Origin of the sequence: Bacillus sp. FSL W8-0116 (assembly GCF_038003825.1) — a bacterium.
In the GTDB taxonomy this organism is placed as follows: Bacteria; Bacillota; Bacilli; order Bacillales; family DSM-4216; genus Bacillus_O; species Bacillus_O smithii.
Genome location: NZ_JBBOPY010000001.1, coordinates 3,282,819 through 3,365,876, shown reverse-complemented (window position 1 = coordinate 3,365,876; position 83,058 = coordinate 3,282,819). Strand labels below are relative to the sequence as shown.

Annotated in this window: 62 protein-coding genes, 2 pseudogenes and 3 other annotated features (1 of these 67 cut by a window edge); of the genes and pseudogenes, 11 read left to right on the top strand and 53 right to left on the bottom strand. The window is 41.4% G+C overall.

Annotation, left to right across the window (positions count from 1 at the left end; translation table 11 throughout):
- Positions 1-615: 615 nt before the first annotated feature.
- Complete coding sequence (gene odhB / locus N1I86_RS16010) at positions 616-1,884, bottom strand: 2-oxoglutarate dehydrogenase complex dihydrolipoyllysine-residue succinyltransferase (RefSeq protein WP_004439811.1); 1,269 nt, start codon at positions 1,882-1,884, stop codon at positions 616-618.
- Between the two features lie 200 nt (positions 1,885-2,084).
- Complete coding sequence (gene sucA, locus N1I86_RS16005) at positions 2,085-4,928, bottom strand: 2-oxoglutarate dehydrogenase E1 component (protein WP_040342098.1); 2,844 nt, start codon at positions 4,926-4,928, stop codon at positions 2,085-2,087.
- Positions 4,929-5,426: 498 nt separating this feature from the next.
- On the opposite strand from sucA, the gene N1I86_RS16000 reads away from it, so the two are divergent.
- Positions 5,427-5,921: a hypothetical protein gene (locus N1I86_RS16000; RefSeq protein ID WP_004439817.1), complete on the top strand. Its 495-nt coding sequence runs from the start codon at positions 5,427-5,429 to the stop codon at positions 5,919-5,921.
- A gap of 252 nt (positions 5,922-6,173) precedes the next feature.
- Entirely contained in the window at positions 6,174-6,971 is a 798-nt protein-coding gene (locus N1I86_RS15995) for an ABC transporter ATP-binding protein (protein ID WP_004439819.1), read from the top strand.
- A gap of 95 nt (positions 6,972-7,066) precedes the next feature.
- Here N1I86_RS15995 and N1I86_RS15990 read toward each other — a convergent pair whose 3' ends face one another.
- The 16 genes and pseudogenes from N1I86_RS15990 to N1I86_RS15915 all read right to left on the bottom strand — a co-directional run bounded on the left by N1I86_RS15990 (position 7,067) and on the right by N1I86_RS15915 (position 26,535).
- Positions 7,067-7,885 carry a YihY/virulence factor BrkB family protein gene (locus N1I86_RS15990; RefSeq protein WP_341097183.1) on the bottom strand — a complete coding sequence of 273 codons (819 nt, stop codon included), beginning with the start codon at positions 7,883-7,885 and terminating at the stop codon, positions 7,067-7,069.
- A 185-nt stretch (positions 7,886-8,070) separates the two neighbouring features.
- Positions 8,071-8,856, bottom strand: coding sequence for a tryptophan synthase subunit alpha (gene trpA / locus N1I86_RS15985; RefSeq protein WP_341097180.1), 786 nt, complete (start codon positions 8,854-8,856; stop codon positions 8,071-8,073).
- Entirely contained in the window at positions 8,853-10,055 is a 1,203-nt protein-coding gene (trpB, locus tag N1I86_RS15980; protein ID WP_341097178.1) for a tryptophan synthase subunit beta, read from the bottom strand. The genes trpA and trpB overlap by 4 nt, the downstream gene beginning before the upstream one ends.
- A complete protein-coding gene (locus N1I86_RS15975) occupies positions 10,052-10,666 on the bottom strand; it encodes a phosphoribosylanthranilate isomerase (RefSeq protein WP_004439831.1) in 615 nt (204 codons plus the stop codon). The genes trpB and N1I86_RS15975 overlap by 4 nt, the downstream gene beginning before the upstream one ends.
- A gap of 5 nt (positions 10,667-10,671) precedes the next feature.
- Complete coding sequence (gene trpC / locus N1I86_RS15970) at positions 10,672-11,454, bottom strand: indole-3-glycerol phosphate synthase TrpC (RefSeq protein WP_341097176.1); 783 nt, start codon at positions 11,452-11,454, stop codon at positions 10,672-10,674.
- Entirely contained in the window at positions 11,455-13,062 is a 1,608-nt protein-coding gene (locus N1I86_RS15965) for a bifunctional anthranilate synthase component II/anthranilate phosphoribosyltransferase (RefSeq protein WP_341097173.1), read from the bottom strand.
- Entirely contained in the window at positions 13,063-14,457 is a 1,395-nt protein-coding gene (gene trpE, locus N1I86_RS15960) for an anthranilate synthase component I (RefSeq protein ID WP_341097171.1), read from the bottom strand.
- Between the two features lie 68 nt (positions 14,458-14,525).
- Positions 14,526-14,762 (bottom strand) — a binding site (T-box leader).
- Between the two features lie 44 nt (positions 14,763-14,806).
- Positions 14,807-15,048 (bottom strand) — a binding site (T-box leader).
- 524 nt (positions 15,049-15,572) lie between these two features.
- Entirely contained in the window at positions 15,573-16,925 is a 1,353-nt protein-coding gene (locus N1I86_RS15955; RefSeq protein WP_341097401.1) for an Nramp family divalent metal transporter, read from the bottom strand.
- Between the two features lie 290 nt (positions 16,926-17,215).
- Positions 17,216-18,466, bottom strand: a complete 1,251-nt coding sequence (locus tag N1I86_RS15950) for an MFS transporter (RefSeq protein WP_341097169.1) — start codon at positions 18,464-18,466, stop codon at positions 17,216-17,218.
- Between the two features lie 412 nt (positions 18,467-18,878).
- Positions 18,879-19,802, bottom strand: a complete 924-nt coding sequence (thrB, locus tag N1I86_RS15945) for a homoserine kinase (RefSeq protein ID WP_341097167.1) — start codon at positions 19,800-19,802, stop codon at positions 18,879-18,881.
- Entirely contained in the window at positions 19,799-20,860 is a 1,062-nt protein-coding gene (gene thrC, locus N1I86_RS15940) for a threonine synthase (RefSeq protein WP_341097165.1), read from the bottom strand. Before thrC ends, thrB begins: the two co-directional genes overlap by 4 nt.
- Positions 20,857-22,158 (bottom strand): homoserine dehydrogenase, encoded by a 1,302-nt coding sequence (locus N1I86_RS15935; protein WP_004439852.1) that lies wholly within the window; start codon positions 22,156-22,158, stop codon positions 20,857-20,859. The genes thrC and N1I86_RS15935 overlap by 4 nt, the downstream gene beginning before the upstream one ends.
- Positions 22,159-22,465: 307 nt before the next feature.
- Positions 22,466-23,417 (bottom strand): annotated as a pseudogene (locus tag N1I86_RS15930) (acyl-CoA dehydrogenase family protein); the annotation flags it as partial.
- A gap of 477 nt (positions 23,418-23,894) precedes the next feature.
- Positions 23,895-25,931 carry a thioredoxin domain-containing protein gene (locus N1I86_RS15925; RefSeq protein ID WP_341097163.1) on the bottom strand — a complete coding sequence of 679 codons (2,037 nt, stop codon included), beginning with the start codon at positions 25,929-25,931 and terminating at the stop codon, positions 23,895-23,897.
- A 101-nt stretch (positions 25,932-26,032) separates the two neighbouring features.
- Positions 26,033-26,278 carry a hypothetical protein gene (locus tag N1I86_RS15920; RefSeq protein ID WP_040342075.1) on the bottom strand — a complete coding sequence of 82 codons (246 nt, stop codon included), beginning with the start codon at positions 26,276-26,278 and terminating at the stop codon, positions 26,033-26,035.
- Positions 26,279-26,280: 2 nt separating this feature from the next.
- Positions 26,281-26,535 (bottom strand): hypothetical protein, encoded by a 255-nt coding sequence (locus N1I86_RS15915; RefSeq protein ID WP_040342076.1) that lies wholly within the window; start codon positions 26,533-26,535, stop codon positions 26,281-26,283.
- Positions 26,536-27,392: 857 nt separating this feature from the next.
- On the opposite strand from N1I86_RS15915, the gene N1I86_RS15910 reads away from it, so the two are divergent.
- A complete protein-coding gene (locus tag N1I86_RS15910) occupies positions 27,393-28,766 on the top strand; it encodes an IS1380 family transposase (RefSeq protein ID WP_341097399.1) in 1,374 nt (457 codons plus the stop codon).
- A 289-nt stretch (positions 28,767-29,055) separates the two neighbouring features.
- Here the strand turns inward: N1I86_RS15910 and N1I86_RS16810 are convergent, their stop codons facing one another.
- The 18 genes and pseudogenes from N1I86_RS16810 to N1I86_RS15825 form a co-directional block, all read right to left on the bottom strand.
- Complete coding sequence (locus N1I86_RS16810) at positions 29,056-29,577, bottom strand: methyl-accepting chemotaxis protein (RefSeq protein WP_429770346.1); 522 nt, start codon at positions 29,575-29,577, stop codon at positions 29,056-29,058.
- Positions 29,578-29,817: 240 nt separating this feature from the next.
- Positions 29,818-30,375 (bottom strand): annotated as a pseudogene (locus N1I86_RS16805) (protoglobin domain-containing protein); the annotation flags it as partial.
- Between the two features lie 71 nt (positions 30,376-30,446).
- Positions 30,447-31,613, bottom strand: coding sequence for an IS256 family transposase (locus N1I86_RS15900; RefSeq protein ID WP_341095220.1), 1,167 nt, complete (start codon positions 31,611-31,613; stop codon positions 30,447-30,449).
- Between the two features lie 436 nt (positions 31,614-32,049).
- Entirely contained in the window at positions 32,050-33,417 is a 1,368-nt protein-coding gene (locus tag N1I86_RS15895) for an ISLre2 family transposase (protein WP_003355652.1), read from the bottom strand.
- A 183-nt stretch (positions 33,418-33,600) separates the two neighbouring features.
- A complete protein-coding gene (locus tag N1I86_RS15890) occupies positions 33,601-33,822 on the bottom strand; it encodes a YlzJ-like family protein (protein WP_341097158.1) in 222 nt (73 codons plus the stop codon).
- Complete coding sequence (locus tag N1I86_RS15885) at positions 33,819-34,568, bottom strand: ClpP family protease (protein WP_003352424.1); 750 nt, start codon at positions 34,566-34,568, stop codon at positions 33,819-33,821. Before N1I86_RS15885 ends, N1I86_RS15890 begins: the two co-directional genes overlap by 4 nt.
- A gap of 100 nt (positions 34,569-34,668) precedes the next feature.
- On the bottom strand, positions 34,669-36,336 hold the full coding sequence (locus N1I86_RS15880) for a ribonuclease J (protein ID WP_003352426.1): 1,668 nt from the start codon (positions 36,334-36,336) through the stop codon (positions 34,669-34,671).
- A 725-nt stretch (positions 36,337-37,061) separates the two neighbouring features.
- Entirely contained in the window at positions 37,062-37,934 is an 873-nt protein-coding gene (dapA, locus tag N1I86_RS15875) for a 4-hydroxy-tetrahydrodipicolinate synthase (RefSeq protein ID WP_003352428.1), read from the bottom strand.
- Positions 37,935-37,953: 19 nt separating this feature from the next.
- Complete coding sequence (gene dapG, locus N1I86_RS15870; RefSeq protein WP_003352429.1) at positions 37,954-39,201, bottom strand: aspartate kinase; 1,248 nt, start codon at positions 39,199-39,201, stop codon at positions 37,954-37,956.
- A 32-nt stretch (positions 39,202-39,233) separates the two neighbouring features.
- A complete protein-coding gene (gene asd, locus N1I86_RS15865) occupies positions 39,234-40,280 on the bottom strand; it encodes an aspartate-semialdehyde dehydrogenase (protein WP_003352430.1) in 1,047 nt (348 codons plus the stop codon).
- A gap of 165 nt (positions 40,281-40,445) precedes the next feature.
- Entirely contained in the window at positions 40,446-41,045 is a 600-nt protein-coding gene (locus N1I86_RS15860) for a dipicolinate synthase subunit B (RefSeq protein WP_003352431.1), read from the bottom strand.
- Positions 41,042-41,947 (bottom strand): dipicolinic acid synthetase subunit A, encoded by a 906-nt coding sequence (dpaA, locus tag N1I86_RS15855; protein WP_003352433.1) that lies wholly within the window; start codon positions 41,945-41,947, stop codon positions 41,042-41,044. The genes N1I86_RS15860 and dpaA overlap by 4 nt, the downstream gene beginning before the upstream one ends.
- Before the next feature lie 394 nt (positions 41,948-42,341).
- Entirely contained in the window at positions 42,342-43,481 is a 1,140-nt protein-coding gene (locus N1I86_RS15850) for an IS110 family transposase (RefSeq protein ID WP_040340811.1), read from the bottom strand.
- Between the two features lie 263 nt (positions 43,482-43,744).
- Positions 43,745-43,984: a YlmC/YmxH family sporulation protein gene (locus N1I86_RS15845; protein ID WP_040340808.1), complete on the bottom strand. Its 240-nt coding sequence runs from the start codon at positions 43,982-43,984 to the stop codon at positions 43,745-43,747.
- Positions 43,985-44,252: 268 nt separating this feature from the next.
- Positions 44,253-44,420: a FeoB-associated Cys-rich membrane protein gene (locus N1I86_RS15840; RefSeq protein WP_003352435.1), complete on the bottom strand. Its 168-nt coding sequence runs from the start codon at positions 44,418-44,420 to the stop codon at positions 44,253-44,255.
- A 16-nt stretch (positions 44,421-44,436) separates the two neighbouring features.
- Positions 44,437-46,434, bottom strand: a complete 1,998-nt coding sequence (gene feoB / locus N1I86_RS15835) for a ferrous iron transport protein B (RefSeq protein ID WP_341097151.1) — start codon at positions 46,432-46,434, stop codon at positions 44,437-44,439.
- Positions 46,431-46,658 carry a FeoA family protein gene (locus N1I86_RS15830; protein ID WP_341097148.1) on the bottom strand — a complete coding sequence of 76 codons (228 nt, stop codon included), beginning with the start codon at positions 46,656-46,658 and terminating at the stop codon, positions 46,431-46,433. Before N1I86_RS15830 ends, feoB begins: the two co-directional genes overlap by 4 nt.
- 284 nt (positions 46,659-46,942) lie before the next feature.
- Positions 46,943-48,106 carry an IS256 family transposase gene (locus tag N1I86_RS15825; RefSeq protein ID WP_341097146.1) on the bottom strand — a complete coding sequence of 388 codons (1,164 nt, stop codon included), beginning with the start codon at positions 48,104-48,106 and terminating at the stop codon, positions 46,943-46,945.
- Positions 48,107-48,357: 251 nt separating this feature from the next.
- Here N1I86_RS15825 and N1I86_RS15820 point away from each other — a divergent pair, with 251 nt between their 5' ends.
- From N1I86_RS15820 to N1I86_RS15810, 3 genes are all read left to right on the top strand, one after another.
- Positions 48,358-48,675 (top strand): hypothetical protein, encoded by a 318-nt coding sequence (locus N1I86_RS15820; RefSeq protein WP_003352439.1) that lies wholly within the window; start codon positions 48,358-48,360, stop codon positions 48,673-48,675.
- 12 nt (positions 48,676-48,687) lie between these two features.
- Positions 48,688-49,449: a membrane protein insertase YidC gene (yidC, locus tag N1I86_RS15815; protein WP_445662268.1), complete on the top strand. Its 762-nt coding sequence runs from the start codon at positions 48,688-48,690 to the stop codon at positions 49,447-49,449.
- A gap of 227 nt (positions 49,450-49,676) precedes the next feature.
- Entirely contained in the window at positions 49,677-49,955 is a 279-nt protein-coding gene (locus tag N1I86_RS15810) for an acylphosphatase (RefSeq protein ID WP_003352441.1), read from the top strand.
- Positions 49,956-50,868: 913 nt separating this feature from the next.
- Here the strand turns inward: N1I86_RS15810 and brnQ are convergent.
- The 5 genes from brnQ to N1I86_RS15785 all read right to left on the bottom strand — a co-directional run bounded on the left by brnQ (position 50,869) and on the right by N1I86_RS15785 (position 59,313).
- A complete protein-coding gene (gene brnQ, locus N1I86_RS15805) occupies positions 50,869-52,197 on the bottom strand; it encodes a branched-chain amino acid transport system II carrier protein (RefSeq protein WP_341097142.1) in 1,329 nt (442 codons plus the stop codon).
- Positions 52,198-52,378: 181 nt separating this feature from the next.
- Positions 52,379-52,606, bottom strand: a binding site (T-box leader).
- Positions 52,607-53,024: 418 nt separating this feature from the next.
- A complete protein-coding gene (locus tag N1I86_RS15800) occupies positions 53,025-54,392 on the bottom strand; it encodes an ISLre2 family transposase (RefSeq protein ID WP_003355652.1) in 1,368 nt (455 codons plus the stop codon).
- 187 nt (positions 54,393-54,579) lie between these two features.
- A complete protein-coding gene (locus N1I86_RS15795) occupies positions 54,580-56,286 on the bottom strand; it encodes an ABC-ATPase domain-containing protein (protein WP_003352447.1) in 1,707 nt (568 codons plus the stop codon).
- Between the two features lie 235 nt (positions 56,287-56,521).
- Positions 56,522-58,432, bottom strand: a complete 1,911-nt coding sequence (locus N1I86_RS15790) for a vWA domain-containing protein (RefSeq protein WP_341097140.1) — start codon at positions 58,430-58,432, stop codon at positions 56,522-56,524.
- An 8-nt stretch (positions 58,433-58,440) separates the two neighbouring features.
- A complete protein-coding gene (locus N1I86_RS15785) occupies positions 58,441-59,313 on the bottom strand; it encodes a MoxR family ATPase (RefSeq protein ID WP_341094289.1) in 873 nt (290 codons plus the stop codon).
- A gap of 585 nt (positions 59,314-59,898) precedes the next feature.
- Between N1I86_RS15785 and N1I86_RS15780 the strand changes: the two genes are divergently transcribed.
- Positions 59,899-61,038: an IS110 family transposase gene (locus tag N1I86_RS15780; RefSeq protein WP_341097190.1), complete on the top strand. Its 1,140-nt coding sequence runs from the start codon at positions 59,899-59,901 to the stop codon at positions 61,036-61,038.
- A 227-nt stretch (positions 61,039-61,265) separates the two neighbouring features.
- Here the strand turns inward: N1I86_RS15780 and N1I86_RS15775 are convergent, their stop codons facing one another.
- The 3 genes from N1I86_RS15775 to N1I86_RS15765 form a co-directional block, all read right to left on the bottom strand.
- Positions 61,266-61,703, bottom strand: coding sequence for a Rok-like winged helix domain-containing protein (locus N1I86_RS15775; RefSeq protein WP_004439798.1), 438 nt, complete (start codon positions 61,701-61,703; stop codon positions 61,266-61,268).
- A 1,514-nt stretch (positions 61,704-63,217) separates the two neighbouring features.
- The gene (locus N1I86_RS15770; protein WP_004439805.1) at positions 63,218-63,427 is read right to left on the bottom strand and encodes a DUF6501 family protein; all 210 of its coding nucleotides are present in this window, start codon (positions 63,425-63,427) and stop codon (positions 63,218-63,220) included.
- 4 nt (positions 63,428-63,431) lie between these two features.
- Positions 63,432-64,889 (bottom strand): NAD(P)H-hydrate dehydratase, encoded by a 1,458-nt coding sequence (locus N1I86_RS15765; protein ID WP_341097137.1) that lies wholly within the window; start codon positions 64,887-64,889, stop codon positions 63,432-63,434.
- A gap of 263 nt (positions 64,890-65,152) precedes the next feature.
- On the opposite strand from N1I86_RS15765, the gene N1I86_RS15760 reads away from it, so the two are divergent.
- Positions 65,153-66,196 carry an IS30 family transposase gene (locus tag N1I86_RS15760; RefSeq protein ID WP_048622401.1) on the top strand — a complete coding sequence of 348 codons (1,044 nt, stop codon included), beginning with the start codon at positions 65,153-65,155 and terminating at the stop codon, positions 66,194-66,196.
- 215 nt (positions 66,197-66,411) lie between these two features.
- On the opposite strand, the gene N1I86_RS15755 is transcribed toward N1I86_RS15760, so the two are convergent.
- The gene (locus N1I86_RS15755; protein ID WP_341097135.1) at positions 66,412-68,271 is read right to left on the bottom strand and encodes a protoglobin domain-containing protein; all 1,860 of its coding nucleotides are present in this window, start codon (positions 68,269-68,271) and stop codon (positions 66,412-66,414) included.
- 210 nt (positions 68,272-68,481) lie between these two features.
- Complete coding sequence (locus N1I86_RS15750) at positions 68,482-69,360, bottom strand: IS982-like element ISGsp1 family transposase (protein ID WP_004439648.1); 879 nt, start codon at positions 69,358-69,360, stop codon at positions 68,482-68,484.
- 103 nt (positions 69,361-69,463) lie between these two features.
- Between N1I86_RS15750 and N1I86_RS15745 the strand changes: the two genes are divergently transcribed.
- A complete protein-coding gene (locus N1I86_RS15745; RefSeq protein ID WP_341097394.1) occupies positions 69,464-70,843 on the top strand; it encodes a globin-coupled sensor protein in 1,380 nt (459 codons plus the stop codon).
- A 764-nt stretch (positions 70,844-71,607) separates the two neighbouring features.
- Here the strand turns inward: N1I86_RS15745 and N1I86_RS15740 are convergent.
- The 6 genes from N1I86_RS15740 to xylA form a co-directional block, all read right to left on the bottom strand.
- Positions 71,608-72,594, bottom strand: coding sequence for an NAD-dependent epimerase (locus N1I86_RS15740; RefSeq protein ID WP_341097133.1), 987 nt, complete (start codon positions 72,592-72,594; stop codon positions 71,608-71,610).
- Between the two features lie 148 nt (positions 72,595-72,742).
- On the bottom strand, positions 72,743-74,071 hold the full coding sequence (locus N1I86_RS15735) for a UDP-glucose dehydrogenase family protein (RefSeq protein ID WP_341097392.1): 1,329 nt from the start codon (positions 74,069-74,071) through the stop codon (positions 72,743-72,745).
- A gap of 369 nt (positions 74,072-74,440) precedes the next feature.
- On the bottom strand, positions 74,441-75,328 hold the full coding sequence (gene galU, locus N1I86_RS15730) for a UTP--glucose-1-phosphate uridylyltransferase GalU (protein WP_341097131.1): 888 nt from the start codon (positions 75,326-75,328) through the stop codon (positions 74,441-74,443).
- Between the two features lie 210 nt (positions 75,329-75,538).
- Complete coding sequence (locus tag N1I86_RS15725; RefSeq protein WP_341097129.1) at positions 75,539-77,023, bottom strand: glycosyltransferase family 4 protein; 1,485 nt, start codon at positions 77,021-77,023, stop codon at positions 75,539-75,541.
- 1 nt (position 77,024) lies between these two features.
- Positions 77,025-78,119, bottom strand: coding sequence for a CotS family spore coat protein (locus N1I86_RS15720; protein ID WP_341097127.1), 1,095 nt, complete (start codon positions 78,117-78,119; stop codon positions 77,025-77,027).
- Positions 78,120-78,756: 637 nt separating this feature from the next.
- Positions 78,757-79,998, bottom strand: coding sequence for a xylose isomerase (gene xylA, locus N1I86_RS15715; RefSeq protein WP_445662267.1), 1,242 nt, complete (start codon positions 79,996-79,998; stop codon positions 78,757-78,759).
- A gap of 246 nt (positions 79,999-80,244) precedes the next feature.
- Here xylA and N1I86_RS15710 point away from each other — a divergent pair, with 246 nt between their 5' ends.
- Both N1I86_RS15710 and N1I86_RS15705 read left to right on the top strand, forming a co-directional pair.
- Positions 80,245-81,420, top strand: coding sequence for an ROK family protein (locus tag N1I86_RS15710; protein ID WP_004439881.1), 1,176 nt, complete (start codon positions 80,245-80,247; stop codon positions 81,418-81,420).
- 17 nt (positions 81,421-81,437) lie between these two features.
- Positions 81,438-82,439 carry an aldose 1-epimerase gene (locus N1I86_RS15705; protein ID WP_341097125.1) on the top strand — a complete coding sequence of 334 codons (1,002 nt, stop codon included), beginning with the start codon at positions 81,438-81,440 and terminating at the stop codon, positions 82,437-82,439.
- Between the two features lie 353 nt (positions 82,440-82,792).
- Here N1I86_RS15705 and N1I86_RS15700 read toward each other — a convergent pair whose 3' ends face one another.
- Positions 82,793-83,058: the final stretch of an allantoinase gene (locus tag N1I86_RS15700; RefSeq protein ID WP_341097123.1), read on the bottom strand. Its footprint extends 1,099 nt past the window's final position; only the last 266 of its 1,365 coding nucleotides appear in the window; its start codon lies off the right edge, out of view — the gene reads right to left on this strand; the stop codon is at positions 82,793-82,795.

Genomic DNA, 83,058 nt, shown 5'->3' with positions numbered 1-83,058 from the left:
CCTCCAAGAGGTCTCCCACGGGATTCACCGCTTCCTCCCTCAAGTGAGGTACTACGTTTTCTGTGTTCATCATGACTCACTGAATACCAAGGGCTATTCTCTCTTAATTGTTCGGTCCTTCTTAGTTGTTCTAGACCAACTAATACTATGACCTCTGCTGACTTCTGACGGTTCAGCTACTTATCACTAAGTAGGTTATGAAGAGTACTTCACCTATCCGCCAGACCTCCCCGGGTAAGTACATGCACTTTCACACCATCTATCCGCCTCATTTACTCGATATGACCTTCGACAGAAAGAGCTTTGTTTTGTTATGCAAACTCACTCCATCATACCTAGCCTTATATGAGGTTCGTGTTCCTCGGACCGGTGTTTTGCCTCCAGCTTCCTTCAGATTCCGCGTCACCACGGACACCCTTGCTCTTGGCTAACCTCTACTTCTGTCTTCGGGGTTCGGGACTTACACCCTATAGTTCATGTACATGCCGGGCGCACATTCAAAAAGATGCCGCTCTCATGGCGGCATCTTTTGTCTGGTCGCATAAACAAAGTAAACGAATTTCCTTTCATAAACTGCGCATAAAAATTCAGCCTTAATCGATTTTTTAAAAGAGATCAGCCTTCTAAAAGCAGGGATTCTGGATTTTCCAAAAGTTCTTTTACAGTTTTCAAGAATCCGACAGCGTCTCTTCCATCAATAATTCGATGGTCGTATGAAAGGGCGATATACATCATCGGGCGGTTTTCAATCCGATCTTTATCAATGGCAACTGGTCGAAGTTGAATCGTGTGCATTCCTAAAATTCCCACTTGATTACCATTAATGATAGGAGTGGACATGAGTGAACCAAATACTCCGCCGTTTGTAATCGTAAAGGTTCCGCCCTGCAGATCGTTAAGCGATAATTTTTTATTGCGTGCTTTTTCAGCTAAATCTGCAATGTCTCTTTCGATTTCTGCGAAGTTTTTACGATCGCAGTCGCGGACAACTGGAACGATCAAACCGTCATCTGTTGAAACGGCTACGCCGATATCATAATATTTTTTGAGTAAAATTTCGTCGCCTTGAATTTCTGCATTGACATAAGGATATTTTTTCAATGCCGCCACGACGGCTTTTGTAAAGAAAGACATAAATCCTAGACGTACATCATATTCTTGAATGAATTTTTCTTTATACCGTTTGCGGAGGTCCATTACAGCCGTCATGTCGACTTCATTAAAGGTTGTCAGCATGGCAGCGGTATTGGTCACTTCAACAAGGCGTTTCGCAATGGTTTGTCGACGGCGGCTCATACGCTCTCGAACGACCGGTTTTTCATCCTGAACTGCTGCTGTGTTTTGTTGAGGCGCTGCTTGCGAAACCGCAGGCGCAGGTTTCGCTTCGGCTTTTGGTTGGTTGGCAAAATATTCTACGTCTTGTTTGCGAACGCGGCCTAACGGATCGATTGTAGGGACTTGAGACAAGTCGATTCCTTTTTCGCGGGCCAATTTCCTAGCGGCTGGTGAAGCAATCGGCCGTTCTTTTGGACCATCGTCTTTGATCGCTGCAGATTCTTGTTTTACTTCTTGTTTTGGTGCCTCTGCTTTTGGAGCTTCTTTTGGTTCTTCTGCTTTTGGTTCTTGTGGGGCTGGAGCAGGAGCAGCAGCACCTTCTTCCACCACAGCAATCACTTGACCAACCTCTACCGTATCTCCTTCATTCGCTTTTAATTCTGTAATAACTCCTGATTCTTCGCTGATCACTTCTACATTTACTTTATCTGTTTCTAATTCAACAATATATTCTCCCTTTTCAACCGTATCTCCAGGCTTTTTAAGCCATTGTGCGATAGTACCTTCAGTAATCGATTCTGCCAATTCGGGAACTTTAATCTCAGCCACTGTGATGTCCTCCTCCTAATTTCCTTCCAAAGCTTTTTTATTCAAAAGAACCACCATCATCCTAAAAAGGAGAATGGAAACGATATGCCTCCTGGATCTATGACAAAACAAAACCATCCAGTCAAAGTTTTATTCCTAGGAGGCATCCGCAATCTTCCCCCGTAAATATTCCATAGGGGAAAGACCGGCATGAAAGTGTTTTATGGTCTTGTTAACGCTTGTTTAATAATATGATCTTGTTCTTTTCGATGGACGACAGGATCTCCAACAGACGGGCTAGAACGTCTTCTCCGTCCAATATAGCGAACTTCCACTCCTTCTGGAGCTATGTCTCTTAAACGAGGATCCACATAAGACCATCCACCCATGTTTTGTGGTTCTTCTTGAACCCATACAAGTTCTTTGACATTTTGATAACGTGACAACACTTCTTTAATTTCTTCTCTAGGGAATGGGTATAATTCTTCCACTCTCAAAATATGAAGCCAATCAAGATTTTCTTCTTTATCCAATTGCTCAGCCAAATCAATCGCAATTTTTCCGCTGCATAGAACAATACGTTCTACTTTATTTGGTTTTTCACCTAAGCCGCTTTGCTCCAATATTGGACTAAAATGACCATGGGCAAGCTCTTCCACGGTAGACGCAGCCAAAGGATGGCGAAGTAAGCTTTTTGGCGTCATGATCACTAACGGTCTTACCTCTTCTTTTCTCAAAACGGCTGCCTGACGTCGTAAAATATGGAAATATTGAGCTGTACTCGTCAAGTTTGCAACCGTCCAGTTATTTTCGGCAGCCAGCTGCAAGAAACGTTCAACACGTCCACTGGAATGCTCAGGGCCTTGGCCCTCATATCCGTGCGGCAAAAGCATCACAAGTCCTGATTTTTGCCCCCATTTCGCTCTTCCGGAAGAAATAAATTGATCAAACATCACTTGAGCCATATTGGCAAAATCTCCAAATTGAGCTTCCCATAAAACGAGCGTTTCAGGCGCAAACACGTTATATCCGTATTCAAATCCTACGACAGCTGCTTCTGTCAAAGGACTGTTGTGAACGACAAATGAAGCTTTCGCACCTTTAATATGGTGCAACGGGATATATTTTTCACCTGTTTCCATATCATGAAGAACGAGATGCCGCTGCGCAAACGTACCGCGCTCAGAATCTTGGCCTGTAAGACGGATAGGAGTTCCATCTCGTAGAATGGTTGCGAACGCCAATGTTTCCGCATGGGCCCAGTCGATTTTCCCTTTGCCTTCAAAAACTCCCTCACGGCGTTTTAAAATTTTCTCTAATTTGTTGAATACGTGAAAATCTTTCGGCCATTCTAATAATTGTTGGTTTATTTCTCTCAATATATTTTCGTCAATTTCTTCTTGTGGATTAGGCAGAAGGTTTTCCACCTGTATAGGCGGATTCATCACAATATCCGGGTTTTCATCCTTCTTCGGCACTTTTTCATACGCTGCTTTCAGTTTATCCGCAACTTCTTTTTCAAATTTTGAAGCCAGATCTTTTTGAATCAACCCTTCATTAACTAACTGATCGGCATATATGGCTCGGACTGTTGGATGGTTTTGTATGATTTTATATAAGGTTGGGTTTGTCGCCATCGGTTCATCCATTTCATTATGTCCAAAACGCCGGTATCCAACTAAATCGATTACAAAATCTTTATGGAACGTATTTCGATATTCAAAAGCTAAAATGGCCGCCGCTAGACAAGCTTCAGGATCGTCTGCGTTCACGTGTACAATTGGCATTTCAAAGCCTTTCGCAATATCAGAAGCATATCGTGTGGATCGAGAATCGTAGCTTTCTGTTGTAAATCCGATCATATTGTTGGCGATTACATGAATCGAACCACCTGTTTGATATCCAGGCAATCGGCTTAAGTTCAACGTTTCGGCCACGATGCCTTCTCCCGGAAAAGCGGCGTCTCCATGAATCATAATCGTCAAAGATTTTTTTACATCCTGTTTTGGGTAGCCTGGTTGAGTTCGATCTTCTTGCGCAGCTCTTGTATAGCCTGCTACAACCGGATCTACCACTTCTAAGTGGCTTGGATTGTTAGCTAACGTGATCCGTGTTTGTCCTTGGTTGCTTTCTTTTACACGGCGATCGGCGCCAAGATGGTATTTTACGTCACCAGTCCAACCGTATGTAATTCCGATGGATCCTTCAGAAGGAATTAATTTTTTGCTAGGAGAATGCTGAAATTCAGCAAAAATCATTTCGTAAGGTTTACCGAGAATGTGAGCCAGCACATTCAGACGTCCGCGGTGGGCCATGCCAATATTGATGCTTTCGGCCCCTTTTGATACTGCTTTTCGAATTAACTCGTCAATCAGTGGAACCATCACATCCAAGCCTTCAATAGAAAACCGTTTTTGACCAACAAACGTACGGTGCAAAAACTTTTCAAAGCCTTCCACTTCCGTTAAGCGCTTTAATAATTGTATCTTTTCTTCTTTATTTAAAGATGGATAAAAGCTTCCTGATTCCACTTTTTGACGAAGCCAATTTCTTTCTTCCATTTCATGAACTTGAGCAAATTCAAAAGCAAGTTTATCCGTATAAACTTTCTTTAAATGATTGATGGCATCGAGTCCGTTTTGGACATGAGAAGGTGCGTTTGGACAAATAAATTCAACCGGAATGTTTTTCAAATCCTCTTCCGTCAGTTGAAATTCTTCTAATTCAATTCGGCGTGAATCTTTATTTCGATCATTTAAAGGATTTATATCCGCCGCGAGGTGGCCATAAAAGCGAATATTATCAGCCAGCTTCACAGCAGCAACAATTTTGTGATAATCTACTTGTCCTTGCGGAGCCGGACGAAACGTTCCCGTTCTAGGTGCAGATTGTTCCCATCCCTCTTCAACAACCGGCGCTCCCCACTGGTTGAATAATTCTTTAAGATCCGAGTCAATACTTTCTGGATCTTCTAAATATTTTTCATACATCTCCATGATATAACCGAGGTTAGGCCCAGAAAAGCGGTTCCACGGTCCCCTTTGGTTTGATGTTTGTGTGTTCATCATGCAAAACCTCCAACCGTAACGTCCTGTTATTGATTTTCTCGTCATCCCACATTCATAAATTATTTCAAAAATAATTAAAAACGCTTACAAGTCCATTTTACCACGCTAAAGTAAAAATTGAAAGAATATCCTTTCTTTTTCGTCTAATTGTCTTCATTGATTTGACCAATGTTCTTCTCATTTTCATATTGATCAATTTGTGAAATTTGTAACAATATCCTGATTATTCTGAAATAATTTTTTCACCTTCTATTCCCTTTTTTCTGAAATAAGTTTAATTTTTTTCATGTACCATCTTACTACTCTTTCTTTAAAAATCAATCCTTTTTGACAAAATTATTAATTTTTATAGAACAAATAAAATTGGCTATCTTTTTTTCTGTTTTATTCCGTTTTTTCCTTTTTTACCCGCTCCTCAATCAACACCATCTGAACGTTTCCTAGGCTCAAGACATAAGATATGAAGAACGAATATGGAATTCGAGGGGGATTGGCATGTTTCCATGGAACTGGTTTTTTACGAATGAAAACCTCTCTAATGACTGGATGAAACAACTCAACCCAGCCGACGTAGAACAGTTTATACAAGAAATGATGAAGAAAACCATCCCTCCTAATTGGCATCAAACCCATCCATTCTCTTCACAATTCGAAAAGCAAGATCCTCCTTCTCCAGAAAAAGAAACATCTCCTCCCTCTCCTCCAATCCCTATCGAGGTTTTTGAAACGTTTGACTATGTATTCCTTCGGCTACGCCTCAAGGAAGAGTGGCTGCAACATTTAAAAATTCATCATACTTCCCAAAAAGCGATCATTTATAATGTCCCGGAAATGGGGGAACGACAAGAAATTGTTTTACCAGCGCTTGTCAAACGCAAAGGAGCTAAAGCTGAATTTCAAGACGGTATTTTAGAAATCTGCTTCTTGCGGATGGAAGATTGGCAAATTTCCGAAATTCATTTGCCAAATAACAAGGAAGAATCTCCGTAGTATTCTTCAATATCTCTTCATCTTTCGGTCACTGAAAAGTTTTTCTGAACCTTTTGTTATTGTTCTCCCATATATTTACTTTAGAAAGTAAATGACAAATCATGTGAAACAGTTAGTTGGCCCTGTTTCTTAAAGTATTTGAATATGCTTTACCGTTGGAGGACCCCCTTTTATTTAATGGAATTTTCTTTTAATTACAAATCTTTTTTGCTACAATTTTTTTTGAATGAAGGTTGGAAAAGGGGAAAAACGATGAAAAAACTCGTCTCGCTTAAGAATGTAAGTTGGCAAAGAGGAAACCGAACCATTTTGGACTCGATCAACTGGGAGATCTCATCCGGAGAACAATGGGCGGTGCTCGGGTTAAACGGCTCTGGAAAAACGTCTTTATTGAATATTGTTTGCGGCTACCAGTATCCTACGAAAGGAGAAGTTGTCGTTTTGGGGGAACGTTTTGGCGAAACGAATATCCCCGAACTGCGAAAAAAAATCGGAATCGTCAGCCATTCGCTTAGTCGCTTTGATAATGTTTTGAAAAATGAATCAGTAGAAGAAATCGTTTTGAGCGGAAAATTTGCTTCCATCGGATTGTACGAACAAGTCAGCCATGAAGACTTGGATCAAGCTGATGCTTTCATGGAACAATTCCGAATCGGCTATTTAAAAGGGAGCGCTTACCAATCTCTTTCCCAAGGAGAAAAAATGCGTGTCCTTATCGCCAGAGCGTTTATGGCTAATCCTGAAATCCTCATTTTAGACGAACCATGCAGCGGATTGGATATCCGTGCTCGCGAAGAATTGCTGAACGCCGTTCAAGAAACTATCATAGAAAAGAAGCTCCACCTTTTTTACGTAACCCACCATATCGAGGAAATCATCCCAACGATCAGCCACGTCCTTGTTCTGGAAAACGGTCGTGTCATCGCTGCGGGAGCAAAAGAGGATGTACTGACCGACGACGTGTTGTCAGAAGCTTTTTCCATTCCCGTTCGCGTCCATTGGGAAGACGAGCGTCCTTGGCTCACGGTCAAACGAAAACAGTATCAATAAACATTCGTTAGGGTCTCATAAGAAAAACAAAAATGCAGCTTGAATCCCGGCAACAGCTACAATCACTTTTTTCAGAGCGCTCGGACCTTTTATCTTTATTTTTCTGAAACAGGATGCTCCAAAATGGTTGCATTCAATAATCCGCCGATCAAAATGACAGCCGCCGTTAAATAAAACCAAATAAGAAGAACGATAATACTTCCTAATTGACCGTAAATTTTGGTATATCCCCCTAAACTGACGTAGAAAGCGAAACCAATAGAGGCTCCTTGCCAACCAATAGTTGCAAAAATCGCACCTGGCAAAGCCTCTTTCCATAAAACGAGCTTGCTCGGAACAGCATGATAAAAAAAGAGAAAAAAACCGAAAAGAAATACCGTTCCTATGCCCCATCTTAAAATATACCACCATGAATACCAATTAAACGGAAAAGAAATCGTTTGATCGAACATCCTCAGAACGATATTTTCCAAAATGGGCAAGAACAAGGAAGAAGTCAACATCGCCATTAGGCCGAATGTTAAAACAAGGTCGTTGACAAGGCCTCCTAAAAATGATTTACGCCTCCGTATATGGTAGGCATCATTTAATGAACGGACTAACGACTGAACGGCCACGGAGGCAATCCAAAAAGAGGCGATCAAACTATATGAAAAAACATGGGATGGTTGTTGGTTCATGATTTGATCGACCGTTTGGCGAATAAATGCATAAGTATTTTTCGGAGCATAGGGCTCAATGATCTCCAAAAAGTCGTTTTGGTTGATAGGGAAAAAGCGAATGAGCGAAAACATAAACATTAAAAACGGAATAAACGACAACATGAAATAATAGGCGGTTTGGGCGGATTGGTCATAATACCGTTCGTTAAAAAATCGTTTTGCTACTAGCAACGGAATTTTTCGTTCATCCATGATTCCACCGGCTCCTTTTTCGTCTTTCTCCCTATTTTAGAAAAATAAACCTCCATTTTCCACTTTTCCACAAAAAAGAGACCTGGAAACCCAGATCTCTTAAAACCGTTTCTTCGTCTTTTTTCCGTCTGACGGACATTTTTCGACATCGCTGCTAGAATGTATTTAAGACGATGCATCTCCGTTTAAAAAATCGATTCCGTTTTCTTGCCAATCAGTTCGATTATTTCTTCTTCTTTTCCTTGATGAAACAGATCGACAATTTTGCTTCCAACAATGACCCCGTCGCAATAGGAACCGACTTCTTTTACTTGACGGTGATTGGAAATGCCAAAACCGGCTAGCACCGGAACAGGGCTTATCTTTTTCAAGTGTTCTAAATACCCGGACAATTCCTCCGGCAATTTATTTCTTTGTCCTGTGATTCCCGTCACCGTCACTGCATATAGAAATCCATTGGAGGCTTGGGCAATCTTCTTTTTCCGCTCTTCTGGACTCGTCAACGTAACGAGTTGAATCAAATCGATATTCTTTTCTTTTAGTTCTTGAGAAAGGATTCCCTGTTCTTCAAAAGGAACGTCAGGAAGGATCACTCCGTTGACGCCCGCTTTGGCGCAATCGTTGACAAAGCGTTCGATTCCATATGCATACACAGGGTTTATATACGTCATCACAATCAAAGGAATAGTGACACTAGAACGAAAAGCGGCAATTTCAGCAAGCACTTTTGCAAGCGACACTCCCTCTTTCAGCGCCCGTTTTCCCGCTTCTTGGATGACTGGGCCGTCTGCAACGGGATCAGAAAAAGGAATGCCGATTTCTACCATGCTGGCACCGGCTTTTTCCAAAAAGAGCACCTTGTCTTTTAAACTGGACAAACCCCCGTCCCCCGCCATGATATACGCAACAAACGCTTTTTCGTTGTTTTGTTTTAATTGATGAAATGCTTCTGCAATCGATAGAGCCGTCATTTTTCTTCCCCTTTCAACACAGCTTGAACCGTTTCAACGTCTTTATCTCCTCGTCCGGACAAACAAACCACCAACACTTCTTCCGGCTTCATCGTCGGCGCTAATTTCAATGCATGCGCCACCGCATGGGAACTTTCCAACGCCGGAATAATCCCCTCCGTTTTCGTCAACGTTTGAAATCCTTCCAGCGCTTCTTGATCGGTCACCGATGTATAATGGACTCTTTTGATTTCTTTTAACAAGCTATGTTCGGGACCTACTCCGGGATAATCCAATCCCGCTGAAATGGAGTAGGCTTCCTGAATTTGCCCATTTTCATCCTGCAATAAATACATTTTCGACCCGTGTAAAATTCCGACTGATCCTTTCGTGAGTGTAGCAGCATGTTTGCCGGTATCTAGTCCGCTTCCGGCTGCCTCGACACCGAACAAGCGGACGGACTCATCTTCCAAAAATGGGTAAAACATCCCCATCGCATTGCTGCCCCCACCGACACAGGCTACAATAGCATCCGGAAGCTTTCCTTCTTTTTCGATGATTTGTTGTTTTGTTTCCTTTCCGATTACACTTTGAAAATCGCGTACTATTTTTGGAAATGGATGAGGGCCAAGAACCGATCCCATAATATAATGAGTATCTTCCACATTCGCCACCCAGTAGCGAAGCGCTTCATTAACCGCGTCTTTCAATGTGCCGCTTCCTTGACGCACACTGACAACTTTTGCGCCAAGAAGCTCCATTCGAAACACATTCAGCTTCTGGCGGCGAACATCCTCTTCCCCCATAAAGATGATACAATCCATATTTAGCAGGGCACTAACGGTCGCCGTCGCTACACCGTGCTGGCCTGCTCCTGTTTCTGCTACCACCTTTCTTTTTCCCATTCGCAACGCAAGAAGCGCCTGCCCGATCGTATTGTTGATTTTATGGGCTCCCGTATGGTTCAAATCTTCGCGCTTCAAATAGATTTTCGCGCCTCCGAGTTTTTCCGTTAGATTTTTAGCATAGTAGAGCGGCGTTTGTCGCCCTACGTATTCTTTTAAGTAATAGCGCAGCTTTTGCAAAAAGTTTTCGTCGTTTTTCGCTTCTTCATAAGCGATTTCCAATTCCTGGACAGCTCTCATTAACGTTTCCGGAACAAAGCGGCCTCCAAACGGCCCAAAATATCCTTTTTCATCTGGTTGAACATACATGCTCATCTTTTTTGCACTCCTTTTGCTTCATCTATAAACAATTTGATTTTCCGGCGGTCTTTGCGCCCCTCCGTCTCTACGCCGCTTGACACATCGACACCAAATGGCTGTATGGCTTGAATGGCTTGCTGAACATTTTCCGGATTTAACCCACCGGCAATGATCAAATTTTCTTTTTTCAATCGTTTTTCTTCTATTAAACTCCAATCAAATGTTTTTCCGTTTCCTCCATAATAAGCTCCCTTTGGGCTGTCTACCAACAAATAACTAGCCGGAAAGTCTGCCATCTCACGTTCGTTTGTCTCTTTGCTCAACCCAAAGGCTTTAATGACAGGAACACCTAAAGATCTCGAGTATTCCGGAGTCTCCTCCCCATGCAGCTGAACAAAATCCAAATCTGCTTCTTTTGCGATGTTTCGAACAATATCAGGATCTTCATTGACGAAGACGCCGATTTTCCAAACACTTTTCGGCAAGCTTTTGGATATTTCTTTCGCTTTCTTTAAGGAAACTCGCCTTTTGCTGTTCGCAAACACCATGCCAATGGCATCCGCCCCGCATTCAGCGGCAAATAACGCTGTTTCTATATCCGTTATTCCGCAAATTTTCACAAACATCGGTTTCACCTCAAACGGACTTTTAGTTGATTCATCGTTAGTTGAATGTCATCTGCCAGCATCAACGTTTCCCCGACCAAAATCGCTTTAGCTCCTGCTTTTTGCACACGCTCTACGTCTTTCGCCGTCTTGATTCCACTCTCGCTTATAAAAATGCGGTCATGATTCTTTCCAAATCGAGACAACAGTCGTTCCGTGACCCCTAAGTCTACTTCAAACGTTTTTAGATTGCGATTATTGACGCCAATGACAGAGGGATTCAAAACAAGCGCCCGCTCCATTTCTTCCTCGTTATGCACTTCTAGCAGAACTTCTAAATCTTGCTTGTAGGCGTACTCGTACAAAGACTTCAGTTTCTCATCATCCAAAGCGGCCGCAATCAACAAGATCACATTGGCTCCAGCCTGTTTGGCGGCATCTATTTGGATGGGGTCGATGATGAAATCTTTACACAAAATCGGCAAACCCACTACATCGCGAACTGCTTTTAAGTCTGCTAATGTTCCTTTAAAAAAAGGTTCGTCGGTTAAAACGGAAATGGCATTCGCCCCGCTCGCCTCATAATGTTTTGCCTGTTTAGCAGGATTTACATCCAGATTGATATTTCCTTTTGAAGGGGAAGCTCTTTTCACTTCCGCAATAATATTCATTTTGTCTGCATGGATAAAGGAATCATAGAAAGGGATTTTTTGAAATTTGCTTTCATTTCCAGCGTCGAATTGTTCCTTTAGTTTTCTCACTTCATCCTTCTTTTTTTCTAATATTCTGTCTAAAATGGTTCCGCTCATTTAGATCACCACTCTTTTTCTTTTTTCGCTGTAGTCGATCAAATATTGCAATGCCGATAATGCCCTTCCGGAGTCGATGCTTTCTTTCGCCAGTCGAATCCCTTCTTGAATGGTATCCGCTTTTCCGTTCGCAAAAAAGCCTAAACCGGCATTTAACAGGACCGTATCACGATAAGCGCCTTTTTCTCCTTTGAGTACACCGATTAAAATTTCAGCATTTTCTTTGGCCTCACCGCCCACAATAGCTTCATTCGAATAATAAGGCAGGTCTACCTTTTCCGGAGTCACCGTCATTTTTTCTACATGGCCATTTTCCAAAAGAACTAAATGATTTTCTCCAGAAAGAGAAGCTTCATCCATAAAGCCGGCGCCGTTAAGAACGACCGCTCGTTTTCTTCCGAGACGATTCAGCACGTCTGCCATCATCTCAAGCATATCCCTTCGGTAGATTCCCAAAAGCTGGCTATCTAAATCGACCGGGTTGGTCAGCGGCCCAATTAAATTAAAAATCGTAGGAATCTTTAAATCGCGGCGCACTTTCATAATTTTTTTCATGTGCGGATGAACGTGCGGCGCAAACAGAAACGCAATATGATTTTCTTCCAACAGCTCTTCGACTTCCTCTTCATGCAAATCCAGCGAGATTCCTAAATATTCTAAAACATCGGCGCTGCCCGTTTTGCTGGAGACGCTTCGGTTGCCGTGTTTCGCGACCTTCACGCCGCCTCCCGCCAACACAAAAGCACTGGTCGTACTAATATTAAAGCTGTGGGCTCCGTCTCCTCCAGTTCCGCAATTATCCATGACGTTCGGAATTTTTTTCTTGATGCCTAGCGCATGTTCACGGAGAACTTCCACAAGCGCCGCTACTTCATCTGCGTTTTCTCCTTTCGCTTTTAGCCCCATTAAAAATGCCGCCACTTCGCTGTCTGTAATTTCATCTGACAGCAATTCCCGAGAAGCCGATCTCATTTCTTCTTGATTCAAAGATTGCCGCTCTGACAGCTTTTTTAAGTAATGATTCATCTTCCGCTCCTTTTTTGTTTCCAAGAAAAATCGACGAATCAATTCTTTTCCTTTTTTCGTACCAATGGATTCGGGATGAAACTGCAGCCCGTAAAGGGGATATTCTTTATGTTTGATGGCCATGATTTCTTCATCATCCGTAGATTCCGCTAAAATCTCGAATTTAGAAGGGAGCGTCTTTTCATCAACAGCTAAAGAATGGTAGCGCATGACTTCCAAAGGTTCAGAAAAACCGGAAAAAATGCTTTGACCAGTATGATGGATAAGCGACGTCTTTCCGTGCTTAATCATTTTTGCCTGAATAATCTTCGCTCCGAAAGCGGCAGCGACTGCTTGATGTCCGAGGCAAATGCCCAAAATCGGGATTTTGTGGTAATAATTGCGGATTAATTCCAGGCATATGCCGGCATTATCCGGTGTACCGGGCCCTGGCGAAATCACAATCGCTTCCGGCTCCATTTTTTCAATATCTTCGACAGCTATCTCATCATTACGAACAACTTGAACATTTTTCCCTAATTCCGAGATTAATTGATAAAGATTATAAGTAAAAGAATCATAATTATCGATTAATAAAATCATTTACTCCACCTCCAGCAATGCTTTTGCTTTATTAAGCGTTTCCTCGTACTCTTTCTCAGGAACCGAATCATAGACGATGCCTGCACCGGCTTGAACATAAGCTTTTTCGTGTTTCACAATCATCGTGCGGATGGCAATGGCAAAATCCAAGTCTCCGCTTGCGGACAAATATCCGATCGCTCCCGAATATAATCCACGTTTTTCCGGCTCTAAATCATTGATGATTTGCATCGCTCGAATCTTGGGAGCTCCGGAAACGGTTCCGGCCGGCAAACACGCTTTCAATGCTTCTAAACTATGAACCTCATTCTTCAACGTACCGGTCACTTCTGAAACAATGTGCATCACATGTTTGTATCGTTCGACCACTTGATCCTTCGTCACGCGTACCGAACCAATTTCCGCTACTTTTCCAATATCGTTTCGACTGAGATCCACCAGCATACGGTGTTCAGCCAATTCTTTTTCATCCGAAAGCAGCTCTTTTTCCAATCTTCTATCTTCCTCATCCGTTGCGCCGCGCGGACGGGTTCCTGCGATCGGATTCGTCATCAATTTGCGTCCGGACACTTTGATTAAGCTTTCCGGAGAGATGCCCATGACAATATAGTCCGAAAAGTCCAAATAATACATATAGGGAGACGGGTTCGTCTTTCGAAGCTTTCTGTATAAATCGAAAGGATTCCCCTTATATGGAGCCTCTAGGCGCTGGGATAGCACCACTTGAAAAATATCTCCTTTTCGAATGAAGTCTTTCCCCCGTTCCACCATACGGCAATATTCACTTTTGGACACATTAGAGGTAAAGGAAACTTTCACATTGTTTTCAATGGAATCTTCTGAAACAGGACGATCCAACATCTTTTCTAATTGATGGACTTCTTTCTCCAATTCTTCGGGTTTCTTTTTACGGCTTAAACTCATTGCCAAAATATACACTTTTTGGAGAAGATGATCGAATACAACGACGTTTTCATAAAACATTAAATGCATATCCGGCATTTGAATTGTATCTCGAGGTACGTTTCCAATGTTCTCAACATAACGGATGGAATCGTAGCCAATGTATCCGATAGCTCCTCCAATAAAAGGAAAAGGCAGGTTCTCGTCATCTTGTTTTGGAAAATAGCTTTCCAGCTTTTTAAAAGGATCTCCTTCTGATTGTTCCGTTTTTTTGGCAATCAGATCACGAACCGTTATTTTTCCATTTTCCGCAATGAATTCCATATAAGGATTCATGCCTAAAAATGAATAACGGCCTCTCTCTTCATGTTTAAAAGAACTTTCCAATAAAAACTTTTTCTGTCCATCTAACTTTTTAAACACGGCCACTGGGGTCAGCAGATCCCCCTCAATTTCTTTCATAACAAAATTCTTTTCTCGCACTACACTCAACTAGACTCACCTTCCTCATCTTTTCTAAAAGAAAAAAGTCCTCCAATCACACAGGAATGCCTGTATGGTTGGAGGACGAACTACGCCGCGGTGCCACCTCGATTGAAGCAAAAGCTTCCCCTTTTCGAGCACAGGAACTTTTCCGATGCTCTATCCTTTTAACAGCGGAAACCCGAGCATCCCTACTAAAAGTTCAGGACGCCTCTCGCAAGGCCATTCCGAACAGCGTATCGCACCGGCTCTCACCTTGCCCGGTTCTCTGTAACGAATCGGCTGAACGTACTCTTCTTGCTCATCGATTTATCCTCTATTCAATTTATAAAGAGAAATACAAAAAGACCCCTCATCTACAAAGGACGAGGAGCCCGCGGTGCCACCTTTGTTGATTGCTTTTACGCAATCCACTCACCGGATGGACAGTCGTTTACCCATCCTCCACTGTAACAGAGTGGAAACCGCCAAAGCCTACTTTGTCTGCATTTCGGTTTGGAGCTCGGAAGCCCATTCACTTACCATTTCTCACCGGTTTACACCAGCCACCGGTTCTCTGAGCAGAAACGATAAGCTACTCTTCTTCCTCATCGCTGATTTCCGTTCATTTTTCTTAAGGCATATGTTAATAAAACTCTTTTAAAATGTCAAACAGAAATTGAACCTAAATCCAATATGAGCAGAAAATTCTCTCTTAAACGGCTGAATTTCCACTTTTCCGCATAATCAGGACCCATTCAAATCGAATCTCACTTGAAAATGGACAAGATGAGATCCGCTTATAGGGATATTTACAATCAAAAGGTAAATTTAATAGTTTTTATTGAAAAATTTTTCAATATTTATCTGAAAAAACATTGAAATATTGTCATTCATTTGTTACAATTCAATCAACACAACATATAGTAGAGAATATTCCATTCCCACTATATGTTGGGCATGAATATCGTAAGTAGTAGGTTTCCTCATCCTTTTCTCTTTTTGCCGCTTGCCATCAAGCGGATTTTTTTGTGTCGAGATGATTCAAATGTTTAGGAGAATGGCTAGAGTTATCTAGTAAAAAAGATTTTAATATTAAGAGAGTATATCAGTTTGCTTTTAAAAGAAAATTTAGAAGCCGGTCTTTAATGAAAGAATGTTTGAAACAATAAATAGGCGTTTAAGCTGATAATCACAATCGCAACGATCCAGGCGAGAACTTTTAACCATAATGGGTTAGCAAATTCCCCCATTTTCTTTTTGTCGCTCGTGAATTGAACAAGAGGAACGACTGCAAAAGAGAGCTGCAAAGAAAGAATCACCTGGCTTAGAATAAGCAATTGAGCCGTACCGCTTTCGCCGTAAATGGCCGTTACAATGACCGCCGGAATAATGGCAATCAATCGAGTGATCAGCCTTCTTAACCAGCCGGGAAGTCGGATATTAAGAAAACCTTCCATTACAATCTGACCAGCTAAAGTACCTGTCAACGTCGAGTTCTGGCCGGAAGCCAATAAGGCAACCCCAAACAGAATGCTTCCAAGCGTTGTTCCAAGCAGTGGAGAAAGCAAGTGGTAAGCATCTCCAATCTCCGCCACGTTCGTCATCCCTGCTTTATGAAATGTAGCAGCCGAAACAATCAGGATAGAAGCATTGATAAATAAAGCGAAGAAAAGAGCAATGGTTGAATCCCAAGTAGCATATTTAATTGCTTGCCGTTTCCCCGATTTGGTTTGTTCGTATTGTCTTGTTTGCACAATAGAAGAATGCAAATAAAGATTATGAGGCATGACGGTTGCGCCTAAAATACCGATTGCGATATAGAGCATGGATGGATTGCTTATGATCTCTTTGCTTGGAACAAACCCCTTTAATACGCCCCCCACATCTGGTTTTGAAAGAAAAAATTCAGTCGCAAAGCAAGCACCAATGGTTAGAATGAGAATAATCACCAATGTTTCAATATAACGAAAACCTTTATTCTGCAATAACAATACGACGAGTACGTCCAAGGCCGTAATCATGACACCATACAGCAACGGAATTCCAAACAATAAATTCAAAGCGATGGCTGAACCGATCACTTCCGCTAAATCACAAGCCGCGATCGCCAACTCGCATAAAATCCACAAGATCATAGCCACAGGCTTACTATAATGATCTCGACACGCTTGAGCCAAATCCCTACCCGTTACAATTCCCAACTTTCCAGCTAATGATTGAAGCAATATAGCCATTAAATTGGAGAGCAAAATCACAGAAAGCAACGTGTATCCAAACTGGGAACCACCCTCAATATCAGTCGCCCAGTTACCTGGGTCCATATAACCCACTGCCACTAAGTATCCTGGTCCGGCAAACGCAAGAAACTTTTTTATCCAAGAACCGGTTTTTGGAATACGCAAACTTCGATAGACTTCAGGCAACGTCGGTTGTGTCCTTTTCTTTCTCCAGCCTTCATCCGCAGCCAGCGACAGTTTTTTCGCTTCATTACCCATCATCATCATCACCTCGTTTTTGGTTTGTACTAAACATTTTGCACAAAGGAAACTTTTGAGGTAAAAAAATTACTCCACATTTAGAACCCAATATATGCAAACACACAGAAAAAGTTTCTCGTATTTATTGTACTACAGAAAAAATTTTAGTCAAGGGAAACTTTTTCTCAAGTATCTAAATGCTTACCTAACGTCAACAGGCAATTCTTATTACCATCATTTCATTTCACCCTTTTTCTGTCTATATTTTTTCAATCAATCATGTTATTCACCTCCCCTGAACCGTCCGATCATTCAATCTTATTCATATATCTTTCTTCTTTCTGCGTTTGAATCGACCTGGATGCTTTTTTCATCATCATCAGAGTCAAAAAAGCTGATAAAACATATAATCCGGCTGTCGACATGTAAACAAAACGAATCCCCCATCGATCTGCCATCCAGCCCATTAACAGAACCGAAAATCCAAATGTGACAAAGAGGATGGTTCCAAAAGCAGCGAACACTTTTGGTAATAACTCTTCGGATGTATGAAATTGTAAAAGAGTCCTTTGCGCAATGCTTCGCGCTTGATAGGGCGGCCCCATAATCAAAGCCACTCCTAAAGCAAACCACGGATTGGATGAGTAGGCAAAGGCCATTGTCAAAATGCCAATACTGAAAGAGCTGATCAACATAGTGAACATCATGCGATTTTCAATCTTTTTGGACAGTTTCCAAATGAGCAGTCCTCCTAGTATGGTTCCAGCAAAATTACTGGCATTGATAAACCCCCACCAATCCTCTCCTTTATGTAGTACTTCTTTTACAAACACTAAAATAATGGATCCGGCCCATATACTTTCTCCAAGTCCACTGATGATTTCCATGAAAGATAAAGTACGGAGGATCGGATTCTCCCAGATCGTGATCCATCCTTCTTTCATACGATCCCATCGTTTTTGACTTTCTGGCTGGGCAGAAACGTTCGCGGAAGGATCTTTCACAAAAAGGAGAGCCAAAGTAGAGAAAAACATCATGATGGCAGTTATTTCCAACACTCGTATGACTCCCCATTCGGCAACCAAAATCCCGCCTAATGACCAGCCAACCAGCAATACAATTTGATCCGAGGTAGCCAGTAAACTGTTGGCCTTCACTAATAAATGAGAAGGAACCAGGCGAGGGACAAGTGCATTTCTAACCGGAATGGCCCAGCCATGCAGCATCGAAATGGCAAATACTAAAAACAGAACCGCTGGAATCAACCATTGGGAAGGCAAGAAAAAATAGAGAATACACATCGATCCGAAACAAATGGTTTGACCCATTTCAGCCATCCATAAAAGAGTGCCAAGCCGCAAGCGATCCATAAGCAAAGGTGCTGCCAAGCCGCTTATCGCCTGCGCACATACCCGCAATATGGGAAAAAGCCCTGCGAAAGCAGCTGAACCTGTTCGATTATAAATGAAAGTCACAATAGCTAATATATAGAATGAATCCCCTAAGTTAGCGATAGATTGGCTAATCCAAAGCAGTCGAAACGATTGATTTTGATTCACTTTGTTGCCTCTTTCAAACAAATTTTGTTTCACCATAATAAAAAGTATGGACTACATCATTTTACAATAATTTAGATTATAAAGAATAAAAAGAAAATAAAAAAGTGATTTCATCATGACTGTCCAAAAGGCTATTCATTTAAAACAACAAATGCCTCCTCGATGAAAGTTTTCCCTTTAAAAGGCTGGTTTCTTTTTATTCCCGTTCCTTTCGGATCCTATTTATTCTATTGATGGACTTCCTACTAAAAGGACGAAGCTTCGGATCGCTTAACCAGCCGATGACAAATCAACGAACAAAATCAAAGGCCGCTTTTTTCCTTTTGTTCTAGATTCCGCAGTGGCTATATAACCCACTATCATGCAAACCAAAATGGGGCTCACTCTTTTTTGTAACGAGTGAGCCCCATTTTTACGAACTTAAACGATCAGAATGAAAACTTGATTCTGATACTTGAATTCCGTTTTGATCAACGGATAACAATTCGATTTCGCAGTCCCAAAATCGGGCTTGAAGAGACTGCGCCAATTTCTCGCCTTTTCCTTTTTCCGAAAAAGAAAGAACCGCTGGCCCCGCCCCGCTTATGACCGTTCCAAAAGCTCCGTTATTGCGGGCGCATTTCCTCATTTCTTCAAAGCGGTCAATCAAATGGATTCGGTATGGTTCATGAAAAAGATCTTTTTCCATCACATTTCCAGCCAACTCGTAATCTCCGGTTAACAACGCCGCTAAAAAGACATTAGAAAGCGCGCTCGCCTGAACCGCTTTTTTTCTTTCCAATACATTCGGCAAGACCTTTCTAGCTTCTTCTGTCTTCAATTCATAGGAAGGGATCAAAACGACAATATCCACGTCTAATGAGGAGATATGGACTAATTTTGTTTTCTCGCCATCATAGACGCCGATGACTAGGCCACCGTAAATCGAGGCGCCTATATTATCCGGATGCCCTTCCATTCGAGTACCGATTTGCATTTTTTCTTCGGTTGAAAGAGATAAACCACAAAATTGATTGGCCAGTTCAATGCCGGCTGCAACCGCCGCCGCACTGCTGCCTAATCCCCTTGCTAACGGAATATCGCTTTGCATTTTGATCGTTAAAGGGGGAAGAGTAGCTTTAAATATAGCTGCGGTTTTTTGAGCCATTTGGCAAATGAAATGAGATTCATCATTTGGCAGCTCTTTCAACTCCGGGCTTAAATGCTCAAAATGCCAATGATCTCCTCTACTCGCTTGAATGTTCAAATATTTTGAAAGAGCGAGGCCGATGGAATCGAACCCCGGCCCCAAGTTTGCCGTGCTGGCAGGCACAGTGATCGTCATCGAAGAACTCATGCATGTACAACCCCTTCAATGTATTCAAATACGGCCTTTTCCTCATTCGGCAGGACGACCGGTTTCTTTTGAATGCATTGAATAGCGGTTTCAGGATCTTTCAGTCCATTGCCTGTCAAAATGGCAACGATAGTGCTTCCGGCCGGAATTTCACCCGTTTTTCGCTGTTTTATGATGCCGGCAATCGATGCTGCTGAAGCTGGTTCGGCAAAAAGGCCTTCCTCTTTCGCCAACAGTTGAAATGCTTCTAAAATTTCTTGATCCGTTACAAAATCGATTTTCCCGTTGGATTCATCGCGAGCCCTCACTGCTTTTTCCCAGCTCGCAGGATTCCCGATTCGGATAGCGGTCGCGACTGTCTCCGGATGTTCAATCACTCTATTTTGCACAATCGCTGCTGCTCCTTCCGCTTCAAATCCATGCATTTTCGGCAATCCCGTTTTCCGTTTCTCATGAAATTCTTTAAAGCCTTTCCAATAGGCCGAAATGTTTCCGGCATTACCGACCGGAATCGCCAATATATCCGGAGCCTTGCCTAATTGTTCACATATTTCAAACGCTGCGGTTTTTTGTCCTTCAATCCGGTATGGATTCACCGAATTCACTAAGGTAATAGGAGAGTTTTCACTCATAGAACGCACCATTTTCAACGCTTCATCAAAGTTTCCTTCAATGGCCACAATCTCGGCTCCGTACATCATCGCTTGAGCTAGTTTTCCTAGAGCGATTTTTCCATTTGGGATCACAATCACCGCTTTTAATCCCGCCCTTGCCGCATAAGCCGCAGCCGAAGCGGAAGTATTTCCGGTCGAAGCGCAAATAATCGTTTGGCTCCCCTCTTCTTTCGCTTTGGCTACCGCCACCACCATTCCCCGATCTTTAAAAGATCCCGTTGGATTCGCCCCTTCCACTTTCACAAAGAGCTGGCAATCTAATTGGTGGGACAAACGTTTTAAAGGAATAAGCGGTGTATTGCCTTCCATTAAGGTTAATTCAGGGGTTTGATCTGTAACCGGCAAAAATTCTTTATACTTTTTTAACAATCCTTCCCATTTCATTTTAAACCGTCTCCTTCCACTCGATAAAAACTTTGAATTCCTTTCACGACCGATAAATCTCGAATATGCTGCAATACACTTTGGTAATTTTCCATCGTTGCTTTATGCGTGACGATCACAATTTCCGCCAGCCCTTTTTCCTCCAGCGGGAGTTGGAGAATTTTTTCAAAGCTGATCGAATAAGCGGAAAATAATTTTGTCAGTTCAGAAAAAGCTCCCACTTCATCACGGACATGAAGGCGGATAAAATACTTGGCAAGACGTTCATCCGCTTTCTTTAAGTTTTTTTCATACTGCGGCAACAACGTGTTTTTCCCGTTTACTCCAAGGCGCATATTTTTCACAACTGCCACGATATCGCTGACGACCGATGTTGCGGTTGGCAAACTTCCGGCACCCGGTCCGTAAAACATCGTTTCTCCCACCGCCTCCCCGTAAACATAAACCGCATTGTATTCATCGTTCACGGAGGAAAGCGGATGGTTTTTGGACAAGAACGTCGGCTGGACACTGACTTCCGCTTTTCCGTCTACTTGATGGGCATATCCGATTAATTTCATCGTATAGCCGAGCATATCGCCATATTTTAAGTCTTCTTTTGTCACCTTCGAAATGCCGGTCACTTCTACGTCTTCAAGGTCGATATTCATGGAAAACGCCAATCTCGATAAAATGGCCATTTTTCTGGCCGCATCAAGTCCTTCTACGTCAGCGGTCGGATCTGCTTCGGCATATCCAAGTTTCTGTGCATTTTGCAAAGCCGTTTCATAAGATAGACCTTCTTTATCCATTTTGGTCAAAATATAATTGGTCGTTCCATTCACAATCCCCATCAATTTTTCGATTTTGTCAGAAGCTAAACCGTCTGCCAAACCGCGGATAATGGGAATCCCTCCGGCGACACTCGCCTCATAATATAAGTCACAACCATTTGCCGTCGCGGCATCTTGCAATTCGGAACCATAAAGGGCGATTAAGTCTTTATTGGCGGTTACTACATGTTTTTTCGCTTGAAAAGCTTCTAAAATATATTTCTTCGTGTCTTCAATCCCGCCCATCACTTCTACAATGATGTCAATCTCAGGATTGAGCACGACTTCTTTATAATCGGTGGTCAGAATTTCTCTACGAATGTCAACTTCTCTTTCTTTTTCTATATCCCGCACAAGCACTTTATGGATGGTCAAGGAACAACCAAGTTGATGAACGAGCTGTTCTTGATGGTTTTGAACGAGTTTCACTACACCCGATCCAACTGTTCCCAGACCTAGGAGACCGATTGAGATACTCTCTTTCATCTATTTTTCACCCCGTGTATTTTTATGGTGTACATTTGTTTTTGTATAATAGACATTATACATTTTTCACTCTTGTTTTACAATAAAATTTTGCAAAAATTTAATTTTCATTCAATTTTGTATTATCTCCGCTGCGAACCGCGTACCAAAAAAGAATCCAATGAATACCAATGGCTTCTTACGTAAGTTTGGCAAAAACCGATTTTCTTTCTGTACAAGCTTCTGCATCGCCAATATCCTTAAAATAAAAAAAGGAGACATTTGTCTCCCTCGCTTCTTATCTATATCTTCAAAAAACAGCTCACTAATAAAATCGCTCGATCGGATAGTCGGCCATATATCCTAGTCCACCGTGAATCTGTACAGCTTTATCCGCAACACGGTTATAAACTTCAGAGCCATATAATTTCAACATAGCCGCTTCTTTAATGACTTTCATTTTTTTGTCTACCATCCAAGCGACTCTATACGTAAAAGATCTTAACACTTCGATTTCCATCGCCATTTCTGCTAACATATGAGCAATCGCTTTCTATAATCGGCACGCCAAATTGAATTCGTTCAGACGCATGATATATAGACATATCCAGCCGTTTTTGACAGGATCCAAAATTTCTGGCCGCTAAGCCTGCCCGCCATTCACTAAAATCTTTAAGGCGTTCACATATCCTTGACCTTCTTCTCCAAGAACATTTTGTACAGGTACCTCACAATCTTCTAAAATAATTTCCGCAGAATGAGAGCCGCGCAATCCCATTTTGTTTTCAACCGCCCCTACGTGAAACCCTGGGAAGTCTTTTTCGACAATAAAACTTGTGATTCCTTTCGCTCCTTTTGATGGATCGGTGACGGCCATCACTGTAAAAATATCTGCCTCTGTTGCATTCGTAATATAATGTTTTATCCCGTTTAAAATATATTTATCGCCTTTTTTTACCGCCGTTGTTTTTAAGTTCGCTGCATTCACCCCTGCTTCAGGCTCTGTAAGTGCAAAAGCTCCGATTCGTTCACCGCTAGCCATATCAGGTAAATATTTTCTTTTTTGTTCTTCCGTTCCTATTTCTACAATCCCGACTGTTCCAATTCCTGTGTGGGCTCCAATGAGTGTCGTATAACCGTTATGTGTTGCCGCCTATTTTTTCATAAAGAACACGCTTGCCAACCATGTTTATACCAAGTCCTCCATATTCTTGCGGAATGCTCTATCCAAATAACCCTAATTCTTTCGACATTTCGATTATTCTTTTAGGTATTTTATTACATGAACGTGTTCGATTGTATGAATCGACTCTATTATGAGCTCCACCTCATCGTCCTAAAACGAAAGCATTTTCATAATTGTTGAACCTCTTTTCTGCTATATTCTTTTTTATGATTATTCCGAATTTCGTTTTTTAAAATTGGTCTTCGTCTTCCATTGATGGAGACGCCCTATTAACTATAATCATATTTCCATTGTCACTATTTATTCCATTTCTTTTATCTTTGAAATCATGATTTTTCCCGCCATTCTTTGCCCTCAAATATACAAATGTCGAGAACCAATTCATTTTTTAAAAAAAGATATGAGAAATGTACTCTTGTAAAAATTGCCTGCAGAATCCGAAATAGGATCAAAACGATAATCTGCACCCGAGATGGGTACAAAAAAAGAACAACGCAGTTCGTAAGCCGTTGTTCTTCCAAGTACATGATGATTCCATTAGATTTTTCCTGTAAAACCGTTTACTAGAACATTAAGACCTTGATATTGCTTTTAAAGCGGTAGAAAGGTCTTCCATTGGCATTTTGCAAGCCTGGTTTTCACAAATAAAAACAAGTAAATCAGTCTCTTTTTGCTTTGCAGCTCCTTCCAGCCATTCCGGTCGATGCCCGGACCATACATCAAACGGAAGAAATTCTTCCCGGCATCGCCACAATACAGCTCTCTTTTCTGAACCGTTAGAACCGATTACGATCACTTCTCGGCCTTGGGCAAACAACGCCATCGCCGCCTCCAACATATACAGCATGGATACAGGAAAAGCGTTCAGTTCTTTTGAAAACGAGCGCACACACATTTCTACACGCTTCATTAATTCTATATCCCCCGTTAATTTCGCCAATCTCCAAAGCTGATAAGCAGCAACGCTATTCCCGGAAGGATAAGCTCCATCATAACCTGGCTTCTCTCGTACCAACAGTTCTTCACCGTCACGGTCTGTAAAGAAAAAGCCGCCGTTTTCATCCCAAAACCGTTCAAACAGGGCATTTTTCAACTCAATCGCAAATGAAAGCATATGAAGATCATCTTCTGCCAAAAACAATTCCAAAGTACCCCACAACAAAAAAGCATAATCATCCAAATAACCGCGGTATTTCGCTTCACCCTCTCTAAAACGGGCCATTAATCTCTTTTCTTTCCACACATATTTTTCAAGAAAATCCATTGCTTTGCGGGCTTGAGATAACAAGCCGGGATCATCGAAAACAGAACCTGCCTTTGCCAGGGCGGCGATCATCAGCCCGTTCCAAGAGGTTAAAACCTTATCATCGACATGTGGTTTCACTCTCTTTTCCCTTGCCTGAAAAAGAAACTGTTTCGCCTTTGACATAAGATTTTCTAATTCTTCTATACTTAGCTCGTGGTTCGCCGCGATTGTTTCAAGATCGGTTTGAAGTAAATGAAGAATATTTTTCCCTTCAAAGTTGCCTTGATCGGTGACATGATACAGCTCGGAAAAAATCGTTCCCGTTTCCTCGCCTAACACATCCATGATTTCTTCTTTGCTCCACACATAAAATTTTCCTTCTTCGCCTTCGCTATCAGCGTCAATCGCTGAATAAAATCCGCCTTCCGGATGAGTCATCTCTCTGGCGACGAAATCGGCTATTTCTAACACGATCCGGCGATACCGTTCGTTCTTCGTGATTTGATAAGCTTCCGTATAAGCGTACATCAACAGTGCGTTGTCATACAGCATCTTTTCAAAGTGGGGAACCAGCCACATTCCATCCGTAGAATAACGCGAAAAACCACCGCCGATATGGTCGTAAATACCGCCCGCAGCCATCGAATCAAGCGTTTTTTCCGCCATCTTGAGCGCGGATTCCTCGCCGGTCATATGGTAATAGCGGAACAAAAACAGTAATTGATGGGGACTTGGAAATTTCGGTGCCTCTCCAAATCCACCGTAAAGGCTGTCGAATTTTCCAGCAAGCTGCTCAAACCCTTTATGAACAGCTTCTTCCGTAACGTCCCCCTCGCTCTTTCGGCCTGCCTCTTCTTTCAGTGCTTCGACTAATCGGCTGCCTATATCAGCGATCCTATCCGGATCTTGATGATACGCTCGATGCAATTGCGGCAAAATGTCCATCATCCCCGGTCGGCCATACTGACTGTTTTTTGGAAAATAGGTGCCGGCATAAAACGGCTTTTTGTCCGGAGTCAAAAACACCGTCAACGGCCATCCGCCCTGACCGGTCATCATCAGGCACACGGTCATATAAACCGAATCAATATCCGGCCGCTCCTCCCGATCCACCTTAATCGCCACAAAATATTGATTTAACAACTCCGCCACTTCAGGATCCTCAAACGACTCCCTCTCCATTACATGGCACCAATGACATGTTGAATAGCCGATACTAACGAATACTGGCTTATTTTCAGATTTAGCCTTTTCAAATGCTTCATTTCCCCATGGATACCAATCTACAGGATTGTAGGCATGCTGCAATAGGTAAGGAGACTTTTCCTGTATAAGTCTATTGGCTTTTTTCCCCTTAGTCATGGTGGCATCACCTCCCTTTATATCTATATCTGTGTTTTAAGGTCTCAATCTAATCCAACAAGGCTTAATGAAAATTTACAGTCATTTCTCCCTCATCTTTATCAGATTCTCTTGTAAGGTCTACATGACTTATTATTGCCTTTAAGTATATTGTTTCTATCCTCTTCTTTTGTAACCCTGTCAAAGTAATTCAACACATAGTCAAGATACCTAAGCTTATCCATATCCGTAACAGCATCCAGCTTTTTCTGTTCTTTATTTAACAGCTCTATCTCACTTTCAATATTTTTTTGCTGATTCTTATATTTCTCTTTCCTTTCCAAATATTCCTCTTGTATAATCTCCATTATCATAAGCATCCATAGCTCTCGATAATCTGTTTTTTCCTTTTGTAGCTCTTTCTGTAGGTGCAATCTCTTTTAATATTGCCTCTTTCCTTAGCAATATCTCCTCCCTCTCCTTTGTTTATAGCCGTAACTAACTCATCCCTGTACTCCCTAACCATTTCTTGTATCTTCTCAACAACCTTACTTTCTTCTACTCCTTTATTTGTACATTTCTCTCCTACAGGTCTCTTATACCAACAGCTTCTAATAACATTCACTGCCTATTTTTATCTTAAAAGGTTCCATTCTTCGTTTAGTCACTTCGATTATAAAAATACAAAAACAACTTTATAGAGTGCCCGAGTTCATTAGGGGCTTAATGATACTTTGATTTCAATTCCTCATAGTTAAGATAAAAACGCTCCAACATATGCCAAAGTAACATCTAACATTGCGCGTTTCAATTCCTCATAGTTAAGATAAAAACTCGAGGGCTGGCGCGATCGCAAGGTGCAATATCGACGTTTCAATTCCTCATAGTTAAGATAAAAACTCCAAAATGCATTGATACATAAACAATTTTCAAAGCAGGGCCAATTCAGGATACTCCATTTTGAAAATTCCGTCAATAGAGAGAATCGCTGATGGTTGTAAGAAGGAAAGAGTAAAAGAAACTGTCGTCGATCCTCTGGGTTTTGTGCGCTATTAGGGGTCGACGACAAAATATATGTTGCTATTCAATGAATTCAACCATCTATTGTTGATTCGAAATTTTTAAATCACTGAGTATCCATCAGAACAGACATAGGTGAATAATTCCCCTTCTGAATCGCTTCACTCACTGTATAATCAGCCTTTTTTGATCGTTTATTTTCTATACAATATGCATCTACCCAGAACAATAAAGAACCGAGACAACGTACCAACGGCACATCGCTCGATTCTTGCATATAGGCAGCTTTTCACTCCCTATTCCATGTCGATTTACAACAAGTACAATCTCTTTGTAAAGGAAAAAACTTGATTATAAAGAAATACACCTGAATCCGTGACAAAACATCTTTACAATGGTCGCAAACCGTTGATACGATAAGGAAAAACGACGTTGACGATTCTTCATCAAGTAGGTGATGTGATGAAAGATTTCCCGATTCGGTTTGTATTGACAGATGAAGCGATTACCCCAAGTGCTGGGCTTGCTCTCGTTGGCTACTTACTCCATCGAACGAAACTGGATAAACGGGTAAACGCACTTCGGCTTCCAACGGTTCGTCGAGAAGTGCACATTTCCCATAGCGATGTCATTCGCTCGATGATTGGCTTGCTTGCCACAGGAAAAACGGATTTCGATCATATCGAAGCGTATCGTCAGGACGATATCTTTTCGGCATCGATGGGGATTCAGCACGTGCCTTCCTCTCCAACCTTGCGACAACGACTCGATCAGCTCGCTTGTCTTCCGATGACCGAAACGATTCTTTGGGAGGAGTCCATACGTCTGTTGATTCAACGACATGCCACTTTGTCCCCTTGTTGGACCAAAGGAAAGACGACATGGCTTCCCCTTGATATAGATGGTTCCCCATTTGACAACTCCGATACGAAAAAAGAAGGAGTCAGTCGAACGTATAAAGGATTTGACGGTTTTACACCGTTGTTTGCGTATGCAGGGAAGGAAGGGTATCTCGTTCATGCCGAGTTGCGTCCAGGGAAACAACATGTGCAAGACAACATGCCCTCGTTTTTAGTCACCGCTATCCGTCGAGCTCGTCAACTGACTTCATCTCGTCTGCTTGTTCGCATGGATGCAGGAAACGATGCAGAAGCGAATGTGCACGTATGCCTAAAGGAAGACGTGGACTTTGTCATCAAGCGAAACTTACGCCGAGAATCGAAAGCGCTTTGGTTCCAGATCGCTTCGCAAAAGGGCAAACGTGTCGATGATGGACAAAGCGAAGGAGTACAAACCTATGAGCTATGCCTTCCACAGAAGGCAGCGATCGATGGAAACACGTATACGTACGTTCAAGTCACCCAAGTGACGGAACGGACGATGGAACGCAATGGACAGCTGATGCTCGTTCCTGATTATGAAGTGGAAAGCTATTGGGTGCGGCTCAAAGGATACGAGCATGTTCGAATGAGCGATGTGCTCGCGTTGTATCATGACCATGCGACATGCGAACAGTTTCATAGCGAACTGAAGAGCGACTTAGATTTAGAGCGGCTTCCATCTGGGAAGATGAAAACGAATGCGCTCGTGTTGGTCATGGGAGCCTTCGTTTACAATCTTCTTCGTCTGATTGGACAAGATCTATTAAGCGATCCGAGACATCCGTTGCACCACAAAGTGAAACGCCGCCGCATCAAGACGATTATTCAGACGGTGATCACGATGGCAGGGCGACTCGTCCGTCGATCACGACAGATCTGGATGAAACGGACGCGAAGGAGTGGCTATAGCGAGCCCCTACTGAACGTCTATCAGAAATGGAGAGAGGTAAGATAACGAACGAATGTTCGGGCACTGATGTCCAACGTCACTCCCTGTGCTTTTTTGTCTATTTTTTTGGTTCGTATACCTAAAAAAGAGATTTGTTCCATTTTCGGAAATAGAGATGACATAGGTCATAAGCATAAAAAGGGTTTTATGGATCAATCCATCAAAATTATAACAAAATCAAAGTCGATTTCAATTCATCACGGATTCAGGAAATACAGTTATAATTACAATTTCTCCTAAATTCAAAAATCTTCATAGACTATTTCGTAAAATTTTGTTCTCTTTCTTTCAAATATTAACTCATTTCTTGTGTAATCATATTTAATCTATCTGCGGAGAGAGACACTTCTTCAAACGCTTTTCCTAATTCATCTATCACATTTACAAAGGAAACCAATTCCGTCTCTATGTTATTGTTTTGACGCATTGTTTCAATCATCGTATCTAAAATTTGCTCAAAGCGTTTCTCTGTTTCATTCATGTTTTGATTGCCATTATTCACTTCTGTTTTGATTTTTTCAAGCGAATTGTTAAGTTCCTCCACTTGTTTTTGAGTATTTTGAATAAGAGAAGATACTTTTGAAACAGAGTTCTTTGTTTGCTCGGACAAATTTCGAACTTCGCCAGCCACAACAGCAAAACCGCGACCCGATTCTCCTGCTCTTGCGGCCTCTATCGTCGCATTTAGCGACAATAAGTTGGTTTGGTCAGCAATGCCAGTCACAATACCGACTATTTCTTGCATTTGTTTCGATATTTCTAATAATACGTGGACATCGTTAGATATATCATCAACCTCACTATAAATGTTAGACATAATGGATGCCTGTTTTTGCATATGTTCTTTTCCTTTTTCGGCGCGTTCTTGTGCGATCAAAGACAGCTGAGTTCCGTTTTTTGCAAGTGAAACGATTTCATTTGATTGCGAGATTAATTGTTGGAAAGAAGCATTTGTTTGCTCCGAGATGGCGGCTAGATTTTGCGAAGCACTTGCAACGTTATGACGCGCTGACCTTTTTTGTTCCTCAGCCTCTTCCTTTAATCTTTCAGATTCAGCATCGTATGCCTCTAATACTAACTGTTGTTCTAGATTTAAAATTTTTGAGACGGCTCTTATAGCTAGAAAACACTCTTCCTTATCCATAATGTTTTGTTGGATAATATCCATTAGGGCTAACAATAGATCCTGAAATGCACACATATACCATTTCGTTTGAAGACCTATCTTTACATGCATATGCGCAATTTTAATCCTTTTATCGATAAAAGATGCATCTATCCTTCCATTAAACATTTCAATAATATGTTGTCTAAGTGTCTTTTTTAATCTCTCTATTGAACTGTAATCATTAATAATTTTCAATAGCGAAGGTTCATTTTCCAGATTTTTGTAAAATCTGTCAACAATAAAGTCTATTTTTTCGATTACGAATGGCTGTATTGCATGAATAATATATAAATCTTTTTCTGTCAGGTCGATCATGATTAATTGCTTTTCAATTTCACTGCCTTTTGCGATACTGATAGGTACCGTCAAGAATTTTGTGTTATGTAAGATAGATAGGGTATCTCTGAAATGGATTTGGAATGGATAGGGGTTCGATTTCCTCCACACAGGAGACTGAATATTCAGTCTCCTGTGTGGAAAGGGAGAATCCCTTTATTTTGTTCGTTTACAATATTTGGTTAGTTATAACGTTTTTCAAACATTTGTTGAAGGGTTTCATAGGCTTCAGCAAATCCTCGTAATTTTCGTCCTGCCCATTTCTCATTAAAATCTTGGATGGTCAAATACACGACTTTTTCAGCGGCTTCTAAACTACTCAAACTGTTCATCGGCTTTAGACGTTTCCGAATCTCTTTGATCGTTCGTTCAATGGCATTGGTCGTGTAAATCACACTTCGAATACTGCTTGGATAATCCATAAATGTAAGGAGGACATCCAACTCATTGGCCCAAGATTGAACTTCTCTCGGATACTTGTTCGACCATTTCGACTCAAACTGTTGAAACATCTGTAACGCAATCTCCTTATTCGGTGCGCGATAAATCAGTTTGAGATCCTCTGCCACTTCAAATTGATCTTTTTTCCGAACACGATTTAGGGTGTTGCGGACTTTGTGAACGACACAGCGCTGCACATCGGCTTTCGGATACACCGCCTTAAAGGCTTCCTCCAGCCCCGGTAGTCCATCGAATACGCCCAGAAGCACTTCCTTGACGCCTCTTTTGTAGAGCTGTTGGAGAATCTCCCGCCATCCATAGGCGCTTTCTTGTCCTCCCACGAAGAAATCCAGAATTTCTCGATACCCTTCTTCATTCACTCCTAACACCACATAAATGACTTCTTTCTCTACCGTATCGCGGCGAAGTTTCACGTACAAGCCGTCCAAATATAAGACAGAATAACGTTTGGATAGTGGACGATGGTGCCATTTCTCGATGTCTTCCTTCACTACATCGGTCATACGGCTGATCGTTGCAGGAGAATAGGCATTGCCTAAAATTCGTTCAATAAACTTGCCAATTTCACGCGTACTCATGCCACTTTGATACATCCTGATGATGGCTTCCTCGAGCCAGCCCGTATGGCGTTGGTAAGGGGCAAACAGCTGCGTTTGAAATTCCCCGTTTCGGTCTCTTGGAACAGAAAGTCCTTCGATACGACCATACTGCGTGTCTAGGTTTCGATGGTAATAGCCGTTTCTTCTATTCGACGTTCCCTCTTGTTCCATTTCGAGGAAAGTCTGGATTTCTTCCTTCATGATCAGCTCTAATTTTTCCTTTACAAACTCACGAATAACGTTTTCCAGTTGATTCATCCAATCTATATTCGATATACTTTTAGACATAGGTAGGGTACTCCTTTCTCTAAGATTTTTGCCAAATCAGAGAATACCCTACCTTTTTCTTTTGGTCTAACTAAATGCTTGACACAAAATTTTATACATCATCTACTGATATCCCCTTTCCCATTTTCAAAATGAAAATAAGAGTTTTCTTGCTGTGTTCTTTTGAATATCACCTATGTTTCACCCCGTTACAGTATGTAAGCATTTAACAAGAATAAATACCTATAAATTACAACAATTTAACATTTTATGACAAAATCCGCTAATATTCAACTCAAGATTTTATATCGAGTCAGTCAAGACTTTGTGGGAATTTTTTTGGTTCGCTGAAAATAGATGTAAGTCATAGGTTAGCGAACCATTTTTTTGAATTTCATCCGTAAGCGCTTTCGGACTCTCATCCCTTGCCATGACAGACGAATATGTATACCTTTTTTTACCATCCCTTGAATTCAGACAGGGCATGATAGATCGGAGTCCCGGACGATTGCTGTAAATATGGCACGTTATTCCGCGTTACCTCTGGAAGAAGACGGCGGATGCGTTGTTTCGCCTTGTTCACGATCGTCTGTTTGGTAGATGCCGTTTCCTCCGCCGGATGCGACGATTCTTCTCCTAAACGATGTCCGAAAAGACGAATCCCATCCATCCGGGCAATCATTGCCTTGAAAAACGCCCTGAGTCCCTTGTCTGTCCAACTGCGGCGGTATTTCACCCGATACGCCAGCTGGCTCATCACGCTTTCAGCCCTCCCCATCGGATACATGCCCGTTGTGTCCACTCCTTGCTCCTTCAGCCATTCCCGGTAATCACGGATGCATCCCGGCATCGATTCGATCCGGTGGATCAAGGCAGCCAGCTGTTGTTCTTTCGCTTCGTCCCCCAGCGTGCCGAGGGCGCTGTTCAGTTCCACAAGCAGCTTCTCTTCATCCTGCTTCGCCAGCTTTTGCCGAATCGCCTGCCACCGTGGATGGCCCGAGAGGCATTGGCGCAACTCACGCGCCACGTGGAATCGATCCAATTGGAAGCAGACCCGTCCTTTGAAATACTCCCGGCACGCGGTAATCCATGGAGCGCCGTCCCCGTTGATGACAAGAAGATCCCGACACGGATCATAGGCATATTCGTTCATCAAAAATTCCTCGAAGCCTTCCCACACCTCCCCCTTGCCTTCATGGACGTAATGGCGCTGATTCACGAATTCGATCCGTGAGCCGTTGCGCTTCCATCCTTCGTGAACGGTCAGGATTTTGTCTTCCTTGGCCCGTTTTCCCTTCCCTTGGAGAGAGACAAACAGTCCATCGGCCTCCACAAACAGCACCCGTCCATATCGCTGGTCAACCGGGCAGTGCAGCGGAACTTCAGCCTCGAGCACCAACTGGCGGATCGTCTCATGGCTCATCACCGGATACCCGACCATCTGGGCAAGCGTATGAGCCGCTTTGCGATAGGAAGAGCACTCCACAGCCAATCCCATCGCCGTTTCTTCTAGACAAGGGCTGATTGACTGCGATCCATCAAACGCTAAAAAGGAATCAAGCAAAAACGTGTAACGGTTTTGTTCTCGGTCTAAATAGTAGTTTCGCTCAAAGGTAACTTCGCCAAACAAGGTTTGAATCGTGGTGCGTCGTTTGTCTTTCAAGTGGTACCGGCGCTTGTCCCGGGTTTCCGCCAATTGTCGGTCGATGTCCTCCAACAGAGCCGTAAACAGCTCGGTGAAGGCGTTTTGCAAGGCTCGAAACAAATCAAGTTCGATCTCTTTCCATGTCAACGAATTTGTGGTAAGATGTTGTTGAATATTCATGGGACTCTCTCCTCCTGTTTGATGGTGTGAACAATGATCATCTTACCAGGGAGAGAGTCCTTTTTTCATGTTTCCTGCTTGGGATCCTACCGCGCTTTGCTTGGTGGCCCCGATGAGGGGGATTGCGAACCTACGTTCCCAACCCCTCATCGGTGAATTCTAAGAATTTCTCCCACAAACATTTTACTCACACTTTGGGTGATATGGCAAATACTGCCCTGGTACAATTTGCTGATTTAAATAATCGTTTGGATTTGTACTTAAAACACGAAGGATACGCATTTGTTGTTCTTCTTTCTGCACCATCAACGGAATTCCTTGCCACGTTACCGTTTCAACGGCTTGAAATTCTTCTTGTAAAGCTGGAAAAATGAGTTCTTTTGGAATCGGGGTATACAAAATCATTGGATCATCCCTTTGTCAGCCTTTTTCTTCGCTTCAATCAATTCATTCAGTTTTTTCATGGCGGATCCTAATCCGCCTACTTCATCGATTAACCCTGTTTCCACTGCATCGCGGCCAACAACATTCGTTCCAATATCACGAGTAAGATTTCCGGTGGCAAACATCAAATCCCGGAATGTTTTTTCTTGAATATGCGAGTGGCTTGTCACGAACTTGATGACTCGTTCTTGCATCTTATCCAAGTATTCAAACGTTTGCGGAACTCCGATAACAAGACCCGTTAAACGAATAGGATGTATCGTCATCGTGGCCGTCTCCGCGATAAAAGAATAATCGCAGCTTACCGCAATAGGCACCCCGATGGAATGCCCCCCGCCCAGGACAACGGAAACCGTTGGCTTCGATAAAGACGCAAGCATTTCAGCAATGGCCAAACCAGCTTCCACGTCCCCGCCGACTGTATTCAATATGACGAGCAGCCCTTCGATTTTAGGGTTTTGCTCGATCGCAACAAGCTGCGGAATTAAATGTTCGTATTTGGTCGTCTTATTCTGAGGAGGCAATTGGATATGTCCTTCGATCTGGCCGACGATTGTCAGGCAGTGAATATTCGAATCGTTGGAAAGCTCCGGGACATTCGTTTGTCCAAGTTGCTGAATTTTTTCCATTAAAGTGGAAGAGGTATTTTGCTCATTCTCCTCCTCATGCTTGGACGGTTCTGGATTCGTTCCTTCAAGCTCTGCCATGGATTGCAACTCCTTTTAACAGTGATGCTTTTATTATTCACGATCGTTTCGTTTTCATACTCATAAAAAAATCACCGAATTTCATCGGTGATTTTATCGATTATATTTCCATAATGATCGGCAATATCATCGGACGGCGTTTCGTTTTTTCAAACAAAAACGTATTTAATTGATCACGAATGGCTTGTTTAATATTCGACCATTCAATGACGTCGTTTTCCATATTCTTTTCAACGATTTGCGAAATTAACGATGTCGATTCTTCAATCAACTTTTCCGATTCCCTTACATACACAAAACCTCTGGAAATAATTTCTGGACCGGAGGCAATTTTTTTCCGTTTTTTATCCAACGTGACGACTACAATAAATATTCCATCTTGTGATAACAGTTTGCGGTCGCGCAATACAATATTGCCAACATCGCCAACTCCGATGCCATCGATTAAAACATTGCCTGCTTGCACTCGTCCGCCGACTTTGAAAGCTTTATTCTTGATTTCAATGACTTCCCCTTTTTCAGGAATATAAATTTGACGTTGCTTCAATCCAACATTTTCGGCCAATTTAGCATGAGCAATCAGCATCCGATATTCGCCTTGTATAGGGATAAATAATTGCGGTTTCATCAGATTCAGCATAAATTTCAAATCTTCTTGGCTGCCGTGGCCAGAATCGTGAACTTCGCGGTGATTGGTTAAAACATTAGCTCCCGCTCGAAACAAGAGATCCACCGTTTTGGCCATTAACAATTCCAGCCCCGGCGTTGCATTAGCGGTAATAAACACCGTATCTCCTTCTTTTATATTGACCAATTTATGAGTGCCTTTCGCCATTTTTTGCAAGGCCTCAATCGGTTCTCCCTGAATGCCCGTCGTCAATATGACTAGTTCGTTGTCAGGATGCTGATTGATTTCTGTAATATCGACCAGCATATTATCCTTCACATCTAAATAGCCGAGTTTCAAAGCAATTTCATAAACCCGTTGCAGGTTTTTTCCTGAAACCGCGACTTTCCGATGATTCTCATATGCTGCTTGGAATACTTGCTGAATCCTGATCAGATTGGATGCATAGGAAGCTACAATAATACGACCTTTGACAGAATGAAAGGCATCAGACAAGTGTCGAGCCATCACACCTTCCGATACTGTATGTCCCGGTCTTTCTGCTTCTGTGGAATCCGATAAAAGCAGCAATACTCCTTTTTCGCCAATTTCGGCCATCTTTCCAATATCCGGTTTATAAAAACCTTTTGCTTCTTGGTCAAACTTAAATTCGCCCGTATGAACAATAGCGCCTTCGGACGTATGGATGCAAATCCCGACAGAGTCAGGGATGCTGTGCGTCGTTCGGAAAAAAGTCACGTCGACCGTATCGAACCGCAAACGGGAATCGGAATGGATCGTATAAAATTTAACCGATTCAATCCCTTTTTCTTGACGAAGCCGATCTTTGGCCAAAGCTAATGTTAACTTCGTTCCATAAACAGGTGCTTTGATTTTCCGGAGCACATAGCCTAGTGAACCAATGGCATCCTCATGACCGTGTGTAAGAAAGATGCCTTTCACTCTGTCTTTGTTTTCTTCCAAGTATGTAATATCTGGGATGACAACGTCGATTCCGAGCATTTCATTTTCAGGGAACATCAAGCCGGCATCGATGACAAAAATTTCATGATCCACTTCGATCACGATCATGTTTTTCCCGACTTCTCCTACTCCTCCCAATGGGATCACTTTAATACTCTCATTTTTTCTTTTACTCAATGTTTAAATCCTCCTATGTTGACTTCTCTAATCCGCCCCGCTGCCATTAGTAATATTATATCGGATGCCATTTTTAAAATCCAACACTATTCTTTCTACTTTCATTCGACAAACTTTTTGAATGCTCCAAGCTTTAATTTTTAATGCAAAAAAATGAAAAGGTCCGACTTCCAACCCAAACGCTTTATGTGTTGAAGCAGAATTCATAAAAATTACCTTTATATGAGTTATTCTGTCTATTCGGATTAATCCGTGAAAAAAGGATTCATATCCCCTTTATTATTGAGTTTATAGGAAGAGAAATCTTGTTGTCTAGAAAAAATGAAAAGGTTTGATCCTTCACGTTTCCATATAAAAAACAAGAACTGGTTAAGCTCGTGTTCTTTATATCAGAAAATGTGAGGACCAAACCTTTATCGAGAACGATATCTATCTAACGGGATATTCCCATTTCTTCAGGGTAACGAACGAATCTAATTTGATTTTGACCAAATGATGGTCGATTCCCCTTATTTCCATCACCGCAAGTATATTTCACGTCCTAAGCACACATGGTACGAGCAACATTTCTTCACGTTCAAACGATGTTGTTCTTATATTTCATATCCCAATTAAAGAGACAAAAAACGAAAACATTCCGATTGAAAAACACGTCCATTCCCCGAATGAAGGACTCCTGCAGTTCACGTAATCTCTCTATTCCAGAAATAAAAAAGCGGAAGTTTTTATAAACGATTAAGCAATTCTGCCAGTTTGTTTCGTTCCTCTTCCGTTAACGGCACAAGCGGAAGACGTACAGGTCCCGGATCCATTCCTTTCATTTGCAGTGCTGTTTTGACCGGAACAGGACTCGGCGCAGCAAACAGCCCTCGCATAAGAGGAAGAAGTTTTTGATGAAGTTTTGCCGCTTTGGAAAGATCACCGTCGAAAAAGGCCGTAATCATTTCCTGCATTTCATTTCCCACGATATGGGAAGCAACCGAGATAACTCCGTTTCCTCCGATCGCTAAAACAGGAAGCGTCAAAGCATCATCTCCACTGTAAAGGGCAAAATCATCGTCTGTATTGGCGATAATTTCTGCCATTGCATCTAAGTTTCCGCTCGCTTCTTTTACTGCCACTATATTAGGAATACGAGAAAGCCTAATCACCGTTTCAGGCTGCAACGTAACACCTGTTCTCCCCGGCACGTTGTAAAGGATGATCGGCAAAGAGGTTGCTTCTGCAACCGTTTTGTAATGTTGGTACAACCCTTCTTGATTCGGCTTATTATAATATGGGGTCACGAGCAGAATTGCATCTACTCCAACTTCCTCTGCTTTTTTCGTCAACTCAACAGTAGCTTGTGTATTGTAGGAGCCAGTACCGGCAATGATCGGTACGCGCCCGTTTGCTACTTTTTTTACGTGTTGAAACAGAGCGATTTTTTCTTCCGTTGTTAAAGTGGGCGATTCTCCCGTCGTGCCTGAAACAACAAGAGAATCCGTCCCATTTTCAATCAAATATTCGACCAGCTGAGTTGTTTTTCGGAAATCTATATTTCCTTTTGAATCAAAGGGCGTAACCATTGCGGTCGAAATCCGACCTAAAGAAACCATCTTTTTTCCCCCTCTTTTTTTAAATGTTGATGGTTGCTTCGTATTCATTTTGTTCATCTTCTAAATGAAAAGCACTGTGCAAAGCATTTACTGCTTTAACAAGATCTTCTTTTTTGACAAGCACCCAAATGGTGGTATGGCTATCCGCTGATTGCAATATTCGTACTCCTTCTTCAGACAGAGCGGTCACAATCTTCGCTGTAACTCCAGGAACTCCCGTCATTCCAGCTCCTACAACCGAAACTTTCGCGCATCCTTTTTCGACAATAGGCTCATAACCAAGTTCTTTCAAAATCGTTACAGCCCGGTCTGCCATGTCTTCTTGTACAGTGTATACCACACCTGTCGGCGAAATATTGATAAAATCAACGCTGATTTTTTCATTAGCCATCGCTTTAAACACTTCGGACTGCAAATCATATTGATCTTTCTTCGCTTTCACTTTGATTTGTGCTATATCAGAGACATGAGCAATTCCAGTCACTAGCCTTTCTTTTATATCGGTGCCTTTATTCTGTTTGCTCAGCGTTGTGACAAGCGTTCCTACTTCATCGGAGTATGTGGAACGAATGCGGATTGGCACTTTCGCCTGCATGGCAATTTCTACTGCACGCGGATGAATGACTTTTGCTCCTTGATAAGCCATATTGCACACTTCATTATAAGTAACAACCGATAAAGGCCGGGCATTTTCGACAATACGAGGATCAGCCGTCATAATCCCATCCACGTCCGTGAATATGTCGATCCATTCTGCGCCTAATGCAGCTCCAAGCGCAGCCGCAGACGTATCACTACCGCCACGTCCGATCGTTGTGATCTCACCATATTTGTCAGCACCTTGGAATCCGGCGACTACAACCGCATCGTGAGTTTCCAGTTCCTTTTTAACCCGATCACATTTCATTTCCAGAATCTTCGCATTGGTATAATCGCTGTTTGTCAAGAAGCCGGCCTGCGCCCCTGTAAGAGCGACAGCGGAAATATCGTGCTCAAGAAGCATATTCGTAAAGACAAGGCTAGAAATGATTTCTCCGCACGACATTAGCAAATCTTGTTCGCGTTTGCTTAGCTTAGTCCGCGCCCCTTCCACCAGGGAAAGGAGCGTATCAGTCGCATACGGCTCTCCTTTGCGCCCCATGGCGGAAACGACAACGACTACTTTATATCCTTCATTAATTGCTTTTTGAATATGTCTTTTTGCGCTTAATCGTGACTTTTCATCACGTACAGATGTCCCGCCGAATTTTTGTACCACTATTTTCAATTGACTACACCTCGGCATTCCATTCAAGTTGTTTACTTCAATAATCCCATTTCAATTAAAGTTTCAGCGATTTGGACAGAATTCCATGCTGCTCCTTTTAATAGGTTATCAGAAACGACCCACATATGGAAGCCTTTCTCTTCATCTAAATCTTTGCGGATTCGTCCTACAAACACTTCATTCTTTCCGACGGAATCAGCAGGCATCGGATAAATTTGTTCAGCTGGATCGTCCTGTAAAACCGCTCCTGGTGCAGTCTTAATCAACTCTTGTATGTCGCGGGCTGTGACTCCTTCTTTTTCAATTTCGAAATAAACGGATTCAGAGTGCCCGACAGCTACCGGCAATCTCACACAGGTTGCGGCAATTTTCAACTCAGGCAAATGCATGATTTTTTTTGTTTCATTGATCATTTTCATTTCTTCAAACGTAAAGCCATTATCCTGAAATTTATCAATTTGCGGAATGGCATTAAAGGCAATTTGATAATGTTTTGGATCTGAAGCAACGGGCAAAACGGCCGGTGTAAATTCTTCTCCATTGATAATGGCTTTCGTTTGTTCATTCAATTCGTTGATGGCTTTGGCTCCCGCTCCTGATACAGCTTGGTAAGTAGAAACGATTACTTTTTTCAGCCCGTATTTTTGGCGAATCGGTTCAAGCGCGACTACCATTTGGATAGTGGAGCAGTTTGGATTGGCAATAATTCCTTTATGTTTCTTTAAATCTTCTTTATTCACTTCAGGTACCACTAACGGAACTTCCGGATCCATCCGAAAAGCGCTTGTATTGTCTATGACAACTGCTCCTCTTTTAGCAGCTTCCGGGGCGAGCTGTTTTGAGACGCTTCCTCCTGCGCTAAACAATGCAATATCTACGCCTTCAAAACTTTCCGGCTTAGCTTCTTGAACAGTAATCTCCTCATTTTTAAACGTAAGGGTCTTTCCCGCTGATCGGGAAGAAGATAAAAGTGTCAGTCTCCGAATTGGAAATTTTCGCTTTTCCAACGTTTCAATCATTCGTTGTCCTACTGCACCTGTTGCGCCAACTACTGCTACGTGAAAACCATTGTTCGTCAATCTAATCTTCTCCTTCCAGTTTCTCCTTATTACGCGTCGTAAACGTAAGGGAAACGAACAGCTCCTTAAGACATAACATATTCCTTGAATTGTTATTATTTTATCACATTAAAAGATAATGAGAATACTAATTTAAAAAAGTTGTTGAAAATGAGGAGATTTTACTTACACGCTGTCATGGAACCTTTCAATAATCACTGGCTGAAGTTGTTTTCCTTCCAAAGCTTTTTCTACTGTCTCCTGCAACAAAGACATACGTGCTACCATAGAAGTCGGCTTTTGGACAGGATCATCTTGACCAAACGGGATAAAAAAGATATTTTTCGATGCCATTAAACGCATAATATTCACCCCGTTTAATCCAAGAGCATCATTCGTAGATATACCAAGAACAACCGGTTTTTGATTTCGCAGAGTCGCTTTAGCCGCCATCAGCACCGGTGAATCTGTCAATGCATTGGCAAATTTACTGATCGAGTTTCCCGTCATCGGTGCAATAATCATACAATCGAGCGGTTTTTTCGGTCCGAGCGGTTCCGCTTCCACAATGGTGTTAATGACTTTATTGCCTGTTACTTTCTCTATTTTCTTTACCCATTCTTCTCCTTCACCAAATCTCGTGGATGTATTTTGGACTGTATATGTTACAATCGGCACCACTTCTGCTCCTGTGTTCGTCAGTTTTTCCAATTCCGGAAACACCTCATCATACGTACAATGCGATCCTGTCAGTCCGAAACCAATTCGTTTTCCTTTTAACGTCATAAGGAAATATTCTCCTTTCGTTGAAAAACATCTTCTTTTAAAAGCTTTGCCAACACATTGGCCAAAATTTGCCCGGCTGTTTTGGGTGCGACTATTCCCGGAAGACTGAGTGCCGATATGGCTTTTATTCCTCGTTTTTCCGCATAGCGAAAATCGGTTCCACCCGGTTTTGAAGCTAAGTCGATGATAATAGTATGGGATGGCATGTTGGCAATTACGGAAGCCGTTACTACTAAATGCGGAATAGTATTGATGACAATATCTGCATCACGCACTATATTTTTTAAATCTTTAAGATGGAAAGGCGTCATTCCCATTTCAGATATTCTTGCTAAATGCTCACTTTTTCTTGCCCCCACTTTCGTATTTGCCCCCAATTGATCAAAGGCTCTTGCCACACTCATTCCGACTCTGCCAAAGCCGAGAACGACGACATTCGAACCATGAATCGTGAAATCTGTATTTTGAATAGCAATCATAATCGCTCCTTCAGCGGTTGGAATCGAGTTATAAATAGCGACATCATCACGTTCAAATAATTTGACCAATTTTCGGTTTGTTCTTTTGGTTAAATCGTTCAAGTATTGATTGCTAATACCTGAATAAACGGTGCAATGTTGGGGAGTGGCTTGGAGCATATCTTTTGTAAGGACAACCCGCTCATCAGAAAAAATGGTTTCAACCACTCCTTCATGATTGGTTCCCGCTACAGGCAATATGATGGCATCAATTTCGAAAAAAGGAATGTCCTCCATTTTCTCTTTCACAGCACCGAGATAAGCATGATTCAATTGTTCAAATCCGGCCAAAAACAATTTGGCGTCTAATTCTGTTAATTTTGTGATGATTTCCAATTCGCGGGCATCTCCGCCGATTACTGCAATTTGCATGCCTGTTAACATATTGAACCCCCTTTGATGATCATAAGCTCTATATTTACTTTTTTATTGTATGAAGATGGGTATCAATAGGTGTAATGAGGAGGAATTTTGCGGAGAATCAGGACAGCTTTTTCGTTTTCCGGTGTTTTAATAAAAGAAACTCATTTTCACCCACTAGAGAATGCGTGTCAGCATGCAGTCTAAAACGGAGGCATTTCCTTTCATAAACAAAAAAAGATCTGGTTCACCCGAAGGATTTGAACCAGACCTTTTTCTGTGAAAATAATTTCCTAGGTTTCCTCGTATATTACGGGCGGAAGCAGGCAAACCTAAACAAAGACCGAAAAAAGTCAATAAGAAAGCAGAGCTACCTGTGGGAGGTAACTTTGTATAAATCTTTTTGACTTTGGTTATACTAGTTAATTTGCTTTTCTTTAAAAGCCTCCTTGTTGATAAGCATGGAGTAAATGATCCGAAGCATTCGATGCGATGTGGCAACGAGTGCTTTTTTCTTTCCTCTTCGTGCTGCCAATGACCAATATTTTGCTGCTAACCATCTGTTTCGGCATCTTGACACTGCCCAAGCCGCCTCGCACATGGCGGATTTGATAGGTGGATTCCCTTTTACCGTCCTTGTACTATACCGTTTTCCTGCACTTTCTTTGTTCCCTGGACACACTCCCGCCCATGATGCTAAATGTTGTGATGTTGGAAACTGACTCATATCTACACCCATTTCGGCGATAATGACGGCTGCTGTGTCTTTCTTAATGCCGGGTATCGTTAGAAGTAATTGAAGTTCTTCCTGATATTTCTGTAATAAAACATCAATTCTTTGTTCAATTTCGGTGATGAGGGATTCCAAATATTCAATGTGCTGCCAGGACTGACGAATCAGAAAAAGCTGATGCTCGTTTATTGTTCCAAATAAGGAATCCGCAATCCTCTGCTTTTTCGAAGCCATTTTCCCATGAATTCTTTCTTCAACATCCTTTACATCTACATATCCTTTTTCGATGAGGCGATTGAGCAGCTTTCTTCCTGAAACCCCAAACACATCTGAAATGACCGTACTTAATTTAACATTTGAGGCTTCCAATACTTTCTGAATCCTGTTCTTCTCAGAAGTTACGTGGCCAATCCATTTCTTTCTCAGCCTTGTTAAATCACGCAGCTCCCGAATATCTACCGGAGGGACAAAACTCTTTTCAATTAATCCATGGCGCAATAATTTTGCAATCCATTCAGCGTCAGAAACATCCGTCTTCCTTCCAGGTACGTTTTTAATCCTCTGGGCGTTCGCCAGGGTTATATCGAAGAAGTCCTCTAAGATATTGAACACGGGTTTCCAGTAGACTCCCGTACTTTCCATCGCAATGTGGGTCACATCATGGTCTTCGAGCCATTTTAACAACCGGAATAAATCTTTGGTCAAAGTTGGAAAGGTTTCTGTTTCCTTAATTAGTTCATCATCCTTTGAACCAATCAGAACACAAGCCACTATGGTTTCTGAATGAACATCCAATCCTGCACATCTTTCAATAAATACTTCCATCCAATCACTCCATAAAGATAGGATCACAAACAGTGAGTGAATTTGAAAATAAGCATTTTTCTGTACGTAGTCATCCTTCCATTTGGAAAGAGCTAACAAAGGGTTGAACACCAAATTCACTCAAACAGTTTTGTGTTCAGGGTCGAACCACCAAAAAAAGCCACGTATTATGAACTGTTTGTGTCTTTTACCAATATGGACGGGAAGGAACTATTTTCATGCACGGGTTGGGAGAGAGACGATCATGAATGTTTTGTAATCTATTAAGACTGTTCAGGCACTTCTAATATAATCATATCAGAGCCGATCGTTTTGATACGTTGCCATGGCACGCGAATCTCGGCATTCTGTTTTTTAACCAGCCGTTTACCGGTTGGAATAACCAATTCATAGATTTGGCCGGTTTTTTCGTTAAATTCCAAGTCCGTTTGCCCTAAGACACCAAGTCTTTCTGCTTTTTTCAAATCGACGATTTCTTTTCCGCTTAATTCGCTAAGTCGCATATTCATCACCTTTAATCCCTTTTACTACAATGTATCAGCCGAAATAAAAATTTAGAACTTGAAACGAAAGTGGAAGAAACCTTTTTGTCGCGCTCAAAACGTTTGAAAGATTTGATCCTTTTATATTTGATAGAAGAAATGTTTATTAAAAAAGAACCCGCCATTAAGCGGATTCTGTCCATTATCATCTTTATCGCCCATATTCCGATACAATTTCAATGGCATGAAATAAAAAGTCCATACGTGTTTTTTTATTCCTGGTATAACGTCAATGAGAGATAGACTCTTTCTTGACCGTTTCACATTTCGTTGTGCATTTGTCTTTTAGAGAACAGTGAGCACAATACCCGCCTTGTTTCGTTCTTTGAATATATCGATATAAAGTGTATCCAGCATAGCCGAAAACCACTGCCCCAATGAAACTACTGATGATCATCACGCCTTCACTTCCTTTAGATGAATAGTTGTCCGCCTTGATAAATGATGAAAGATAATAGATAGGCAATAGCCAATCCATATCCGATCGAAAAGAATGTCCACTTTTTCGAACCCGTTTCGTGCCGAATGGCAGCGACCGTCGCCACACATGGGACATACAGCAAAATAAATACGATAAAACTATAAGCGGATAACGGAGTAAAGTTCCCCGTAATAACGCCTTTTAAGGACGAGGTGTTTGCCGCATGGTAAATAATATTCATCGTCGACACGACCACTTCTTTTGCCAGAAAACCTGTTAGTAAACTGCTAGCCGCCTGCCAAGTACCAAATCCCAGCGGAACAAGCAAAGGAGCGATTAAACCTCCAATTTTCGCTAAAAAGCTTTCGTCCATAGAAACCCCAACGCCTCCGGGACCCATATAAGAAAGCAGCCAAATAAACACCGAGCCTCCAAAAATAAACGTACCTGCCTTGCGTACAAAGCCTTTGCCTTTGTCCCAAGTACTGAGCCATAGCGTTTTCCATTGTGGTACTCGATACGGCGGAAGTTCAATGACAAAAATGGAAGCTTCGTTTTTTAGAACGGTGCTGGAGAACAATTTTGCCAATAAGAATGCGACCGAGATTCCAAGTACATATAATGAGAACACGATTTCCCCTTGATGGTGATCAAAAAACGCTCCCGTAAACAAGGCATAGACGGGAAGCCTTGCCGAACAGGACATGAGAGGCGTCAGTAAAATCGTAAGCAGCCGTTCTTTCGGCCGTTCGATCGTTCTCGCGGCCATCACGCCGGGGACGTTGCATCCAAATCCGATTACCATCGGAATAAAAGCTTTGCCGTTTAGTCCGACTTTTTCCATCAATCGGTCCATCACTAACGCCGCTCGAGCCATATACCCGGAATCTTCAAGGAAAGAAATAAAGAAAAATAACACAAAAATTTGCGGTATAAACACTAAAACTCCACCGACTCCTCCGACAATCCCATTAAGCACCAACGCCCGCACAAACGGCCCGGCATGGATCGAAACCAACAATTGTTCCATCCACTTTGTAAGCGGACCGTTAAAAAAACGGTCCAACATGTCCGAAAGCGGAGTACCGATCCAATTAAACGTCATCATAAACAATAAATACATAAAAGCGAGAAAGATCGGAACCCCCAAAATTTTATGAGTAAGAACGTCATCTATTCGTTTTGTCCAGTTGACGGCAGATGCTTTCTCCTCCATGACGACGCATTCGTTGACGATTTGACTGATCCAATTTTTTCTTGTATTGAATATCGAGCGGCTCACCGTGGAGTCGCCATGTTTTTTCAGCTCCTGATTGACCGCCTCAATCTGCTGTTTCAGCTCTTCTTCTGAAATCCATTCTTGAGCAAATTCCATCGCATATGGATTTTGTTCAAGTAAATGCAGAGCCAGCCACCGCGCCGAAAAAGGCAGATTCTCCGGCAACAAACGAACGATCGAATCAATGGCCCTTTCTACCATATCACCATAGAAAATAGCAATAGGCTTTGTTTGAATCGTTTGATTTAATAACACGCTGATTTCCTGACATCCCTCTCCTTTTCGAGCAATGACGGGGATAACAGGCACACCCAATCGTTTGGAAAGAAGCCGGTCATCAATTTTCAAACCTCTCCGCTCTGCAACATCGACCATATTCAGGCAAAGAATAAGCGGTTTTCCGTATTCCAGAAGTTGGACTGTCAACTGCAAATTCCGTTCCAATAACGATGCATCTACAATATTTAATAGTGTTTGCGGATGTTCATGAAGCATATATCGAATGACAACCGCTTCGTCTTTTGATAGAGGATGAAGTGAGTATACTCCCGGTAAATCGATTAAAAATCCATCTTCTGTTTTTAACTTGCCAATCTTTTTCTCAATCGTCACACCGCTCCAGTTTCCCACGTGTTCGTAGGAACCGGTCAAGCTGTTGAACAAAGAAGTTTTTCCGGTATTCGGATTTCCGATGAGTGCTGTCTGGCTCATATCTTTTTCACCTTAATTTTCCTGGCATCTTTGCGACGAATTCCAATCATTTGACCGGAGCATTCTAATAGACATGGTCCTCCAATCGGCAAAATGCGGTGTAATGTCACATATGATCCTTCGTCTAACCCTATATGCAATAAACGCTTTTTCACAAGTTGCTGTACTCCTTCTAAAGTAGTGATATAAGCGCTTTCTCCTTCTTTCAATTCAGTTAGCATCATAACCAAACCCTTCCTTTAAAATGAACGAGCACTTTTCATCCATTTGATTCTCATGAAATTACAAAATCGAATTAAGAATGATAATACTTCTCAATAACTCTGAATTCATTTTAACACGAATAAGAAGGTACCGTCAAGAATTTTGTGTAAGAGAGTATTCTCAGATACGTTTTTTTAATCTTGGAGGAGGTGTTTAGTTGTCTTATATGAGACTGAATATTCAGTCTCATATAAGACAACTTAGTCTCCCTAGACTCTGTTCTTCATGAACAAAATTTGGTCTTTCAGTATCTTTCTTCAAACATATCTTGAAGTGCCTTGTATGCCGTAGAAAACCCTTTAAGTTTTCTAGTGGACCATTTTTCATTCAAGTCCTGTACCGTTAAGAACGTGATTTTTTCTGCTGCTTCAATACTGGTTAAGCTGTTCATCGTTTTGAGTCGTTTACGTATATCTTTAATCGTTCGTTCAATAGCATTGGTCGTGTAGATGACACTACGAATACTGGTCGGATATTTCATGAATGTTAGGAGGACATCTAAATCCTGTTCCCAAGATTGGACTTCTCTAGGATACTTTTTAGACCACTTGTCTTTAAACTCATGAAAGGCTTGAATGGCTGCGTCTCTTGTCATCGAACGATAGATCAGCTTTAGGTCTTCAGCCACTTCAAATTGGTCTTTTTTCCTTACCTTGTTTAACGTATTTCTTACTTTGTGGACCACACATCGTTGAACATCGGCTTTCGGATAGACGGCTTTAAAGGCTTCTTCAAGACCTGGGAGTCCATCAAAAACACCAAGTAAGACTTCATGAGCACCGCGTGTATAAAGGTCTTGGAGAATCTCTTGCCAGCCATGCGCGCTTTCTTGACCTCCAACGTAAAAACCAAGAATTTCACGATAACCTTCTTCATTGACACCAAGAACAACGTAAATGACTTCTTTGGCATACGTATCACGACGAACTTTTATATAAAACCCATCAAGATACAACACAGAATACCGTTTGTTTAATGGACGTTGTTGCCATTTTTGAATATCCTCCAACGCGGCATCTGTCATATGACTAATCGTGGTAGGAGAGTAGGTTGAACCAAGAATTCTTTCGATAAACTTCCCAATTTCTCGAGTGCTCATCCCACTTTGATACATTTTAATAATCGCCTGTTCCAGCCAGCCGTCTTGACGTTGATAAGGCTCAAACAGTTGAGTCTGGAAATCCCCGTTGCGATCTCTTGGAACCGTAAGAGCTTCTATTTTCCCGTACTTTGTATCAAGAGTACGGTGATAATAACCATTTCTTGAGTTTTGAACGTGTTCCTGTTCCACTTGGAGGAAATTTTTGATTTCTTCTCTCATGATGAATTCAAGCTTTTCTTGAACAAAATCTTTTATCATATTTTCCAGTTGATTTGCGAAATCTGAGTTGAGTATACTATTACTCATAAGGTAGGGTATCTCCTTTCAGTTTTGTTTGGTCGCAAATCTGAGAATACCCTGCCTTTTTCTTTTTTTCTAGTAGAAAAATTTGCTTACACAAAATAATTTACATCATCAATAAGAAACATAGGGAAAATCATTTTTTTGAAATTTTCTTTAAAAGGAATAGGGATCTTTCAAGCAGCATGTTTCATAATTAATTGAATACAAATGAATTTTCATGTATAATTTTTTTAGTTTGCAAAAGGAGAGTCGCCATGATAACGATTATGAGTGATAATTTGACGGATCTTGCCTTTTACTCTCTCTATATGAGCTTGGTTCTCCATTTTGTCTTCGCGTTGACTCTTCATTGGATTGTCAAGTACTCTTCGAAGAAAACATGCTACACAATAGCTGAACGGACAACTCAAGAAACGGTATTGCTTTCCATCAAGCAAAATACCATTCTCCCTGCTGTTCGTTTTGTGTCTTGGCTGCCGAAATCTGTTTGCCGAAAAGAATCGACGCGAGATAACGAAGATCATTATATTCCTTCTCTTTCTGCCGCATCTGTTTGGAATTTTTCTTATTGAGGAGGATGTATGTTGAAAAAATACTTTTCGTTATTGACCTTTATTCTTTTTTCTTCTGTTCTTTTATCCGGGTGTTCCAGCGCCCAACAAAAGGGACATTTTTTTCATGATTACTTTGTAGAACCATTCGTAAAATTGATTCATGCCATCGGTTCCTTTTTGGGCGGAAATTATGCTTTAGCGATCATCGTGATCACATTGCTTGTGCGAATTATATTGATGCCGCTTATGTTGAACACCATGAAAAAACATCAAGAAATGAAAGAAAAAATGGATAAAATTAAACCGGAAGTGGAAAAAATTCAGAAACGCATAAAATCGGCTAAAACAAAAGAAGAGCAGATGAAGCTGCAGCAAGAAATGATGCAGCTATATCAAAAACACGAAATCAATCCTTTTTCAATGGGCTGCCTTCCGATTGTGATCCAAATGCCGATTTGGATGGCTCTCTATTATGCAATCCGAATTTCTGAGGATATTAAAAAAGCGGACTTTTTATGGTTTAAATTAGGACATCCTGATATTCCCATGGCCATTATCGCCGGAATTATGTACTATTTCCAATTCCGTGTTTCTATGATAGGTGTTCCGGAAGACCAGAAAAAACAAATGCAAATCATGGGGCTAATGTCTCCGTTGATGATTTTGTTCATTTCGTTCTCGACCCCAGCTGCACTGCCGCTTTACTGGGCTGTCAGCGGATTGTTTCTAATTGGACAAACATGGTTGTCGAAGAAATTTTACGAAAAACAAAAAGCGCGTGAAGGACAATAAAAAACGATTCATCTTGAACTTATAAACGGGCTGACTGCAAGTAAAGTCAGTCCGTTTTTCATTGCTTTCCCGATCCCAATCAGCCTTTATCCTGTGATAAAATAAAAATAAATTCTCGGTCAAGGTGCTATTTTCGGAAAACTATGAAATTGAATTTTCTACCTTTCTATTCTTTAGGAGGATGTTTTCACAGAAAAAAACCCCGCAATGACGAGGAGGATCAGATTATGATGAAACGACTTTTTATTAAAGTATACGGAAAAGTTCAAGGTGTAGGATTCCGTTATTACACACAACAAAAAGCCCAACAATTAGGTCTGAAAGGCTGGGTGCGAAACGAAATGGATGGATCTGTCGAAATAGAAGCCGAAGGCGATGAAATGCCTCTGTCCGAGTTGATTTCTTTCATCAAAAAAGGAGCCAGCCCCCACGGAAGAGTAGATCAAATCGAAGTTGTCGAAAAAGAACCGAAAGAAAATGAAAAGAAATTTACCATCCAATACTAATTCAAAAAGAGTCTCTTGAACTCACAAAAAATGACAATCTGTTTTTATACCCATTTGGCACAACAGGATCATACAGATAGGTTCATTTCCTCCTGCATTTAACGATTCTTGGGATCCCCCGAATGGCGATCATTCGTCTTTCCTGTAAACCTGTTCCATGCAGAAACAACGCCTCTCATGAATCGAGTAGGAGGGAGCGATTAACTCCCGTCCTCTCACACCACCGTACGTACGGTTCCGTATACGGCGGTTCAATTAAGATCATTGACGCAAGTCTTTATAACTTCCGTGAATAGCTATTCTCTTTATGCCAGTGGTCATTCCACCCTCCAAGAGGTCTCCCACGGGATTCACCGCTTCCTCCCTCAAGTGAGGTACTACGTTTTCTGTGTTCATCATGACTCACTGAATACCAAGGGCTATTCTCTCTTAATTGTTCGGTCCTTCTTAGTTGTTCTAGACCAACTAATACTATGACCTCTGCTGACTTCTGACGGTTCAGCTACTTATCACTAAGTAGGTTATGAAGAGTACTTCACCTATCCGCCAGACCTCCCCGGGTAAGTACATGCACTTTCACACCATCTATCCGCCTCATTTACTCGATATGACCTTCGACAGAAAGAGCTTTGTTTTGTTATGCAAACTCACTCCATCATACCTAGCCTTATATGAGGTTCGTGTTCCTCGGACCGGTGTTTTGCCTCCAGCTTCCTTCAGATTCCGCGTCACCACGGACACCCTTGCTCTTGGCTAACCTCTACTTCTGTCTTCGGGGTTCGGGACTTACACCTTATAGTTCATGTACATGCCGGGCGCACATGAAGAATGGCTGCCGACTTTGTCGACAGCCATTCTTTCTATATGGTCCGTTTATATAGCAAAAACGAAATGATGCTGTTTTGTGTGAACGTTACTGTTTCATTTTAGCAGGTGTCCATTTTTTCTTAGTACGAGAAGAAGATAAGACCCATCCGATGATTCCTCCGAGAATCGAAGGCAAAAGCCACCCTAATCCTACGGAAAACAACGGAACCCAAGACAAGGAATGGTTCAGCCATTCCCAATTGAATCCGAATGCTTTCAAACCATCATATAAACTGAAAACGGCCGTAAAAAGAATGGCCCCTTGATAAACACGTTCAGAAATGCCTTTGGAATAATGATCTATGAAAGACAAAACGATTAATACGATGGCCAAAGGGTAAATCATGCTTAGAATCGGAACGGAAATGGAAATGATTTGATTAAGGCCTATATTCGAAATCAAAAAACTGATAATCGTAATCAAAATGACAAATTTTTTATATGAAACAGCAGGCAATCGTTCCGCAAAAAACTGGGCACATGCCACCACTAATCCAATACAAGTCGTTAATACAGCCAGCGCCACAATGATGCCGAGAAGAACTTTACCTCCTGCCCCAAAAAGAAGGTTAGCTGCTTTGGACAGGATTTCTCCCCCATTTTCGAAAGAACCGTGTGTGGCCATTTTAAACCCGATATAACCTGTTCCAATATAAACAAGCGCCAATCCCGAACCAGCGATTATTCCGGCTTTGACCGTCATCGCCACCATTTTCTTGCCATTTTCAATTCCTCTTTCCTTAAGTGCGTTGACGACCACGATGCCAAATGCTAAAGCGGCAATGGCATCCATCGTTAAATAACCTTCCATAAAACCTTTTGCTAAAGGGGCATGCGAGTACTCAGCAGACGGCGGCTGAATGGAACCATCCAACTTTAAGAAACCCGTCACACATAAAACAGCGATAGAGGCGAGCAGGAGCGGAGTCAATAATTCGCCCACTCGATCGACCATTTTCGATGGATTTAAACTTAACCAAAGGATCAAGATAAAAAAGATGATGCTGAATAAAAATAAGCTAAAGGAAGCTGCTTCGTTCGATAAAAATGGTTTGACCCCCATTTCAAATGCAACATTCGCACCGCGCGGAATGGCAAAAAACGGTCCAATTACTAAATAAATCACCACGGCAAAAAACAGCGCAAAACGTGGATGGACCTTCTCAGCAATCGAAAGGACCCCGTTTCTGGACAACGCAACCGCCGCCACTGCTATAATGGGCAGCCCTACTCCCGTGATGATAAATCCAGCAATGGCTGACCAAAAAGACCGTCCTGATTGGATTCCTAATAAAGGAGGAAAAATTAAATTTCCCGCTCCAAAAAACAGCGCGAAAAGCATAAGCCCTACAACCCATAACTCTTTTCTTTTCATAACGTTTCCCCTTTCTCTATGTTGTAATCTGAATGATGAATTAGTGGTACTGGATAAAAAAAACATTTACTCCGACAAGTCAGACGCCAAAGCAAAATTTTATTTTTCTCCTTTCGATGAGCTGGCTGCCTGATTCCAGTACTCTATTAGAATATTTTTTCAATAAAAAAACTCGTCAAGTTGAAGGGACGAGTCGAATCGCGGTACCACCCTAATTCCGTATATATACGGCACTTTAGAAGACGCATCATACGTCTAGTCTTGGTAACGGAAGAAACCGGCAATGCTTACTGTTTCCTTTCAGCATGGCGTCTCCAAGAGGATCTTCAGTATAAGTCTGTTCATCGGCTCCCACCTATCCCGACTCTCTGGTGAACAGATATTTATCTGCCCTTTATATTATGGTTATCCGGAATAATAAAGGGCAGATAAATCGAACCGTTTTATGACAAAACCATGGTTCGCATTATACTTACTCTTCTTTTCATCGACTTTCACTAATTGTTTATCATCATAACAATCATTAAAATTATTGTCAATATAATTTTTTGAATTTTTTTCAAAAGCTAAATTTTTCGATTCATATAATTCAAGTGGCTATTGTTCAATTTTTTTACCAATATCCCTTTTCTAATATATTATTTAAAAATATTCTATGATTCAACAATGAATGAGTCAGTGAGTCAGTCAAGACTTTGTGGGAATTTTTTTGGTTCGCTGAAAATAGATGTAAGTCATAGGTTAGCGAACCATTTTTTTGAATTTCATCCGTAAGCGCTTTCGGACTCTCATCCCTTGCCATGACAGACGAATATGTATACCTTTTTTTACCATCCCTTGAATTCAGACAGGGCATGATAGATCGGAGTCCCGGACGATTGCTGTAAATATGGCACGTTATTCCGCGTTACCTCTGGAAGAAGACGGCGGATGCGTTGTTTCGCCTTGTTCACGATCGTCTGTTTGGTAGATGCCGTTTCCTCCGCCGGATGCGACGATTCTTCTCCTAAACGATGTCCGAAAAGACGAATCCCATCCATCCGGGCAATCATTGCCTTGAAAAACGCCCTGAGTCCCTTGTCTGTCCAACTGCGGCGGTATTTCACCCGATACGCCAGCTGGCTCATCACGCTTTCAGCCCTCCCCATCGGATACATGCCCGTTGTGTCCACTCCTTGCTCCTTCAGCCATTCCCGGTAATCACGGATGCATCCCGGCATCGATTCGATCCGGTGGATCAAGGCAGCCAGCTGTTGTTCTTTCGCTTCGTCCCCCAGCGTGCCGAGGGCGCTGTTCAGTTCCACAAGCAGCTTCTCTTCATCCTGCTTCGCCAGCTTTTGCCGAATCGCCTGCCACCGTGGATGGCCCGAGAGGCATTGGCGCAACTCACGCGCCACGTGGAATCGATCCAATTGGAAGCAGACCCGTCCTTTGAAATACTCCCGGCACGCGGTAATCCATGGAGCGCCGTCCCCGTTGATGACAAGAAGATCCCGACACGGATCATAGGCATATTCGTTCATCAAAAATTCCTCGAAGCCTTCCCACACCTCCCCCTTGCCTTCATGGACGTAATGGCGCTGATTCACGAATTCGATCCGTGAGCCGTTGCGCTTCCATCCTTCGTGAACGGTCAGGATTTTGTCTTCCTTGGCCCGTTTTCCCTTCCCTTGGAGAGAGACAAACAGTCCATCGGCCTCCACAAACAGCACCCGTCCATATCGCTGGTCAACCGGGCAGTGCAGCGGAACTTCAGCCTCGAGCACCAACTGGCGGATCGTCTCATGGCTCATCACCGGATACCCGACCATCTGGGCAAGCGTATGAGCCGCTTTGCGATAGGAAGAGCACTCCACAGCCAATCCCATCGCCGTTTCTTCTAGACAAGGGCTGATTGACTGCGATCCATCAAACGCTAAAAAGGAATCAAGCAAAAACGTGTAACGGTTTTGTTCTCGGTCTAAATAGTAGTTTCGCTCAAAGGTAACTTCGCCAAACAAGGTTTGAATCGTGGTGCGTCGTTTGTCTTTCAAGTGGTACCGGCGCTTGTCCCGGGTTTCCGCCAATTGTCGGTCGATGTCCTCCAACAGAGCCGTAAACAGCTCGGTGAAGGCGTTTTGCAAGGCTCGAAACAAATCAAGTTCGATCTCTTTCCATGTCAACGAATTTGTGGTAAGATGTTGTTGAATATTCATGGGACTCTCTCCTCCTGTTTGATGGTGTGAACAATGATCATCTTACCAGGGAGAGAGTCCTTTTTTCATGTTTCCTGCTTGGGATCCTACCGCGCTTTGCTTGGTGGCCCCGATGAGGGGGATTGCGAACCTATGTTCCCAACCCCTCATCGGGGAATTCTAAGAATTTCTCCCACAAACATTTTACTCACACACAATGAATTTTTAATGATCGCATCCGATTGAGAGCAGCAGCAATTTCCAATGCTCTCGGCCGTGCTAGTTCACCGGGGTTTTTCGGGAAGCTTGAAAAAGAAGCAAGCCCTTCCTCATTCATTTTTCTTTCCACGATCAACAGGAGTTCAGAAACAGTCATTCTTTTTTTCAAAAATCCCTTTTTTTCTATCCAATGGAGAATTTCTGCGATCATAGCTGTCTGGCTAGGATGGACAATTTGTTCCACCGCTTGAAGAGAGACGGATTCATGACCGTACAGAATTTCGTATTTTCCTTTTGCCGCTGCCTTCTCTTTTTTTCCTTTCCTGCAGTTTAGCGATTGAGGCAACGGGATGCGGCTTTGAAATTCTCCAAATGTTTCTCCACCTTCTCGAATACGCTGAGTAGAAAAACGTTTGGCGATTTCTTTTGCTTGCTTGGTTACATCAAACGGCAAGTAGTGATCCATTTTTATGACAATATCGGCCACATCCAAGTAGTCTCCTGAACCACCTAATACGAGAATGGTGGACACTCCATGTTGTGTAAATAATGAACGTACCTTATCTACAAATGGCGTGATCGGTTCGTGTTCTTTCGAAATAAGGGCCTGCATTCTGGCATCACGGATCATGAAATTAGTCGCAGAAGTATCCTCGTCCATTAAAAGAACTTTGGCACCGGCTTCTAATGATTCCATAATATTGGCGGCTTGCGACGTACTTCCACTCGCATTTTCGGTGCTAAAATGCAATGTATCTTTTTCAAAAGGAAGATCTTGAATAAAAGGTTCGATATTGACCGACGCCACGCTTCTTCCATCTTCCGACCGAATTTTCACGGCGGTTTCATCCGTTAAGACAAATTCTCTGCCATCCCCTTCAATATGGTTATAAACTCCTTTTTCAATTGCTTGAAGCAGCGTGCTTTTGCCATGGAAACCGCCGCCGACGACCAATGTCACCCCTTTCTTAATTCCCATCCCCACAATGGGTTCCGTACGATGAGGAAGCGAAATGCTCACTTCCAGTTCTTTCGGACTCTTAAAGGGTATGGCCTTTTCTTTCGACACCGGCAAATCGCTTATCCCGCTCTCGCGCGGCAAAATCGATCCGTTGGCAATAAAAGCAATATAATCATGTTCTTTCATCCATTTGCGGATGGCAAATTGCTGGTCACATAATCGAACCACTTGGTCAAAATCAGCTTTTGAAGCGGAATAGACTGCTTCTTTCACGATTTCCGGAAGATCTTGAAAGAAAATGGTTTCCGCTTCTCTTCCTAAAATCGTTCTGCCACGCGCCGGCAGCCCCACTGTTAAGCAAATAGAAAGCGTTTGATGAATCTGAACAGCGGTTCTTTCTAAAATTTCTTGTCCCGGAACGTCAATACGAATTTGTCCGCTTTTTCCAGATCCCATTCCTGTCTGTCGTCTTTTCTTTAATGAATGGGCTATTCTCCGCGCCAATAAATCTTCACAATAGATCTTTCGTCTCTTCTGACCGTAATGATCCTTTTTTAAATTCAACTTTTGAAGTGGAACGATTAACCGGAGTTTCGTCGGAGTCGCAAACGGGTCTTTTTGGACATGGTCGACGATGAGCGTATAATCCGGAAAACGGTACTCTCCGCGTAATCGCTGGTAGGAAGAATAGCCTTTTCCATCTATTTGTCGCAATATTTGTTTCATATGTTCCATCTGATTATCTCCCTCTTCTCTAGCCAAAATCGGACATGAACAAGATATCAGCTGCGCGCCAAATCCGCTTTTTATACCGATTGATTGATGATTCAAGAAGGAATTCTTTTTGCCAATAGCAAGTATTTCGCCTCCATCTTAATAGGCATTTCAATCGATTTAAAGAAGAAACTTTCATGTCAACCGTAATTCTAAAAATAACTAGAAAGATCTGGCGCACATGTGTGCGTTGAAATTAAATGCTTTGAATAAGCAGTTTTCGCAACAACGGAAACAAGACATCCGGCAATTCTTCCACATTAGAGACAAGAACGGTATATTTCCCATAAATGTTTTCAATCGTCTTTTTTTGCCCTTCCTCAATCCCGCCTTTGGAGAGAAACACGTTGATCACCTCGATCCCTTGTTTTCGGGCTTCCACAACGGCTTCATGGGTATCGATGATTCCATTTTGAGCGTAATTCAAGGCAGCCGGCTCTCCATCCGAAAAAACAAGCAGAAATTTTTGTTTTTCAGAACGACGAAGGATTCGTTCTGTCATGATGCGAATGGCAAAACCGTCCCGATTGTCTTCTTCAGCATTCAATTGCAAAATTTCGGGTCCGCTTGCTGGATTTAAAGAGGAGGAATAATCGATCACCGTTTGCAAATAATTGGGCTGACGCTCGGGAATGGCTTCATTCGCATCTTCCCAAAAACCGGCGATCTCATGAGGTACTTTCACGGATTTTAGCGCCTCATGAAACAGTGTAATTCCCACCTTTGTCTCGTTCATTTTATCTTCCATGGAAGCAGAACAATCGACCAGAAGGGCAAAAGCAGCATCAATCTCCCATGAGGGCTGGTGCTTTTTATAAAAGAGTCTTGGCTGTTCCTCCAAAAAATAGCGAAGAAGATTTTTGTCCAATCGTCCAAAATGCAAATGGTTCCGAGGATGACTATTTTTACGCTCCAATATTTCTGTAATCAATTTTTTTAGCTTTTTCTTAAGAGGAGCGATGGAAGATTTCAGTTGTTGATAATGGAGAATCTCTTCCTGACGCGGAATGGCTGCTCTTTTAAACACTGGATAGGCAAAACGATTTTCCTTTCCATATTCGGCTTTACCTGTTTGTTTTTTCGTATCCCGCATTTGTTCGGCCTCAAGCGAGGAAAAATCATGGCGAGAGGATTTTTGCGATGATCCTTGGACGATGCCGAGAGCTTGGTCCTCCACATCTCCTTCGCGAACACCATCTCCCAGCAGATCGCTCTTTGAACCTTGGTCTAAATCAAACTGAAGAAACGATTTTCCTTTGTCTTTTGTTTCCCGATGCCAAGTTTGAAACTGTTCCTCCATCAAGTCTTCATCATCATTCTTTTTCTCAGTCCGGTTATGACATTCCAACGGATCCATTCTTTTTAAGTCCTTCCAGGATAACTCATCTTCTAATTGGAAAACAGTTTCCGGCAGGTGAAAATACTCATTCAGCATGTCTTTTTCCAACAGTTCATCAAGAACTTCTACCACTTGCAAACAACGGCGGCTAACGTCGCTTGTAGAATTCGCATCCAAAATAGGCAATAACGTTTGTTCAATAAACGGAAATACCGAATCCAGCTTTTCACCAAGACTCTCGGCAGCTTCCAAAGGCGACTCTGCATTCAGCATAAGATAAATTTTGCAAAACAAAGCATCTGTCAGGACACTCTTGACTAAATTGGCATTCATCTGTGTTCGAAAATGCTGTTTATATAATTTTCGACGGATGGCAAAAGAACGTTTTGTACCCGGTCGGAGACGCGTGCAAATATCTTCAAGACGCAAATCTTCAGCAAGCACAAACAGTTGTTTGGCAAAAGAAGAAATGGATGTCTTTTTTACCTCTCTTACATACTGTCGGACTTGTTCATAGTCCGTACAATGCAAGCTGCCAATGGCTCTTAAATACACATCGCTCTTCAGTCCATTGACTTTATCAAACGCCGGCCGATGATCCCAAAAATAGCTTACAAAAACTTTTTGTTGGCCTCTATCAAGGTAGGAAAACGGACCGAATTCCACTTCCATTTCTTTATTTTTCGATAACGTCTTCGCCAAGTCGGTCAGCTGCATATATAAAAATGAATCGATTTTTTCATCGTTAAATTGGATAAACCGCTCCATATCCATCCCTACCCGAATATCGTCTCAGCGATGTTTTGAACCGCTGCTTTTTCTCTCTCATCTTCCAATTTATCTATAATCGCTCGCTTAATGGCGCGAATCGGCGGCAGAAAAACGGCTAAATCACAGGCATCAATCAATGCTCGAATGGAAGCCGCCTCTTCTGAAATAATTCCGTTTTTGGCTTGCTCGATTAAATCGGAAGAAAGGGTCACAAATTGATCAATCTTTCGTTCCTCTTTCAGGAGGCTTTGATCAAGCAACACCTTTTTTAACGTTTCTCCGCTAATATAAGGTACTTCAATCATGACAAATCGGTTTTTGAGAGCTTCATTTAATGGCGTCGTTCCGATATATCCTTCATTAATGGCAGCGATGACGCCAAAATCATGATCCGCTTTGACGACTTCGCCGGTAAAAGGGTTTGTAATGGTTCGTCTGTAGTCAAGAACTCCGTTTAATATCGGAAGTGTTTCCGGTTTGGCCATATTAATTTCATCTATATATAATAAATGCCCTTTTGTCATCGCTTGGATAACGGGGCCTGGAATAAATTCAATGACTTGTTTTCCGTTTTTTTCCTGAATCGTCTTAAATCCAAGCATTGCTTCTGCATCGAGATCCACCGAACAATTGATGCTGTGCATCGGCTGCGAAAATAATGACGCCAACGTCTCTGCCAGTCTTGTCTTCCCTGAACCAGTCGGTCCTTTCAATAATATATTTTTCCCCATTGCCAATGCGATGGCTGCGTCAACAAAAATAGCCGGATCTTCGGCATTGTATCGTATTTTTGTCTGCTGTTCCTTATTTTTAAACCGCTGTGACCGTTTGTGAATTTCTTCTTGAACCGGCTGCGGCAAATATTCTATAGAACTCATTTATCTCGATCCTTTCTATGAAGCATTTTGCACAGTTTCATTCATTAAATGACCAATAACAGATTTAAGTGATGGATATCTTGCTTTCATCACCTATCAAAAAAGCGTTGATACATTCTAAATTGAAATATTTTCCATTCAATCTAGACGCTGAAAAGAAAAAGACGTGAATAAACCAATTTACACTTTATTATACCTTGCCAAAAGAAACAAGACTATTTGTAAGGCCCGCTTTAAAACGGTAAGAGATCGGTCGGCAAACGTGCATTCTATTTAAAAGATGATACAGGAGATTCTTTAAAATCATAAGACCATTAAATTTGACCACAACAAAACATTCATGATCGTCTCTCTCCCAACCCGTGCATGAAAATAGTTCCTTCCCGTCCATATTGGTAAAGACACAAACAGTTCATAATACGTGGCTTTTTTTGGTGGTTCGACCCTGAACACAAAACTGTTTGAGTGAATTTGGTGTTCAACCCTTTGTTAGCTCTTTCCAAATGGAAGGATGACTACGTACAGAAAAATGCTTATTTTCAAATTCACTCACTGTTTGTGATCCTATCTTTATGGAGTGATTGGATGGAAGTATTTATTGAAAGATGTGCAGGATTGGATGTTCATTCAGAAACCATAGTGGCTTGTGTTCTGATTGGTTCAAAGGATGATGAACTAATTAAGGAAACAGAAACCTTTCCGACTTTGACCAAAGATTTATTCCGGTTGTTACAATGGCTCGAAGACCATGATGTGACCCACATTGCGATGGAAAGTACGGGAGTCTACTGGAAACCCGTGTTCAATATCTTAGAGGACTTCTTCGATATAACCCTGGCGAACGCCCAGAGGATTAAAAACGTACCTGGAAGGAAGACGGATGTTTCTGACGCTGAATGGATTGCAAAATTATTGCGCCATGGATTAATTGAAAAGAGTTTTGTCCCTCCGGTAGATATTCGGGAGCTGCGTGATTTAACAAGGCTGAGAAAGAAATGGATTGGCCACGTAACTTCTGAGAAGAACAGGATTCAGAAAGTATTGGAAGCCTCAAATGTTAAATTAAGTACGGTCATTTCAGATGTGTTTGGGGTTTCAGGAAGAAAGCTGCTCAATCGCCTCATCGAAAAAGGATATGTAGATGTAAAGGATGTTGAAGAAAGAATTCATGGGAAAATGGCTTCGAAAAAGCAGAGGATTGCGGATTCCTTATTTGGAACAATAAACGAGCATCAGCTTTTTCTGATTCGTCAGTCCTGGCAGCACATTGAATATTTGGAATCCCTCATCACCGAAATTGAACAAAGAATTGATGTTTTATTACAGAAATATCAGGAAGAACTTCAATTACTTCTAACGATACCCGGCATTAAGAAAGACACAGCAGCCGTCATTATCGCCGAAATGGGTGTAGATATGAGTCAGTTTCCAACATCACAACATTTAGCATCATGGGCGGGAGTGTGTCCAGGGAACAAAGAAAGTGCAGGAAAACGGTATAGTACAAGGACGGTAAAAGGGAATCCACCTATCAAATCCGCCATGTGCGAGGCGGCTTGGGCAGTGTCAAGATGCCGAAACAGATGGTTAGCAGCAAAATATTGGTCATTGGCAGCACGAAGAGGAAAGAAAAAAGCACTCGTTGCCACATCGCATCGAATGCTTCGGATCATTTACTCCATGCTTATCAACAAGGAGGCTTTTAAAGAAAAGCAAATTAACTAGTATAACCAAAGTCAAAAAGATCTATACAAAGTTACCTACCACAGGTAGCTCTGCTTTCTTATTGACTTTTTTCGGTCTTTGTTTAGGTTTGCCTGCTTCCGCCCGTAATATACGAGGAAACCTAGGAAATTATTTTCACAGAAAAAAGCTGATTACATCCGTAATCAGCCTAAGCTGTTGGCATCATCGTCCGTTTTACCGATCAATTGAATCATATGTATAAACAATCAGTCTTCATAATCGTAAATGTACAATCCTCTTCCCAGTTTTTGAACATGCGGTTCTTCTTTCATAAGCGCTTTCATAAAAGTAGTCATATTCGCGATTTTCCTAGAAGTGACGGCCTCAATCTGTCTTTGCAAGTCAACTCCTCGAATCGGTTCATTTTGCGCTTTCAAAATGGAGACTGCCACTTTTCTCATTTCGCTTACTTCTTCTCTTCTCCCTAAGATTCTTTTTTCAGAATCAACAGCGTTGGCTGCTTCATTTGGGGAGTATGCTTCTACCGGCCAATCACCTTGAAGATTTTTTTCCATCGCATCCAATTCTCTTAATCTGTTTGTGATTTCTTCCCGTTCTTTTCGGATCTCCTGAAAAATCTTCACTTCCACATTATTTAATTGTTCCAAACGAATTTTCAATGCCATTCTTTCGTTAAAAAGCATCCCCCTGCTCCCTCCGTTATTTCTAAATGTAAATTAGTCCATTTTCTATTCTATATAATAAATTGCGTCAAAGTTATACTAACAAAAAAATGCACTCGTGACTATTAAAAATTTATAATTATTCATTTCTATTATTAAAGAAACTATTCTTTTTTCTCATATTTTATTTTTTTCGTGAGACTTTCTTTTCGATCCTCTTCTTCACCTTATTTTTTACAAGGGAAACTCATTTAATCATTGCTGCTAATTATTATCTTTCTAAATACTTTTTATGATTTTATAAATTTTATAGCAGCGAAAAACCCGTTATTCACCGGGTTACATAGCAGTATTTTCATTTTGTTGGTTTGCGAGGCTTTCTTTTACTTGATCACAAGCTCGTGCTGCCTGTTCAAGGGCGTTTTGCAACGATTCTTCATGATTCGGGCTGCTTGCAGGCATTGACGGCTTGCACAAGTCTATTTGATGATGCGAAATTCATTCGCTTTCCGCGGGCGATCCATGAGCCTTCTCGCTGTGGGTCTCGATTTGCTCGCTGTTCCCGCAGGAGTCTCGTCCATTTCGCAATCATCAATAAAACGTAACTTAGCCAAATGAAAAAATATCGCCTTTTCCATTATGTCCTGCTAACAATAAAAATGGAGGCGATTTTTTTGAGTAGCTATTTTTATTGATTAAAACAAACATTGATTCGCGACGGAGAATCGTCAAAGCTTTCCGTGAATATCTTCTGATAATGTGGCTGTTCGATCAGCTGGCGGAAAAGGACTACTATTTGCTTCAAAAAAAAATCCCGAAATCGAGTAGGAGGGAGCGATTAACTCCCGTCCTCTCACACCACCGTACGTACGGTTCCGTATACGGCGGTTCAATTAAGATAATTGACGCAAGTCTTTATAACTTCCGTGAATAGCTATTCTCTTTATGCCAGTGGTCATTCCACCCTCCAAGAGGTCTCCCACGGGATTCACCGCTTCCTCCCTCAAGTGAGGTACTACGTTTTCTGTGTTCATCATGACTCACTGAATACCAAGGGCTATTCTCTCTTAATTGTTCGGTCCTTCTTAGTTGTTCTAGACCAACTAATACTATGACCTCTGCTGACTTCTGACGGTTCAGCTACTTATCACTAAGTAGGTTATGAAGAGTACTTCACATATCCGCCAGACCTCCCCGGGTAAGTACATGCACTTTCACACCATCTATCCGCCTCATTTACTCGATATGACCTTCGACAGAAAGAGCTTTGTTTTGTTATGCAAACTCACTCCATCATACCTAGCCTTATATGAGGTTCGTGTTCCTCGGACCGGTGTTTTGCCTCCAGCTTCCTTCAGATTCCGCGTCACCACGGACACCCTTGCTCTTGGCTAACCTCTACTTCTGTCTTCGGGGTTCGGGACTTACACCCTATAGTTCATGTACATGCCGGGCGCACATAGAGAAAACCCGACGAGAAAATGATTTTATCTCGACGGGTTTCCGTGTTTAAAAATGGATTTGGGGACAATCCCTTATGCCTCTACTTCTTCAAAATAATGTTTGTAAAATCCTGCCACTTTGTTTGTATTATCCACCACGAAATAAAATTCTTCTGTTTCATTTTTCACTTCATAAATCTTTCCCACTGTCAACACATTGTTGACCATATACTTTTTAGCATTGGTATTGGTGCACTTCACTTTTTTTAAAGTTGGTCTTTCTCTCCATGTCAGATGAATCATGTCTTCATTCCTCCAATTCTTTTTCCATTTCCTTGCAAACAACAGGGAGCAGCCGTTGAAAATCATGGGCGGTCATCGCAACGCTGCCGTTCGATTGAACCCAAAGATCAGCACAAGCCCCATGAAGGTATACAGCATTTGCCACAGCAGCTTGAATGTTCGAATGAATTCCTACGCTGGCTAACAACATACCGGTCAAAATATCTCCGCTCCCCCCTTTGGAAAGAGCTCGATTTCCTGTAAGATTAATCAATCCTGATCCGTCAGGAAACGCAATAACCGTGTACTGCCCCTTCAGCACGACTATTACCCGGTGTTTCATTGAATATTGAGAAGCCACTTGAAGACGGTTCTCCTGAATAATCTTCGTTTCCAGACCGGTCATTCGTGAAAATTCACCTGGGTGGGGCGTCACAATCATGTGGTTTTGGGATTTACTGTAATCGCGACCACGCAAGGCACCGGCATCCAATATTTTAGGTATATCCATTGGCAGCAACTCCGTGATCAATTGTTCCAATGGATCATCCGGTTCTAATCCGGGACCCACAGCCAGGCAAGAAAATTTCTTTTCTATTTCCATCTTTTTTATATCTTGTAAAGGCTCATAAATAAAAGTCGCTTCTGGAACTTGAGCCCCCACAAAGAGCGAAGCATGTTTCGATGTGGCAACCGAAAGTTTTCCGATTCCGAATCTCATCGCTCCGATGGAAGCCAGTGCGACGCTGCCGGGCATCGAATCGCTGCCGGCTATTAATAAACCGTTGCCATAAGTCCCTTTATGAGAATTCGTCTTCGGTTTAGGCCAACTTTTCAGTACATCCGCTTTTGTCCACACTTTCCACTTGCTTTCATGAGGCAGCCCAATATCCGCTATGTATAGTTTTCCGTAATAGTCGGAAGACGGGAACAAAAAGCACGATGGCTTATATCCGTGCAGAACGATGGTCATGTCCGCCCGATAAGCATTTTGATCACATTTCCCTTCATTCGCCAAGACTCCGGTTGGAATATCGATCGCCACTTTTTTCCCAGATTGTCCATTTATCCATTTTAAAATTTTCCTTACATCTTCTTTCATCGGAAGCCTGGCCCCGACGCCTAAGATTCCGTCAATGATCATATCATATTTTAATTCAGGTTGAAATGGGCTTTGATCAAATCCGAGCGAACGGAAATATTTAAAATGCTGGATAGCCGGCGCCGTTTTAGGCATTCCCACAGGAAAGACCAAGTCGGCCTTAATTCCATTAAGCTTTAAATAGCGTGCAAGGACGATGCCGTCTCCTCCGTTGTTGCCTCGCCCTGATAAAATCAGAACTCGATCTTGTTTATGAATGTGTGGAAGCAATAATCGAAATATTTCTCTTCCGGCATTTTCCATTAATGTAAACGGCGACATGCCGTTGGATTCTGCCAATGAGTCCACTCGTCGAATCTCTTCGCTTGTATAAATATGCATTGCCATCACTCCTTTCCGTTCGTTCCTGATATTCTCATTTTACCATATGACCCCTTTTTCTGTTCAATACAAGGAGTTCGACTGAAAAAGACGCCTTGGCGGCATAGAAATCGCTTGTACTTTTTTGCTTTTTCGATTTTTTTCCACCTTTTATTTTTGGCTAGTTGTATAATCAAATGCAACAAGCATAAAAAATGAAAAACCATAGATAAACCACGTATGATTAAGTCGACTAAAACAATATCGATACGGAGGATTTATCTATGGCAATTACTAATTCTACCATAGGAGCTCGGCATTTCAAACACTTAACGGCTTATGACCGTGGGAAAATTGCGGCCTTACACGCTGCTGGTAAGACTCAACAGGAGATTGCAGATTATGTTGGTTGTCACAAAAGCACCATCTCCCGTGAGTTAAGAAGAGGTACAGTGCCACAAAGAAAAAGCAACGGGAAAATTGTTCATGTCTATTTTCCAGACACAGGTCAACTTCTCTATGAGAGAAACAGGAAAGCCTGTGGCCGCAAGCTAAAACTAGACGATGCCATCGAGTTTATTAAGTATGCCGAAACTCAGATCCTTGATAAGAAATGGTCTCCTGATGCGGTATGTGGGAGAGCCAAACGTGATGGGAAATTCAAAGACAAAATGGTTTGCACCAAGACCCTTTATAACTATATTGATCTAGGACTTATAGGCGTTAAAAACATTGACCTACCTATGAAAATTACCCTGAACACCAAGAAAAAACGTAACCGGAAGAATAAGAAGATCTTAGGACGCAGTATCGATGAGCGACCAATTGAAGTCAATGAACGCCAAGAGTTTGGTCACTGGGAAATTGATACGGTTATAGGCAAGAAGACTAAAGATCAGGCCTTATTGACTCTTACTGAGCGCAAAACCCGTAAAGAAATAATTTTGAGAGTGACAGCCAAGGATAGTCTATCCGTTTCAGAAGTCATATCTCAGTTGAAAGTGTCTTATGGTAATCGGTTCTCTAAAGTGTTTAAAACCATTACGGCTGATAACGGTTCTGAATTTGCTGACCTCGGCCTTAGTGTTGAAAAAGATCTAACAGAGGTTTATTTTACACACCCTTACACATCCTGTGAACGAGGAACCAACGAGCGTCATAATGGCCTTATTAGGCGCTTCATACCAAAGGGGAGACCCATTTCCTCTGTGGCAGACGAAACCATTACCTATGTTGAAAATTGGTGTAACCATCTTCCAAGGAAGATCCTCAATTATCGTACACCTGAGGAGTGTTTCCAAATAGAGTTAGCTGGCTTAGCTTCTTAACCTTAAGCCAGCTAACCCAAAGGGTTGGTTTTTAGCAACTTGACAAAGAGCCTCTGCGGGCATGGCTACCAGCCATGAAGCCAGGTATACGGTACTGGCTGGGCCAACCAGGCTACCATGCCCACCACTCCACGTCAAGTCGCGCAGAGTGTCCCGATTCTACTTAATCATGGGTTATCTGGTCTTTCAATACTTGTTGCATTTAATATTGCAATTTAAGAAAATAAATCTGTTAACTTCGGATCAAATTGTTTCCCACGGCCATCCGATAAAATTTCTTTTACTTTTTCGGACGGAAAGGCGTCTTTATAAATTCTTTTCGATAATAAAGCATCAAACACATCGACGATCGCGACAATCCGCCCTTCCAGCGGAATTTCTTCGCCCTTTAAACCGTTCGGATAGCCTCCGCCGTTCCACCATTCATGATGTGTACGAGCGATATTCGCCGCCATTTGAATAACAGGCAAATCTAAATTGACAAGAATTTGATGACCGATGACCACATGCGTTTTCATCGACTCCCATTCTTCTTTTGTCAGTTTTCCGGGTTTTTTCAATATGTAATCAGGAATGCCGACTTTTCCGATATCATGATATTTGGCAGCGATTTCAATATTGGAAACAAATTGTTCGTTACACCCTGCCAAGCGGGCCAGCATTCCGGAAAGCATTCCAATGCGATGGACATGATTTTTCGTATCATCATCGCGATAGTCCGCTAACTGCAGCAATCGTTCCAACACGTCGAACATAACCTTTGACTCTTTTGTCACATCTTGAATCACCATCAGTGCACGCGAAAGTTCAAAAATTTTCGTTTGCGGAAGCAGACGAATTTTATAATAATTCAATCCTCTGTCATTCCCAAGCGTCGTGAGCATCGGTTCACTTTCTTTTAGGATTGGACACTCTGCACAAGGAACAGGACGGTTATGCAGCAATTCATAACAACGCCGCCCAATAGGACGCTTATCGTTCATACCAAGCTTTTTTAAAAGACGCTTCATTTTATCATCAATCCACGTTATCCGCCCAAAATCAATCGTACTAATTTCATATGCATAAATATCAAGAAAATCAAAATCACGTAAAAATAAGTATGGACGGAGGATTTCGTTCATGATCGCCAACGTAAACTTTGAAAATCGTTCAAATGAATCAATATATTGAACGAAGTGAAAATCGTGTATATACTCTTTTGTTAAAAACACTTTCTTAAGCGCCTCACAAATCGACTCGGCTACTATATGAAAAAAGTTCTCATGACATCGCTGCTCAATAACCAACCGGCTCCAATCGCGAATAATGAGAAAATAGGCTTCTAAATCATCGTATACTTTTTGTTGAAAAAATTGTATTAAAAAATTTCTCACATAATCCAAATACTTTTCTTTTTGTAATAAGCGAATGCTGTAGTGACTTTCCTCCCCTAATCGGCGAATAAGCGAATGATGAAAATTTTCCATAATACTATCAATACGAAATGAAATATATCCGCTAAATTGATCGAGGTTTTCCAAGTCTTGATTTGTAATGCCGTTCATTTGCAGCAATTTGTCCAACTCATACCGCAACGGGTGCGCCGCTTTTTCGATTTCCGCAGCTTTATATGCTTCCAGCGTCAACTGCATATCAAATGAAAAAATCACCTGAATGACGAGCAAAATATGGATAGTTTGCTCCGGAAGCACTTGTGAAACATGTTTATAAATAATATCTATATATTTTGTGTACGTAGCTAAATACCACTCCAAATGAAGTCCAATTTCAGAGTGAGCCCGTCCTATGTTATATCGCGCTTGAATATAACGATCGTCAATGGTCGCTTCGAAACATTGCTGCAAATACCGTTTTTGTGTAGTTTTTAGTCTTTCTAACGTTGAATGGCGTTGAATGAACTCTCGCAAGGAATCGATCCTTGATATTTCTTCATATAATTCGTCGACGATCGGATCAACAAGCGTGAGTAATATATTTCTATATTCATAGACGTATTGCAACCTTTCTTCCGTCACCCCTGTATAGCGCAATTGTTGCAATCGTTCCTTGCTTGTTACTTGTATTCTTTCCATTCCATAAATCCTCCATTTTATACAAAATCCTCCTTAATCATCCTCATTATATAATACTTTTTTACTGTGCCTTCTTAAAATTTCTAAATTTTTGTGAATCATCTATCCATTTATTCTGTACACGCATCCGCCGGCAATGTATAATTTGTTTGGAAAATGATGATTTTGGAGGAAACTATATGTCAAAATACCCGTGGTGCTAGTTGAGTGTCAGCGCTCAACCAGCCCTAGTGTGACCAAGGAATAAGCCAACAAGATGCCATCGAGTGCCACTTCAAAACCGGCCATGGAATTCGCTCGAATGTCGGTGATCCGGTATTGGTCTACGAGAATCGAAAACACCGTCTCGATGACTTTGCGTTTTTTCCTGATCCATTCTTCCCATGCCTTGGATGGGCCGTGCTTTTGATTGTGTCGAGACGGTGTCCAGAACGCGGCTTGGTGTTCTTCGTACAGCTTTTCTCGAAGAGCGTGGCTGATGTACCCTTTGTCCCCAAAGTTGTAGGGATGAGGGATTTGAGTCATCACCGTTTCAGCGGCTTTGACGTCGTGGCAGGACGCTTCCGTCACGACATAGCCCATGGCCAGCCCTTGATTGGTCACTTGAAGATGCAGCTTGAAACCGTAGTACCATTGCTTTTTGGAAGCACAATACCCCATATCCGCGATCCCTCGAAACCGCTTGACGCGCTGCATTCTTGCGGGATGGCACAACGGAAGAGGCAAGCTGTCGACGACCGCATAAGCATGGTGTTGGCCACGTTTCGCCAGCTCATGACGGATCCATTTGATGGCGAAACCAAGCGCCCGGCAGCGGCGGTTGTATCGGGAGCGTTCAAGAAACGAGCCGTTTGTGAACAAATTTCCCGTGACAAAACGATGCCAGGCTCGTTCGGAAGAAAAGCCCAGCAGCTTCCCCAAAAGGTGAACCGCCATGACCACTTCGTCTTCTTGCTTGACCAAGTGACGGTTGCGGCGATGAAGATACATTTGAATCAACGACAGTTGGGCAGAAACAAAACAGAAAATAGCGGCATATTGTTTTTGAAGTTTGGCTGGATCTGTAGTAAAATGAAAGTGCTCTTGCATGGGGGATCTCTCCTTTCGAATGTTGGGTGACACTTTCATTCTACTGGAGATCCGCCAGCAAGGGCTATTTTTATGCTTGTCTGAGTTTTATCTAGCACCACGGGTGTCAAAATATCTCTTATGTCGGCTTATACAAAATGAAACAGGGACTTTTCAGCTATTTTGGAAAAAAGAGAAACATACCCCGAGCGTTTCATCCGTTTCTTCGTCCATTTCACCGTCATCCCCTGCCGTCGAAGAGCACTATCGACAACTTATTGAAGGAGAGTATAAAAATCTAGTGTCTTTCGTCGGACTCACCGTTGAAGATTTGCAGCGTTTAGTTAATATCCGTCCTCTTTTAGAGAAACACATATACAAAATCGTCGATGCTTTTTACGACCGCATCGGCAGCATGCCTAACTTAATACAAATTATCCAAAGCTATTCGACGATTGACCGTTTAAAGCAAACGTTTCGTGCCTATTTATTGGACATGGTGTCGGGGGAAGTTGGCGAACAATACGTATTGCGACGGAAAGTGATCGGACAGGTTCATAATCGTATCAAACTATTCCCTGAATGGTATCTCGGGGCTTATGCCTTCATTCAAAACGAAGTGCTGCGAATGCTGATGCAAGAACTGCCGCCGCATAAAGCAACAGACGTATACCTCTCTTTCATGAAACTGTGTTGGTTCGATATACAAATAGCCATAATGACATATATTGAAGCGTACACGTCTTCCATGATGAAGTTTAGTGAAATCGAAAAAGTCCAATATCGCCTAACGGAGTCGTCTACAATGCTTGCCTCCAACGCTGAAGAAACCACTGCTTCTATCGCGGATCGGGAAAAATACGTCAAAGAAATGTTCGATGAAATAAACGCCATTCAAACGCAGTCAAGCGAAATGATCGCAAAAATAGAAAGCGGAAAATTAGACGTAGCCCAAACATTAACGAAACTTGATAACATTGCACAATTAATTGAAGGAACAAAAGCTCTCACCACTGAACTAGCCGACAGCTCAAAAAAAATCGATGAAATTGTTACCACGATTAGAGACATCTCCAACCAGACGAATATTTTATCCCTAAATGCAAATATTGAAGCCGCACGCGCCGGCGAACATGGAAAAGGGTTTTCAGTCGTCGCCAATGAAGTGCGTAAGCTAGCCATGCAAACGGAACAGTCTCTCGATTATATTCAGAATCATATCGATATCGTTCAACAAACGATTCAAAAATTTGAAGCGGCTTTTCAGCGTATCGTCGAGGAAACGAGTGCATTCCGTCAAGCGAACGAAAGCATCATCCAAGTGTTTGAAGACGAAGCTGCAAGTGTAAAATCCAGCGGGGAAAAAATCGATCGATTAGCTTCATTTATCGAAGACTTTCAACAAACTTTCGGGGAGATTGCAAAAGCGTCCCGTCAGATCGCTCAAATGGCGGAAGATCTGAGTTATTTAAATAACGAATTAACCGAAAAGTTTAAAAAATAGTAAACCGTTTTTTCCACTGTTTTCTATTCAACCTTTCTGGACAATTGAAATAAGATGGTCAAATCGAGTAGGAGGGAGCGATTAACTCCCGTCCTCTCACACCACCGTACGTACGGTTCCGTATACGGCGGTTCAATTAAGATAATTGACGCAAGTCTTTATAACTTCCGTGAATAGCTGTTCTCTTTATGCCAGTGGTCACTCCACCCTCCAAGAGGTCTCCCACGGGATTCACCGCTTCCTCCCTCAAGTGAGGTACTACGTCTTCTGTGTTCATCATGACTCACTGAATACCAAGGGCTATTCTCTCTTAATTGTTCGGTCCTTCTTAGTTGTTCTAGACCAACTAATACTATGACCTCTGCTGACTTCTGACGGTTCAGCTACTTATCACTAAGTAGGTTATGAAGAGTACTTCACATATCCGCCAGACCTCCCCGGGTAAGTACATGCACTTTCACACCATCTATCCGCCTCATTTACTCGATATGACCTTCGACAGAAAGAGCTTTGTTTTGTTATGCAAACTCACTCCATCATACCTAGCCTTATATGAGGTTCGTGTTCCTCGGACCGGTGTTTTGCCTCCAGCTTCCTTCAGATTCCGCGTCACCACGGACACCCTTGCTCTTGGCTAACCTCTACTTCTGTCTTCGGGGTTCGGGACTTACACCCTATAGTTCATGTACATGCCGGGCGCACATAAAAACTGCAGAATGATTCTTTTCTGCAGTTTTTAGCTCTTAAATTCTACTTTTATTAACCTACTCGCTAATTTTATAATAATCTTTAAACCACTCGACAAACTTTTCGATTCCTTCCTCAATAGATACTTGGGGTTTATAGTCGATATCCTTTACTAATTCATCAATATCCGCAAATGTTTCTGGAACATCGCCGGGCTGTATAGGCAAAAGCTTTTTGATTGCCTTCTTTCCTAAATGTTTTTCCAGTACTTGAATAAAATCATTTAGTTGTACGGGTTGGTTATTTCCTATGTTATAAATTTTATAAGGAGATTCCGGAGAAGGCCCTTTATTGATTAAACGTAAAATGGATTCCGTAATATCATCAATATAGGTAAAGTCTCTTTTCATATTTCCGTAGTTATAAATTTCGATTGGCTGCTGTTTTACAATGGCATTTGCAAATTTAAATAAAGCCATATCGGGTCTCCCCCAAGGGCCATAGACAGTAAAAAAGCGCAACCCTGTTGTAGGAAGATGATACAAATGGCTATACGTATAAGCCATTAACTCATTCGCTTTTTTAGTTGCTGCATATAAACTAATCGGGTTGTCGACACGATCGGTTACAGAGAACGGTATCTTCTTGTTATTTCCATAGACGGAACTCGATGATGCATATATGAGATGAGGGATTTTATGTTTTTTGCAGCATTCTAATATATTGGCAAAGCCAACAATATTCGATTGGATATACTTATGTGGATTTTCCAAGCTGTATCTTACACCCGGTTGCGCAGCCAAATTGACCACAGTATCAAAATCGTACCAACAAAAAAGATTTTCCAGTAATTCCATGTTTTCAATAGAGCCTTTGACAAATTGAAAACGAGGATGGTTCATAACCATTTTTAATCTGTCATATTTTAAGGTTGTATCGTAATAATCATTCATATTGTCTATCCCGATTACATAAAAACCTTCATCTAACAAACGTTTCGTCAAGTGGAACCCGATGAAGCCCGCACAGCCAGTAACCAGAATAGATTTCGAATTCTTCTGCACCTTTTGGACCTCCTTCCCCGATGCGGATATGATGAAAGGGTGAAACGCCAGGATGAAGGATCATTTTTCATCAACTTACGTGATATATATATAGCTAAGCGCTTTTCGCCATAAAGCCCAGATTTTTCATCTTTCAACGGAGCCATTTTCAAACATCAAAACTAGGCGTACCTACTCCTTCATAATGGTAGCCTAATTTCTTCAATGCAGATGAGTTCAGGCAATTTCTACCGTCGAATACGTATGGTTGGGATAAAACGTTTTTTGCTTTTTTCCAGTCTATTTCTACGATTTCTTTCCACTCCGTTACAATTAATACCGCGTCTGCTCCTTTTAAAGCTTCAAATGGGGTTTGAGTATAATGAACGTTAGGATATATCTTTTTTACATGTTCTGTTCCTTGTGGATCATATGCCGAAATGTAGGAATGATTTTCGATGAGGTATTGTATAATTTTTAGTGAGGATGCTTCTCTTATATCGTCCGTTTGAGGTTTAAACGTAAGGCCTAAAACCGCAATGCGCTTTCCTGACAGCGAGCCCAACGCTTTTTCTACTTTTTTCATAAACCATAGTGCTTGGGTTTGGTTCACATCTGATACGGCCTGAAGTATTTGTAAAGGAGTTTTCTTTGCAGAAGCCAATGCTAGCAATGCTTTTATGTCTTTCGGAAAACAAGATCCGCCATACCCGATTCCTGCCTGGAGAAAATGAGGACCAATCCTGCTATCTAACCCCATTCCTTTTGCCACTTGAATCACATTGGCCCCAATTTTATCGCAAAGTCGCGCCAACTCATTGATGAACGAAATTTTAGTCGCTAAAAACGCGTTTGAGGCATACTTGATCATTTCAGCATCTTTGATCGTTGTAAACACAACGGGTGAGTTGATCTCTTTATACAAATCTTTCATGACCTTTTCGGCTTTCTCCGTTTCACAGCCAATCACAATTCGCTCAGGATACAGAGCATCTTGCAATGCTTTTCCTTCTCGTAAAAATTCCGGGTTCGAAATGAGATCAAAAGAAATTTCTTTGTTTCTTTTTTTTAGTTCAGCTTTTATGATTTTATGAATTTTATCACCGGTCCCGATTGGAACGGTACTCTTAATGACAATGGCTTTATATTCATTCATCAGCTTTCCAATCTGTCGTGCCGCTTCCTCTACATAAGATAAATCCGCTTCTCCGTTCGGTAAGGAAGGTGTGCCGACGGTAATAAATAAAATTTCGACTTGATCGATAACTTCCTCTATATTTTGGAAAAACAAAAGATTTCCGCCGGCAATAAGTTTTTTTAACAGTTCCTCCATTCCCTCTTCATAAAAAGGGAGAATGGACTTTTTTAACTTTTTTAATTTTTCTTGGTCATTCTCTATGACATATACCTTGTGTCCATAATTGGCAAACGCTACACTGGTTGTAGTTCCGACATATCCTGCCCCAATAACGGCTATATTCATAAGATTCACCTCGATTCCTTTATTTTTCTTTAAAACGGGGCAATCTGTGGTTATATAGCTAATGGGTATATATTCATGTACCCACGAAATCAAACTGGACAGAATGGAATGTAAGTGAATCGTTATGACAAATGATAAGCGTACTCTTACACGAAGCAACGAACTCGATCATTTATTTTATACGGCTGACTCCCATTTTTAGCGAAAGATCTTGCACTCGACAGTTTTATGTCTAATGATAGAGATGATACTCATTCCAAATCAATGATCAAAGTGTCCACTCTGACTAAGTGAAAACTGTTCCACTCTACTCATTAGCTTCTTGTCAATCGAAGTGTTCAAACTTTTTAAGATCGCCCCATGTCCTTCATACCGACCTTTGTTCTAACTGTTTAAATTTTTGGGGGCAATCACTTCTTTCAGATACTTTAATATGTCTTCTTGCAAGTCTGGTCGCTGTAAAGCAAAATCAATCGTCGCACGTATAAACCCGGCCTTGCTCCCGATATCATAGCGCTTACCTTGAAATTGATAGGCTAATACTGTCTGCGATTGATTCATGATTTTAATGGCATCTGTTAATTGAATTTCACCATTGGAATCCGGCGGCAACTCTTTCAAAATATCAAAAATCTCCGATCTTAAAATATACCGTCCCATAATGGCAAATCGAGAAGGAGCTTCATCTTTTTTTGGTTTCTCTACTAGCGTTTCAATATTGAAGATATTTTCTTCGATCTCATTTCCTTTCGGTTTTATAATGCCGTATTTGGAAACATCATCTTCGTCTACTGGCTGAACGCCTACGATGGATGAATGATAACGATCATAAACTTCCATCAATTGTTTTAAACAAGGCTTCGAAGAGTCGACGATGTCATCGCCTAGCAATACAGCAAATGGCTCATTTCCAACAAAACTTTTCGCACAGTATATGGCATGGCCAAGTCCTTTCGGCTCTTTTTGACGAATATAATGAATATTAGCCATATTTGAAATTTTTTGTACTTCTTTCAGCAACATTTGTTTGTTTTTCTTAAAAAGAGTTTCTTCTAGCTCATACGATTTATCAAAGTGATCTTCAATCGAACGTTTGCTGCGTCCGCTTATGACAATAATATCCTCTATTCCAGAAGCTATTGCCTCTTCGACAATATATTGAATGGTTGGTTTATCCACAATCGGAAGCATTTCTTTTGGCAATGCCTTTGTTGCAGGAAGAAACCTTGTCCCCAGCCCTGCTGCCGGTATTATCGCTTTCCGAATCATCAACCTGACCTCTTCTCTAAAACAAATCTTTATTTTTGATAGTCCTAACTTATTGATTTATATATTTTAAATATCAAAACGTATTTAAAGATTTGCTCAGTATCTCAATTTCTTATAGCTGCTTATTGCCTTTTGGTAAGTCAACTATCCAGTTACAGAAACTAATAATGCTTCTTTCCAGCCATCATAAGTTTTGGGAAACCATATGCCATTTTAACTGTCTCTGCGTCTTCGGCTCGTACTGTCTCCTCGTCCGCGTCTTTTTTTGCGCCTGTGTGTACGCCTATTACTATAGCTGTGGGAACTTCTTTTATGACGTCTGCGTGTATGCCTATTATCATGGCTACGTTTATAGTGCTTGGAATACCATATGCTTTTTCTAACGGTTTCTCCATCCACATCCAATATGGTGTATTTAATCTTATCTTCAGGTTCCGATTCTTTATCCTTTTTATGTTTCACTTCATATTCCGATTCTTTATCCTTTTTATGTTTCACTTCATTTGCACTCGTTTTTTCTGTATTTTCTTGTTCAGTGTCTGAAGTTGGAATCGCATGATTTGCTTGACTCCAAACCTCCAGTATCTCGGATGCCACCCGATCCCATTGATACTGGGAAACAGCCAGTTCTCTTCCTCTTTCTCCCATTTTTTTCATTAAAGATTTGTCAGATAAAATTCGGGAGATTTTTGCTACGAAATCTTTGGGATCTTCAGGGTTCTCTACAACAAGACCATTTTCTCCTGAATGAATGACTTCCGGGTTGCCGCCCCGTGCGGTAGTGACGATCGGAAGTCCTGCTGCCATTGCTTCATAATGCACCCGAGCTAGCGGTTCTTGCCATTGCGAAGTACATACAAATAAATCAGCTGCAGCAAACCAATTCTGTATTTCATCCGGTGCCACAAAGCCTGTTGTTATAACCGGCACTGGCAGCTTTTTGGCTAATGCTCGTACGTAAGCCACATAATCGGTTATGTTATTTTGGCTAAACCAATTGCTGCCTACAATAACGAGCGCTAAATCTTTGAATTTTCTTGAAAGTTCAGGCAAGGCTCTAACTAATTTATCGACCCCCTTATTGCGTGAAAGCCTTCCGGCGAATAAAAGCACCGTTTTGCCCTCTAAACCATTCGCTTTTCGAATTTCCTTGCGTTTTTTTTGCATCTTTGGATGACTTCCAGGTAAAAATCTCTCGATATCTACTCCTGAATAAATCGTGCGAATCTTTGACGATGCTTGTGGATAAAGTTGACGTATAACATTCCCAACATAATCACTGACCGTAACAATACCAGAAACTTCTTCCAAAGCTGCGGTTGCTTCTTCTGAATCGATTTTTTCTGCATTGAACATATCATTGTGCATGCTTAAAGTTATCTTAGAATGAGGAGCGGCCTTACGGACAGGAATGACAAGGCGTGGACGGTTAAAAATGTGGATAAGGTCGAATGAGTTTGATTCAACATATCGAATCACACCTTCTCGATATATTTCGAAGATTTTTCCCGGTACACGTACATAATGAATGCCGTCTACAGTTTCTTGATCAGGAAGAGAAGGATCATCAGTCCCTAAAACGGTAATATCATGATGCTTGCTTAAATGTGGAAGAACACCGGAAATATAAGTTTGAATCGCTCCTCCGCGTACGGGAGGCACAGGGAGCTTTTCCGTACAGATCATCAAAATTTTCATGTCATTTCACTCTCTTCCAATCATTTTGAATTTCCTCCAAGACCGGCCATTTAGTCTCTTCCGTTTCGATAATGGTTTTCATTAATTGTACAGTTTGTTCATTTAGAAACAATTCAGGTTCATACACAACTTCTTTTATATTTTTATAGAATTCATTCGGAAGTGATAAATCAATCATAAGAATCTCATATAATTCAGGAGAGATGGGATTTGATTCATGATAGGCTTTAATCATCTCTCTTATCCACTTTGCATCCCATTTATATAAGTCCGCCATGGTTCCTGAAATCAGCTTTCTTAAATCACGAATCGGGAGATCATAGGCAACACCGTCAAGGTCGATAATCCACATCCCGTTCTTGCCCATTTGGCCATTAGACCATCCATAATCCTGATGAACTAAGCCCCAATGGGAATTGCCATGTTTGACTAATTCATAATACTTAGATTGATCCAGTCTTTCCAGACTTCTTCGAGCTTGCTTTTCAAATTCATCTACCACGTCTAATAAGTACGAACTTGCGGGAAGCTCTTTATAAGCTTTAGCAATGTTTCGAAACCAATCCATTTTCATAATGACGTTTTCATAATTGCTTCGCCATTTGTGCAATCTTGAAGCTGTTTCTGCTTGGCGCGGGGGGACATAGCCTTTGCTTAATCGATGAAATTCACCTAGTGCGGAACAAAGCAATTTGGCTCCCTCTAAATCTTTTGTAACAGGTGTTAACGACTCAATCCACTCTGCGACGAACCATAGCTTCCCTCCCGCCTCGACATAATTGGCTCCATCTTTCGTCTTGACAATGGGCGGTACTCTGGCATGCCGAACATCAACTAAATATTCTTGAGCTCCCAGGCTAAATAAACTCCTGGTTGGTCTTCTATGCAACAGCTTTAAGCTTTTCGGTCCCTTGCTCGTTTCAATCTTCCAAATACATCCCCCTTTATCAGGTTTCGTTGTCACGACCTGCATGCTTTTTACCGAAAAATCATAATGCTTTAAAACTTTATCTGCCAACTTGTTAATATAGTCAGGTACAAAAAACTCATGAGTGGTTTCATTCACTTCCCATGGTTCAATGAAAGTCTTCTCCACTATATCCCTCCTATAAAATCAAAATGAATCTTCATGGGATTGCTATATCGTCCATCTTGTGTAAAGTTTGTCAAGACATCTTCGATTTTGTCTTCTGAAGTTGGGCGTTTTAAGTCATCCATGGGAATTCATCAGCCATTACGCTTTCTATAAATTATGATTTATAAAAAGATTTGTCTAATACACTTGACCCGTTTATTAAGAAATTGTTAAGGAATTGTATCCATTCAGCTCATTGTTGTGATCAACACTTTCCCCAAAAATACATTAACCGAATAAAATACAACGGCCTTCTTCAATGCCCAAACGACTGTTCATAATAGGGGACAAGTTTACCCTTGAAGGCTTTTAACCTGCCTATAAATTTGTAAGAAAATTCAAAAAACTCCTCTTCATGCGGATATATGATATCTTAAAAACGATGGTTGGAAAGAGTGCTTAATAGCTTTCATAGCGAAAAGTGGTTTGGCTGACAAAACTGTACAGAAGGAAGAACGATCGGAAAGGATTCTATCCAATCTTTCTGGTAGACCGAAATACACACTTCACGTTGTTTTTTGGTGAACAAAAGCAAACCGATTGGAGAGTAGTTTGAAAAGGGTGATTGAGGGGAGTATTCACGGATGAAATACGGTGTTTACAACCAGAAACAGCGGTTGAGCAAGATATGATAAGAGGAACGATCTGAAACAATTTCGGCGCCGATGCCTTCTTTATAACTGCTGTAGCGTTCTTCGATGAAATCATCAAAAACACGATCTTCAATGAGTCGATTCGCTACTTTTAAACCTAGAGCATAGCTGTCCATTCCGGCGATATGAGAGTAGAATAAATCATCAGGCATAAAGGAAGATCTACGCGGCTTGGCATCGAAGTTTAATCCGCCTTTTCCGAGACCGCCATTTTTAAGAACTTCATACATCGTAAGAGTCGTTGCATACAAGTCCGTTGGAAATTCGTCTGTATCCCATCCAAGAAGCGGGTCCCCTTGGTTGGCATCCAATGAACCAAGAAGTCCGTGGATTCTGGCTACGCGAATTTCATGTTCAAATGTATGTCCCGCTAATGTTGCGTGGTTCGCTTCCAGATTCAATTTAAAGTCTTTGTCTAAATCATACGTTTTCAAGAATGCGATCGTAGTGGCCGCATCAAAATCATATTGGTGTTTCGTAGGTTCTTTTGGTTTAGGTTCAATTAAAAATTGACCTTCAAAACCAATTTCTTTCGCATAATCAATCGCCATATGGAAGAATCTGGCCATATTCTCTTGTTCAAATTTCATGTCGGTATTCAGCAATGATTCATAGCCTTCTCTACCGCCCCAGAATACATAGTTTTCAGCGCCTAATTCTTTGGCGATTTCGAGCGCTTTTTTCACTTGTGCAGCAGCATAAGCAAAAACATCGGCGTTACAAGAAGAGGCAGCTCCATGAACAAATCTAGGATTTGTAAACATATTCGCAGTGTTCCATAAAAGTTTTACATGACTAGTTTTCATGTAATCTTTTATCATGGAAACGATCACATCAAGATTTTTATTCGTTTCTCTTAACGTATCCCCTTCAGGAGCAATGTCGCGATCATGGAAGCAGAAATATGGATTGCCTAATTTTTCAAAAAATTCAAAAGCTGCTTCTACTCTTGCTTTTGCTAAATCCATGCCTTTTAAATGATTCCAAGGACGAATCATCGTTCCAGAACCAAACGGATCAGATCCATCTTGGGTAAAAGTGTGCCAATAAGCAACCGAGAAACGTAAATGATCTTTCATCGTTTTCCCCGCAATGACTTCGTCGGGATTGTAATAACGAAATGAGAGATCACTTTTTAATGAATTTCCGGAATAACTGATTTTGCCGACATTAGGAAAGTAAGTCATTTAAGTTACCTCCTCGATTGAATGTTTTAGATAATGAAAGCGAATTCAAATTACATCAAAAAAAATATATTGATGCGTACTTTGTTTAACCAATAAACTAAGTACATCTTCATACTAGCACCACCATTTTTAAAATTCAATATTTTTTTTGAATAAAAAATACGATACAATAAAAATGTCTAGAAAAAGATAAAAATGAAAATTTAGTTCGTTTATTGACTATACAAACTAAGAAAGAGGATGTTCATGAAAACAGCGGATCAAACTTTTGTAAAGGTCCACAATCAAAAAATTATATTAAAAAACATCATCAACCATTATCCAGTTTCAAGAGCGAAATTATCCAAAATAACCAATCTGAACAAAGCGACCATTTCTTCTCAAACCGCATTGTTAATTGAAAAAAATCTTGTATCTGAGATAGGTACAGGCTCATCAAGCGGAGGAAGAAAACCTGTATTGCTTGTTTTTAATAAAGAGGCAGGTTATGCCATCGGAGTCGATTTAGGAGTCACTTATATTTTAACTTTATTAACGGATTTGGAAGGAAACGTCATTTATTGCGATTACTATGAGATCTCTGACAATTCGTTCGAAGCAGTCAAACCCATTCTATTAGAAAGAATCCAATTGGTGGCCAGCAAAGCCCCAAAATCGCCGTATGGCATAATCGGGATTGGGGTTGGCGTTCATGGATTCGTGAATAAAGATCAATTGGTGTTATTTACTCCGAACTCTAAGTGGAAAGATGTTGATTTGAAAACTGTATTGGAAAACCATTTTCATTGTCCAGTCCTGATTGATAACGAAGCAAACGCCGGGGCTTACGGCGAGAAATTGTTTGGTTCCATCAAGCATTGCACAAACAGCATCTATGTGAGCATCGGAACCGGAATTGGCCTCGGCATCATTGTCAACAATGAACTTTATCGGGGAACGGACGGATTTTCCGGTGAAATGGGGCATATGACGATTGATTTCAATGGAAAAAAATGCGGCTGCGGAAACTATGGATGTTGGGAACTGTATGCATCAGAAAAAGCGTTTTACGACAATCTTTCCCAATTAAAGAATATGGAAAAAGTAACTTTAGAACAGGCGAGCAAAATGATTCAAGAAAATGACGGGGAAGCGTTAAAAGCGCTGGAAACATTCGGACATTATCTAGGAATCGGTTTAACCAATATTATCAATGCCTTTAATCCGGAAGCCGTTGTTTTAAGAAGCAATTTAATCGAAGCGAATCCCATTGTGCTAAATTCTATACAAAGTACGATTTCCTCCAGAATTTCTAGATATGTTCATCAAAGTCATCAGATTTATATTTCTCAGTTAAATCGTAACGCTACGGCTTTGGGGGCAGCCTCTTTTATGATTCATCAATTTCTTATGGATTCAGAGGCTTTTCATACAAATAAATGAATGGGGAGAAACAAGATATGAACAGCGTATCTAAAAATGTTGTCAAAGAAACCCGTTTTAATGGAATGTACGCTTATGAATTAAATTGTGATCCATATCAAGCGGTTATTCTTCCGAAGTTTGGAGCAAACCTGATTGCGTTTCGAAATGTAGAAAAGGATTATGACTTTATTCGCGAACCGTCCATTCATGAAATGGAAGATTTTCAACAAAAGCCTTTTTTATATGGCATTCCAGTATTGTTTCCACCTAATCGTTTAGAAGACGGTACTTTTACCTTTTCGGGTAAAGTGTATCATTTTCCTATAAATGAAAAATCAAAGAATAATCATTTACACGGTTTTTTTCACAGTGCTGTTTGGGAAGTATTTAAACATGGATCCACAGATCGAGAATGTTTTATAGAATTAGTACAAAGTGTAGACGAGCAATCCGAAGTTTTTCGTTATTTCCCGCATCGCTTTAATGTGCATCTGCGATATACTCTGTCGAAAGAAGGCCTAAATCAACAAGTCAAAATCATCAATAACGGTTCAGAATCCATGCCTTTAATGATTGGTTTCCACACAGCCATTAAGGCGCCTTTTTCAAAAAACAGCACGGCAGAAGATTATACGTTGCAATTGACCATAAAAGATCGAGTAGAATTGAATGAACGCTCATTGCCAACAGGAAATCTATTGCCTTTGAATGAAGAAGAGAAAAAAATCGCAACAGAAGGTTTTTCTCCGTACTATCAACCACTCGATCATCATTATGTGGCCCAAGATGGAAAAAATCGAATGGTGTTAACGGATCAACGCGAAAAAATCTCTCTTATATATGAGACAAGTTCAGAATTTCGCTTTTGGATGCTGTTTAATCAAGATGCAAAAAGTGGATTTTTTTGCCCGGAACCACAAACAAATATGGTAAACGCACCTAATATCGCACTTCCATTTGAACAAACCGGAATGATTGAATTATCAGGAGGATCAGAGTGGTCCGCTCAATCTCGCCTTTATACGGAACCGTTGTAATATCTCATATCACGCTCGTACGGACATAATGTATCTATACATGCCATCTACTGGGTAAAATATGGCTTTAGATCCAATCCAGTGGATTGGATGATCGTCCATTTGGCCAATAAATGGAACCATTCAGCAAAAATAAGGTATAGGACAATAAAGTCCTATACCTTCAAATCCATCACTATTGAATTCGCGAACTGTTTATAAAAACAACCTTTTATTTCGATACTAAAGTAGAATCATCTTAATGAAAAACGAAAGTGATTATATACATGCTTGGCCATACTAAAGAGACCATTTTTCGTATTCATTAAGCGATGAAAGAAAAGGAGCTCCTAATAGAAGAGCAAAAGCTTTATTTATACCATTTGTCCAGAGATATTGTTATCCATTATATCGCCTCTCCGAAAAACAACTCTTCCTCTCAGAATGGTATATGTTACCTTACCTCTGAATTTTTTCCTAATATATGGACTCTGCGGGTGCCGATACAAAAGATCGGATTTTTTTAGGACAAAAGAAGATTGCAAATCGACCAATGTCAGGTCAGCATCACTTCCAACGGCAATTGTCCCTTTCCGAGGATACAGACCAAAACGTTTTGCCGGATTGGTTGCTGTTACTC

Excerpts from the sequence above, each read along its gene's own strand:
- sucA (WP_040342098.1), bottom strand. The coding sequence starts at position 4,928 with ATGAACACACAAACATCAAACCAAAGGGGACCGTGGAACCGCTTTTCT.
- N1I86_RS16000 (WP_004439817.1), top strand. The coding sequence starts at position 5,427 with ATGTTTCCATGGAACTGGTTTTTTACGAATGAAAACCTCTCTAATGAC.
- N1I86_RS15995 (WP_004439819.1), top strand. The coding sequence starts at position 6,174 with ATGAAAAAACTCGTCTCGCTTAAGAATGTAAGTTGGCAAAGAGGAAAC.
- N1I86_RS15990 (WP_341097183.1), bottom strand. The coding sequence starts at position 7,885 with ATGGATGAACGAAAAATTCCGTTGCTAGTAGCAAAACGATTTTTTAAC.
- trpA (WP_341097180.1), bottom strand. The coding sequence starts at position 8,856 with ATGACGGCTCTATCGATTGCAGAAGCATTTCATCAATTAAAACAAAAC.
- trpB (WP_341097178.1), bottom strand. The coding sequence starts at position 10,055 with ATGAGCATGTATGTTCAACCAGATGAAAAAGGATATTTTGGGCCGTTT.
- N1I86_RS15975 (WP_004439831.1), bottom strand. The coding sequence starts at position 10,666 with ATGTTTGTGAAAATTTGCGGAATAACGGATATAGAAACAGCGTTATTT.
- trpC (WP_341097176.1), bottom strand. The coding sequence starts at position 11,454 with ATGAGCGGAACCATTTTAGACAGAATATTAGAAAAAAAGAAGGATGAA.
- N1I86_RS15965 (WP_341097173.1), bottom strand. The coding sequence starts at position 13,062 with ATGATTTTATTAATCGATAATTATGATTCTTTTACTTATAATCTTTAT.
- N1I86_RS15955 (WP_341097401.1), bottom strand. The coding sequence starts at position 16,925 with ATGGGTAATGAAGCGAAAAAACTGTCGCTGGCTGCGGATGAAGGCTGG.
- thrB (WP_341097167.1), bottom strand. The coding sequence starts at position 19,802 with ATGAGTTCTTCGATGACGATCACTGTGCCTGCCAGCACGGCAAACTTG.
- thrC (WP_341097165.1), bottom strand. The coding sequence starts at position 20,860 with ATGAAATGGGAAGGATTGTTAAAAAAGTATAAAGAATTTTTGCCGGTT.
- N1I86_RS15935 (WP_004439852.1), bottom strand. The coding sequence starts at position 22,158 with ATGAAAGAGAGTATCTCAATCGGTCTCCTAGGTCTGGGAACAGTTGGA.
- N1I86_RS15925 (WP_341097163.1), bottom strand. The coding sequence starts at position 25,931 with ATGACTAAGGGGAAAAAAGCCAATAGACTTATACAGGAAAAGTCTCCT.
- N1I86_RS15920 (WP_040342075.1), bottom strand. The coding sequence starts at position 26,278 with ATGGAGATTATACAAGAGGAATATTTGGAAAGGAAAGAGAAATATAAG.
- N1I86_RS15910 (WP_341097399.1), top strand. The coding sequence starts at position 27,393 with ATGAAAGATTTCCCGATTCGGTTTGTATTGACAGATGAAGCGATTACC.
- N1I86_RS16810 (WP_429770346.1), bottom strand. The coding sequence starts at position 29,577 with ATGTCTAACATTTATAGTGAGGTTGATGATATATCTAACGATGTCCAC.
- N1I86_RS15900 (WP_341095220.1), bottom strand. The coding sequence starts at position 31,613 with ATGTCTAAAAGTATATCGAATATAGATTGGATGAATCAACTGGAAAAC.
- N1I86_RS15895 (WP_003355652.1), bottom strand. The coding sequence starts at position 33,417 with ATGAATATTCAACAACATCTTACCACAAATTCGTTGACATGGAAAGAG.
- N1I86_RS15890 (WP_341097158.1), bottom strand. The coding sequence starts at position 33,822 with ATGATTTTGTATACCCCGATTCCAAAAGAACTCATTTTTCCAGCTTTA.
- N1I86_RS15885 (WP_003352424.1), bottom strand. The coding sequence starts at position 34,568 with ATGGCAGAGCTTGAAGGAACGAATCCAGAACCGTCCAAGCATGAGGAG.
- dapA (WP_003352428.1), bottom strand. The coding sequence starts at position 37,934 with ATGGTTTCTTTAGGTCGGATTTCGACCGCAATGGTTACGCCCTTTGAT.
- N1I86_RS15860 (WP_003352431.1), bottom strand. The coding sequence starts at position 41,045 with ATGACGTTAAAAGGAAAACGAATTGGTTTCGGACTGACAGGATCGCAT.
- dpaA (WP_003352433.1), bottom strand. The coding sequence starts at position 41,947 with ATGTTAACAGGCATGCAAATTGCAGTAATCGGCGGAGATGCCCGCGAA.
- N1I86_RS15850 (WP_040340811.1), bottom strand. The coding sequence starts at position 43,481 with ATGGAAGTATTTATTGAAAGATGTGCAGGATTGGATGTTCATTCAGAA.
- N1I86_RS15845 (WP_040340808.1), bottom strand. The coding sequence starts at position 43,984 with ATGCGACTTAGCGAATTAAGCGGAAAAGAAATCGTCGATTTGAAAAAA.
- N1I86_RS15840 (WP_003352435.1), bottom strand. The coding sequence starts at position 44,420 with ATGATCATCAGTAGTTTCATTGGGGCAGTGGTTTTCGGCTATGCTGGA.
- feoB (WP_341097151.1), bottom strand. The coding sequence starts at position 46,434 with ATGAGCCAGACAGCACTCATCGGAAATCCGAATACCGGAAAAACTTCT.
- N1I86_RS15830 (WP_341097148.1), bottom strand. The coding sequence starts at position 46,658 with ATGATGCTAACTGAATTGAAAGAAGGAGAAAGCGCTTATATCACTACT.
- N1I86_RS15825 (WP_341097146.1), bottom strand. The coding sequence starts at position 48,106 with ATGAGTAATAGTATACTCAACTCAGATTTCGCAAATCAACTGGAAAAT.
- N1I86_RS15820 (WP_003352439.1), top strand. The coding sequence starts at position 48,358 with ATGATAACGATTATGAGTGATAATTTGACGGATCTTGCCTTTTACTCT.
- N1I86_RS15810 (WP_003352441.1), top strand. The coding sequence starts at position 49,677 with ATGATGAAACGACTTTTTATTAAAGTATACGGAAAAGTTCAAGGTGTA.
- brnQ (WP_341097142.1), bottom strand. The coding sequence starts at position 52,197 with ATGAAAAGAAAAGAGTTATGGGTTGTAGGGCTTATGCTTTTCGCGCTG.
- N1I86_RS15800 (WP_003355652.1), bottom strand. The coding sequence starts at position 54,392 with ATGAATATTCAACAACATCTTACCACAAATTCGTTGACATGGAAAGAG.
- N1I86_RS15795 (WP_003352447.1), bottom strand. The coding sequence starts at position 56,286 with ATGGAACATATGAAACAAATATTGCGACAAATAGATGGAAAAGGCTAT.
- N1I86_RS15790 (WP_341097140.1), bottom strand. The coding sequence starts at position 58,432 with ATGGAGCGGTTTATCCAATTTAACGATGAAAAAATCGATTCATTTTTA.
- N1I86_RS15785 (WP_341094289.1), bottom strand. The coding sequence starts at position 59,313 with ATGAGTTCTATAGAATATTTGCCGCAGCCGGTTCAAGAAGAAATTCAC.
- N1I86_RS15780 (WP_341097190.1), top strand. The coding sequence starts at position 59,899 with ATGGAAGTATTTATTGAAAGATGTGCAGGATTGGATGTTCATTCAGAA.
- N1I86_RS15775 (WP_004439798.1), bottom strand. The coding sequence starts at position 61,703 with ATGCTTTTTAACGAAAGAATGGCATTGAAAATTCGTTTGGAACAATTA.
- N1I86_RS15770 (WP_004439805.1), bottom strand. The coding sequence starts at position 63,427 with ATGATTCATCTGACATGGAGAGAAAGACCAACTTTAAAAAAAGTGAAG.
- N1I86_RS15765 (WP_341097137.1), bottom strand. The coding sequence starts at position 64,889 with ATGCATATTTATACAAGCGAAGAGATTCGACGAGTGGACTCATTGGCA.
- N1I86_RS15760 (WP_048622401.1), top strand. The coding sequence starts at position 65,153 with ATGGCAATTACTAATTCTACCATAGGAGCTCGGCATTTCAAACACTTA.
- N1I86_RS15755 (WP_341097135.1), bottom strand. The coding sequence starts at position 68,271 with ATGGAAAGAATACAAGTAACAAGCAAGGAACGATTGCAACAATTGCGC.
- N1I86_RS15750 (WP_004439648.1), bottom strand. The coding sequence starts at position 69,360 with ATGCAAGAGCACTTTCATTTTACTACAGATCCAGCCAAACTTCAAAAA.
- N1I86_RS15725 (WP_341097129.1), bottom strand. The coding sequence starts at position 77,023 with ATGAAAATTTTGATGATCTGTACGGAAAAGCTCCCTGTGCCTCCCGTA.
- xylA (WP_445662267.1), bottom strand. The coding sequence starts at position 79,998 with ATGACTTACTTTCCTAATGTCGGCAAAATCAGTTATTCCGGAAATTCA.
- N1I86_RS15710 (WP_004439881.1), top strand. The coding sequence starts at position 80,245 with ATGAAAACAGCGGATCAAACTTTTGTAAAGGTCCACAATCAAAAAATT.
- N1I86_RS15705 (WP_341097125.1), top strand. The coding sequence starts at position 81,438 with ATGAACAGCGTATCTAAAAATGTTGTCAAAGAAACCCGTTTTAATGGA.